Source organism: Streptomyces sp. NPDC033131 (genome assembly GCF_055578365.1).
Window position 1 is genome coordinate 81,214 of the sequence record NZ_JBVIPA010000001.1, and the last position, 114,139, is coordinate 195,352.

Annotated in this window: 96 protein-coding genes, 2 pseudogenes and 2 riboswitches (2 of these 100 running past the window's edge); of the genes and pseudogenes, 57 read left to right on the forward strand and 41 right to left on the reverse strand. The window is 70.6% G+C overall.

Features of this window, described 5'->3' with window-relative positions; translation table 11 throughout:
• Positions 1-575: the start of a PspC domain-containing protein gene (locus tag ACZ5XS_RS00345; RefSeq protein WP_468646907.1), read on the reverse strand. Its footprint begins 922 nt before the window's first position; the window shows 575 of its 1,497 coding nt (coding positions 1-575); its start codon is at positions 573-575; its stop codon lies off the left edge, out of view.
• Positions 576-718: 143 nt separating this feature from the next.
• On the opposite strand from ACZ5XS_RS00345, the gene ACZ5XS_RS00350 reads away from it, so the two are divergent.
• Positions 719-2,044, forward strand: a complete 1,326-nt coding sequence (locus ACZ5XS_RS00350; RefSeq protein ID WP_468646908.1) for an ATP-binding protein — start codon at positions 719-721, stop codon at positions 2,042-2,044.
• Positions 2,044-2,766 carry a LuxR C-terminal-related transcriptional regulator gene (locus tag ACZ5XS_RS00355; RefSeq protein WP_468646910.1) on the forward strand — a complete coding sequence of 241 codons (723 nt, stop codon included), beginning with the start codon at positions 2,044-2,046 and terminating at the stop codon, positions 2,764-2,766. The genes ACZ5XS_RS00350 and ACZ5XS_RS00355 overlap by 1 nt, the downstream gene beginning before the upstream one ends.
• On the opposite strand, the gene ACZ5XS_RS00360 is transcribed toward ACZ5XS_RS00355, so the two are convergent.
• Complete coding sequence (locus ACZ5XS_RS00360; protein WP_468646911.1) at positions 2,657-3,121, reverse strand: ATP-binding protein; 465 nt, start codon at positions 3,119-3,121, stop codon at positions 2,657-2,659. The genes ACZ5XS_RS00355 and ACZ5XS_RS00360 overlap by 110 nt on opposite strands.
• Positions 3,122-3,345: 224 nt before the next feature.
• Here ACZ5XS_RS00360 and ACZ5XS_RS00365 point away from each other — a divergent pair, with 224 nt between their 5' ends.
• On the forward strand, positions 3,346-3,540 hold the full coding sequence (locus ACZ5XS_RS00365; RefSeq protein WP_468646913.1) for a DUF397 domain-containing protein: 195 nt from the start codon (positions 3,346-3,348) through the stop codon (positions 3,538-3,540).
• A gap of 34 nt (positions 3,541-3,574) precedes the next feature.
• Here ACZ5XS_RS00365 and ACZ5XS_RS00370 read toward each other — a convergent pair whose 3' ends face one another.
• The 3 genes from ACZ5XS_RS00370 to ACZ5XS_RS00380 all read right to left on the reverse strand — a co-directional run bounded on the left by ACZ5XS_RS00370 (position 3,575) and on the right by ACZ5XS_RS00380 (position 9,303).
• Positions 3,575-6,454, reverse strand: a complete 2,880-nt coding sequence (locus ACZ5XS_RS00370; RefSeq protein WP_468646915.1) for an nSTAND1 domain-containing NTPase — start codon at positions 6,452-6,454, stop codon at positions 3,575-3,577.
• On the reverse strand, positions 6,451-8,166 hold the full coding sequence (locus ACZ5XS_RS00375; protein WP_468646916.1) for a DUF4062 domain-containing protein: 1,716 nt from the start codon (positions 8,164-8,166) through the stop codon (positions 6,451-6,453). Before ACZ5XS_RS00375 ends, ACZ5XS_RS00370 begins: the two co-directional genes overlap by 4 nt.
• A gap of 72 nt (positions 8,167-8,238) precedes the next feature.
• Positions 8,239-9,303 carry a C40 family peptidase gene (locus ACZ5XS_RS00380; protein ID WP_468646917.1) on the reverse strand — a complete coding sequence of 355 codons (1,065 nt, stop codon included), beginning with the start codon at positions 9,301-9,303 and terminating at the stop codon, positions 8,239-8,241.
• 495 nt (positions 9,304-9,798) lie between these two features.
• Between ACZ5XS_RS00380 and ACZ5XS_RS00385 the strand changes: the two genes are divergently transcribed.
• Both ACZ5XS_RS00385 and ACZ5XS_RS00390 read left to right on the forward strand, forming a co-directional pair.
• Positions 9,799-10,152 (forward strand): hypothetical protein, encoded by a 354-nt coding sequence (locus tag ACZ5XS_RS00385; protein WP_468646919.1) that lies wholly within the window; start codon positions 9,799-9,801, stop codon positions 10,150-10,152.
• 101 nt (positions 10,153-10,253) lie between these two features.
• Positions 10,254-10,868, forward strand: a complete 615-nt coding sequence (locus ACZ5XS_RS00390; RefSeq protein ID WP_468646920.1) for a hypothetical protein — start codon at positions 10,254-10,256, stop codon at positions 10,866-10,868.
• A 34-nt stretch (positions 10,869-10,902) separates the two neighbouring features.
• On the opposite strand, the gene ACZ5XS_RS00395 is transcribed toward ACZ5XS_RS00390, so the two are convergent.
• The gene (locus ACZ5XS_RS00395; RefSeq protein ID WP_468646922.1) at positions 10,903-12,081 is read right to left on the reverse strand and encodes a C40 family peptidase; all 1,179 of its coding nucleotides are present in this window, start codon (positions 12,079-12,081) and stop codon (positions 10,903-10,905) included.
• A gap of 8 nt (positions 12,082-12,089) precedes the next feature.
• A riboswitch (cyclic di-AMP (ydaO/yuaA leader) is annotated at positions 12,090-12,243 on the reverse strand.
• Positions 12,244-12,620: 377 nt separating this feature from the next.
• Between ACZ5XS_RS00395 and pcrA the strand changes: the two genes are divergently transcribed.
• Positions 12,621-15,107 carry a DNA helicase PcrA gene (pcrA, locus tag ACZ5XS_RS00400; RefSeq protein WP_468646923.1) on the forward strand — a complete coding sequence of 829 codons (2,487 nt, stop codon included), beginning with the start codon at positions 12,621-12,623 and terminating at the stop codon, positions 15,105-15,107.
• A gap of 67 nt (positions 15,108-15,174) precedes the next feature.
• Here pcrA and ACZ5XS_RS00405 read toward each other — a convergent pair whose 3' ends face one another.
• Complete coding sequence (locus tag ACZ5XS_RS00405; RefSeq protein ID WP_468647496.1) at positions 15,175-16,698, reverse strand: M23 family metallopeptidase; 1,524 nt, start codon at positions 16,696-16,698, stop codon at positions 15,175-15,177.
• Positions 16,699-17,036: 338 nt separating this feature from the next.
• A complete protein-coding gene (locus ACZ5XS_RS00410; protein ID WP_468646925.1) occupies positions 17,037-17,921 on the reverse strand; it encodes an esterase/lipase family protein in 885 nt (294 codons plus the stop codon).
• Between the two features lie 530 nt (positions 17,922-18,451).
• On the opposite strand from ACZ5XS_RS00410, the gene ACZ5XS_RS00415 reads away from it, so the two are divergent.
• A complete protein-coding gene (locus ACZ5XS_RS00415) occupies positions 18,452-18,868 on the forward strand; it encodes a cobalamin B12-binding domain-containing protein (protein ID WP_217235145.1) in 417 nt (138 codons plus the stop codon).
• Between the two features lie 125 nt (positions 18,869-18,993).
• Here ACZ5XS_RS00415 and ACZ5XS_RS00420 read toward each other — a convergent pair whose 3' ends face one another.
• The gene (locus ACZ5XS_RS00420) at positions 18,994-20,616 is read right to left on the reverse strand and encodes a DUF5691 domain-containing protein (RefSeq protein WP_468646927.1); all 1,623 of its coding nucleotides are present in this window, start codon (positions 20,614-20,616) and stop codon (positions 18,994-18,996) included.
• A 496-nt stretch (positions 20,617-21,112) separates the two neighbouring features.
• Positions 21,113-22,468: an SWIM zinc finger family protein gene (locus ACZ5XS_RS00425; RefSeq protein WP_468646929.1), complete on the reverse strand. Its 1,356-nt coding sequence runs from the start codon at positions 22,466-22,468 to the stop codon at positions 21,113-21,115.
• 145 nt (positions 22,469-22,613) lie between these two features.
• On the opposite strand from ACZ5XS_RS00425, the gene ACZ5XS_RS00430 reads away from it, so the two are divergent.
• From ACZ5XS_RS00430 to ACZ5XS_RS00445, 4 genes are all read left to right on the forward strand, one after another.
• Positions 22,614-23,744, forward strand: a complete 1,131-nt coding sequence (locus tag ACZ5XS_RS00430) for an ATP-binding protein (RefSeq protein ID WP_468646930.1) — start codon at positions 22,614-22,616, stop codon at positions 23,742-23,744.
• Between the two features lie 429 nt (positions 23,745-24,173).
• Complete coding sequence (locus ACZ5XS_RS00435) at positions 24,174-26,723, forward strand: DUF5682 family protein (protein WP_468646932.1); 2,550 nt, start codon at positions 24,174-24,176, stop codon at positions 26,721-26,723.
• Positions 26,723-27,133: a hypothetical protein gene (locus tag ACZ5XS_RS00440; RefSeq protein WP_468646934.1), complete on the forward strand. Its 411-nt coding sequence runs from the start codon at positions 26,723-26,725 to the stop codon at positions 27,131-27,133. Before ACZ5XS_RS00435 ends, ACZ5XS_RS00440 begins: the two co-directional genes overlap by 1 nt.
• Complete coding sequence (locus ACZ5XS_RS00445; protein ID WP_468646936.1) at positions 27,130-28,293, forward strand: VWA domain-containing protein; 1,164 nt, start codon at positions 27,130-27,132, stop codon at positions 28,291-28,293. The genes ACZ5XS_RS00440 and ACZ5XS_RS00445 overlap by 4 nt, the downstream gene beginning before the upstream one ends.
• Before the next feature lie 211 nt (positions 28,294-28,504).
• On the opposite strand, the gene ACZ5XS_RS00450 is transcribed toward ACZ5XS_RS00445, so the two are convergent.
• A complete protein-coding gene (locus ACZ5XS_RS00450; protein ID WP_468646937.1) occupies positions 28,505-28,636 on the reverse strand; it encodes a hypothetical protein in 132 nt (43 codons plus the stop codon).
• Positions 28,637-28,894: 258 nt separating this feature from the next.
• On the opposite strand from ACZ5XS_RS00450, the gene ACZ5XS_RS00455 reads away from it, so the two are divergent.
• The 4 genes from ACZ5XS_RS00455 to sucD all read left to right on the forward strand — a co-directional run bounded on the left by ACZ5XS_RS00455 (position 28,895) and on the right by sucD (position 34,260).
• Positions 28,895-29,476 carry a hypothetical protein gene (locus tag ACZ5XS_RS00455; RefSeq protein WP_468646939.1) on the forward strand — a complete coding sequence of 194 codons (582 nt, stop codon included), beginning with the start codon at positions 28,895-28,897 and terminating at the stop codon, positions 29,474-29,476.
• Positions 29,477-29,764: 288 nt separating this feature from the next.
• On the forward strand, positions 29,765-31,729 hold the full coding sequence (locus tag ACZ5XS_RS00460; RefSeq protein WP_468646941.1) for a hypothetical protein: 1,965 nt from the start codon (positions 29,765-29,767) through the stop codon (positions 31,727-31,729).
• 446 nt (positions 31,730-32,175) lie between these two features.
• A complete protein-coding gene (sucC, locus tag ACZ5XS_RS00465) occupies positions 32,176-33,354 on the forward strand; it encodes an ADP-forming succinate--CoA ligase subunit beta (protein ID WP_468646943.1) in 1,179 nt (392 codons plus the stop codon).
• Between the two features lie 21 nt (positions 33,355-33,375).
• Entirely contained in the window at positions 33,376-34,260 is an 885-nt protein-coding gene (gene sucD / locus ACZ5XS_RS00470; RefSeq protein ID WP_217235135.1) for a succinate--CoA ligase subunit alpha, read from the forward strand.
• Between the two features lie 89 nt (positions 34,261-34,349).
• Here the strand turns inward: sucD and ACZ5XS_RS00475 are convergent, their stop codons facing one another.
• Positions 34,350-35,504, reverse strand: a complete 1,155-nt coding sequence (locus ACZ5XS_RS00475) for a helix-turn-helix domain-containing protein (protein ID WP_468646945.1) — start codon at positions 35,502-35,504, stop codon at positions 34,350-34,352.
• 96 nt (positions 35,505-35,600) lie between these two features.
• On the opposite strand from ACZ5XS_RS00475, the gene ACZ5XS_RS00480 reads away from it, so the two are divergent.
• Entirely contained in the window at positions 35,601-37,370 is a 1,770-nt protein-coding gene (locus tag ACZ5XS_RS00480; protein WP_468646947.1) for a cell division protein PerM, read from the forward strand.
• Between the two features lie 16 nt (positions 37,371-37,386).
• Here the strand turns inward: ACZ5XS_RS00480 and ACZ5XS_RS00485 are convergent, their stop codons facing one another.
• Positions 37,387-38,211: a hypothetical protein gene (locus ACZ5XS_RS00485; protein ID WP_468646949.1), complete on the reverse strand. Its 825-nt coding sequence runs from the start codon at positions 38,209-38,211 to the stop codon at positions 37,387-37,389.
• 254 nt (positions 38,212-38,465) lie between these two features.
• Here ACZ5XS_RS00485 and purN point away from each other — a divergent pair, with 254 nt between their 5' ends.
• Positions 38,466-39,104: a phosphoribosylglycinamide formyltransferase gene (gene purN, locus ACZ5XS_RS00490; RefSeq protein WP_468646950.1), complete on the forward strand. Its 639-nt coding sequence runs from the start codon at positions 38,466-38,468 to the stop codon at positions 39,102-39,104.
• Positions 39,101-40,666: a bifunctional phosphoribosylaminoimidazolecarboxamide formyltransferase/IMP cyclohydrolase gene (gene purH, locus ACZ5XS_RS00495; RefSeq protein ID WP_468646951.1), complete on the forward strand. Its 1,566-nt coding sequence runs from the start codon at positions 39,101-39,103 to the stop codon at positions 40,664-40,666. The genes purN and purH overlap by 4 nt, the downstream gene beginning before the upstream one ends.
• 132 nt (positions 40,667-40,798) lie before the next feature.
• Here purH and ACZ5XS_RS00500 read toward each other — a convergent pair whose 3' ends face one another.
• A complete protein-coding gene (locus ACZ5XS_RS00500) occupies positions 40,799-41,422 on the reverse strand; it encodes an RDD family protein (RefSeq protein WP_468646953.1) in 624 nt (207 codons plus the stop codon).
• A 263-nt stretch (positions 41,423-41,685) separates the two neighbouring features.
• Here ACZ5XS_RS00500 and ACZ5XS_RS00505 point away from each other — a divergent pair, with 263 nt between their 5' ends.
• The 5 genes from ACZ5XS_RS00505 to ACZ5XS_RS00525 all read left to right on the forward strand — a co-directional run bounded on the left by ACZ5XS_RS00505 (position 41,686) and on the right by ACZ5XS_RS00525 (position 46,659).
• Positions 41,686-42,540, forward strand: a complete 855-nt coding sequence (locus tag ACZ5XS_RS00505; protein ID WP_468646954.1) for a bifunctional methylenetetrahydrofolate dehydrogenase/methenyltetrahydrofolate cyclohydrolase — start codon at positions 41,686-41,688, stop codon at positions 42,538-42,540.
• Positions 42,530-43,030 (forward strand): DUF3017 domain-containing protein, encoded by a 501-nt coding sequence (locus ACZ5XS_RS00510; RefSeq protein ID WP_468646956.1) that lies wholly within the window; start codon positions 42,530-42,532, stop codon positions 43,028-43,030. The genes ACZ5XS_RS00505 and ACZ5XS_RS00510 overlap by 11 nt, the downstream gene beginning before the upstream one ends.
• A gap of 235 nt (positions 43,031-43,265) precedes the next feature.
• On the forward strand, positions 43,266-43,748 hold the full coding sequence (locus ACZ5XS_RS00515) for a helix-turn-helix domain-containing protein (protein WP_468646958.1): 483 nt from the start codon (positions 43,266-43,268) through the stop codon (positions 43,746-43,748).
• Positions 43,749-44,090: 342 nt separating this feature from the next.
• Positions 44,091-45,359 (forward strand): XRE family transcriptional regulator, encoded by a 1,269-nt coding sequence (locus tag ACZ5XS_RS00520; protein WP_468646959.1) that lies wholly within the window; start codon positions 44,091-44,093, stop codon positions 45,357-45,359.
• Positions 45,360-45,669: 310 nt separating this feature from the next.
• Positions 45,670-46,659, forward strand: coding sequence for a malate dehydrogenase (locus ACZ5XS_RS00525; RefSeq protein ID WP_468646960.1), 990 nt, complete (start codon positions 45,670-45,672; stop codon positions 46,657-46,659).
• 90 nt (positions 46,660-46,749) lie between these two features.
• On the opposite strand, the gene ACZ5XS_RS00530 is transcribed toward ACZ5XS_RS00525, so the two are convergent.
• Entirely contained in the window at positions 46,750-47,649 is a 900-nt protein-coding gene (locus ACZ5XS_RS00530) for a bifunctional helix-turn-helix transcriptional regulator/GNAT family N-acetyltransferase (RefSeq protein ID WP_468646961.1), read from the reverse strand.
• 206 nt (positions 47,650-47,855) lie between these two features.
• Between ACZ5XS_RS00530 and ACZ5XS_RS00535 the strand changes: the two genes are divergently transcribed.
• From ACZ5XS_RS00535 to ACZ5XS_RS00570, 8 genes are all read left to right on the forward strand, one after another.
• Positions 47,856-49,652 (forward strand): COX15/CtaA family protein, encoded by a 1,797-nt coding sequence (locus ACZ5XS_RS00535; RefSeq protein WP_468646963.1) that lies wholly within the window; start codon positions 47,856-47,858, stop codon positions 49,650-49,652.
• The gene (locus ACZ5XS_RS00540; RefSeq protein ID WP_217235120.1) at positions 49,639-49,992 is read left to right on the forward strand and encodes a hypothetical protein; all 354 of its coding nucleotides are present in this window, start codon (positions 49,639-49,641) and stop codon (positions 49,990-49,992) included. The genes ACZ5XS_RS00535 and ACZ5XS_RS00540 overlap by 14 nt, the downstream gene beginning before the upstream one ends.
• A gap of 10 nt (positions 49,993-50,002) precedes the next feature.
• Positions 50,003-51,217: a hypothetical protein gene (locus ACZ5XS_RS00545; protein ID WP_468646964.1), complete on the forward strand. Its 1,215-nt coding sequence runs from the start codon at positions 50,003-50,005 to the stop codon at positions 51,215-51,217.
• A 240-nt stretch (positions 51,218-51,457) separates the two neighbouring features.
• Positions 51,458-52,978, forward strand: a complete 1,521-nt coding sequence (locus tag ACZ5XS_RS00550; RefSeq protein WP_468646966.1) for an aldehyde dehydrogenase family protein — start codon at positions 51,458-51,460, stop codon at positions 52,976-52,978.
• Between the two features lie 32 nt (positions 52,979-53,010).
• Positions 53,011-54,534 (forward strand): GMC family oxidoreductase, encoded by a 1,524-nt coding sequence (locus ACZ5XS_RS00555; protein ID WP_468646967.1) that lies wholly within the window; start codon positions 53,011-53,013, stop codon positions 54,532-54,534.
• Positions 54,534-55,634, forward strand: a complete 1,101-nt coding sequence (locus ACZ5XS_RS00560) for a quaternary amine ABC transporter ATP-binding protein (RefSeq protein ID WP_468646969.1) — start codon at positions 54,534-54,536, stop codon at positions 55,632-55,634. Before ACZ5XS_RS00555 ends, ACZ5XS_RS00560 begins: the two co-directional genes overlap by 1 nt.
• The gene (locus ACZ5XS_RS00565) at positions 55,634-57,610 is read left to right on the forward strand and encodes an ABC transporter permease (protein ID WP_468646971.1); all 1,977 of its coding nucleotides are present in this window, start codon (positions 55,634-55,636) and stop codon (positions 57,608-57,610) included. The genes ACZ5XS_RS00560 and ACZ5XS_RS00565 overlap by 1 nt, the downstream gene beginning before the upstream one ends.
• A gap of 1 nt (position 57,611) precedes the next feature.
• Positions 57,612-58,577 carry an ABC transporter substrate-binding protein gene (locus ACZ5XS_RS00570; RefSeq protein ID WP_468646972.1) on the forward strand — a complete coding sequence of 322 codons (966 nt, stop codon included), beginning with the start codon at positions 57,612-57,614 and terminating at the stop codon, positions 58,575-58,577.
• 88 nt (positions 58,578-58,665) lie between these two features.
• Here ACZ5XS_RS00570 and ACZ5XS_RS00575 read toward each other — a convergent pair whose 3' ends face one another.
• The 3 genes from ACZ5XS_RS00575 to ACZ5XS_RS00585 are packed head-to-tail and all read right to left on the reverse strand — an operon-like array spanning position 58,666 to position 60,247.
• Positions 58,666-59,400, reverse strand: coding sequence for an isocitrate lyase/PEP mutase family protein (locus ACZ5XS_RS00575; protein ID WP_468646973.1), 735 nt, complete (start codon positions 59,398-59,400; stop codon positions 58,666-58,668).
• Entirely contained in the window at positions 59,397-59,741 is a 345-nt protein-coding gene (locus ACZ5XS_RS00580) for a carboxymuconolactone decarboxylase family protein (RefSeq protein WP_468646974.1), read from the reverse strand. The genes ACZ5XS_RS00575 and ACZ5XS_RS00580 overlap by 4 nt, the downstream gene beginning before the upstream one ends.
• The gene (locus ACZ5XS_RS00585) at positions 59,738-60,247 is read right to left on the reverse strand and encodes a carboxymuconolactone decarboxylase family protein (protein ID WP_468646975.1); all 510 of its coding nucleotides are present in this window, start codon (positions 60,245-60,247) and stop codon (positions 59,738-59,740) included. Before ACZ5XS_RS00585 ends, ACZ5XS_RS00580 begins: the two co-directional genes overlap by 4 nt.
• Before the next feature lie 47 nt (positions 60,248-60,294).
• On the opposite strand from ACZ5XS_RS00585, the gene pdxR reads away from it, so the two are divergent.
• Entirely contained in the window at positions 60,295-61,680 is a 1,386-nt protein-coding gene (gene pdxR, locus ACZ5XS_RS00590; RefSeq protein WP_468646977.1) for a MocR-like pyridoxine biosynthesis transcription factor PdxR, read from the forward strand.
• 87 nt (positions 61,681-61,767) lie between these two features.
• Here pdxR and ACZ5XS_RS00595 read toward each other — a convergent pair whose 3' ends face one another.
• Positions 61,768-62,589 (reverse strand): DMT family protein, encoded by an 822-nt coding sequence (locus tag ACZ5XS_RS00595; protein WP_468647497.1) that lies wholly within the window; start codon positions 62,587-62,589, stop codon positions 61,768-61,770.
• Positions 62,590-62,723: 134 nt separating this feature from the next.
• Here ACZ5XS_RS00595 and ACZ5XS_RS00600 point away from each other — a divergent pair, with 134 nt between their 5' ends.
• On the forward strand, positions 62,724-63,095 hold the full coding sequence (locus tag ACZ5XS_RS00600) for a hypothetical protein (protein WP_468646979.1): 372 nt from the start codon (positions 62,724-62,726) through the stop codon (positions 63,093-63,095).
• Between the two features lie 26 nt (positions 63,096-63,121).
• Positions 63,122-64,306, forward strand: coding sequence for a glutathionylspermidine synthase family protein (locus ACZ5XS_RS00605; protein WP_468646981.1), 1,185 nt, complete (start codon positions 63,122-63,124; stop codon positions 64,304-64,306).
• Between the two features lie 49 nt (positions 64,307-64,355).
• On the opposite strand, the gene rocD is transcribed toward ACZ5XS_RS00605, so the two are convergent.
• Positions 64,356-65,561, reverse strand: coding sequence for an ornithine--oxo-acid transaminase (gene rocD / locus ACZ5XS_RS00610; protein ID WP_468646983.1), 1,206 nt, complete (start codon positions 65,559-65,561; stop codon positions 64,356-64,358).
• Positions 65,562-65,653: 92 nt separating this feature from the next.
• Positions 65,654-65,752: riboswitch (ZMP/ZTP riboswitch) on the forward strand.
• Positions 65,753-65,783: 31 nt separating this feature from the next.
• On the opposite strand from rocD, the gene ACZ5XS_RS00615 reads away from it, so the two are divergent.
• The gene (locus tag ACZ5XS_RS00615; protein WP_468646984.1) at positions 65,784-67,232 is read left to right on the forward strand and encodes a glycine hydroxymethyltransferase; all 1,449 of its coding nucleotides are present in this window, start codon (positions 65,784-65,786) and stop codon (positions 67,230-67,232) included.
• A gap of 241 nt (positions 67,233-67,473) precedes the next feature.
• Here ACZ5XS_RS00615 and ACZ5XS_RS00620 read toward each other — a convergent pair whose 3' ends face one another.
• Entirely contained in the window at positions 67,474-68,427 is a 954-nt protein-coding gene (locus ACZ5XS_RS00620) for a hypothetical protein (RefSeq protein ID WP_468646986.1), read from the reverse strand.
• Positions 68,414-68,992, reverse strand: coding sequence for an RNA polymerase sigma factor (locus ACZ5XS_RS00625; protein ID WP_468646987.1), 579 nt, complete (start codon positions 68,990-68,992; stop codon positions 68,414-68,416). The genes ACZ5XS_RS00620 and ACZ5XS_RS00625 overlap by 14 nt, the downstream gene beginning before the upstream one ends.
• Positions 68,993-69,133: 141 nt before the next feature.
• On the opposite strand from ACZ5XS_RS00625, the gene trpS reads away from it, so the two are divergent.
• Both trpS and ACZ5XS_RS00635 read left to right on the forward strand, forming a co-directional pair.
• A complete protein-coding gene (trpS, locus tag ACZ5XS_RS00630) occupies positions 69,134-70,147 on the forward strand; it encodes a tryptophan--tRNA ligase (protein WP_468646989.1) in 1,014 nt (337 codons plus the stop codon).
• A 139-nt stretch (positions 70,148-70,286) separates the two neighbouring features.
• Entirely contained in the window at positions 70,287-70,871 is a 585-nt protein-coding gene (locus ACZ5XS_RS00635; RefSeq protein ID WP_468646990.1) for a 2'-5' RNA ligase family protein, read from the forward strand.
• A 75-nt stretch (positions 70,872-70,946) separates the two neighbouring features.
• Here ACZ5XS_RS00635 and ACZ5XS_RS00640 read toward each other — a convergent pair whose 3' ends face one another.
• The gene (locus tag ACZ5XS_RS00640) at positions 70,947-71,702 is read right to left on the reverse strand and encodes a decaprenylphospho-beta-D-erythro-pentofuranosid-2-ulose 2-reductase (protein WP_217235097.1); all 756 of its coding nucleotides are present in this window, start codon (positions 71,700-71,702) and stop codon (positions 70,947-70,949) included.
• 64 nt (positions 71,703-71,766) lie between these two features.
• A complete protein-coding gene (locus ACZ5XS_RS00645; protein WP_468646992.1) occupies positions 71,767-73,122 on the reverse strand; it encodes an FAD-binding protein in 1,356 nt (451 codons plus the stop codon).
• A gap of 133 nt (positions 73,123-73,255) precedes the next feature.
• On the opposite strand from ACZ5XS_RS00645, the gene ACZ5XS_RS00650 reads away from it, so the two are divergent.
• The 4 genes from ACZ5XS_RS00650 (at position 73,256) to ACZ5XS_RS00665 (ending at position 76,140) form a co-directional block, all read left to right on the forward strand.
• Positions 73,256-73,765 carry a phosphatase PAP2 family protein gene (locus tag ACZ5XS_RS00650; protein ID WP_468646993.1) on the forward strand — a complete coding sequence of 170 codons (510 nt, stop codon included), beginning with the start codon at positions 73,256-73,258 and terminating at the stop codon, positions 73,763-73,765.
• On the forward strand, positions 73,758-74,738 hold the full coding sequence (locus ACZ5XS_RS00655; RefSeq protein ID WP_468646994.1) for a decaprenyl-phosphate phosphoribosyltransferase: 981 nt from the start codon (positions 73,758-73,760) through the stop codon (positions 74,736-74,738). Before ACZ5XS_RS00650 ends, ACZ5XS_RS00655 begins: the two co-directional genes overlap by 8 nt.
• Positions 74,739-74,839: 101 nt before the next feature.
• A complete protein-coding gene (locus ACZ5XS_RS00660) occupies positions 74,840-75,244 on the forward strand; it encodes a GtrA family protein (protein WP_468647498.1) in 405 nt (134 codons plus the stop codon).
• Positions 75,232-76,140, forward strand: coding sequence for a YihY/virulence factor BrkB family protein (locus ACZ5XS_RS00665; RefSeq protein ID WP_468646996.1), 909 nt, complete (start codon positions 75,232-75,234; stop codon positions 76,138-76,140). Before ACZ5XS_RS00660 ends, ACZ5XS_RS00665 begins: the two co-directional genes overlap by 13 nt.
• Here ACZ5XS_RS00665 and ACZ5XS_RS00670 read toward each other — a convergent pair.
• Positions 76,088-77,404: a D-alanyl-D-alanine carboxypeptidase family protein gene (locus ACZ5XS_RS00670; protein WP_468646998.1), complete on the reverse strand. Its 1,317-nt coding sequence runs from the start codon at positions 77,402-77,404 to the stop codon at positions 76,088-76,090. The two genes, ACZ5XS_RS00665 and ACZ5XS_RS00670, sit on opposite strands and share 53 nt — an antisense overlap.
• A 91-nt stretch (positions 77,405-77,495) precedes the next feature.
• Between ACZ5XS_RS00670 and ACZ5XS_RS00675 the strand changes: the two genes are divergently transcribed.
• The 4 genes and pseudogenes from ACZ5XS_RS00675 to ACZ5XS_RS00690 all read left to right on the forward strand — a co-directional run bounded on the left by ACZ5XS_RS00675 (position 77,496) and on the right by ACZ5XS_RS00690 (position 81,267).
• Positions 77,496-77,735 carry an SCO4848 family membrane protein gene (locus ACZ5XS_RS00675; RefSeq protein ID WP_217235092.1) on the forward strand — a complete coding sequence of 80 codons (240 nt, stop codon included), beginning with the start codon at positions 77,496-77,498 and terminating at the stop codon, positions 77,733-77,735.
• A 38-nt stretch (positions 77,736-77,773) separates the two neighbouring features.
• Positions 77,774-79,055, forward strand: a pseudogene (locus tag ACZ5XS_RS00680) (metallophosphoesterase).
• Positions 79,056-79,215: 160 nt separating this feature from the next.
• Entirely contained in the window at positions 79,216-80,769 is a 1,554-nt protein-coding gene (locus ACZ5XS_RS00685; RefSeq protein ID WP_468646999.1) for an ABC transporter substrate-binding protein, read from the forward strand.
• Positions 80,770-80,865: 96 nt separating this feature from the next.
• Positions 80,866-81,267, forward strand: a complete 402-nt coding sequence (locus tag ACZ5XS_RS00690; protein WP_468647001.1) for an ATP-binding protein — start codon at positions 80,866-80,868, stop codon at positions 81,265-81,267.
• Positions 81,268-81,282: 15 nt separating this feature from the next.
• On the opposite strand, the gene ACZ5XS_RS00695 is transcribed toward ACZ5XS_RS00690, so the two are convergent.
• The gene (locus tag ACZ5XS_RS00695; protein ID WP_468647003.1) at positions 81,283-82,737 is read right to left on the reverse strand and encodes a sensor histidine kinase; all 1,455 of its coding nucleotides are present in this window, start codon (positions 82,735-82,737) and stop codon (positions 81,283-81,285) included.
• A complete protein-coding gene (locus ACZ5XS_RS00700) occupies positions 82,734-83,423 on the reverse strand; it encodes a response regulator transcription factor (RefSeq protein ID WP_468647004.1) in 690 nt (229 codons plus the stop codon). The genes ACZ5XS_RS00695 and ACZ5XS_RS00700 overlap by 4 nt, the downstream gene beginning before the upstream one ends.
• Before the next feature lie 166 nt (positions 83,424-83,589).
• Between ACZ5XS_RS00700 and ACZ5XS_RS00705 the strand changes: the two genes are divergently transcribed.
• Positions 83,590-85,998: an MMPL family transporter gene (locus ACZ5XS_RS00705; RefSeq protein ID WP_468647499.1), complete on the forward strand. Its 2,409-nt coding sequence runs from the start codon at positions 83,590-83,592 to the stop codon at positions 85,996-85,998.
• Here the strand turns inward: ACZ5XS_RS00705 and ACZ5XS_RS00710 are convergent.
• The 5 genes from ACZ5XS_RS00710 to ACZ5XS_RS00730 form a co-directional block, all read right to left on the reverse strand.
• Entirely contained in the window at positions 85,991-86,587 is a 597-nt protein-coding gene (locus ACZ5XS_RS00710) for a Uma2 family endonuclease (protein ID WP_468647005.1), read from the reverse strand. The genes ACZ5XS_RS00705 and ACZ5XS_RS00710 overlap by 8 nt on opposite strands.
• A gap of 91 nt (positions 86,588-86,678) precedes the next feature.
• A complete protein-coding gene (locus ACZ5XS_RS00715) occupies positions 86,679-87,425 on the reverse strand; it encodes a TetR/AcrR family transcriptional regulator (RefSeq protein WP_468647007.1) in 747 nt (248 codons plus the stop codon).
• Between the two features lie 10 nt (positions 87,426-87,435).
• Entirely contained in the window at positions 87,436-87,984 is a 549-nt protein-coding gene (locus ACZ5XS_RS00720; RefSeq protein WP_468647009.1) for a thiol-disulfide oxidoreductase DCC family protein, read from the reverse strand.
• Entirely contained in the window at positions 87,981-88,376 is a 396-nt protein-coding gene (locus tag ACZ5XS_RS00725; RefSeq protein WP_468647010.1) for a hypothetical protein, read from the reverse strand. The genes ACZ5XS_RS00720 and ACZ5XS_RS00725 overlap by 4 nt, the downstream gene beginning before the upstream one ends.
• Positions 88,377-88,480: 104 nt before the next feature.
• Positions 88,481-88,891: a VOC family protein gene (locus tag ACZ5XS_RS00730; RefSeq protein WP_468647012.1), complete on the reverse strand. Its 411-nt coding sequence runs from the start codon at positions 88,889-88,891 to the stop codon at positions 88,481-88,483.
• Between the two features lie 141 nt (positions 88,892-89,032).
• Here ACZ5XS_RS00730 and ACZ5XS_RS00735 point away from each other — a divergent pair, with 141 nt between their 5' ends.
• From ACZ5XS_RS00735 to ACZ5XS_RS00745, 3 genes are read left to right on the forward strand one after another with little or no spacing between them, the layout of a single operon-like run.
• Entirely contained in the window at positions 89,033-89,461 is a 429-nt protein-coding gene (locus ACZ5XS_RS00735) for a hypothetical protein (protein WP_468647014.1), read from the forward strand.
• Positions 89,462-89,519: 58 nt separating this feature from the next.
• Positions 89,520-89,912 carry a hypothetical protein gene (locus ACZ5XS_RS00740; RefSeq protein WP_468647016.1) on the forward strand — a complete coding sequence of 131 codons (393 nt, stop codon included), beginning with the start codon at positions 89,520-89,522 and terminating at the stop codon, positions 89,910-89,912.
• Complete coding sequence (locus ACZ5XS_RS00745) at positions 89,912-92,398, forward strand: DUF4132 domain-containing protein (RefSeq protein WP_468647017.1); 2,487 nt, start codon at positions 89,912-89,914, stop codon at positions 92,396-92,398. The genes ACZ5XS_RS00740 and ACZ5XS_RS00745 overlap by 1 nt, the downstream gene beginning before the upstream one ends.
• Before the next feature lie 76 nt (positions 92,399-92,474).
• Here ACZ5XS_RS00745 and ACZ5XS_RS00750 read toward each other — a convergent pair whose 3' ends face one another.
• On the reverse strand, positions 92,475-95,948 hold the full coding sequence (locus tag ACZ5XS_RS00750; RefSeq protein ID WP_468647018.1) for a DNRLRE domain-containing protein: 3,474 nt from the start codon (positions 95,946-95,948) through the stop codon (positions 92,475-92,477).
• A gap of 412 nt (positions 95,949-96,360) precedes the next feature.
• Between ACZ5XS_RS00750 and ACZ5XS_RS00755 the strand changes: the two genes are divergently transcribed.
• The 4 genes and pseudogenes from ACZ5XS_RS00755 to ACZ5XS_RS00770 form a co-directional block, all read left to right on the forward strand.
• Entirely contained in the window at positions 96,361-103,515 is a 7,155-nt protein-coding gene (locus ACZ5XS_RS00755; protein ID WP_468647020.1) for a polymorphic toxin-type HINT domain-containing protein, read from the forward strand.
• Positions 103,516-103,520: 5 nt separating this feature from the next.
• A complete protein-coding gene (locus tag ACZ5XS_RS00760; RefSeq protein ID WP_468647021.1) occupies positions 103,521-103,871 on the forward strand; it encodes a DUF7674 family protein in 351 nt (116 codons plus the stop codon).
• A gap of 82 nt (positions 103,872-103,953) precedes the next feature.
• Entirely contained in the window at positions 103,954-104,298 is a 345-nt protein-coding gene (locus ACZ5XS_RS00765; protein ID WP_468647022.1) for a hypothetical protein, read from the forward strand.
• A 146-nt stretch (positions 104,299-104,444) separates the two neighbouring features.
• Positions 104,445-104,569, forward strand: a pseudogene (locus ACZ5XS_RS00770) (XRE family transcriptional regulator); the annotation flags it as partial.
• 180 nt (positions 104,570-104,749) lie between these two features.
• Here the strand turns inward: ACZ5XS_RS00770 and ACZ5XS_RS00775 are convergent.
• Complete coding sequence (locus ACZ5XS_RS00775) at positions 104,750-104,950, reverse strand: DUF397 domain-containing protein (protein ID WP_468647023.1); 201 nt, start codon at positions 104,948-104,950, stop codon at positions 104,750-104,752.
• Between the two features lie 10 nt (positions 104,951-104,960).
• Positions 104,961-105,812, reverse strand: coding sequence for a helix-turn-helix domain-containing protein (locus ACZ5XS_RS00780; RefSeq protein WP_468647025.1), 852 nt, complete (start codon positions 105,810-105,812; stop codon positions 104,961-104,963).
• Positions 105,813-106,049: 237 nt separating this feature from the next.
• Here ACZ5XS_RS00780 and ACZ5XS_RS00785 point away from each other — a divergent pair, with 237 nt between their 5' ends.
• Entirely contained in the window at positions 106,050-106,532 is a 483-nt protein-coding gene (locus ACZ5XS_RS00785) for an ATP-binding protein (protein WP_468647026.1), read from the forward strand.
• Positions 106,533-106,709: 177 nt separating this feature from the next.
• Here the strand turns inward: ACZ5XS_RS00785 and ACZ5XS_RS00790 are convergent, their stop codons facing one another.
• The 6 genes from ACZ5XS_RS00790 to ACZ5XS_RS00815 all read right to left on the reverse strand — a co-directional run bounded on the left by ACZ5XS_RS00790 (position 106,710) and on the right by ACZ5XS_RS00815 (position 111,531).
• Positions 106,710-107,210: a hypothetical protein gene (locus ACZ5XS_RS00790; RefSeq protein WP_468647028.1), complete on the reverse strand. Its 501-nt coding sequence runs from the start codon at positions 107,208-107,210 to the stop codon at positions 106,710-106,712.
• Between the two features lie 124 nt (positions 107,211-107,334).
• A complete protein-coding gene (locus ACZ5XS_RS00795) occupies positions 107,335-108,114 on the reverse strand; it encodes a succinate dehydrogenase iron-sulfur subunit (RefSeq protein WP_217235071.1) in 780 nt (259 codons plus the stop codon).
• A complete protein-coding gene (gene sdhA, locus ACZ5XS_RS00800) occupies positions 108,114-109,868 on the reverse strand; it encodes a succinate dehydrogenase flavoprotein subunit (protein WP_468647029.1) in 1,755 nt (584 codons plus the stop codon). The genes ACZ5XS_RS00795 and sdhA overlap by 1 nt, the downstream gene beginning before the upstream one ends.
• Positions 109,869-109,892: 24 nt before the next feature.
• Positions 109,893-110,375, reverse strand: coding sequence for a succinate dehydrogenase hydrophobic membrane anchor subunit (locus ACZ5XS_RS00805; RefSeq protein ID WP_468647030.1), 483 nt, complete (start codon positions 110,373-110,375; stop codon positions 109,893-109,895).
• A gap of 5 nt (positions 110,376-110,380) precedes the next feature.
• Complete coding sequence (gene sdhC, locus ACZ5XS_RS00810) at positions 110,381-110,761, reverse strand: succinate dehydrogenase, cytochrome b556 subunit (protein ID WP_217235068.1); 381 nt, start codon at positions 110,759-110,761, stop codon at positions 110,381-110,383.
• 191 nt (positions 110,762-110,952) lie between these two features.
• Positions 110,953-111,531, reverse strand: a complete 579-nt coding sequence (locus tag ACZ5XS_RS00815; RefSeq protein WP_468647032.1) for a 2-oxo-4-hydroxy-4-carboxy-5-ureidoimidazoline decarboxylase — start codon at positions 111,529-111,531, stop codon at positions 110,953-110,955.
• Positions 111,532-111,756: 225 nt separating this feature from the next.
• Between ACZ5XS_RS00815 and ACZ5XS_RS00820 the strand changes: the two genes are divergently transcribed.
• The 3 genes from ACZ5XS_RS00820 to ACZ5XS_RS00830 all read left to right on the forward strand — a co-directional run.
• A complete protein-coding gene (locus ACZ5XS_RS00820; protein WP_468647500.1) occupies positions 111,757-113,364 on the forward strand; it encodes a beta-N-acetylhexosaminidase in 1,608 nt (535 codons plus the stop codon).
• Between the two features lie 106 nt (positions 113,365-113,470).
• Positions 113,471-113,986 carry a hypothetical protein gene (locus ACZ5XS_RS00825; RefSeq protein WP_468647033.1) on the forward strand — a complete coding sequence of 172 codons (516 nt, stop codon included), beginning with the start codon at positions 113,471-113,473 and terminating at the stop codon, positions 113,984-113,986.
• Between the two features lie 76 nt (positions 113,987-114,062).
• Positions 114,063-114,139, forward strand: partial view of a hypothetical protein gene (locus tag ACZ5XS_RS00830; RefSeq protein WP_468647034.1) — the start only. Its footprint extends 532 nt past the window's final position; only the first 77 of its 609 coding nucleotides appear in the window; its start codon is at positions 114,063-114,065; its stop codon lies beyond the right edge, outside the window.

Sequence of the window (114,139 nt, forward strand, 5' to 3'; positions counted from 1 at the left end):
GACCAGTACCCGGCGCCCGCGAGGACCAGGGAGAGGACGACCGCGAAGGTCAGCACCCCGCCGTTGTTCAGCAGCGTCAGGAACACCCCGCAACCGACCAGGGCGAACAGCACGGCCGTCAGCGCCTGGCCGTCCACCCGGCCGGTCAGCAGCTTGCGCACCTCGTTCTCGTCCTCGTCGTCGTACGGGACGAAGAGCCATGCGAAGCCGTAGAAGAGGAGGCCTATGCCGCCCGTCGCGGACAGCACCGCGAGGGTGATCCGGAAGATCACCGGATCCATGTCGCACTGCCGCCCCAACCCCGCGCACACGCCGGCGAGCAGCTTGTGCGGCCGGTCGCGCCGGAACTTGTGGGGCAGCCCGGCCGCGGAAGCCTCTGTTTCCTCCTGCGTGCCCGCCCGCACATGCGCGCGCGGGCCCTGGCCGGGGCCGGCCGGGGCGTCCGCGTGCGGATCCGGCCCCGCGGCGGGTGCGGCATCCGCGGCGGGCACGGCATCCTGCGGCCCGGCGCCCGGCAGGGGGCGCGGGCCGGAGCCGGGTCCCGGACCCGTCGCGGCGTGCTCGTGATCGGTCATGGGTCCATGGTGACTGCCGCACCGCCGCCGCGGCAGTCGGTACGACCCTGGCCGGACCCTGATATCTGCCCTGAGCCGGCGCCCGGGAAGCGTTCGACGGGCCCGCCCGCCGAAGATCAGGGGAGTCTCGGGGCACAACCCTGATGCCCCGGCCCTCGCGCCGTGTGAACATCGATGGCATGCCGGAAGCCGCAGCAGCGCCACTCGTCGAACCGCGGCCTCCGCGCAAGCTCTACCGCAGCAGTGACGGACGCTGGCTCGGTGGCGTGGCGCGGGGGCTCGCCGGACATCTCGGCCTGCCGGTGATCTGGGTGCGGCTCGTCTTCGTCGGCCTGTTCATGGCCGACGGCCTCGGCGCCCTGTTGTATGCCGCGTTCTGGTTCTTCGTACCGCTCGGCGTCGGTGGCGTCGGCGGCCAGAGGCCCCCGTCCCTCGTCGCCACCGAGACCTCGGCGGACGGCCGCCGCAGACTCGTCACGCGCCGGCCGGACAAGGGCCAGATCGTCGCCCTGCTCCTCATGGTCGTCGTGGCCATGGTCTTCGTCGGCAACGTGAACCTCGGCAACGGCGCCAAGGCCTACCTCTGGCCGGTCGTCCTCGTCGGCGCGGGCGTCGCCCTCGTCTGGCGCCAGGCGGACAACGCCCGCCGGGCCCGCTGGGTCGAGGCCGGCCGCCGCAGGCGCACGCTCACCCTGCTGCGTGGCGTGGCCGGCGTCCTGCTGGTCACCGCGGGTGTCTCCGGCATCTTCGTCCTGCAGGGTTCCGCCGCCCATCTCGGCTCCGTTCTGCAGGCGGCCCTCGCGGTCCTCGTCGGCATAACGCTCCTGGCCGGCCCCTACCTGGTGCGCATGACCCAGGACCTCTCCGAGGAACGCCTGATGCGCATCCGCGCCCAGGAGCGTGCCGAGGTCGCCGCCCACGTCCACGACTCGGTGCTGCACACCCTGACCCTGATCCAGCGCAACGCGGAGAACGCGAGCGAGGTGCGCCGCCTCGCCCGCGCCCAGGAGCGCGACCTGCGCACCTGGCTGTACAAGCCCGAGGGCACCGGCAAGGACGAGGCCGACGAACCCACCACCCTCGCCGACGCGGTGCGGCACAACGCCGCCGAGGTCGAGGACAAGCACGGCGTCCCCATAGAGGTGGTCGTCGTCGGCGACTGCCCCCTCGACGAGAAAATCGGGCCCCAGATGCAGGCCGCACGCGAAGCGATGGTGAACGCCGCCAAGTACGGTGGCGAGGGCGGCGCAGTCCAGGTCTTCGCCGAAGTCGAGGGAAAGACGGTGTTCGTGTCCGTCCGGGACCGCGGCCCCGGCTTCGACCTCGACTCGATACCCGCCGACCGCATGGGCGTCAGAGAATCGATCATCGGCCGCATGGAGCGCCACGGCGGCACGGCGCGACTGCGCGCGGTGCCGGACGGCGGCACGGAGGTCGAGCTGGAGATGGAGAGGGCGGAGAAGACGTGATGAGCGACCCGACCGAGGGGAACGCGCAGCCCGTGGAGACGACGGCCGGAGGCACGGGCGGGCGCCACGTACGCGTGGTCCTCGTCGACGACCACCGCATGTTCCGTACGGGCGTCCAGGCCGAGATCGGCCAGACCGAGCAGACCGGTGTGGAGGTCGTCGGCGAGGCCGCGGACGTCGACCAGGCGGTCACCGTCATCACCGCGACCCGCCCCGAGGTCGTCCTCCTCGACGTCCACCTGCCGGGCGGCGGCGGCGTCGAAGTCCTGCGCCGCTGCGCCCCCTTGATGTCAGACGCCGAGCAGCCGGTGCGTTTCCTCGCCCTGTCCGTGTCGGACGCGGCGGAGGACGTGATCGGCGTGATCCGCGGCGGAGCGCGGGGCTATGTCACGAAGACGATCACAGGCGCCGACCTGATCAACTCCATCTTCCGGGTCCAGGAAGGCGACGCGGTCTTCTCCCCGAGGCTCGCCGGCTTCGTCCTGGACGCCTTCGCCTCCACGGACGCACCCCCGGTCGACGAGGACCTCGACCGCCTCACCCAGCGCGAGCGGGAGGTGCTGCGGCTGATCGCGCGCGGGTACGCGTACAAGGAGATCGCCAAGCAGCTCTTCATCTCCGTGAAGACGGTGGAGTCCCATGTGTCGGCGGTGCTGCGGAAGCTGCAGCTCTCCAACCGGCATGAGCTGACCCGGTGGGCGACGGCACGGAGGCTGGTGTAGGCGGCGGCCCCTGGACCGGGAGTTCGAACCAGACCGTCTTTCCGATCCCGTGGGGCCGGGGTTCCGCGCCCCAGGTGTCCGCGAGTGCGGTCACCAGCGCGAGGCCTCTGCCGGACTCGTCGTCCGGCGATGCTTCCCGGGGCGTCGGCAGCGCGTCGTGCGCGTCCGTCACCGAGACGTGCAGGCGGTCGGCCGCCAGGACGCAGCGAGCCCGGACCTCGCGGCCGGACACCTTCGCGTGGCGGTACGCGTTCGTCATCAGCTCGCTGAGGAGCAGTACGGCCGTTTCCGTCACCTCGTCCGGGAGCTTCCAGGAGGTCGCCTGTTCGCGGAGGAGGCCTCTGGCCCGGCCCACGGCTGCGGGCGTGGCGGGGGAGGCGCCACTCGACGTCCTCTCGGTCCGTGGGCTCTTCGGTGGGCATACGCGCTACGCCTATGTCGAAGGGCAGGAGACAGGGGTGCTGTATGCCGAACCGGACAAGCTCAACGCTTTGACGCAGCGCCATGGAATGATCCGCATGCAGGCGCTTTTAACGTCGAAGAGTCTGCTCGGTTCATCAGGAAGGTGGCTGAGGAGCTATGAGCGCCAAGCCGGCGTGGTTCAAGTCCAGCTACAGCGATGATCAGGGCGGCGCCTGCCTCGAAGTAGCCGTCTGCCCCCACACCATCCACGTCCGTGACGCGAAGCTCGGCGCTCGAAGCCCCCGCTTCGAAGTCCCATCTGACCCCTGGGCTGCCTTCGTCACGTACGCGTCCCGCTCCCGCGAGGTCTGAGCCCCGGGCTTCGGGACTCGGCCCCTTCGTGCGGTCATGAGCCAAGTGAACGACGCTCGCGCCTGCCCGAGAGGAAAGTGGTCCGAAGCGTGACGACAAGGGACACGATGCCCAGCCCTTGAGCCACCGTCCCGAGTGTTGGATCACTCTGAAGCAACGCGAAGACCATCAGGGCGGCTCCCGCCAGAAAAATGATCATCATGGAGTTGGTCAGGTGCCCTACGATGCGCGCGCTCTCGGCATCAGCTCGCGACGCGGCAAGATAGTCCCTTTCGAGTGGCCCGAGCGCCAGTGACATGTCCGCCACGGCGGGTGCGACGAATGACAGGCTTTTCTGCCCGAGGAGACCTTCCCGGTTACGGCCTGAACGATCCCACTGCCTGGCGGCTGTGGACAGTTGCTGGCGTAGCTCGAGCGCAGACCTTGCCTCCTTGATCCAGGACCGGAACCTTGGCCATGCGTCCATGAGCGCGTGGTGAGCGAGCTGGACACATGGTTCGTTCCGGGCGCCTTCGGTCGTGACGAGTAGCCGTCGGCGAAGCATCTGCTCACACACATCGACAGCTCCTATCACCGCGATGGTGGCTGTGGGCACGGCTCGCGTCAGGTGCTGGCCATCGGCATCGACTGACACGAGCCGCAGCAGAAGGTCACGAGCCCGGCTCTGGTCGTCCGACGAGAGGGATTCGAAGAGTTGCTCCGCGGTGAGGGCCATACCGCCTTGTACTCCACCGGATGCTTCGTAGGATCGGTGGGTGAGGTAGCCGTCCTCCTGTCGCTCCCACATCCTGAAGAGAGTGAACTGCAGGAGGGGCAACGCGCCTGGCTCGTTGCCCAGGTCCTGCATCAGTCGCTCGGTGAGGCCCGGCTCCAGCTGAAGTCCAGCGGCCCGGGCAGGCATCGCCGCAGCTTGCTGCATCTCCTGGGCGGTCAGGGGCGACGCGACGACTGGGCGTTGCACCAGGAAGGACGCGTGCTTCTGGGCCTGGACGACGAAGTCGGCACGCAGGACGGTGACCGGAAGAATCACCGGATCCTGAGATTCAGTCAGCTTCCGTAGTAGGGCAATGAGGCTGTGGCGCTGGGTACCGGCTGCAGGCATGAGCAGTTTCTCGAACTGGTCGAGCACGACGACAACCCGCTGGAAACGCTCGCCGAGTGCTTGGTTGAGCTCTTCGGCAGTGAGCCTCGCTCCATCCTCCCGACGGCTCACCAGAGAACGCAGCGTCCACAGCAACTCCGCGGCACCCCCTGGGTAATGAACTGACACGATCGGCCACAGGTGGCTTCCCGTCAGGGCGCCTGCGCGCAGCGCCGGAAGCACTCCGGCGTTCACAAGACTCGTCTTGCCGCTGCCGGAGCCGCCGACGATCGTACACATCCCGTACTCGTCCAGGGAGGAGAGGATTTGGCGGACCGGCTCGTCCCGCCCGAAGAACACTTCGGCGTGAGCCTCCGAGAAGGGGTTGAGCCCGGGGTACGGACTCCGCACCGCGAGACGCCTCTCGGCGCCGGATGGCATCAGAGGCCTCAGCCCCGCCTGGACGGTCTCCAGTAGCCGATCTGCGTCCACTCCGTCTCTGAAATCGAGGTACGCATACTCATGCAGCTCATCCGGAGGCCGACTGACACCAGGAAGGAGTACCGGTAGCAGCCTCGTGTCCCCCCTGGCAGCCAGCGCGGCGACCTCATGCCGCTGGTAGTTGCTCAGCTCGCCAGGTGCGCTGACGAGAATCAGGCTGACCTTCGCCCGGAGAGTCTCCCTCAGCGGCTGACCTCGCAGCGGCTCGGCAACGTGGAGGTTGCCCCGCAGGGTCAGCAGTTCACGGATACGGTCCGCCGTCCCGCTGTCGGTCACGCGGTACGACAGCAGTACATCCGGCGAAGCGAACCGGGTCGTCGGGTCGTAGCGAGTCTCAACCGGTTCTGTTCTGCTTCCGCGCAGGCTGCCGTCCGCAGACGCCGGGCGGAGTGCAGCCAGCGGATTCTCATCGGGTGCCAGCAGCGCGATCGCGTTGCGCAGGCTGGCGTATGCGGCCGCGAGACCGCGGCGTTCCTCGACGCGTCCCGGGTCGGTAATGACCTGTTCGTCGAAGGCGTACGCCGGTACGTACGGGACCTGGAGTTCCCAGAAGGTCAGCCCCGCCTGCTCGAGAGCGGCAGGGGTGTAGGGGGCGAAATCGTGATGGAACCGGTCGGCGAAGGTGGCGAGGAGATCGGGGCTGTGCTGGTCGACGCGGGCGGGGACGACCAGGGCGTGAACTGGACGGTCGCGGCGTACAGCGCGGACCTGGGGAGAGAGGAAGTGGCGGACCATCCACGCGGTGCCCTCGATGTTCTGGAGGTTGGGCGCGGACAGAGCGACGATCACGTCGGCCAGTTGGTAGGCGCAGACGCCTCCCAACTCGGTGACACCGGTGCGGCTGTCGACAAGGACGACGTCGTACCGTTCGGCGCAGGTCCGGCGGAACCATTCGAAGAACAGCTCGCCCGACCAGACGTAGTAGAAGTCCTGCCAGTCGAAGCGCCGCAAGTCGGTGCCGTAGCGACTGATTTGTTCGTCCGTCTGGCGCAGGCCCGCGGACAGCAGGTCGAGGCAGCCGCCGTCGGAACGCCGTGGGTACACCGTGGAGATGTAGCGGTCGAGGTCCCGGAATGCGTCGTCCTCACTGTTCGCCGATTCCGCGGACGCGACCGACATCGCGTACTTGAAGGCGAGCAGCAGGTCGAGCAGTCCCTCCTGACCGCGTACGCGTCCGTGGTTGATGGGGAAGAAGTGCTCCAGGCCGGGCGCCTCAAGGTCGAAATCGACCATCAGCACGCGCATTCCGCTCCGGGCCAGCTGATCGGCGATGTTGGCGAGCGCCATGGACCGGCCGACGCCGCCCTTGTAGGAGTAGAAGGTGACGATCACGTTGCTCCGCCCTCCGTGATGAGGCGGGCCATCGAAGCGCTGGGGCGCGTGCCCAGTTCGGCTTCCAGGAGCCTCGCTTTGTCAACGCTGGGCCGGGCGTTGCGGTAAGCGTCCAGGGTCTGGGGCAGGCTGGCGCGCAGCCACCGGTCAAGGTGGCGTCTACTGGCGACGTTCATCTCGCAGAGGGGGTCGAGTTCGTCGCTGAAGCGGCGGTCTGTGTGGCGGAGCCGGTCGGCGAGTTCACGCTGGATCAACTCGTGCGGGGTGCCGGCGGCCGGGTCACGAGGGGCCAGAGTGATCAGGGAGACCTGGGCACCTTGGTAGAGCGGGGACGCGAGGAAAGCGTGCTCCAACTGCGGATGAAGCAGGGAGAGTTCATCGGCCACTACCAAGCAGCCGTTACGGGCGATCTCCCTGAACACAAGCGAGTGGGCCGGGTCGTAGGAGAGCAAGTCGTCGAAGAAGTAGTGCTGAAGCCTGATCTTTCTGCCACGCAGAAGAAGGTCGGGTTCATTGACCCTGGCCACGGCGTTCTCCAGGACCTGTCCAATGGTTCGCCCCTCCTCGCCGAAGGGTGTCCAGTCCGCCCGGGACGCGCCGTACCGGGCACGGGTCGACTGCGGGGACAGACCGAATCCTCGGATGATGTCCTCCACCGGCGCGGACGTGGTGCCGATCAGGTCGTCGGTCTCCGTCTCGGTCATGGCCACCACAACGACGGGGAGGCCGATCTCGTGGTCGGGGCGAAGTAGCCCGACGGTTCTCGCGAGCGCCGCGTGCAGTTGATTCTGAAGCGGCTGAGCGGGTGACTCGGCTATGACCTCGGTGATGTCCCGGAGCGGGCCCTCTGGTGGGCGCTCCCCCTCGTCGTAGCCCGGGGCGGTGACGCCAAGCAGAGGGCCGAGGGTGCGGGCTCGGGCCAGGTCCATGATCCGGCGGGAGCGCTCCTGGTTCTCATCGACAATCGTCTGCAACGACGGAGAGAGCAGGAGGCCGAAGGCGCGTGCCGACGTAACCGCACGGTCCAGCTCCAGTATCCCTTCGGGAGTGGACACCAGCAGGTCCGTCGCGGAGGTGGTGATGCTCCACATGCCTTGCACGGCGGAGATCAGCTTGTCGGCAAGTGCCTGATCCTTGGGGGCGTGCAGCAGGTGCAGGTCATGGGTCAGTCGCCGGGGATGGGGCGGTTCCGCGACGGGCCGGGGCAGATCGGCGCCGCCCATGGGAAGTTGCAGGTGGGCTGCGACAGCCGACACCACTGCCGCAGCGAGCTGGTCGGGGTTGCCGAACCAGCCGACGCCGTGGTCTGTCATCAGTTCCGTACGCAGCCGCTTGATGTCGCCACCGGGGCTCTCACCTGGGCCGTTCAGGGCGTCGATGTGATCGGTGGGCCACTCGGCGCCGTCCTTGACCAGGAAGATCAGCCGCTCCCGCCCCGCCGCTCCGGCCTGGCGATACTCCAGTTCGGTGATCGACCGTCCGTCCGGGTTGAGTGGCCCCGGCTCCGGCACGAAACCGTAGCGGAAGGCGAAGAGCCCGATGTAGAGGTCGCAGCTCGCCACGTCGGCCAGGCACTTCTCCAGCGGTCGCTTGTCGAAAGCGGCGTAGTCCTCCATGGCGATGACGTCCAGCGGAAGCCGGCGCAGTGCGGCGAGCACCGCCGTCCTGCATGCCTCCAGGTCGGACACCGTGGACGACAGATAGACCCTCACCCTACGTACCTCGCTCCTCACGCGGTGCAGAACAAGGTACAGGCGCCCGGGAGGAGTTGCGGGGTGTACTCCTCACACCACCCGAGTCGCCCCCGCGAACGGCATCTCGCTGATCGGAGCGATCCGCACCGGCGCCGACGGGTTGGGGGCGTGGACCATCTGGCCGTTGCCGACGTACATGCCGACGTGACTGATGGCGGAGTAGAAGAACACCAGGTCGCCGGGGAGCAGTTCGGAGCGGGAGACGCGCGTGCCGGTGTCGATCTGGGCATAGGTGGTGCGGGGGAGGGAGAGGCCGGCGGAGCGGTACGCGGCTTGCATGAGGCCCGAGCAGTCGAAGGCGTCCGGGCCGGTCGCGCCCCAGACGTAGGGACTGCCGAGCTTGGAGTAGGCGTACGAGACGGCGGCCGCGGCGCGGGAGTTGGGGGCCTGAGCGGTGGCTGAGCCGGGGGCCGTCAGGCCGTCCCGGGCGGCTGTCGACGAGCGGGAGGCGCGGGCCGCGTCCCCCTCGCCGAGCCCTGCGCGCTGCTCCGTGGGCAGCTGGGCCAGCAGCCGCCGGGCCGCGCCCAGCTTGCCGTTGATCGTCTTCTTGTGGCGTTTCAGCTCCGCCTGGCGGGACTGCAGAGAGGCGAGCTCGATGTGGGCGGCGCCGCGCAGTTGCTCGATCTCCCGGAGCTGTTCGCGTACGCGGGCCACGGACGAGGCCTGGCGGTTTCCGGCCCGTTCGGCGAACTCGGCGCCGTCCAAGTACTGGTCGGGGTCGTCGGAGAGGGCGAGTTGCAGGGCGGGGTCGAGGCCGCCGTCGCGGTACTGGGCGGCGGCCATGGAACCCAGCGCGTCCCGGGCCGAGTTGAGGGTTTCCGTCCTGCGAGCCGCCTCGTCCCGCAGGTTCGACAGCCGCGACCCGGCGGCCTTCGCCTTCTCCTTCGCGCCGTTGTACTTCTCGGTGGCGATCTCCGCCTCCTGGTACAGCTTGTCCACCTTCGCCTGGACCTGGGCCGGCGTGAGCTGCGGTTCGGCGTGTCCGGTCCCGTCGAAGCCGGTCGCGGTCGCCGCGCCCGCGAGGGCGATCGTCGCCGCCGTCCGGGCCTTGGTGCCGCCGGCCGAGCGTTGCCGGGGCTTGCGGTGCGCTGCCACGTGGACTGCACGTCCTTTCGTACGACTCGTACGACCGCCCTTTCCGTACGAACGCCAAGCGGAGCGGACGTACGGCCACCCGGGGGCGGTCACGCGTCCGGCGACGACCCGCACAGGGGGAGCGGACCGCCGCCGGACCTTCTCGGCGGTGGCGGCCGACTGCCGCCCCTGGTCCGGGCGGCGGTGGGGAGCCGGTCACCTGGTGGAGGACGCTAAACCCGACAGTGACGGCGGGGTAACGCGATGTACGGAAGTTCCTCCAGCTGACCGCCGGGTGACCGTATGTGATCGTGATCCAGCAGGGGGGCCGTCCACTTCACGCAGAGCGATGACCGATGTGTCGAATCGGGACCTATGGGGGCAGCGGAGTGCTATGGGGCGCATATATGCAAGATCCGGTCGGCCCTCGGGCGGGGAGGAGAGGCGGGCGCGAGAGGCGTCCTCGGGACGGGGCGGTGTCGGGCGGCGCCTGGGCCCTGATTAGGCTCCGGCCTCATGGACGTACTCATCCATCTCTTCGTCGGCCTGCACATCGTCGGCATCGCCTCGCTGCTCGGTGGCTTCCTCACGCAGATGAAGGCGATGGGGCAGGGCACCGCCCGCTTCGTCCCCGCGATGCTGCACGGGGCGCTGACGATGCTGGTCACCGGCGTCATCCTGGTCGGGCTCAACCAGGCCGACGACCAGTCCGTCAACAACATCAAGATCGGCGTGAAGCTGGCCCTGCTGATCGTGATCCTGGGGCTCGTCTACGTCCAGCGGGACGAGGAGACGGTGGACAAGCGGCTGTTCGGGCTGGTCGGCGCGCTGACCACGGCGAACATCTTCATCGCGGTGCTGTGGACCTGAGGGCCCCGTCGCGGGCCCGGGCCGAGGTCACCGCCCCCACGGTGACGGGCTGAGTAGTTCCGCTCATGACAACCCGCGCTCCGAGCGGGGAGACTCTGCCCATGCCCTTCAGACGATCAGCCACCATGGCCGCAGCCGCCTCCCTCATGGCGATCGCCATGACCGCGTGCGGCAGCCAAAAGGGCGGGGCAGCCGATGAAGCCGGCTCCGCGCGGCCGGGCAGCCCGACGCCTTCCTACCCGCCCCCGCCGAAGTGCGCGCAGCCGACCGAGACACCCACCGCGCTGCCTTCCTCACCCGTTCCCAGCACGTCGAGCCCGGACAGCGGCCCGCCGGACGGACCCGCCGACGCGCCCCCCAACTACGCCGACAACCACGCCTACCGCATGCAGGCGTCCCTGAGCGCGGAGCAGCAGGCCAGTGGGGAGGCGTCGGCCGAGCTCATCCTCACGGAGCTGGCGAAGGTCCGGAAGGAAGGCGGCTCCGGGGAGTTCGGCCGCTTCAGTGACCAGCGCGTGGCGGCGGCACTGCTGCGTGTCGGCTGCGGCGAGGAGCATGGCGTCTCCGTCGGAAACGGTTACTACGCCGTCTACACGGGCGTCGTGTGCGTGTCCGGGCGGGTGACGAAGGACGAGCTGACCGGCCGGGTGCACGGCGTTTACGCCGAGCCCCAGCCGGGAGCGGGGCCCTGTGTCGAGAACCAGGGAGGTCACTGACCAGGGCCCGCGCCCGCGTCCGGGCGGCGTCCTGTCAGGCCGGCCGTACCACGCTGTGGATCGACGACTCACCGTCGTAGAAAATCGACTCCTCGCGGACGTACGTGCCCGGCTTCGGGGCGTGGATCATCATGCCGTTGCCGATGTAGAGGCCGACGTGGGTGATGTCGTCGTAGAAGAAGACCAGGTCACCGGGTTGCGCGGCGGACAGGGAGACCGTCGTGCCGGCGTTGACCTGGTCGTAGGTGACGCGCGGGATGTCGACGCCGGCGGCCTTCCAGGCGGCCTGGGTGAGGCCGGAGCAGTCGTAGGACTCCGGGCCGGTGGCGCCCCAGACGTACGGCTTGCCGATCTGGGCGCGGGCGAAGGCGAGCGCCTTCGCGGCCTTGGTGGCGTACGACGGGTCCGTGGCGGTGGACGTCGAGGGGGAGGTCGAGGGGGACGAGCTCGACGAGCTGTCGTTCGCCTCCTGCTGAGCCGCCGCCTCCTCCCGGGCCTTCTGCTCCGCCGCCTGCTGTCGCGCCAGCTCCGCAGCCTTGGCCGCGGCCTCCTGCTGCTTCCTCTGCTCGATCGCCGCGAGCCGTGCCTTCTCCTCGGCGGTCAGCTGGGAGAGCAGCGTCCGGGCTTCGGCGAGCTTCTTCTGGACGGTGGCCTTGGCGGTTTTCAGTTCGCCCTGCGACTCGGTGAGCGTGCGAAGGCTCTCGGTGGCCTCCTGGCGCTTCTTCATCGTCGCGGACTGCTCGGTGACGTAGTCGTCGACCGCGCCCTTCTGGCGATTGGTCAGCCGGCCCATCAACTGGGTCTGGTCGAAGTAGTCCTGCGGGGAGTCCGCGAGCAGGAAGGTCGCCGTGTCGGGCGTGGAGGCGCCGCTGCGGTACTGCGCGGCGGCAAAGGAACCGAGTTCCTCCCGCGCCTCGTTGAGGCTCTGCGTGCGCTTGGCGACGTCGTCGAGGAGAGTGTCGACGCGCGTGCGCTGCTTGGCGGTCTTCTCCTCGGCCGCGTTGTACTTGTCGGTCGCCGACTCGGCCTGCCGGTACAGGTCGTCGACCTTCTTCTCGACCTCTTCGAGGCTCGGTTTGTCGTCGGCCGACGGGACGGCGTTGGCCGTCTGGGACAGCAGGGCCACGGAGGTGAGGGCGGCCGTGGCAAGGGCGGGGGTCCGTATACCTGCTACGCGCGTGCCCGAAGGACGCGACTTGCGGTGCGACGCCAAGGGAGGCGACTCCTTCCACGTTCCGCCTACCGAGTTAGCTGTCGGGTTCGGGCGGGTGGTTAGGAAGGTTTGCCCTACGGCCCTTCCCCGGAGGGACGCGGGCCGATTCACCCCAAGGTCGGTGGGTCCCCGGCTCCGGGCGCGCGGCGGCGCGTCGGACTCGGCGGAGGCCGCGCGGCCCGGCGACGTTCGCCGGAGGGGGTCGTACGGCCTGCCCGGCACGGTAGCCAACTGGTGTGGCCCCTGTGAAGGTTGATGTTCGATATGCCCGATACATTTTCGTGACCTCGGGTCAGGTTGCCGCATACCGTGATCAATCCGGAGTGGTCTGCTCCGGTATACGCGTATTTCGGCAGGCGATCCATCGGTGGCCCATCGGCTCGACCGCCCTGATCGCGGACCGTAATGACACCCTTGCGGACGGTAAGTCGCCTGTCCCGCCCACTCTGCGAGCCTTTCTGCCACGGCGCCCGCCGAATCAGGCGATGTTCTCGGGGCGGCGGCGGGCTGTCAGTGGGGCGCCCTAGACTCGGAGAGCGATGAGCAGCCTCTTTGACGACAGCTTCCTGGCGAACCTCCAGGCCCCCCGGGCCCACGAGGAGGAACACCCGCCACCCCCCGAGGACGATCACGTACCGGAGCCGGTTCCGGACGATCTGTTCGGCGGGAAGTTCGACGTGCCGCCGGACCGGGACGCGTACTACCGTGACGGCGCCCCGCGCCCGGTGGTGGACGCGGCCGCCCTCCTGGACGGGCTGAACGAGAACCAGCGCGCCGCGGTCGTGCACCAGGGCACCCCGTTGCTCATCGTGGCCGGCGCCGGCTCCGGCAAGACCCGGGTGCTCACCCACCGCATCGCCCACCTCCTGGGCGAGCGGAACGTGCATCCGGGCCAGATCCTCGCGATCACCTTCACCAACAAGGCCGCGGGCGAGATGAAGGAGCGCGTCGAGCAGCTCGTCGGCCCGCGCGCGAACGCGATGTGGGTCATGACCTTCCACAGCGCGTGTGTGCGGATCCTGCGGCGGGAGTCCAAGAAGCTCGGCTTCACCTCCTCCTTCTCGATCTACGACGCGGCCGACAGCAAGCGTCTGATGGCGCTCGTCTGCCGTGACCTCGACCTCGACCCCAAGCGCTTCCCGCCGAAGTCCTTCAGCGCCAAGGTCTCGAACCTGAAGAACGAGCTGATCGACGAGGAGGACTTCGCCGCCCAGGCCACCGACGGCTTCGAGAAGACCCTCGCCCAGGCCTACGCCATGTACCAGTCACGGCTGCGCGAGGCGAACGCCCTCGACTTCGACGACCTGATCATGACGACGGTCAACCTGCTCCGCGCGTTCCCGGACGTGGCCGAGTACTATCGCCGCCGCTTCCGGCACGTCCTCGTCGACGAGTACCAGGACACCAACCACGCCCAGTACGCCCTGGTCCGGGAACTCGTCGGCACCTCCGAGCACCCGGTGGACGTACCGCCCAGCCAGGACGACCTCCAACCCGCCGAACTGTGCGTGGTGGGCGACGCCGACCAGTCGATCTACGCCTTCCGCGGGGCGACCATCCGCAACATCCTCCAGTTCGAGGAGGACTACCCGGACGCGACGACGATCCTCCTGGAGCAGAACTACCGCTCCACCCAGACGATCCTCACCGTCGCCAACGCCGTCATCGAGCGCAACGAGTCCCGCCGCCCCAAGAACCTGTGGACCAACGCGGGCGCGGGCGCGCGCATCACCGGCTACGTCGCCGACACCGAGCACGACGAGGCGCAGTTCGTCGCCGACGAGATAGACCGTCTCACCGACGCGGGCGACGCGAAGGCGGGAGACGTCGCCGTCTTCTACCGCACGAACGCCCAGTCCCGTGTCTTCGAAGAGATCTTCATCCGCGTCGGCCTGCCCTACAAGGTCGTCGGCGGCGTCCGCTTCTACGAGCGCAAGGAGGTCCGGGACGTCCTCGCCTACCTGCGGGTGCTGGCCAACCCGGAGGACTCGGTACCGCTGCGCCGGATCCTGAACGTGCCCAAGCGCGGCATCGGCGACCGCGCCGAGGCGATGATCGACGCCCTGTCCCAGCGCGAGAAGATCAGCTTCCCGCAGGCGCTCAAGCGGGTCGACGAGGCGTACGGCATGGCCGCGCGCTCCACGAACGCCGTGAAGCGGTTCAACACCCTCATGGAGGACCTCCGTACGATCGTCGAGTCCGGCGCGGCCCCGGCCACCGTCCTGGAGGCGGTGCTCGAACGCACCGGCTACCTCGCCGAACTGCAGGCCTCCACCGACCCGCAGGACGAGACCCGCATCGAGAACCTCCAGGAACTCGCCGCCGTGGCGCTGGAGTTCGAGCAGGAGTCCGAGCAGGGCGAGGCCCCGGGCGGACTCTCCGCGTTCCTGGAGCGGGTCGCGCTCGTCGCCGACTCCGACCAGATCCCCGACGAGGACGAGGACGGCTCAGGGGTCATCACCCTGATGACGCTGCACACCGCCAAGGGCCTCGAGTTCCCGGTCGTCTTCCTGACCGGCATGGAGGACGGCGTCTTCCCGCACATGCGCTCCCTCGGTCAGCCGAAGGAGCTGGAGGAGGAGCGGCGCCTGGCGTACGTCGGCATCACGCGCGCACGGGAACGGCTGTACCTGACCCGGTCGTCGATGCGCAGCGCGTGGGGGCAGCCGTCGTACAACCCGCCCTCGCGGTTCCTGGAGGAGATCCCGGCACAGCACGTCGACTGGAAGCGCACGGGTGCCATGGCGCCGATGTCCTCCGGTCCGGCGTCCGGGGTGGCGGCCTCGCTGTCGTCGTCCCGCTCCCGCTCGTCGGCCTCGGGCGCGTCCGGCTTCGCCACCCGACGGACCTCGGAGAAGCCGACCGTGTCGCTGGCGGTCGGGGACCGGGTGACACACGACCAGTTCGGGCTCGGCACGGTCGTGGGTGTGAAGGGCACGGGCGGCAACGCCGAGGCGACGATCGACTTCGGGGACACCAAGCCGAAGCGGCTGCTGCTGCGGTACGCACCGGTGGAGAAGCTGTAGGAGACGGGCCCAGGAGGCGGTGGGCGGTCGGTCCGAGGGGGTGGCCCGTGGCGGGCCCCCCGAGGGCCTACGTCGGGTCGATCCCGTGGCTGCGCAGCCACGGCAGCGGGTCGATGGCCGAGCCACCCGCCGGCCGTACCTCGAAGTGCAGGTGCGGGCCGGTCGAGTTGCCGGAGTTGCCGGAGTACGCGATCGGGTCGCCGGCCTTGACGGTCGTACCGGAGGCGACCCGGTAGCTGGAGAGGTGGCAGTACCACGTCTCCGTGCCGTCCTTCTCGGTCACGATCATCATGTTGCCGTACGCGCTGTTCCACTGCGTCCGCACGGTGCCGTCGGTGGCGGCCATCACGGTCGTGCCGTAGGAGACCGGGAAGTCGATCCCGGTGTGCACGGACATCCAGTTGATGCCGGACTGGCCGTAGTAGGCGCTGAGCCCGTGCTGTGCCACCGGCAGCGCGTACTTGGGCCGCAGCCGCTCCTTGCGTGCGGCCTCCGCGGCCGCCTTCTTCTTCTCGGCGAGCTGCTGGGCCTTGAGGTCGATACGTTCCTGCGTACGGCTGGCCCGGTCGGCGAAGTCGTCGGCGCCTGCGGACAGGCTCTGCAACTGGGTGTCCAGCTTGTTGTTCGCCGCTGAGGGCTTGACGGCGGTCGCGTCCGCCAGGGTCGTCGACGTGTCGCTGCTGTCGTCGGCCAGCGCGCTGACCGACGCGGCGGCGATCCCCGCGACGCTCATGACGCAGGCCGAGGGCACGGCCACCGTCAGCAGTGCCGAGCGCTTGGGGGGCGTACGGCGGCGGGAGCGGGACGCGCCGCGGGCGGCGGCCCGCGAGGACGGGGCGGGCGCCGTGGCCGGTGCGGCTGCCGGGGTGACTTCCTCCTGGTCGTCCAGGAGGTGCGTGTCGGCTGCGGCGGGCGTGGCGTCGGTGCCAGTGGCGGTGCCGGTCGACTCGCCGTCGTGCGAAACGTTTTCGTCGTACTTCTCGTTGTACGACTCGTTGTACGCGACCTGCTCGAAGGTGGCCGTCGCCTGCTGCTCGTACTCCTCGTGGGCCGCCGTGGAGGCGCCGCCGTCGGAGTTCCACTGCGTGGCGTCGTACGCGCCCGTGTCGAAGGCCTGCGTGCCCCATTCCCAGTGCTGGGTCTGGTCGGCCGGGCAGCTGGACTGGTCGGGCTGGAGCCAGGCACTCGCGTCCCACTGCCCGCTGGCGTCGGGGCTCGTGGCCTGCGGGGGGATCGCGGAGAGGTGCTGGTGTTCGCCGGTCCAGGCGGTGGTGTCGTACGCGCCGGTGTCATAGGCGGCGTGGTGCTGGGCCGCGTACACGTCGTAGTTGGGGGTCTGCTGGCTGCCCGTCGACCACGCCGACGTGTCGTACGAGCCGGTGCCGTCGCCGGGAAGACAGCCGAAGAGGGGGTCGGCCTCGAAGGAGGCGGTGGCCTGACCGGCGGTGTCGAATCCGGTGCCCGAACCCGTGTCAAAACCTGTGGCGTCGTAGTTGCCATGCGTGGTGAAGTCGCCGTACTGGGCTTCCTGGGTGCCGTGCGACGCGAAGTGCGCCGAGGCGGCTTCGGAAGCCGGGGCCGGGGTGGTCATGATCCCCGACGGGTGACGGTCGTTCACCAACTTCTCTTTCGCCTCGACAACAGGGGCTGGCAGAGCAGTGCGGTGACTGTACCCGGCGGTATGCGGGCACGACAATCTTCGTCAGGTTTCGTGATTGAAGGAAACGGGCATTCGGCCGTGTTTCGGGGGACTGCGGGCGCGAGTTTGGCCCTGAGTTCGAAGAGTGTTCGATTTCGATCGGCTTCGGTTGGGCCGTCCGCGACTTTGTCCGTGGCTTGTCGCGGCTTGTCCGTGGCTTGTCCGTGGCTTGTGTGCGGCTTGTGTGAGGGTCGTCTGTGGGTGTTTCCCGGACTGATTTCCGGCTGCTGTCACGCCACTGTCAGACCGCCTGCGTGCGGGTCGGCCTCGGCTGCCGTCCGTGCCGTGTCGAGCACCTGCCGTATCCCCGTCGCGACGGCGGGGTGCACGGGCAGGGCGAGGTGCCCGATGCCGCTCACCCGGACGTTCTGCACGGTCAGGTCGGGGTGGTCGATGCAGGCGCTCTCCAGTGGGTCCATCAGGTGGTCGAGGTCGCTCCAGAAGCTGACGAAGTGCGTACGGCAGCCGGGCGCGGGGCGGGCCAGCTCCTCGAGCAGCTCCGAGCCGGGGCGCATCTGGCGCACGATCGGATGCGCGTTCGCCAGCCGCGCCACCCGGGTGCCGGAGTGCGGTGTGCCGAGCGTCACCAGCGTCCGGACGCGGAGGTCGCCGCCGAGCCGCTGGACGTAGTAGCGCGCGATCAGCCCGCCGAGGCTGTGTCCGACGATGTCCACCTGGCGCTGGCCCGTGCGCTCGCAGATCTCCTCTATGTGCCGGCCGAGCAGCTCCGCCGCGGTACGGATGTCGCAGGTCAACGGCGAGTAGTTGAGCGACTCGATCTGCTGCCTGCCGTGCTGGGCGAGGCTGCGGCGCAGCAGGACGAAGACCGAGCGGTTGTCTATGAAGCCGTGCATCAGCACGACCGGGGGCTTGGCCTCCGTGGGCAACCGGGGAGTGCCGGCGTCGTCCGGTGAGGGCAGCTGGGGCAGAGGTGACCGGCGCTCCTGGACGATGCCGGAGGGATAGAGGAGCAGATGGCCCGCGAGGATCGCCATCTCCAGGGCGGTCGCCTTCAGGAGTGCCACGGACAGGCCCGCCAGATTCCACGGGAGTTTGCCCGGGAGAAGACGCTGGCAGAGCGGGAGAAACGGCAGTGCTGCCCCGGTGACCTTCATGGCCGACCTCCTGTCGGCACGCTGGAGGACGGCTCTGTCCCCCGTGTGCCCTTGAGGGGAGGCGCGGCGGAGGTCTCCGACGGAGCGCGAGTGGGGCGCGCGGGGTGAGGATGGTGCGCGGCGCGTGGTTCCGGGGTCGCCGATGCAGCGTGGGTCGTCGCGGGTGGGGCTGCGACGGATACGGCTGCTGCGGGTGGTGCCGGGGGTGCTGGTGTTGCTGATGTTGCGCCGATGACGTGACGGGGGTCCCTGCCGGTGTGGCGACGAGGCTCCCCGCTGTCGTGCCTTACCTGCCCTGCGTGCCTTTCGTGCCCTCGCCGAAGCGTCTCACCACCGCGCCGCGCGGCCTGCGGCGCGGCGGTGAGACGACCTCGTTGCGGCTCCCGAACGTGTCCCACCGTGTGATTTCCCCCTCGGTATCCACCGCGAAACTGCCCGTTGCGAGATGCTGGCGATAACGTTCGTTCACTTTCCCGGCCGGTGCGGTACTTGTCGGTACGGATGGATGTAGTCGCTTCATGGAGGCAGTGATGGGTGTGGCAGCCGGTCCGATCCGCGTGGTGGTGGCCAAGCCGGGGCTCGACGGCCACGATCGCGGGGCCAAGGTGATCGCGCGGGCGCTGCGTGACGCCGGCATGGAGGTGATCTACACCGGGCTCCACCAGACCCCGGAGCAGATCGTCGACACCGCGATCCAGGAGGACGCCGACGCGATCGGCCTCTCGATCCTCTCCGGTGCGCACAACACGCTCTTCGCGGCCGTGATCGGCCTGCTCAAGGAGCGCGAAGCGGAGGACATCCTGGTCTTCGGCGGCGGGATCATCCCCGAGGCGGACATCGCTCCCCTGAAGGAGAAGGGCGTCGCGGAGATCTTCACGCCCGGTGCCACGACTCAGTCGATCGTGGACTGGGTCCGCGCGAACGTGCAGCAGCCGGCCGGCGCGTAGGCGTTCGCACAGCCGCGGGCAGTCGTGCCCCCGGGGCGGCGCGGGCGGGCGTAGGCGGCATTCCGTGAACGCCGGACCGCGCGACCCACCGGCCGCCCCGGCCCATGCCCACGCCGGCACGCCCGTTACGCCGCCCCCAGCTCCTCGGCCATCGCCGCCCGCAACCGCAACGTGGTCATCAGGCGCTGGAAGGCCTCCGCCCAGTAACCCCCGGCCCCCGGCGACGCGTCCTCCGGTTCGTCCGGCACCGCCAGCAGGCCGTTGAGGCGACTCGCTTCGGAGGGGTCCAGGCAACGCTCGGCCAGCCCCATCACTCCGCTGAAGCTCCATGGATAACTCCCTGCGTCCCGTGCGATGTTGAGCGCGTCCACCACGGCCCGGCCCAGTGGCGCGGCCCACGGCACCGCGCACACCCCGAGCAACTGGAACGCCTCGGACAGGCCGTGAGCCGAGATGAATTCGGCCACCCACTCGGCCCGTTCGGCGGAACCGAGGGTGCCGAGCAGCTTGGCGCGCTCGGCCAGTGACACCGCGCCGGGGCCACCGGCCTCGGGTGCGGCGGGCGCCCCGAGCAGGGCCCGCGCCCACTCCGCGTCCCGCTGCCGCACCGCCGCCCGGCACCACGCCGCGTGCAGTTCGCCCTGCCAGTCGTCCGCGACCGGCAGCGCCACGATCTCCCGGGGCGTACGGCCGCCGAGACGACCCGGCCAGGTGGTGAGCGGTGTCGCCTCCACCAGCTGACCGAGCCACCAGGACCGTTCCCCACGTCCTGCCGGAGGCTTGGGTACGACGCCGTCACGCTCCATGCTCGCGTCGCACTCGTGCGGCGCCTCGACCGCGAGGGTGGGCGCGGCCCCCGTGTGGTCGACGGCCACGCACGCCCCGGCCCGGACCGCCATCCGTGCCGCGAGCGCCGAACCCGGCAGGGCCGACAACAACTCCGCAGCCGTGGACCGCACGTTGCGGCTCCGGTCCGACAGCGCCTGCTCCAGGAACGGCTCGTCCGCCGCGGTCAGGCCCATGCGCAGGGAGTCGAGGAACATCAGCCGGTCCTCGGCGCGCTCCGTCGACCAGGTCGTCGCGAGCAACTCGCGCGCGGCGGCGGGTTCGCGGGCACGTATCGCGGAGAGCAGGGCGACCCGCTCGGCGAACAGCCCCTCCTGCCACAGCTGTTGGATCTTTCCGGTGTCCTCGGAGGGTGGCAGTGCCGCGCCTCCGCCCGGTGTCGCGCGCAGGGCGAACCGCCAGTCCGGATTCAGCCGGGCGAGCCACAGAGCACGCGGCCCGGCGAAGGCCAGCGCCGCCGGCCGCAGGTCCGTACGCCCCCGCGCCGCGTCCAGGAGGGCGGGCAGCATCTCGGGGGGTGCGGCGAAACCGCGACTGTTCGCCGCCGCCAGCCACTGCGGCAGCAACTCCATCAGGTCCGGTGCCGTACCTCTGCGTCCACCGCTGCCCGTGCCGGGGCGGTCGGCCAGCAGCATCGCCAGTCGGCGGGCCGCCGCGGCGGGCAGCGGCGGGCGCGGGTCCCGGGCCACCGGTTCCGGCCGCCGGGCCGCCCGCCCGGGCCGCAGGCCGGCCCGCCGGCGTACGGTCTCCACGGCCGCCGCGTCCAGCAGCGCCACCGGCGCCTCCCGCCCCGGCGCCGAGCCAGGCGGGGTGCGCCGCTCCGTGCCGAGCAGCGCGGCCGTGACCAGTTCCTCCCAGGCGCCCGGCGCGGGCGCGTCCGCAGGAGCGGAGATCCTGTTCATTCGGTTCCTTTCCGTGCAGTGCCTGGGAGTGGTTGAAGCCTCACTCGATGCGAGTTTCCCGTGAGGCGGGTCACATGCGTGGATCGGGCGAGAAAGGGCGGATTGTCGGACTGTGGTGTGGGGCCTGGGTCGGTCGGGGGAGGTGGTGCGGGCGTTTGGCGAGGTCGTGCGCCGCTGGTGAGGTGGGGTGCAGTCCGCGTGAGTGCGTGACTGGTCACGCTGCGTGTCGGAGGTGCGGGTGCGCGGATGGTGGTGGTCGGTGTGGGGCGGCTGGACGCGCGGATGGTGACGGTCGGTGTGGGGCGGAGTGCATCGACGGTGACGGTCGGTGTGGGGCGGGCTGACGTGATGGTGACGGTCGGTGGCGGGTGGGCTGACGTGACGGTGACGGTCGGTGTGGGGCGGGTGAGCATGCTGATGGCGGGGGCGGGGGGCGTGCTGACGAGTGCTGGGATGGTGCCGCCGGGTGCCGGCCGGCGGGCGTCGTGCCGTCGGCTCAGCACAGGGGCACCGCCTCGCCCAGCCCCTCCGGCCACGCCGTCAGCGGGGTGAAGCCCCGGTGGCCGCATTCGCCGAAGACCTTCACGGGTGCCCCGCCCGAGAGGGCGACGAGGCGCCACAGGCCCGGACGGGAGCGGGCCGCGGGGGTGAGCGGCAACGCCTCGTCCCCATCGGCGTCCGCCAGCTGCCAGGAATCACCGTCCGGCGTCGGGACGACCCGGTCCAGCGTCACCGGGACGGAGTCCAGCCACGGGTCGTCCCGAAGGGCCTCGCCATAGCGGTCGGCCGCCTGAGCCGGTGTCACTCCCGGCGGCCGGGTCGCCGCGGGAGCGGGCGGGGCGAACTGCTCGCCGAGCGCCGCCCGCTGCTGCCCGGCGCCCGGATAGGCGGAGACCTCCGCATCCAGGGCCAGGCCGACCGGCAGCGCCAGTTCGGGCGCGCGACCGGCGGCGCCGTAAGAGAGAAGCAGTGCCGTGCGGGACGACTCGGCGCCGTACAGCCATATCCGGCGCGTTGTCAGGCGCGCGTCCGCCGTGTCGTACTGGGCGAGAACCAGCCACCGGTCCCGCACCGGTGGGCCGTCCGCCGAGGCTGACAGGCCGATGCGTGAACGGACCGTCGCCGCCAGGCCGTCGGGCAGACGCTCCCGGTGCAGCCAGCCCTGGTCGAGGAGGTGGAGGAGAGCGCATTCCTCCAGCAGCCGCACCGGCCAGCCGGGACCGGACGACGGAATCGCCCCCAACTCTCGCACCCGCGCGGCCAGTCCGGAGGCCTGGGCGTCGACCATGCGGGCAGCCGTCTCCTCCCAGAGCCCGTACCCCGCCTGCTCCGCGCCCGCGAGGCCGCCGCGCAACAGGTCCGCCAGCCGCTGCTCCAGCTCCGTGGCACCCGCGGTGATCCGCTCGGCCCTGCGCTCCGCCCTGCGTCGTGCGGCCTCCGGATCACCGGAGCCGGACGAGGAACCGGCCGCGCCCGCAGCCCGTTTCTCCGTCGCGCGCTGCCTTCTCCCCTCTATCCATTCCCCGGCCCAGTCCGGTGGCTGCGCGGACGGCACCACGCCGTCCCCGCCCGCCCAGAGCAGCAGCAGTCCGAGCGCGTGCTTGCACGGGAACTTGCGGCTCGGACAACTGCACTTGTACGCCGGGCCCGACGCGTCCGCGATGTCGACGACCGTCTGATACGGCTTGCTGCCACTGCCCTTGCACAGCCCCCACACCGTCCCCTCGTCACCACTCCCCGCCTCGGACCACGGCCCGGCCGCACCGAGTTTGCTTCCCGCTTTGCGCGATGCGGCGTCAGGCGCCAGTGCCAGCACCTGATCCGCACTCCAGCGCACCCCCTGCTGAGTCATGACATCGAAGGTAGATCCCACCACTGACAATCGATCCGGCGAACACCTCCGCGAGCACGTTTTCGCAGGTCAGATCGCATTGTCAGTGGTGTGGTGCACGGTTGGTACCAGATCCGAACCGGCCGAGCTGGAGGGGGCCTCAGCCATGTCTGTGTCCGTGGAACCGATGTCTGTCGAAGTACCCGACGGGGAGCCCACTGTCGCGTTGCGGCCGCACGCCGAGGACGCCTTCGCCGGCGAACTCGCCGCACTCGCCGCGCAGGACGACCGACCGCGCCCGGCCCGCTGGAAGCTGTCGCCGTGGGCCGTCGCCACCTACCTGCTCGGCGGCACGCTGCCCGACGGCACGGTGATCACCCCGAAGTACGTGGGCCCGCGCCGGCTCGTCGAGGTCGCCGTCACCACCCTCGCCACCGACCGCGCCCTGCTCCTGCTCGGCGTGCCGGGCACCGCCAAGACCTGGGTGTCCGAGCACCTGGCCGCCGCGGTCAGCGGCGACTCGACCCTGCTGGTGCAGGGCACGGCGGGCACCCCGGAGGAGGCGATCCGGTACGGCTGGAACTACGCGCAGTTGCTCGCGCACGGCCCGAGCCGCGACGCCCTGGTCCCCAGCCCGGTCATGCGGGCCATGGCGGAGGGGATGACGGCCCGGGTCGAGGAACTGACCCGGATCCCGGCCGACGTGCAGGACACGCTCATCACGATCCTGTCGGAGAAGACGCTGCCGATACCGGAACTGGGCCAGGAGGTGCAGGCGGTCCGCGGCTTCAACGTCATCGCGACCGCCAACGATCGCGACCGCGGGGTCAACGAGCTGTCCAGCGCCCTGCGCCGCCGCTTCAACACGGTCGTGCTGCCGCTGCCGGAGAGCGTCGAGGCCGAGGTCGACATCGTCTCGCGCCGCGTCGACCAGCTCGGCCGCTCCCTCGACCTGCCCGCCGCGCCCGACGGCATCGACGAGATCCGCCGCGTCGTGACCGTCTTCCGCGAGCTGCGCGACGGCGTCACCTCCGACGGCCGTACGAAGCTGAAGTCGCCCAGCGGCACGCTCTCGACGGCCGAGGCGATCTCCGTGGTCACCAACGGCCTCGCACTCGCTGCCCACTTCGGTGACGGCGTCCTGCGGGCCGGCGACGTCGCCGCGGGCATCCTCGGCGCCGTCGTCCGCGATCCGGCAGCCGACCGGGTCATCTGGCAGGAGTACCTGGAGGCGGTCGTCCGCGAGCGCGACGGCTGGAAGGACTTCTACCGGGCCTGCCGGGAGGTGAGCGCGTGAACGGCGCCGGGAGGGGGCGCCGAGGCGGAAGTCCGACGGTGGAGGGGCGTGCGGGGGTGATCCCCGCCGGGACGGTGGGTGCCCGTATGGAGGCGGTGCACCTCGGGAGTGTGCGTGGCCGTTTGGGGGCGGCTTGCGCCGTGCTGGCGGGTGGCCGTCGGGCGGTGGGGCTCGGAGCAGGCGGGGGCGGTCGTATGCGGCTCGGAGCAGGCGGGGGCGGCCGTATGGCGGTGGTGCTCGGTGCGGGCGGCCGAGGTCGTCCGGTGATGGCGCTCGGTCGGAGCGGGGGCGGCCGTACGGCGGTGGTGCTCGGCGGGGCCTGGAGCCGACGTGGGGGCGGCGGCTGCGGTGGGTCGGGGGCGGGGTGTCGTGGGGGCGTCGGGCTGCTTGACGACGATTCGCGGTGGACTCGGAGGCGAGGGGGACGGTGTGACAGGCACTGAGGGGTCCGGGACCAGGGAGTCCGGGAGCCGGGGGCCCGGGGCGAGGCTACTGCTGCTCGGGGTGCGGCATCACGGGCCCGGCTCCGCGCGGGCCGTGCGGGCGGCGCTGGCCGCGGCCCGGCCGAAGGTCGTGCTGATCGAGGGGCCGCCCGAGGCAGACGCCCTCATCCCGCTCGCCGCAGACGAGGACATGCGGCCGCCGGTCGCGCTCCTCGCCCACGCCGTGGACGAGCCCGGCCGCTCGGCGTTCTGGCCGCTGGCCGAGTTCTCACCGGAGTGGGTCGCGATCCGCTGGGCCTTGGAACACGACGTCCCGGCCCGTTTCATCGACCTCCCGGCCACGCACACCTTGGCGTGGGGGAGGGACGACGAGCCCGGGGCAGGGGCGCAGCACCCCACAGGTGACGGCGGACCCTCGGACGGGGCTTCCGGCGAGCCCGGAGCCGGGGCCGGGGAAGACAGCGAGGCTGCGGGCGGAGGAAGAGGCAGCGTGCCCGCGACCGAGGCGGGCGGTGAACCCGCGGGCGGGGGCGGTAGTCAGGCCGACAGCGACCGACGTGACGAGGTCGGTGTCGGTGGCGCTGCCGATGTCCGGGTCGATCCGCTCGGGGTGCTTGCCGAGGCTGCCGGTTACGACGATCCGGAGCGTTGGTGGGAGGACGTCGTCGAGCACCGGGGGGCGGGCGAAGGGGACGCCCTTGCACCCTTCGTCGCGCTCGAAGAGGCCATGGGGGCGCTGCGGGAGACGTACGGGAGCGGGGGGCACGACCGGGATCTCGTGCGCGAGGCGTACATGCGGCTCCAGGTGCGCTCGGCGCAGCGGGAGTTCGGGGACGGTGTTGCCGTGGTGTGCGGGGCCTGGCACGTGCCCGCGTTGCGGCACAAGAGCGCCGTCGCCGCCGACCGTGCGCTGCTCAAGGGACTGCCCAAGGTCAAGGCGGCGATGACGTGGGTGCCGTGGACGTATCGCCGGTTGTCGCGTCACAGCGGGTACGGCGCGGGCATCGACTCGCCGGGGTGGTACGGACATCTGTTCGGCGCGCCGGACCGGCCGGTCGAGCGGTGGCTGACCAAGGTGGCGGGCCTGCTGCGGGGCGAGGACCGGCTCGTGTCCTCGGCGCATGTCATCGAGGCGGTCCGGCTGGCGGAGACGCTCGCCGCGATGCGCGGGCGTCCGCTGCCGGGGCTCAGTGAGACGACCGACGCCGTGCGGGCGGTGATGTGCGAGGGCTCGGACGTGCCGCTGGCGCTGGTGCACGACCGGCTGGTCGTGGGAGACGTGCTGGGGGAGGTGCCGCAGGCGGCGCCCGCGGTGCCGTTGCAGCGGGACCTCGACCGGATCCAGCGCCGGCTGCGGCTCAAACCGGAGGCGCTGGAGCGGGAGTTGGAGCTCGACCTGCGCAAGGACACCGACGCCGGGCGCAGCAGGCTGCTGCACCGGCTGCGGCTGCTGGGCGTGGGATGGGGCGAGCCGGTGACCTCGCGCGGGAGTACGGGCACGTTCCGGGAGACGTGGCGGCTGCGCTGGGAGCCGGAGCTGTCCGTGCGGGTCGCGGAGGCCGGGGTGTGGGGCACGACCGTGCTCGGCGCCGCGACGGCCAAGGCCGAGGCGGACGCCGTCTCCGCACAGGCCCTCGCCGACGTCACCGCCCTCGCCGAGCGCTGCCTGCTGGCCGAACTGCCTCACGCGCTGCCGGTGGTGATGCGGATCCTCGCCGACCGTGCGGCGCTGGACACGGACGTCGGCCACCTCGCCCAGGCCCTGCCGGCCCTGGTCCGCTCCCTTCGCTACGGCGACGTACGCGGCACGGACACCGGCGCCCTGACGGAGGTCGCCGCGGGCCTCGCCGAACGGATCTTCGTCGGGCTGCCCCCTGCCTGTGCCGCACTCGACGCCGACGCGGCCGAGGAGATGCGGCGTCATGTCGACGCGGTGCACGGGGCGGTGGGATTGCTGGGCGAGGCCTCCGAGGCCACCCACGGCGATCTGCGTGAGCGCTGGTACGGCGTGCTGCGGGTGTTGTCCGGGCGGGACACCGTGCCCGGCGTCGTCCGTGGGCGGGCCGTGCGGCTGCTGCTGGACGAAGGGGAGTTGGCGCAGGGCGACGCGGCTCGGCTCATGGGGCTGGTGCTGTCGCCGGGCACTCCGCCGGGGGACGCGGCCGCATGGATCGAGGGCTTCGTCGGCGGGGGCTCCGGAGGCGGGATGCTGCTCGTGCACGACGAGCGGCTGCTCGGGCTGGTCGACGCGTGGCTGACGGGCGTGCCGGCGGAGGCGTTCACGGACGTGCTGCCTCTGCTGCGGCGGACCTTCTCGGCGTACGAGCCGGGGGTGCGTCGGACCCTGGGCGAGTTGGTCCGACGCGGGCCGGGGCAGCGGGGAAGCGGCGCACCGGCCGGGTCCGGGACACCCGGCTTCGGGGCCGACCTCGACAGCGAGCGTGCGGACGCGGTGCTGCCGGTGGTGCGACTGCTTCTCGGACTGGACGGCGAGGCGGCGAGCGCCGACGACAACGACCTTGTGGGGGTGGCGTGATGACGACCATGACGGCCATGACGGCCATGGCGAGCCAGAAGGTCATAACGGCTTCGGCCGACGCGGCGAGCACGAAGGCTGTGACGGCTTCGGCCGACGCGGCGAGCACGAAGGCTGTGACGGCTTCGGCTGACGCGGCGAGCACGACGGCTGTGACCGTTGCGGCGAACGTGACGGCCGACCGGCTGAGCGAGTCGATGAAGCCGGGCGAGGTCCTGGCCGTAGCCGTCATGTCGGTGGCGACGGTCCGGGCCGGGCACGAGTGCGGGGCGGCGGACGGACCGACGACGACCGTGCGGGTGGTTCCGCTCTGGGACCGGCTTCGTGTGGGTTCGTGTGGGGGTGCGCTGATGACGAACGGGCCGGTGGAAGAACGGGTGACCTGCGAGCGCGGAGGAGCGGCGGGATGACGGCGGAGCTGATCGACCCGGCGCAGGAGCGGCTGCGGCGCTGGCGGCTCGTCCTCGGGGGCGACGCGGCCGACGGCACCGGATGCGCGCTGTCCGGGCAGGACGCCGCGATGGACGGGGCGCTGGCCGCGCTCTACGGCAAGGCGGACAAGGGGCAGGCGGGGCGGGACCGTTCGGCGGGACTCGGGGCGTCGGCGCCGGCCGTGGCGCGCTGGCTCGGCGACATCCGGACCTATTTCCCCTCCTCCGTCGTACAGATCATGCAGCGCGACGCCATCGACCGGCTCGGGCTGTCCGCGCTGCTGCTGGAACCGGAGATGCTGGAGGCGGTGGAGGCCGACGTGCACCTCGTCGGCACGCTCCTCTCCCTCAACAAGGCCATGCCGGAGACCACGAAGGAGACGGCACGGGCGGTCGTGCGCAAGGTCGTCGAGGACCTGGAGAAGCGACTGGCCAGCCGCACCCGCGCCACCCTCACCGGCGCGCTCGACCGCAGTGCCCGGATCAACCGGCCCCGCCACCACGACATCGACTGGAACCGCACGATCGCGGCCAACCTCAAGCACTACCTGCCGGAGTACCGGACGATCGTGCCGGAGCGGCTCATCGGGTACGGGCGGGCGTCCCAGTCCGTGAAGAAGGAAGCCATCCTCTGCATCGACCAGTCGGGGTCGATGGCGGCGTCCGTCGTCTACGCGTCGGTGTTCGGGGCGGTGTTGGCGTCCATGCGGTCGATCAGCACGCGGCTCGTCGTCTTCGACACGGCGGTCGTCGACCTCACCGACCAGCTCGACGACCCGGTCGACGTCCTCTTCGGCACCCAGCTCGGCGGCGGCACCGACATCAACCGGGCGCTGGCCTACTGCCAGTCACAGATCACGCGGCCCGCGGAGACGGTGGTCGTACTGATCAGCGACCTCTACGAAGGCGGCATACGGAACGAGATGCTCAAGCGGGTCGCGGCGATGAAGGCGTCGGGAGTGCAGTTCGTGACGTTGCTGGCCCTGTCGGACGAGGGGGCGCCCGCGTACGACCGGGAGCACGCGGCCGCGCTCGCCGGGCTGGGCGCACCGGCCTTCGCCTGTACGCCGGACCTCTTTCCGGAGGTGATGGCGGCGGCGATCGAGAAGCGGCCGTTGCCGATACCGGAGAGTGCGTGAGGGGCCGGAGGCGTGGTGGCTCGTCGGCGATTTGTCGACCCATTGACCTGCATTGCCGGACGACTCGGGTCGGCAAACCGGACATGACTACGCATCGGTAACGGGGGGCTTGCGCAACCTCGGGAGTGCCGTGCGAGGATCAACGCGCCCGTCAGCGGTGCGCTGCGCTCCGCTTGTTCCGCACGGGAGGAACCTCCCCCTCTTGCCCTTGTCAGCCGTTCTTTCCGGTGCCGCCCTGCGCGTGATGCGTACGGCGGCCGGACGGCGTGCGCTGCAAGTGGCCGTGCTGGTGGGCGGGTTGCTCGCGCTCGGGTTCCTCTGCGGGGCGCAGACGCAGGCGCATGCGGCGGACGGGGTGCCGTCGGCGACGTCCACGGGTTCCGTGACGCCGACGACCTCCGCGATGCCGACGACCTCCGTCGGTTCGAGTCCTAGGGCCTCCGTCTCCGACACGACCTCCGCCGAGGATTCGCGAGGCGCGCGGGCGGTGACTAAAGGTGCGCCCGCTACCGACGATCACGTCGTCCGGCCGGCGGTCCGTCACGTCGCCCGGAGCGTGGAAGCTCGCGTCACGGAGCCGGTCGGTCGCCTCGTGGGCACCGTGGGCACCGTAGTTGCGGGGCTGGCCGAGGCGGAGGCGCAGCTGCCGTCGTTCCCCGCGTCCCCGTCGCTGCCTGCGCTGCCGAGCCCGCCGGACGACTCCGAACTGCCCGGTCTTCCCGGTCTTCCCGGACTGCCAGGCCTGCCCGGTTCGCCCGCGCAACCTGGGCAGGCTTTGCCGGCGCCTGTCACCGCCGCGCCGGGGTCGGGCACATCGGTCGTACCGCCGGCGGTGAGGGAGCAGGGGCCGGAGGGGCGTACTGCCGCGGCGACGGCAACGCCCCTGACGTACGGACCTCGGTTCGCAGCCGGTGGCGTCGTGACCGGCGAGGTGGCGCACAGGTCCGCGCATCCGGCCGAGCCCGCCGGGCAGGGCCCCGAGCGTCACACGCCCCCCGGTGACGCGGGCGGCGTGCTGAGCGGCAAGTCGGCGGTCGACAACGGCACGCCGCGGCACGGTGACGCGCATGCCGTCACCGGCGACAACCGGACACCGCTGCGACTCGTGGCCGGCGTCGCCGCGCGCGCCGCGGCGGACGGTACCCGGGACAGGCACCGGGACATCCCCGTATTCCCCGGCTAGGGCAGGCCTTCTCCCCGCTGTAGACCTGCCGCGCGGGGGCGGAACAGGTCTGCCCGACCGTCCGGACGCCTCTCCGGTCTCCGGATGGAGCCCCCGGAGCCTCACCGAATTCCGCGGTCCCTCAGGGACTTGTCCCCCATGGAGACTCCCGGACCGCGGCCGGAGACGGCGCCCAACTTGTCCCCAAGCCTGCCCAAGTCCCGAGGCCCTGAGAGCCCTGAGAGCCCTTCGAAGGAGCTCTCCCCAGGTGCTTCGGAACTCCCGAGGATCTAAGGATCTGACGTACGCATGAACAAGAACATCCGCCGTTCCATCGTCATAGCCGCCGGTGTCACCGGCGCGTGGGCGCTCGGCTCCGCCGTGGCGAGCGCCGACGAACTGCCCGCGTCCGCCCTCTCCGCGCCGGACGCCACCACAGACGCCACCGCCGACGCGACGACCGACGCGACGACAGGCCTCACTGACACCCTCGGCACGGTCACCGACACCGTCAGCGTCACCCGCACGGTCGACGGTGTCGTCCCCGGCGTGCAGGACACCGTCTCCGGTGCCACGGCCGCCGGCACGGCCACGAACACCGCGTCCACCGATGCCGTGGACCAGGCCCGCCGGTACGTCGACGCGAAAGTCACCGCTCCGAAGGTGTCCCAGGTGAGGGGCACTGCGGCCATCCAGGGCGCGCAGGCGGCCCGCGCGGCGCAGGCCGCCACGGCCACGGCCACGGCGACCATCACCGCCGAACCTCAGAGCGAGATCGACTACCTCTTCGGCCCCCTCACCGCCTTCGCTCCCGAGCTGGAGCAGGCGCTGGCCGCAGCCCGGACGAGGTCGCAGGGCGTCGAGGGCGTCGTACGGACGAAGGCGCGGCACACCGTCGCCGGGGCGGACCGCACGGCGGCGGGCGTGACCGACGCGGCGCGGACCACCGTCGTGGGCGTCGAGACCCGGGGCGCGGGTGCGGCCGGCACCGTCCAGGGCCGGACCACCGCCGTGACGGGCGCCGCCGAGGCCACCGTCTCCTCCGTCCCGAGCCACCTCACCGGCACGGTCAGGGGCATCCCCGGCACGGTCACCCCGGTCGTTGAGCAGACGGCGGCAGCGGTCGTCCCGCCCGTGGCGAGCGCTGCCGTCGGCGGGGTCCTGCCGGTCGCAGGGCAGGCGGTGGCAGGTGTCGTGCCGAGTGCGGAGCACGCTGTCGCGGGTGTCGTACCCGTCGCCGGTCACGCGGTCGACGGCGTGCATCCGGTCGTCACCGACACGGTGGACGGCGTGCCCCCCGTCGTCGGCGACACGGTGAACGGCGTGACTCCGGTCGTGGGTGGCGCCGCGGCCGGGGTCGAGCAGACCGCCGGGCACACGGTCGACGCCGCGACCGCACTGGCGTACGGGGTGGTGGCCGACGTCCAGCCCGTCGCAGGCGGCGCCGTTCGGGGCGTGCAGCCGGTCGCCGCGGGTGTGGTGCGGGGCGTGCGGCCGGTCGTCGGCGGGGTCGTCTCCGACGTGCCTCAGTACGCCGCAGCCACGGTCGGCGATGCCCAGTGGGTCGTGAACGGCGTCGCCACGGACGTGCCGCCCTACGCCACCGGCCTCGTCGGCCAGGTCGCCGACGGCACCACGGACGCCGTACTGCCGCCGGTCGCGCACACGGCCGTGCACGGCGTGCTGCCCGTCGCCGGGCAGGCCGTCACGGACGCGACCGCGGTGCCGTACGGCGTCACGCAGGACGTCCAGTCCTTCGCGTACGGCGTCGCCGGTGACGTACCGCCGCTCGCGCACGACGTGACCGGGCACGCGAGCGAGCTGGGCTACGGCGTCGTCGGCCAGGTGCCGCCGTTCGCGCAGGGGGTCACCGGTGCCGTGCAGCCGGTCGTCGACACCGTCGTGGAGACCGTGCGGCCCGTCGTGCAGGGCGTCGGCGGCAGCGCCACCACGCTGGGCCACGGCGTCACACAGGACGTCCAGCCCTTCGCGTACGGCGTCGCCGGCGAGGTCGCCCCGTTCGCGTACGGCGTCGCAGGCCAGGTCGCCCCGTTCGCGGAGGACCTGACCGGGACCGTCCGGGCCACCGCCGGCCCGCTCACGGGCCACGCCGTCACCGGCGCCGAGGGCGTCGCCCGGTCGGTCACCCCGGGTTACCTGCGGGACGTACAGAACACGGCCGCGCGGAACCTCCGGGACGGACAGGAGACGCACGCCGCACAGCACACGCATGCCGCACAGAACCTGCACCGCGGCAGCACGTACGGCGTCTGAGTCCGGTCGTACGACGGTCCGGCCGACTGCCGGCCACCTGACTCCATGAGGCCGCAGGACCCGGACGGCCGAAAGCCGTCGGTCCGTCCGGCCGGAACCTCATGGACGGGGAGGGATGGTCTCCATTGGGGTGGGGATCATCCGCCCTGCGCCCCTCAGGGGGCTGTTCAAGGGGCCTCACCGGGTCAACCCCAGCCCGGTGAGGCCCTCACACACGGCACCCCGTGCCGGTGAGCACGGCATCATGTGACAGGTATCACCGCTCAGGTGTGACCCGCGATTTAGAGGCCTCCGGCAAGCAGGGATAACCTGCGAGACGGACATGCCGCGCGCTCGGACACCGTGTGCGCCTCCCTTGTGACTGACAGACGGCGGACGTCACGTTGCCCTCGCGGCACGCCCACGCAGACAACGAACCGCGAGATCACTGATAGGGACGGAAGCGCGTGGACCTGTTCGAGTACCAGGCGAGGGACCTCTTCGCCAAGCACGATGTACCGGTGCTGGCCGGTGAAGTCATCGACACGCCTGAGGCGGCCCGCGCAGCCACTGAGCGTCTTGGTGGCAAGTCCGTCGTCAAGGCCCAGGTGAAGGTCGGCGGCCGTGGCAAGGCCGGTGGCGTGAAGCTCGCCGCCACCCCGGACGAGGCCGTCGCCCGTGCGACGGACATTCTCGGCATGGACATCAAGGGCCACACGGTCCACAAGGTGATGCTCGCCGAGACGGCCCCGGAGATCCTGGAGGAGTACTACGTCTCCTTCCTCCTGGACCGCACCAACCGCACCTTCCTCTCCATCGCCTCCGTCGAGGGCGGCATGGAGATCGAGGAGGTGGCGGCCAACCGCCCCGACGCCGTCGCCAAGACGCCGATCGACGCCAACGAGGGTGTGACCGAGGAGAAGGCCCGCGAGATCGTCGCGGCCGCCAAGTTCCCGGCCGAGGTCGCCGACAAGATCGTGAACGTCCTCGTCAAGCTGTGGGACACCTTCATCAAGGAGGACGCCCTCCTCGTCGAGGTCAACCCGCTGGCGAAGGTCGCCTCCGGTGACGTCATCGCCCTGGACGGCAAGGTCTCCCTCGACGAGAACGCCGAGTTCCGTCAGCCGGAGCACGAGGCTCTCGCCGACAAGGACGCGGCCAACCCGCTCGAGGCCGCCGCCAAGGAGAAGAACCTCAACTACGTCAAGCTCGACGGTGAGGTCGGCATCATCGGCAACGGCGCGGGTCTCGTCATGAGCACCCTCGACGTCGTCGCGTACGCCGGTGAGGCCCACGGCGGCGTCAAGCCCGCCAACTTCCTCGACATCGGCGGCGGCGCCTCCGCCGCGGTCATGGCGAACGGCCTGGAGATCATCCTCGGCGACCCGGACGTCAAGTCCGTCTTCGTCAACGTCTTCGGCGGCATCACCGCCTGCGACGAGGTCGCCAACGGCATCGTGCAGGCGCTGCAGCTGCTCAAGGACAAGGGCGAGGAAGTCACCAAGCCCCTCGTCGTGCGCCTCGACGGCAACAACGCCGAGCTGGGTCGCAAGATCCTCTCCGACGCCAACCACCCGCTGGTGCAGCGCGTGGACACCATGGACGGCGCGGCCGACAAGGCCGCCGAGCTCGCGGCTGCGAAGTAAGGAAGAGGGACAGACACAGCCATGGCTATCTTCCTCAACAAGGACTCAAAGGTCATCGTCCAGGGCATGACCGGTGCCACGGGCATGAAGCACACCAAGCTCATGCTCGCGGACGGCACCAACATCGTCGGTGGCGTGAACCCCCGCAAGGCGGGCACGTCCGTCGACATCGACGGCACGGAGATCCCGGTCTTCGGCACGGTCGCCGAGGCGATCGAGAAGACGGGCGCGAACGTGTCCGTCCTCTTCGTGCCGCCGGCCTTCTCCAAGGCCGCCGTCGTCGAGGCGATCGACGCCGAGATCCCCCTCGCGGTCGTCATCACCGAGGGCATCGCGGTCCACGACTCGGCCGCGTTCTACGCGTACGCCGTGTCGAAGGGCAACAAGACGCGGATCATCGGCCCGAACTGCCCCGGTCTCATCACCCCGGGCCAGTCCAACGCCGGCATCATCCCGGGCGACATCACGAAGCCGGGCCGTATCGGCCTGGTCTCGAAGTCCGGCACGCTGACCTACCAGATGATGTACGAGCTGCGTGACATCGGCTTCTCGTCCGCCGTCGGCATCGGTGGCGACCCGGTCATCGGTACGACGCACATCGACGCGCTCGCCGCGTTCGAGGCCGACCCCGACACCGACCTGATCGTCATGATCGGCGAGATCGGCGGCGACGCCGAGGAGCGTGCGGCGGACTTCATCGCGAAGAACGTGACCAAGCCGGTCGTCGGTTACGTCGCCGGCTTCACCGCGCCCGAGGGCAAGACCATGGGCCACGCCGGCGCCATCGTCTCCGGCTCCTCCGGTACGGCCGCCGCCAAGAAGGAGGCCCTCGAGGCCGCCGGCGTCAAGGTCGGCAAGACGCCGACCGAGACGGCGAAGCTGGCGCGCGCCATTCTCGGCCACTGAGCACCGCCTCACCGGCTGAACCAGGCACCACGCCGCACAGCGAGAAGGGCCCGCATCCTCGATGAGGATGCGGGCCCTTCTCGCTGTGCTCAGCGTCCTTGCGGCACCAGCCGCATCGGCCCGCTCACCGTCGCCTCCCGCAGCCGCTCCCGCAGCTCCTTGTCCGCCTCCGACAGGGAGCCCGGTGCCACCCGCGGGGGCACTCCCCGCACCGTCTCGCCCGGCGCCACCGGCGGCTCGTACCGCATGGGCGCCGTCCGCGCGGTCAGCGCGGTCGTCCCGATCAGCGCGACCGTGAAAGCGATGGCGGCCCGCGTCCAGAACCGGGCCCGGCGTTCGCTGCCCGTCCGTACCGTCGGCGGCTTGGCGGCCCGCAGCCGCTCGGTGGAGGCCAGTTCGGCCAGCCGCCGGTTCAGTTCCGCGGGGTCGGACAGCTCCGGGAGCCGCGCGGCGACCGCCTGGCGCGCGTACAGCAGCCGGTTCGCGGTCGCCGGCGTGCTCGCCTCCGCCTCCGCCGCCGTCTCCGGCAGGCCGAGGCCGACACCGTCGTACAGCAGAAGCGTGCGGCGGTACGGCGGCGGGAGCTGCAGGAGTACGTCCATCAGCGCACGGTCGGACGCGTCGGCGGGCGGCGCCTCGGGGTGCCGGTAGCGCGGACGGAAGCGGTGCCAGGGGGAGAGGGCGTACTCATACGCCGTGGCCCGTACCCAGCCGGCCGGGTCCCGGTCGACCGCCACCTCCGGCCAGCGCTGCCAGGCGAGTTGAAAGGCCCGCTCGACCGACTCGCGCGCGAGTTCCCGCCGCCCGGTGAGCAGATAGGCCTGCCGGACCAGGGCGGGGGCGCAGAAGGCGTACAGGGCGTCGAAGGCCTGAGCGGGGGTCAGGGGCGATGCGGAAACGTCCGGTTCGGGCACCGGCGCGGGGGGCGGCGCGGGGGGCGGCCCTCCTGGGGTCGGCGCGAGGCCCGGTTCTGGTGGTGGCTCGGGTCGTGGCTCGGGCTCCGGGAGGGCTTCCGTTCGTACGGGGGGCTCGGCGGCGCCGGTCGCCAGCTCTGCCAGCAGGCGCGCGTACGCCTCCCGCCTCCGGCGGCCCTGCGGTGCCGCACGGCCGGTCTCCCACGCCCGCAGCGTCTCGAGCCTGACGCCCATCCGGGCCGCCGCCTGAGCCTGCGTCAGCGACCCTGCCTCGCGCAGGCGTCGGCGCTCTTTCGGCGGGGGGAGCTTGGTTGCAGGACTCTGCGTCACCGGGCACCCCTTCGTACGAAAAAGTACATAAACGTATATTGGGCGACACTTCGGATGTTCGCCTGTTGCGACGAGAAAGCGCGTGTCGTTGGGAGCATGACGGTCGTGATCCAGATGCCCGCACGCCGACCGCCGTTCTCGTCCCTGCTCACCCGGTGGCGCGACCGGTCACCCGGACTGGCCGCCGGATTTCTGGGGGGTGCGATCGCGGCCGGGCTGGGGCTCGGGTCGTTCACCGTCCTCGTCATGGGGCTGTGGATCAGCTCGCCCTACCCCGACAGCGGGCCCGGCGGCGCGCTGCACGTCGCCGTGGCGCTGTGGCTGCTGGCCCACGGCGTCGAACTGCTCCGCACCGACACGCTCACCGGCGTCCCCGCACCCGTCGGCCTGATCCCGCTCCTCCTCCTCGCGCTGCCGCTCTGGCTGGTGCACCGGGCGGCCCGGGACGCGACCGACGGGGGCGAGGAGGACGACGAACCGACGGCCACCCCGGCGTGGATCGCCGTCCCGCTACGGACGTCTGCCCCGGGACGGACGCCCGTCTCGGGACGGACGGCCTGCGCGGGCGTCGTCCTCGGCTACCTCGCCGTCGGCGCCGCCGCCGCGTTCCAGATGACGGGCGGCGGCCTGCGTCCGTCGTGGGCGTGGACGGGCGTGTGGGTGCCACTGGTCGTGACGGTGGCGGCGGGCACGGGGGTGTGGACGGCGTACGGCCGTCCGCGCGCGGAGCTGGCCAACGCGCTGATCCTGCTGCCCGCGGGCCTACGACGGCTCGTCGTCGGCGCGGACGCCCGGGTCCGCCTCGGCACGGCCGCGCGCGCCGCGGGTGCGGGCACGGCGGTGCTCGTCGGGGGCGGGGCGCTGCTGCTGGCCGCGTCGCTGGCGTGGCACGCCGGGGCCGCCCGGGAGTCGCTGCTCCAGCTCACGCAGGGATGGTCGGGCCGGTTCGCGGTCCTGCTGCTCTGCCTCGCCCTGGTCCCTAACGCGGTGGTGTGGGCGGGGTCGTACGCCCTCGGCCCCGGCTTCGCCCTCGGCGTCGGCCACGCCGTGACCCCGCTCGCGTCCGCCCCGGCGCCCCTGCTTCCGCCGTTCCCCCTGCTGGCGGCGGTACCGGACCCGGGCCCGGGAACGCCGTTGAACTGGGCGGCCGTGGCGGTACCGGTGGCGGCGGGGCTCACGGTGGGGTGGTTCGTGGGGCGGGTCGCCGCTGGAAGCGCGGGCGACGCGGACGCGGCCGTCGGGCCGGTGGCGCGGGCCTGGTCGCGGGGCCGGACCGCGGGGACCGCCGGGCTGGCGGCCGCACTGTGCGCGGCCCTGCTCGCCGTCCTCACGGCACTCGCGGGCGGACCGCTCGGCGTCGGTGCGCTGGCCCGCTTCGGACCGGTGTGGTGGCAGACGGGACCGGCGGCCCTGGCCTGGACCTCGGCGCTGGGGGTTCCCACCGCGCTGACGCTGCGGGCGTGGCGGTGCCGGGAGCGTCCGGCGGGGATCATGGATGGAGGCGGGGAGCGCCGGGAGCGCGGCGCGACGATCGGGAAACCGCGCGTGGAGGAATCGGAGGCCGCGGGCGTACCGGGATCGGGGACCGCGGGCGTACCGAAGGCACCGAAGGCCTCCGACGCACCGAACGCCTCGAACGCCTCCAACGCAGCGAAGTTCTCGGACGCGGCGAAGGCCTCGAAAGCACCGAAGCCCTGGGAGGCGCCGATGGACGACGACAGCACCTTCGAGCCGTACGACTTCCTGCCCACAGAGGCCGCGCACCCGCTGTGGCACGACGACGACGTGGCGCGGGAGGCACGCTGGGCGGCGCTCAAGGAGGCGTCCGCCGAGCCGGAACCACCGGTCTCGCCCGACGCACTCTGACGCTGAGAAGCCGCTGTCAGCTGTTCGCCCCCAGCACCCCCCGCAGCTCCTTCGGCAGCAGGTCGGCGCAGGACTGCGCCGCCTCGTTCGTGAGGGCGTCGTTCGTGCAGGTGTAGTAGTCGTTGTAGACCAGCTTCACGGTGAAGCCGGCGGCGACCAGGGCGATGGCCAGGGACGCCGTGACCAGGCCGCTCACCGCGGCGGTCCGCTGCGGGCGGCCGCTCTGCGCGTGCGCCGGGATGTTCGGGTCGGGGGCGGCGGGGGGCTTGGCGCGCAGGGCGCTGATGCCCCAGTACAGGGCCAGCGCACCGAGCATCAGTGCCACGTAGGGCCAGCTGAACAGGGCGAAGAAGAAGGCCCACATGCCGCTCAGGAGGGCATACCGAGCGCGCCGCTGGGAGGGGTCTTTCGGGTCCCAGCGCAGGCCCGGACCCTGTCCGCCGCCGTTCGGTTTCTCGGGACCGGCACCCGGGCGATTGCCGAAGCCGTCGGGGGAGCGGCCGGGCTGCTGGTTGCTCCACTGGCTGCCCCAGGGGGCTCTGCCACCGTCACCGCTCGGTGCGTCGGACCCCTGGCCGCCTTCGCCGGTCTCACCGTCCGTCGGGTGACGGCGCGGCTGCCAGGGCCGGTCCGGCGTGCCCTCCGGCGGCGGTGCGAACGGGTTGTCGTCCGAGGCCGGAGCCGAATCGGGGGCCGAATCCGGCTTCGATCCCGGAGTCGAATCGGGGGCGTGAGCGTCGGGCGGTGAGGTGGGGCGCTCCCGCAGAAGCACGCCGCTGCGCTCCCCTCCCAGCGATGACTGCGGGGGGAGCGTAAGGAGTCGCAGACTGCGGTCCGGCATCAAGTGAGCGTCTTCCCCTAGGTGATACGGCTGTCTGTCCTGAGCTGTCACGTGGAGAACGCACCGCATTACCACCGCGTTCCCGAGCCCGCTCCTGCCAGACGCTACCTTCCGGCCACGCCCCCGTCCCGTGGGGGCCGCCCGCTGTGCCGGTATCGTTGCTGACGGTCGGCCGCTTCGTAGACTTCCCCGTATTCCGGGGCGCGAAGCATTCGTACGACCATACAAACGCACCCCCGAGAAAGGGCCTCACCGTGGCCGCCAAGCCCGTGGCCAAGCGCCTCGTCGTGCTGGTCTCCGGTTCCGGTACCAACCTGCAGGCGCTGCTCGACGCCATCGCGACCGCCGGCCCCGAGGCCTACGGCGCCGAGATCGTCGCCGTCGGTGCGGACCGCGCGGGCATCGAGGGGCTGGCCCGCGCCGAGCGCGCCGGGATCCCCACCTTCGTGTGCCGGGTGAAGGACCACGCCACCCGTGACGAGTGGGACACGGCCCTTGCCGAGGCCGTGGCCGCCTACGAGCCCGACCTCGTCGTGTCCGCCGGTTTCATGAAGATCGTGGGCAAGGAGTTCCTGGCCCGCTTCGGCGGGCGGTTCGTGAACACCCACCCCGCGCTTCTCCCCAGCTTTCCCGGCGCCCACGGCGTCCGTGACGCGCTCGCGTACGGCGCCAAGGTCACCGGCTGCACCGTCCACTTCGTCGACGACGGCGTCGACACCGGACCGATCATCGCTCAGGGCGTGGTCGAGGTCCGGGAAGAGGACCACGAGGACGAAGGTGTCGCTCTGCACGAGCGCATCAAGGAAGTCGAGCGAAAGCTGCTCGTCGATGTCGTGGGGCGGCTCGCCCGCAACGGCTATCGCATCGAGGGACGAAAGGTAGTTATCCAGTGACCGCCGAGAGCAACAAGCGGGCCATCCGACGGGCGCTCGTCAGCGTCTACGACAAGACGGGCCTCGAAGACCTCGCACGCGGCCTGCACGAGGCGGGCGTGGAGCTCGTCTCCACCGGGTCGACCGCCTCCCGCATCGCCGCCGCCGGCGTCCCGGTCACCAAGGTCGAGGAGCTCACGGGCTTCCCCGAGTGCCTGGACGGCCGCGTCAAGACGCTGCACCCGAAGGTCCACGCGGGCATCCTCGCGGACCTCCGCCTGGAGGACCACCGGCGCCAGCTCGCCGAGCTGGGCGTGGAGCCGTTCGACCTGGTCGTGGTCAACCTCTACCCGTTCCGCGAGACGGTCGCCTCCGGCGCCTCCCCCGACGAGTGCGTGGAGCAGATCGACATCGGCGGTCCGTCGATGGTGCGCGCGGCGGCGAAGAACCACCCGTCGGTGGCGGTCGTGACCAGCCCGGCGCGGTACGCGGACGTCCTCACGGCCGTCAAGGACGGCGGGTTCGACCTCGTCACCCGCAAGCGCCTGGCGGCGGAGGCCTTCCAGCACACGGCGTCGTACGACGTGGCGGTGGCGTCCTGGTTCGCCTCCTCCTACGCCCCCGTCGACGACTCCCAGTTCCCCGACTTCCTGGGCGCGACCTGGGAGCGCAAGAACACCCTCCGCTACGGCGAGAACCCGCACCAGCCGGCCGCCCTCTACGTCGACGGCACCGGCGGCGGCCTGGCCGAGGCCGAGCAGCTGCACGGCAAGGAGATGTCGTACAACAACTACACGGACACGGACGCCGCCCGCCGTGCCGCGTACGACCACGACGAGCCCTGCGTCGCGATCATCAAGCACGCCAACCCCTGCGGTATCGCCATCGGAGCGGACGTCGCCGAGGCGCACCGCAAGGCGCACGCCTGCGACCCGCTGTCGGCGTTCGGCGGGGTGATCGCCGTCAACCGTCCGGTGTCGAAGGAGATGGCCGAGCAGGTCGCCGAGATCTTCACCGAGGTCATCGTGGCGCCCGACTACGAGGACGGTGCGCTCGAGGCCCTCGCCAAGAAGAAGAACATCCGCGTCCTGAAGGCCTCCGGTGCCCCCTCCACCCCGGCCGAGCTCAAGCCGGTGGACGGCGGCGTCCTCCTCCAGGTGACGGACCGCCTCCAGGCCGACGGCGACGACCCCGCCAACTGGACCCTGGCGACGGGCGAGGCGCTGAGCGCGGAGGAGCTGTCCGACCTCGCCTTCGCGTGGAAGGCCTGCCGTGCCGTGAAGTCCAACGCCATCCTCCTCGCCAAGGACGGCGCCTCGGTCGGCGTCGGCATGGGCCAGGTCAACCGCGTCGACTCCGCGAAGCTCGCGGTCGAGCGCGCGGGCGCGGAGCGAGCCACCGGCTCCTACGCCGCCTCGGACGCCTTCTTCCCCTTCCCCGACGGCCTGGAGATCCTCACCGAGGCCGGCGTCAAGGCCGTTGTCCAGCCCGGTGGTTCGGTGCGCGACGAGCTCGTGGTCGAGGCGGCGAAGAAGGCCGGCGTGACGATGTACTTCACGGGGACGCGGCACTTCTTCCACTGACCGCTGACCCCCGCCGCCCGTACACGGTTCGTTCCGCGTACGGGCGGTTCGGGCGTGAGCTCAGGGATGTCAGTCCCGCGAAGGATGGCGGGAGGCGTCGTGGCGACCCGCCGTGAGATGTGTGAACGGTGCTCAGTTCGAGCGGATCACGATGGACGAGCAGACCTTGTCGGCGAACGTCTGACGCTTGGCGTCCCATGCCGGCCACAGCCAGCCGAGGTAGCACGCCAGGCTGTCCAGGAAGTGCGCGATACGGCGGACGAACGCCATGCCGACGCCGAGCGGCTGGCCGTCGCTCTCCCGCACGAGGCGGATGCCGAGCGTCTTCTTGCCGAGCGTCTGGCCGGTGCGGCCCTCCTGGATCAGCATCCAGATCGCGATGCCGATGACGCCGAGGCCGCCGATGATCGACAGGAACCCGGTCTGGGCGCTGACGTCGATGATCACGAAGACGTACGGGATCATCAGGACGAGGCCGTCCACGAGGGTGCCCAGGAAGCGCTGGCCCCAGTTCGCGTACGACGGCGGCATGCCGTAACCCGGCTGCTGCGGGTAGCCGTAACCGGCCGGGGCCTGCGGCGCCTGCGGGTAGCCGTATCCCTGCTGCGGCGGGACGCCCTGCGGGGCCTGCTGCGGGTAGCCGTAGGGCTGCTGCTGGCCCTGCTGGGGGTAGCCGTAGCCCGGCTGCTGGGGCTGCTGCGGCTGCTGGGGGTCCTGCGGCTGACCGTACGGGTTGTTGGGCGAGCCGAAACTCATGGGGTTTCCTCCGTTGCGCAAGCTGGGGACAATGCGGACTGCGCGGAGGAACGTCATGTTTCTGAGCGGTTTGCCCCCCGAACAACAACCGCGAACTGCGCCACACATGGTTCTAGGGCGGCGAGTTGTTGTCCAGCCGCATTCGGTATGTGTTGTGCAAGTGCAACATCGCCGATCATGGTGGGATACGGGCGGCCGGGCGGCCTGCTGTCCGGTGGCACCCGGATTGGAACCAGGACCGGGTCATCCGCGAGGATGGGGGTATGACCGCCCAGATTCTCGATGGCAAGGCCACCGCAGCCGCGATCAAGTCCGATCTGACCGTCCGCGTGGCGGCCCTGAAGGAGAAGGGGGTCACGCCCGGCCTCGGAACGATCCTCGTCGGGGAAGACCCCGGCAGCCAGAAGTACGTCGCCGGCAAGCACCGCGACTGCGCTCAGGTCGGCATCGCCTCCATCCAGCGTGAACTGCCCGCCACGGCGACCCAGGAGGAGATCGAGGCCGCCGTCCGCGAACTGAACGAGGACCCGGCCTGCACCGGCTACATCGTCCAGCTGCCGCTCCCCAAGGGCATCGACGAGAACCGGATCCTGGAGCTGATGGACCCGGACAAGGACGCCGACGGCCTGCACCCGATGAATCTCGGCCGCCTCGTCCTCAACGAGCCCGCCCCGCTGCCCTGTACCCCGAACGGCGTCCTGACCCTGCTGCGCCGCCACGGCGTCGAGATCAAGGGTGCCGAGGTCGTGGTGGTCGGCCGTGGCGTGACCATCGGCCGGCCGATGCCGCTGCTGCTCACGCGCCGCAGCGAGAACGCCACGGTGACCCAGTGCCACACCGGTACGCGCGACCTGTCGGCGCACCTGAAGCGCGCCGACATCATCGTCGCCGCGGCCGGTTCCGCCCACCTGATCCGCGCCGAGGACGTCAAGCCGGGCGCGGCCGTCCTGGACGTCGGCGTCTCGCGCAGCGCCGAGGGCAAGATCGTCGGGGACGTCCACCCGGACGTCGCCGAGGTGGCCGCCTGGATCTCACCCAACCCCGGCGGCGTCGGCCCGATGACCCGCGCGCAGCTGCTCGTCAACGTGGTCGAGGCGGCGGAGCGCAGTGTCGGCTGAGAGCAAGCCCGGCAGGCCGGGCACGGCCGAGGCCGCCGAGGGCACCGACGAGATCGAGGTGCGGGACCCCGTCAGCGCCCCCGACGCCGACGGGAAGCCGCGCCGGACGACCCGCCGCTTCCCCCTGTTCACACGGGACACCGCGCGTCCCGAGGGCGGCGGCCGGGCCGCACCGAGCGACGCCCCGGCGCCGGCCCGGCAGTGGCCGGTCCTCGCCGTGCTGGCGATGGCGGGGCTCGGACTGCTGCTGACCGCCTTCGACCTGTTCCGCGTCGGCATCCTCCTGCTCGGCGTCGCCCTGCTGGCCGGCGGGGCGCTGCGCTGGCTGCTGCCGGACGTCGGCATGCTCGCGGTGCGATCCCGCTTCACCGACATCGTCACGTACGGCGTGCTCGGCCTCGTGATCGTCCTGCTGGCGATGATGGTGCAGCCGAAGCCCTGGCTGGTGATCCCGTTCCTGAAGGACACGCTGCACTTCACGGTCAGTTGACCGGTGGCGTACGGCGGTGGCCCGCCCCCTCCCCCGAGCAAGGACGGGCCACCGCCGCACACCACACTCCTGCACGGTGAACGGCCTGTTCAATGGCTGTCCGTGCGCTGTGGCACGGAAGTGACCGTTCCGCCACGGTGTCCGGGCCTTGCGACAGTCGGGCCGGACCCGGGAACCGATCAGCCCTGTGACGTCGTCACCTGCTCACGATCGGGGTCCCGAGGGGAGGTGGCCGATGGGTACCTGGCAGCCGTTGCCGGACGATCTGCCGCCGGAGGTGCGGCACTTCGTGGAGCGGTTGCGGCTCCTGAAGGACCGCACGGGACTCAGTCTGGTCGCCCTCGGCGCCCGCACCGCCTACAGCAAGTCCTCCTGGCACCGCTATCTCAACGCCACCCAGCCGCCGCCCCGGCAGGCCGTCGACGCGCTGTGCCGGATCGCGGGGCTCGACGGCACGGACGCCGAACGTTTCGGAGTGCGCTGGGAGCTGGCGGTCCAGGCGTGGCCCCGCCCGGTGACGGTGCCCGCGCAACCCGGCGGGAGCGGCCCGGACGGCAGCGAGGGCGAGGAGTACGAGGACGACCCCACGCTGCCGTGGTGGGACGCGCCCCCGGCGGAAGACAGTCGCGGACGGTCCGGGCGACTGCTGCTGTCCGCCGTGCTGCTGCTCCTTCTCACGGTGTTGGTCGGCGTCGTCGGCACCGTGGCGTTCGGGTGAATCGAAGACCTGCGTGACAGGCGGTATTTCCGGTGTGTGACACTCATGTCGATGTATTGACAAGTTCGGGGATTTGGCACGAAGTCGTTCTACATCGGCGCTAGCGTGTCCTTTTCCGAACGTCGGCGTACTGGACCTCGGCCCGGTGGGCGTGCAACGGTGCATGCCCGCGGCCACGATGCACCCGTGCGCCCCCACCCCGGGAACTGAGATCCTGACTGAGCGCATCCCTGTGGGTAGCCACAACGGGGACTCGGCACAGGCACCACGCACGGGGAAAAGCGGAGAACAACCAGCACAACCGGGGGGAAGAGGGGGGTAGCAATGCCTCGTTGGAGGGCCTTGCCCGACGAGCTCGATCCGCAGGTCAGAGAGTTCGCAAGCCAATTGCGGCGGCTCGTGGACCGCAGCGGCCTGAGCATCGCCGCGGTGGCCGACCGCACGGGTTACAGCAAGACGTCCTGGGAGCGTTATCTCAACGGCCGGCTGCTCGCGCCGAAGGGCGCGATCGTCGCCCTGGCCGAGGTCACCGGCACCAATCCCATGCATCTGACGACGATGTGGGAGCTCGCCGAGCGCGCCTGGAGCCGCTCGGAGATGCGCCACGACATGACCATGGAGGCCATCCGGATCTCTCAGGCACGCGCCGCGCTGGGCGAGCTCGGCGCGCCCGCGGCGGGTGCCCAGGGCAGCAAGACGGCCCGCAGGAGCAGCAGCGCCACGGCCACGCCCGGCATCGCCGGACCGGCCGGTGTCGTCCCGTCGGTGCCGACGCAGCCGACGGCACCGGACGCCCGGGACTCGGCGGGCGGCGTACGGGACGTCCTTCCTCCGGGCGGGTCCCCGGGCGGTTCGTCCGGCGGGTCCTCAAGCTCGTCCGGTTCCTCCTCGGGCGCCAACTCGTGGGGCCTGGCGGGGTACCAGCGGCCGGCGCCGACCGGGGGGCGGAGTTCGGGTGCGGGTGCGGGTGCGGGCGCCGGATCCCGGGCTTCGGGTTCGGCTTCGGGTTCGGCATCGGGCGACGGTCCGGTGCGGACTCCCGCGCCGGCGAGCCCGTACGGCGACCCGCCGCAGGGTCCTCGTCCGGGCCGTGGCCGCTCCTCCCGCGGTGCGCGCGGCAAACGGCGGCTGACGATGTTCCTCGCGGGCGTCGTCGGGGTGGTCGTGGTGATGGGGGCCGCGTACGTCCTCACGGACGGCGGGGACGGCGGCAAGAAGGAAGACGTCGCCGCTTCGCCGACACCGCCGGTCAGCACCGATCCCGACCTGCCGGCCGGGGTGAAGTGCAGCGGCGACTCCTGCACCGGCAAGGACGCGGAGAGCATGGGCTGCAGCGGTGACCTCGTCACCACGGCCAAGACCGCGACCGTCGGCACCACCGTCGTCGAGGTCCGCTACAGCGAGACCTGTGGCGCGGCCTGGGGACGCATCACGCAGGCCGCTCAGGGCGACGAGGTGCGGGTGACCGCGGGGAAGGCCGAGGAGCAGACCGGCACCATCACGGCGGCCGGGGACACCATCACCTACACGCCGATGGTGGCCGTGAAGGACGCGGGAGAGGCGGAGGCCTGCGCGACGCTGGCCTCGGGTCGGGAGGGGTGCACGAAGTAGCGGGAAAACAATCCGGGTCAGACGCGCATGCCCGCCCCAATCGCGGGCACGCGAACGTTACCCCCACGGGAGTCCGGCAACCGGTACCCCCCGAACGGCGGCCGCCTTCGTCCCCCCTCTCCCGGACGGGCGGCCGCCGCTTTGTGCGCACGGGTTGCCGGGAGGGCTCTGTGGGGTGGGCCACACAACCCCGGACGTCCGACATCCCGGATGCGCGGTAGCCTGACCGCTGATCTCTCTTGACGCCAAGAGATCGATCAAACGTCCGGGGCAGGGACGCCCCACCGCCAGCTGTCATACGGAGAACGCCATGACCCGCACTCCCGTGAACGTCACCGTCACCGGCGCGGCCGGCCAGATCGGTTACGCCCTGCTCTTCCGCATCGCCTCCGGCCAGCTGCTCGGCGCGGACGTGCCGGTCAGGCTGCGCCTCCTGGAGATCACCCCCGCGCTGAAGGCCGCCGAGGGCACCGCGATGGAACTCGACGACTGCGCCTTCCCGCTGCTCCAGGGCATCGACATCACGGACGACCCGAACGTCGCCTTCGACGGCACCAACGTCGCCCTCCTCGTGGGCGCCCGCCCCCGCACCAAGGGCATGGAGCGCGGTGACCTCCTGGAGGCCAACGGCGGCATCTTCAAGCCGCAGGGCAAGGCCATCAACGACAACGCGGCGGACGACATCAAGGTCCTCGTCGTCGGCAACCCGGCCAACACCAACGCGCTCATCGCGCAGGCCGCCGCCCCCGACGTACCGGCCGAGCGCTTCACCGCGATGACCCGCCTGGACCACAACCGCGCGCTGACCCAGCTCGCGAAGAAGACGGGCTCGACGGTCGCCGACATCAAGCGCCTGACCATCTGGGGCAACCACTCCGCCACCCAGTACCCCGACATCTTCCACGCCACGGTCGGCGGCAAGAACGCCGCCGAGGTCGTCAGCGACGAGAAGTGGCTGGCCGAGGACTTCATCCCGACCGTCGCCAAGCGCGGCGCCGCGATCATCGAGGCCCGTGGCGCGTCCTCCGCGGCCTCCGCCGCCAACGCCGCCATCGACCACGTCTACACCTGGGTCAACGGCACCGCCGAGGGCGACTGGACCTCCATGGGCATCCCGTCGGACGGCTCCTACGGCGTCCCGGAGGGCCTGATCTCCTCCTTCCCGGTCACCACCAAGGACGGCACGTACGAGATCGTCCAGGGCCTGGACATCAACGCGTTCTCCCGCACCCGCATCGACGCCTCCGTGCAGGAACTGGCGGAGGAGCGCGACGCGGTGCGCGGCCTCGGCCTGCTCTGAGCCGAACGGCTCGTCCGAGCCGCCTCGTCAGGACCCCGCACGGGCCCCGTTCCGGTACCGACCGGAACGGGGCCCGCGCCGTCTTCCGGGTCACCGCCGGCCGAGGCGCTTCTCGAACCAGTGGGCCGCGTACGCGTTGTCGTCGTAGCGGGGGATCTCCCGGTACCCGCAGGCCCGGTACATCGCCTGTGCCTCGGTGAGCGACGCGTGCGTGTCCAGTCGTACGGCGCCGAAGCCCCGCGCGGCCGCCTCGCCCTCCAGCGCCGTGAGCAGCCGTCGGGCGAGCCCCAGGCGGCGGGCGTCCGGGTGCACCCACACGTGCCGGATCTCGCCCACCCCCGGCTCCAGCCGGCGCAGCGCCCCGCAGCCCACCGGGCGGTTCTCCTCGTACGCGACGAAGAAGGCACCGGCGTCGCCGGACACCTCCTCGGGCCGTACGAGAGCGGACCGGTCGAAGCCCTCCGGGAAGCGGGCGCCGATGTCGGCGGCGTACGCGTCCAGGCAGGTACGGGCATCGGAGGAGGCGCCGGGGACGAGGGCGACGGTGATGGCGGCCAGCCGCAGCAGGCGCTGCGCGGTGGCCAGCGCACCGGTCAGCTCGGCCCGCTGGCCGGGGGCGAGGCCTTCGAGCAGACCGGCGGCGAGGGCGCCCGCCCTGCGGTTCTGCTCCCTGACCTCGGCGCGGCCCGCGGGGGTCAGTTCCACCCTGCGCAGCCGGTTGTCGTCGGGGTGCGCGCTCGTGCGGACCAGGCCCTGCGCCTCCAGGGCCTTCGCCATCCGGCTCAGATACCCGGCGTCCAGACCGAGCCGCGTCCTGAGCTCCCGCAGGGACGCCCCGGACGCGCTCTCGTGGATCTCGAACAGCAGCCGGGCCTCACCGAGCGGACGGTCCTGGCCGAGGTAGTGGTCGTCCAGGACGCCGATGCGGCGCGTGAAGTAGCGGTTGAAGCGGCGCAGGGCCGTCACGTCGTCCATCGACACTGGCTTCATACTTCTTTGACTGTAGTCAAAGAATCCGCGGGGGTCCACGGTTCGCGGGCCGATGTCAGTGGCGGCCCGTAGCCTGCGGGCATGACGAGTGAGGGGTGGAGCACCGGGCGTGACATTCCGGTTCCGCCGGCCCCACCCGTCCCTCTATGCTGATGGTTTGTCAACAACATCATGAGCAAGGGTTTTCCACGCATCGGGGGAATGGCGTGAGCACCGCGTACGTGCCGCAGCAACCACAGCAACCACAGCAGACACCCGCCGGCACACCGCCGGCCGAACCGCCGCCCACCGCGCCGCACGCCAGCGAGGCGACCCGGCTGCTGTGCGCGGGTACCTATCTCGACTCCGGGTACCGCGACCAGGTCATCGAGGAACTGCATCTCAAAGAGCAGCGGATCGTGGCCCCTTCGCTCGGCTTCGACGCCGCCCGCGTCCTCGCGCACGCCCTGCGGGCCCGGCGCCAGGAGCTGATGTGGGCCGGGGCGATCCTGGGGCTGTGGGTGGTCGGGACCGTGCTGACCGGGGGTGTGCTGGGCCTCTTCCTGTGGCCCAGCCTGTACCTCGCGGTCGCCGGCTGGATCCGGGGACGCGGGCAGCAGCCACCGCTGTACCGCAGGGTGCCCGCCTTCCTGCTCCGCTGGTGGGGCCGCGTCATGTTCGCGCTTCTGCTGGTCCTCGTGACGGTCGGGGCGTTCGGCGGCACGGACGACAGTGATACGTACGGCTCGTCCTACGACTCGTACGACTCCACCGGCCTGTACGGCGACAGCTTCTCCGACTCGCCGGGCTTCTCCGACGCGGTGGTGCCCGACTTCGACAACCTCGACAGCTTCATCGAGCCCTGGCGGGCCTGGGCCACGCTCGTGATGTTCGTCCTGATCGCGCTGTGCATCGCCGCCCAGCGCGGCCAGTTCGCCCGGGTGATGGCCGCCGAGCTGTCCCCGCAGCGCTTCCCCGACGCCGCGGGCGACCCCGCCGAGCGGGCCGAGGGGCAGCGCTTCCAGCGGCTGAAGGAGCGCATCCGGCTGGAACAGCACGCGCCGCTGATCATGTACCACGCGGCGCGGCCGTTCTGCGGCGCCGGCGCGGCCTACGACACCTGGGTCCTCGCCGTCGAACTGCGCCCCGACGAGATGAAGAAGCAGCAGCCGCTCGGCAACCGCACGGTCCTGGAGAAGATCCGGACCCTGCTCGAACAGCTGCGCCTGCCCGCCGAGTACGCGGGAAACCTGGGACGCGACCGGCTGCGCCGGCTGGAGATCGACGAGTGCGTGTTCCTGCCCGCGGAAGGGCTGCGGCGGCGCGAGGAAGCGCCCTACACCCCGCAGGCGTTCGAGGAGCACCGGGCGCGAGCGGTCGAGGAGGGTGCCGAGAAGCGCCGGCACTTCCTGCGCATCCGCGTCGGCGGCTGGGAGGAGGAAGTGGTCGTCACGGTGTTAGTGCGCATCCACACCCAGGGCCGCATGCTGATGCTGGAGGTCGCACCGCACGTCCTCACGCCGGTGCGCGAGGAATTCAAGAACGCCGACCGCGCCGCCCACCGCTTCCGCAACAACAGCGCGCTCGGCAAAGGGGCCTGGGCGATGGTCCGGGTGCCGGGCTCCGCGATCGGCTCCCTGGCCACGCTGGGCAGGGGACTGGCGTACGTCTGGCGGCTGCTCACCGGCGGGCACGCGGGCGAGCTGCCCGACGGGCCGGCCGTGTCCGTGCGCGAGGCGGGTTCGGTGGACACCGGGTCCCTGTTCCAGGAGATGGACGTCGCCCGGTACCTCAAGAGCGTGCAGGACCGCGTCGCGAACGGCGTGCGGGCCGCGCTCGCCGACTCCGGTTACCAGACCGGCGAGTTCGTCCAGAAGATCGTCAACATCAGCAAGGGCGGCGTGAACATCGACCGGATCTCGGACAGCACCTTCGCGGTCGGCAGCCACGCGTCCGCGTCCTCCTCGACCACGACCGGCGGCGCCGCGCCGCAGAAGGGAACCCCCACCGATGGCAACGGATGAGCCGAAGGTCAACATCGGCGACGTCTCGCACAGCACCTTCGCCATCGGCAGCCACGCGCACGCCGAGAGCCACCACGGGACGGCCGTACAGCGCGACCAGGCCGCCGAGGAACTCCTGAAGGCGGTGCGCGAGCTGCGCGCCGACCTGACCCGGGTGCGGGCCAGCGAGGAGACGGCCACCCTGGACGAGGCGCTGGCCGAGACCGAGGACGAGATCACCCGCACCGGACAGGCGGGCCCGTCCCGCCTCGACCGGCTGCGGCAGCTGCTCACCGACTCGCAGGCCCTGGTCGGCCTGATCGCGTCCGCCGGGGCCGTCGCCGGTCTTCTGGGGCTGTGAGAGGGGCGGGATGAGCGGCAGCGGGGGAACGCGGTACTGGAACGAGGAGACCCAGCGCTGGGAGGAGGGCGACGGCACCGGGCCCGATCTCCCGTCGCCGGCAACACCGCCACCACCGGCCCGGCCGGGGTTCGCGCCGGCGTGGCCCACGGCGGCCTCGACGGGGGCGGCGGCAGCGGAGACCGGGGACCGTCCGGCGGCGGGGGCGGCCGAGGCGGCGGGGGGCCCGGCGGTGTCCGCGGGGCCGGTGCCCGCCGCGGACGGGTCCGCTTCCCCCGCCGGCTCTCCTGCCTCGCCGTCCCGGCCCGCCGACCGGCCCGAGCCGGCAGCCCGGCAGGCCGCGGACCATGACCACGCGGCGTGGCCCCCGACGCAGACCGCGGGCGGCGGTATGCCTTCGGCGGCGCAGGACGCCGGAGGCAGCGGCGAGTGGCCTCCGGCCCAGTGGCCCAGTGGATCGTGGCCGCCCGCAGGGCAGACCGCCCCGTCCGCTCCCGCCCGCGGCATGAGCCGGCGGCTCGTGTGGTCCGTGCTGATCGGGGCGGCTGCCGTCGGTGTCGCCGTGAGCCTGGTGCTGACGACGGTCGTCGGCGGGGACGACGAGCCGACGGCCGCCACCGGCGGGTCGCAGTCCCCGACGGGCGAGGTCTCGCAGCAGAACGACCCGAGCCCGACACCCACCGAGGAGTCCGCCTCGCCCACGGTCTCCGCGCCCGAACTCCCCGCCGGATACGAGGAGTACGTGGACGCCGAGGGGTTCCGGATCGCTATCCCCCAGGGGTGGGCGCGTACCACACTGGACTCCCAGTTCGGGATCGCCGTCGTCAACTACCGCAGTGCCGACGGCCAACGCCGGCTGCAGGTCTACCAGGTGTCGGAGGAGTCGCCGGACGCGTCGTTCAGGCTGTACCTGTCGGAGGAGACCGCCAAGCCGGCCGGGTTCGAGAAGCTGTCCCTGGAGACCCTCGACGACGACAGCGGGTTCACGGGCTCACGGCTGGAGTACCTCGCCGACACCATCAAGGGCGAGCCGGACGTCGGCACCTGGCACGTCTACGACGAGCGGTTCGTGGCGCCGGACGGCAACATCTACGCCATCGCCGCCTACGGCCCCGACGCCGACGGCCGGGCCGACGAACTGGAACTGCTCACCACGGCCGTGGACTGGTTCTGCCCGCCGCTGGGACAGTGCGCACCGGCGTCCGGCTCGTTCGACATCGACTGACCCGCCGCACATCGGAGCGACCCGCACATCTCCATGGCAGCGGCCGCGTGCCGTGCCTCACCCGCGCGTCGTCCCTCAGTGCGCGGTTCGTCCTGTTCGCCCGCATGTTCAGTGACACAGCCCACTTTCGGCCATGGATTGCGCATGCAATCGCAACGGAAGGGCATGCGCTCACGGTCCCGGTGAGTGACACGCCTGTGACACAGGGGCACTGAACAGGAACGGAAGGCAAACCCGATCATGGCGGACACACCAGAACTCCAGGCGCGGAAGACCATCCACGTGGACGGGGAGTGGCTAGAAGCCGTCTCCGGCGCCACGCGCGAGATCATCGACCCCGCGGACGCCCTGCCGTTCGCCCTGATCGCGGAGGGTGACGAGAAGGACACCGACCTGGCGGTCGCGGCCGCCCGGCAGGCATTCGACCACGGCGACTGGCCGCGCACCCCCGCCGCCGAACGCGCCGCGCTGCTGCGCCGCGTCGCCGATCTCCTCGTACGCGACCGCGAAGAACTCGGCCTGCTGGAGAGCCGGGACGCGGGCAAGACCGTCGAGGAGGGCCGCGTCGACATCGACTGCGTCGCCGACGCCTTCCGCTACTTCGCCGACCTCGTCGCCGCCGAGGCCCCGGGCCGGGTCGTCGACGCGGGCTCGCCCGACATCCACAGCGTGGTCGTGCACGAGCCCCTCGGCGTGTGCGCGCTGATCACGCCCTGGAACTACCCGCTTCTCCAGGCCAGTTGGAAGATCGCCCCGGCGCTCGCGGCCGGCAACACCTTCGTGGTCAAGCCGAGCGAGATCACCCCGCTGACGACCGTCGCCCTGATCGACCTGTTGGCGGAGGCCGGCCTGCCCGCCGGGGTCGCGGGCATCGTCACCGGCCCCGGCCACTCGGTCGGCGCCCGGCTCGCCGAGCACCCCGACGTCGACCTCGTCTCCTTCACCGGCGGCCTGGTCAGCGGCACCAAGGTGGCCCAGGCCGCCGCCCCGAGCGTCAAGAAGGTCGCCCTCGAACTCGGCGGCAAGAACCCCAACGTCGTCTTCGCCGACGCCTGCGCCACCGAGGAGGCCTTCGACACCGCCGTCGACCAGGCCCTCAACGCGGCCTTCATCCACAGCGGCCAGGTCTGCTCGGCGGGCGCCCGCCTCATCGTCGAGGAGAGCGTCCGGGACCGTTTCGTCGCCGAACTCGCCCGCAGGGCGGACCGTATCCGCCTCGGCCGCGGCACCGCCGACGGCGTCGAGTGCGGCCCGCTCGTCTCCGAGCAGCAGCGCGCCAAGGTCGAGTCGTACGTCGACTCCGCGCTCGCCGAGGGCGCGGTGCTGCGCTCCGGCGGCAAGCGGCCCGCACCGTCACCGGAAAGGCCGGAGAACGGCTACTTCTACGAGCCGACCGTCCTCGACCACTGCCACCGCGACATGAAGGTCGTCCGGGAGGAGGTCTTCGGCCCCGTCCTCACCGTCGAGACCTTCCGCACCGAGGACGAGGCCGTCGCCCTCGCCAACGACACCGAGTACGGCCTCGCCGGCGGCGTCTGGACCACCGACGCCGGCCGGGCCCGCAGGGTCGCGGGCCGACTGCGGCACGGCACGGTCTGGATCAACGACTTCCATCCCTACCTCCCCCAGGCGGAGTGGGGCGGCTACGGCAAGAGCGGAACGGGCCGCGAACTGGGCCCCGCCGGACTCGCCGAGTACCGCGAGACCAAGCACGTCTACCAGAACCTCGCGCCCAAGCCCGTCCGCTGGTTCGCCGGCTGACCCCCTCCCTCGCAAGCCCCTGGAGTCCCCCCATGCACCAACACGAGTACGACTATGTCGTGATAGGCGGCGGCACCGCAGGATCCGTCATCGCCTCCCGCCTCACCGAGAACCCCGACGTCACGGTCGCCGTCATCGAGGGCGGCCCCAGCGACGTCGACAGAGACGACGTCCTGACCCTGCGCCGCTGGATGGGTCTGCTCGGCGGCGAACTCGACTACGACTACCCCACCACCGAGCAGCTGCGCGGCAACTCCCACATCCGGCACAGCCGCGCCCGCGTCCTCGGCGGGTGTTCCTCGCACAACACCCTGATCGCCTTCAAGCCGCTGCCGTCCGACTGGGACGAGTGGGAGGCGGCCGGCGCCAAGGGCTGGGGCGCGGTGCCGATGGAGGCCTACTTCGCGCGGCTGAAGAACAACATCGTCCCGGTCGACGAGAAGGACCGGAACGCCATCGCCCGCGACTTCGTCGACGCGGCCGAGAAGGCGCTCGACGTCCCCCGCGTCGAGGGCTTCAACAAGAAGCCGTTCAACGACGGCGTCGGCTTCTTCGACCTCGCCTACCACCCCGAGAACAACAAGCGCTCGTCGGCGTCGGTGGCGTACCTGCACCCCGTGATGGACGAACGGCCCAACCTCCACATCATGCTGGAGACCTGGGCGTACAAGCTGCGGCTCGACGGCACCCGCGCCGAAGGCGTGCACGTCCGCACCAAGGACGGCGAGGACATCCTCGTACGGGCCCGCAACGAGGTCCTGCTGTGCGCGGGCGCCGTCGACTCGCCCCGCCTGCTGCTGCACTCCGGCATCGGCCCGAAGGCCGACCTGGAGGCGCTCGGCATCCCCGTCGTGCACGACCTGCCGGGCGTCGGCGAGAACCTGCTCGACCACCCCGAGTCGGTGATCGTCTGGGAGACCGAGGGCCCCATTCCGGAGAACTCCGCGATGGACTCCGACGCGGGCCTGTTCGTGCGCCGCGACCCCGAACACGCGGGCCCCGACCTGATGTTCCACTTCTACCAGATCCCCTTCACGGACAACCCGGAGCGCCTCGGCTACGAACGCCCGCCCCACGGCGTCTCGATGACCCCGAACATCCCCAAGCCGAAGAGCCGCGGCCGCCTGTTCCTGACCAGCGCCGACCCGGCGGTCAAGCCGGCCCTCGACTTCCGGTACTTCACCGACGAGGACGACTACGACGGCCGCACCCTCGTCGACGGCATCAAGATCGCCCGTGAGATCGCCACGACCGAACCGCTCGCCGGCTGGCTCAAGCGCGAGGTGGCCCCGGGCCCGCAGGTCACGGGCGACGAGGAGCTGAGCGAGTACGCCCGCAAGGTCGCGCACACCGTGTACCACCCGGCGGGGACCTGCCGGATGGGAGCCGCCGACGACCACTCGGCCGTCGTCGACCCCGAGTTGAAGATCCGCGGACTGGACGGCATCCGTATCGCCGACGCGTCCGTTTTCCCGACCATGCCGGCCGTGAACCCGATGATCGGGGTGTTGATGGTCGGGGAACGGGCCGTCGACCTCCTTGGAGGTGGTGCGTGATGACGACGACCATGGACACGCAGACGACAACGCCGACGAGCACGGACCCCGTGTTCTCCGTCGAGGGCCTGTGGAAGGTCTTCGGCCCCAAGGCGGACCAGATCCCCGCCGACCCCGAACTGGCCGGCCTCTCGCCCGCCGAACTGCGCGAGCGCACCGGCTGCACCGCCGCCGTCAGGGACGTCTCCTTCGACGTCCGCAAGGGCGAGGTCTTCGTCGTCATGGGCCTGTCCGGCTCCGGCAAGTCCACGCTGGTGCGCTGCCTGACCCGGCTCATCGAGCCGACCTCCGGCGCCGTCGCGATCGACGGCGAGGACGTGCTCGCCATGGACAAGGGCCGCCTTCGCGAACTACGCAGGAACCGCGCCTCCATGGTCTTCCAGCACTTCGGCCTGCTTCCGCACCGCACCGTCCTCGACAACGTCGCGTACGGCCTGGAGATCCAGGGCGTCGCGAAGGCCGAGCGACGCGCGAAGGCACTCGATGTCGTCGCGAAGGTCGGCCTCGACGAACTCGAACAGCGCAAGCCCGGTCAGCTCTCCGGCGGCCAGCAGCAGCGCGTCGGCCTGGCCCGCGCGCTCGCCGTCGACCCCGAGGTCCTGCTCTTCGACGAGCCGTTCAGCGCGCTCGACCCGCTGATCCGCCGGGACATGCAGGAGGAGGTCATCCGCCTGCACCGCGACGAGGGCCGCACCATGGTCTTCATCACCCACGACCTCAACGAGGCGCTGCGCCTCGGCGACCGCATCGCGCTGATGCGCGACGGCGAGATCGTGCAGCTCGGCACGCCCGAGGAGATCGTCGGCTCGCCCGCCGACGACTACGTGCGCGACTTCGTCCGCGACGTGCCGCGCGCCGACGTCATGAAGGTCCGCACCGCCATGCGCCCCGCCGACGCCGACGAGGAGACCAGGGGAGCGGCCATCGCGCCCGACGCCACCGTCTCCGAGGCCATCGAGGCGGTGACCCGCTCCGGCTTCCCGGTGCGCGTCGTGGAGGAGGGCCGCTGCCTCGGCGTCGTCGACCACGAGCAACTGCTCGGCGTCGTCGCCGGGATACCCGGCCCCCGGAAGCCGGACACCGGCGAGGTGGTCGCCTGATGGCCACCGTCACCGCCTCGAGTCCCGTACGAGATACCGGAATCGGGGCCCTGCTCAAGCACCGTGCCGTCGCCAAGATCCTGCTGCTCGCCGTCGCCGCGGCCGTGCTCGTGCCGATCGCCGACGCCAGGTGGGCCTCCGGAGCCTGGCCCGGAGCCCTCACCGTCGACCTGACCTCGCCGCTCGGCAAGGCCAGCGACTGGATCATCGACAACCGGGACAGCCACTGGCTGTTCACGTACTTCCTGGGGCACGTCTCCAACGCCATCGTGGTGTCGGTACGCGCCGTCTACCTGGTGCTCCTCGCGGGCGGCTGGGCCGGTGTCGTGGCCGGCGCCGCGCTGGTCGCCTGGCGGGTCGCGGGCGTACGCCTCGCCGTCCTCACGGCCGCCTCGTTCGGCGTGTGCGGGCTGCTCGGCATGTGGGTGCCGACGATGCAGACGCTGGCCCTGATGGTCGTGTCCGTCATCGCCGCCGTCGTGCTCGGCATGCTCATGGGGCTCGCCGCCGGACTCAACGACCGGATCTTCCGCATCCTGCGACCGGTCCTCGACACCATGCAGGTCCTCCCGGCCTTCTCCTACCTGCTGCCGGTCGCCCTGGTCTTCGGCATCGGCGTGCCCGCCGCGGTCCTCGCGACCGTCGTGTACGCGGCTCCGCCGATGGCCCGGCTCACCGCCCTCGGCCTGCGCGGCGCCGACGGCGGCGTGCTGGAGGCCGTCACCTCGCTCGGCGCCACCGCTCGTCAGCGCCTCTTCTCGGCCCGCCTCCCGCTGGCCCGCAAGGAACTCCTGCTCGGCCTCAACCAGACGATCATGATGGCGCTCTCCATGGCCGTCATCGCCTCGATGATCGGTGGCGCCGGTCTCGGTGACCGCGTCTACCAGGCCCTCGGGACCGTGGACGTCGGCGCCGCCCTCGCGGCCGGCATCCCGATCGTGCTGCTCGCCGTGGTCCTCGACCGCGTGACGGGCGCCGCCGGTGAGCGCCTGGGCGCGCACGCCGAGGACACCTCGCCGCTGCGCGGCCCGCGCGGCTGGGCCGTGGCCGCCGCCGTGACCGTCGTCGTCGCGCTCGCCGTGCGGTTCGCCGACCGTCTGGAATGGCCGGCGAGCTGGACGGTGGACATCGTCGAGCCGGTCAACACCGCCAAGGACTGGATGGTCGACCACCTCTACACCGGCGTGCCCGTCGTCGGCGGCACCGCCGACTGGGCCGCGCACTTCACCACCTGGGTCCTCGACCCGGTCCGCGACGGACTGCAGGACCTGCCCTGGTGGTCGGTGCTGCTGGTGGTCGCGGCCCTCGCCTGGCTGATCGGCACCTGGCAGACCGCCCTGACCGCCGTCCTCGCCATGGCCGGCATCGGCGTCCTGGGCGTGTGGGACAAGTCCCTCGACACGCTCGCGCAGGTCCTCGCGGCCGTCGCCGTCACGCTCGTCCTCGGCTTCGCGATCGGCATCGCGACCGCCCGCAGCGGGCGCCTCGAGCGGCTGCTCCGCCCCGTACTCGACGTCTTCCAGACGATGCCGCAGTTCGTGTACCTGATCCCGGTCGTCGCCCTCTTCGGCATCGGCCGGGCCCCCGCGGTCGCCGCGGCCGTCATCTACGCGCTGCCCGCCGTCATCCGCATCACCACGCAGGGCCTGCGCCAGGTCGACAGCGCCGCGATGGAGGCCTCGCGCTCGCTCGGCGCCACCAGCTGGCAGCAACTGCGCCAGGTCCAGCTCCCGCTGGCCCGCCCCGCGCTCCTGCTCGCCCTGAACCAGGCGGTCGTCCTGGTCCTCGCCGTCGTCGTCATCGGCGCTCTGGTCGGCGGTGGCGCGCTCGGCTACGACGTCGTGTTCGGCATCGCGCAGGGCGACCTGGCGACCGGCATGGTGGGCGGCGTCGCCATCGTCTGCCTCGGCCTGATGCTGGACCGGGTGACGCAGCCCACGGCACGCCGGGAACTCGGCGCGAAGAAGGGAGCGTGACATGCGCGTACGTACGCGTGCGGTGAGCGCCATGACCGCGGTCGGCGCCCTGCTGGCCCTGTCCGGGTGCGGCGCCGCCGACATGACCAAGCAGGCGTCCCCGTACGCCAACGCCGGGGGTGCCAAGAGCGTGACGCTCTCCGTCCAGAGCTGGGTGGGCGCCCAGGCCGACGTGGCGGTCGCCGAGTACCTGCTCAGGCACGAGCTGGGCTACCGCGTCGACCTGGTCCAGATCGACGAGGTCCCGGCCTGGGACGCCCTCAGCCAGGGCCGCGTCGACGCGATCATGGAGGACTGGGGCCACCCGGAACAGGAGCAGCGGTACGTCAAGGAGAAGAAGACGATCGCGCCCGGCGGCGACGTCGGCGTGACCGGCCACATCGGCTGGTACGTCCCCACCTACTTCGCGAAGAAGCACCCGGACGTCACCGACTGGAAGAACCTCAACAAGTACGCGGACCAGTTCCGTACCGCGGAGAGCGGCGGCCAGGGGCAGCTGATGGACGGCTCCCCGTCGTACGTCACGAACGACAAGGCCCTCGTGAAGAACCTCGGCCTGGACTTCAAGGTCGTCTTCGCGGGCTCCGAGGCGGCGCAGATCACCCAGATCGAGCAGTTCGCCAAGCAGCAGAAGCCGTTCCTGACGTACTGGTACAAGCCGCAGTGGCTGTTCGAGAAGGTGCCGATGACGGAGGTGAAGCTGCCCGAGTACAAGGAGGGCTGCGACGCCGACCTGGCGAAGATCAAGTGCGCGTACCCGCACACGCCGCTGCAGAAGTACCTCAACGCCGACTTCGCCAAGCGGGGCGGCAAGGCGGCGGCCTTCCTGAAGAACTTCGAGTGGAGCGAGGCCGACCAGAACGAGGTCTCCCTCGACATCGCCGACAAGAAGATGTCCCCGCAGGACGCGGCGAAGAAGTGGGTCGGCAGCCATGAGTCGACCTGGCGGGCGTGGCTGCCCAAGTAGGCGGCGCGGCCCGGCCCGGACAGGGGCTGCCCGACATTCCGGGCGGCCCCTGTCCGCTATCGCGGAGGCGATGAGGAAGTGGCTGTCCTCATGCCCGCCGCCTCAGGTCCGCGGCGATCTCGCGCAGTGCCCGGGCGGCCCGGCGTTGCAGCCCCGGGCCGAACGTGACGCGGGTCGCCCCGAGTTCACCCAGTTCGGTGGGCGAAGGGCTTTCGCCGTCGCCCTCCAGCCCGGCGAACACGTTCATCGGTCCCTGGATGCCGGAGCGCAGCAGCGGCAGTACGGTCGTCGGGGCGCCGATCGGATAGACGCAGTCGGCACCCGCGGCGACGTACAACGCGGCCCGCCGGATGGCCTGTTCGGGATCGGTGACGCCCCTGATGAACGTGTCGACGCGGGCGTTGACGAAGAGCGAGTCGCCGGCGGCGTACCGCACCTCGGCGAGCCAGTCGGCGTGCTCCTGCGGGTCCTTGAGGGCGCCCGCGGACGAGTCCTCGAGGTTGCAGCCCACGGCGCCCGTCTCCAGCAGCCGCTCCACCAGCTCCTTCGGCGCGAGCCCGTACCCGCCCTCGACGTCGGCGGACACCGGTACGTCCACGGCCCGTACGATCCGCGCGACGGCCGCGAACATCTCGTCCGCGGGGGTCGCCCCGTCCTCGTACCCGAGCGAGGCGGCGACCCCCGCGCTGGGCGTCGCGAGCGCCGGGAAGCCGGCCTCGGCGAAGACCCGGGCGGCGGCGGCGTCCCAGGGGCCGGGGAGGACCAGCGGGTTGTCCGGTGTCCGCCCGTGGTGGAGCCTGCGGAAGATCCCGACCTTGCTCATGGTGTGCAACCCCCCGGTGGGACACGGCGGCCGACCATGACCCGGTTCCCGTTGTCGATGGCGGTGACCAGCGCGACGAGGTGGGCCGGCCGGGCCTCGTCGAAGTGCACGGCGGCCCGCTCGTACACCGCGTCGGGCACGAAACCGCCGGTCAGGACGGTCACCGCGTCGGTCAGTGCCGGCGCGGCCCGCTCCCGCCCGCAGTGGTCGAGCTGCGAGGCCCGGATCACGACGAGTTCGGCGAGGCCGGGGTCGCCGAGCCCCTTCTTCGCGGCGGCGCCGAGCGCGGACACGGCCTGCCCGACGGCCCGGTCGCGGAGCCCCGTACGCGGCGTCGTCACTTGTGGTGCCCCGGCTCGTAGTGCCCGGGGGCCATACGGAAGGTCACCCCGAACCGGTTCCACGCGTTGATCACCGCGATCGCCGAGATCAACTGAGCCAGCTCGGCCTCCTCGAAGTGCTTGGCGGCGTTCTCGTACACCGCGTCGGGCACGAAACCGTCGGTCAGGACGGTCACCGCCTCGGTCAGCTCCAGCGCCGCGAGTTCCTTCTCGGTGTAGAAGTGCCGCGACTCCTCCCAGGCGCTCAGCTGGACGATCCGCTCGACGCTCTCGCCCGCCGCGAGCGCGTCCTTGGTGTGCATGTCGACGCAGAATGCGCAGTGGTTGATCTGCGAGGCACGGATCTTCACCAGTTCGTACAGCTTGAGGTCGAGGCCCTGCTTGGCCGCCGTGTCGAGGCGGATCATCGCCTTGTAGACCTCGGGGGCGAGCTGGGCCCACTGCATCCTGGCCGGCGGTTCGGGTGCGTACTCCACGGTCGTGGGGGTGTGGTCGTTCGTCGTCATGCCTTCGACCCTAGGAGGCAGGCAGCCCAGGAGTATGGTCCATTTCCATGCGGAAACCTTGGGCCACCCTGGGCGTCGACCTGCACGTGGAGCCGACCGGTCCGGGCCTGCGCCGGGGCCTGACCGACGCCCTGCGTGAAGCCGTACGGTCCGGCCGGCTGGCCCCCGGCACCCGCCTGCCCTCCTCCCGCACCCTCGCCGCCGACCTGGGCATCGCCCGCAACACGGTCGCCGACGCCTACGCCGACCTGGTCGCCGAAGGCTGGCTGACCGCCCGCCAGGGCTCGGGCACCAGAGTGGCGGAGCGCGCGATCACCCCTCAGACCGGCGCGGCCCCTCCCCGCAGAGAGCGCCACCGCCCGACGTACGACCTCCGTCCCGGCACCCCCGACCTCGCCGCCTTCCCCCGCGCGGAGTGGCTGAAGGCCGCCCGCCGGGCCATCACCGCCGCCCCGAACGACGCCCTCGGCTACGGCGACCCCCGCGGCCGCGTCGAACTGCGCACCGCCCTCGCCGGTTACCTCGCCCGCTCCCGAGGTGTTCGCACGGACCCCGACCGGATCCTCGTGGTCGCCGGCTTCGTCCACGGCCTGAAGGTGCTGAGCGCGGTCCTGCGGGCACGCGGCGTACGGACGGCCGCGGTCGAGTCGTACGGCCTGAAGGTCCACGAGGACCAGCTGAGGGCAGCGGGTCTGCACACCTCACCCCTCCCGTTCGACGAACGGGGCACCGACCCCTCGCACCTGACCGACGAAGGGGCGGTACTGCTCACCCCCGCCCACCAGTTCCCCATGGGCGTGCCCCTGCACCGCGACCGGCGCGCGGTCGTCCTGGACTGGGCGCGGCGCACCGGCGGACTGGTCCTGGAGGACGACTACGACGGCGAGTTCCGCTACGACCGCCAGCCGGTGGGCGCGCTCCAGGGCCTGGACCCGGACCACGTCGTCTACCTGGGCACGGCGAGCAAGTCCTTGGCGCCGGGGCTGCGCCTGGCCTGGATGGTGCTGCCGCCCGCTCTCGCGGAGGCGGCGGCCGCCGCCAAGGGCGCCACCGACACCTGCGGCGTCCTCGACCAGCTCACCCTGGCGGAGTTCCTCACGTCCGGCGCCTACGACCGCCACGTACGCGCCGCCCGCCTCCGCTACCGCCGCCGCCGGGACGCCCTGGTCGACGCCGTCGCGACCGAGGCCCCCGACGTCCACGTCACCGGCATCGCCGCAGGTCTCCACGCCGTCCTGACCCTCCCCCCGGGCACCGAACAATCCGTCCTCCAGGCCGCCGCCTGGCAGGGCCTGGCCGTATACGGCCTCGCCTTCTTCCGCCACGAATCGGCGACGGCCGCGCAGGTCGACGCCCTGGTGGTGGGCTACGGCACCCCTCCGGACCACGCGTGGGCGGGGGCGCTGGGGGCGTTGTGCGGGGTGCTGCCGTGAGCGTCAGGGCGAGTAAGGGCGGCGGGGGCGAATCCTCGTAGGTCGTATGGGCCCATGGCCCCACCCGCCCGCAACCACCACCCACCCTCACACCCCCTCACCCGACACCTCCCCGAACCGCGCCAACACCAACGCCCCCACCACGGCCACGACGAACCCCAGCACAGCCACCCACCCCAGCCCCTCCCGCGTACGGTCCCCCAGCCACACCACCCCCACCACCGCCGGGCCGATCGTCTCCCCGATCACCATCGCCGCCGTGGCCGTGGTCACCGAACCCCGCTGCAACGCCGACGTCAGCGACAGGAACGCCGCCCCACCGCCCAACACCAGGGCGTACGCCGCCGGATCGGCGAACAGTTCCGCCGGTGCGAGCGAGTCGACCAACCGCACAGCCACCTCCACCACCCCGAACCCGAGCCCGGCACCCAGCCCGAGCACCGCCGAACGCCCCCGCTCCGGCAACCGCCCACCACTCAGCGCGAGCAACAGCACCACCACGGCCATCCCGAGCATCGCGTACTCCAACGCCACCGACCCGCCCCGGTCTCCCTCCGTCCCGGACGCCACTCCCAACATCGCGAGCCCCGCACACACCACCCCCACCGCACTCCACTCACCCCTGCTCAACGGAACCCGCAACACCCGCGCCGCGACCACCGCCGTCACCGCCAGACTCGAGGCCAGCGCCGCACCGACCGCGTAGACGGGGATCGACCTCAGCGCGGCGACCTGCAACGCAAACCCCGCCCCGTCCAACGCCAGCCCGGTCAGATACCGCCACTGCCGGACCGCCCGCAGAAACAGTGCCGCCTCCCCGCCCCCGCCGGTGTGGGCCGCCCGTGCCGCCACCGCCTGCAAGACCGTCGCCGTGCCGAAACAGACCGCAGCACCAAGGGCGCACACCATTCCAAAGAGCACAAAGCGACAGTAGGGGGAGGTCATGACGGGTGGGTCGCCCGCTCGCGTGCTCTTACCGATCTCTAGGCTGTCCGCCGGACGCACTCACCGGGCCACCCGCCCGGCCAACGGGGGGACACGAAATGGCAGACGCACGTCGGCAACTCCGCTCCGGCACGGTCGCACTCGGCGGCGTAAGCCTGCTCGCCGCGGCCCTGACGGCCTGCTCATCCGATCCGGACAAGCGCTGCGTGGACCGCGACAGCTACCGCGCCTCCAAGGGCTACGAGGTCGTCGCCGACAAGAACTGCAAGTCCGCCACCCCCGTCAACGGCGCCTACTACTACGGCGGCAAGAAGAAGAGCGGCTGGGTCAAGGGCGGATCCTTCACCAAGTCCGGCAAGAAGTCGGGCAGTACGAGCACCAGCGGAAGCGGCAGCGGCGGCGGCGTCGACCGGGGCGGCTTCGGCAGCGGCGACGGCGGAGGCAGCGGCAAGGGCAGCTCCGGCGGCTGACCGACCCACCTCTCAGGAAGCTCCGCATGCACCGCCACACCATCGACCCCCGCCCCGGCTGGCAGCAGACCGTCGAGGAGCAGGGGCTCATCTACCCGCTCACCCGCCACCCCGACGACTCCCTGCGCCCCTACTGGGACGAGAGCGCCTACTACTCCTTCACGCTCCCCGAGGTCGAGGCCCTGGAGGAGGCCGTCGAGGAACTCCACCGCATGTGCCTGACGGCGGCCGAGCACATCGTGGCCACCAACCGCTTCGCCGACCTCGGCATCACCGACCCCCGCGTGGCCGAGGCGGTCGCCGAAGCCTGGCGCCGCCGCACCGAACTCCCCTCCATATACGGCCGTTTCGACCTCCACTACGACGGCACGGCCCCGGCGAAACTCCTGGAGTACAACGCCGACACACCCACCTCCCTCGTCGAGGCCGCCTCACCCCAGTGGTTCTGGATGGCGGAGCGCTTCCCCGGCGCCGACCAGTGGAACTCCCTCCACGAACGCCTCGTCGCCGCCTGGAAGAAGCAGGCCGCCCTCCTCCCGCCCGGCGGCCCCCTGTACTTCGCGCACTCCTCGGCCGACGAACTCGGCGAGGACCTCATGACGGTCGCCTATCTGAAGGAGACCGCGGAACAGGCGGGCCTCGACACCGACTGGATCTCCATGGAGGAGATCGGCTGGGACCCGCTGTCCGGCCGCTTCGTCGACAACCAGCTTCGTTTCATCCGCAGCTGCTTCAAGCTCTACCCGTGGGAGTGGCTCACCACCGACCGCTTCGCCGACCACGTCCTCGGCACTCTCGACAACGGCGGCGGCACCGGCAGCACCCTGTGGATCGAACCGGCCTGGAAGATGCTCCTCAGCAACAAGGCCTTGCTGGCGATCCTCTGGGAACTGTTTCCGGGCCACCCGAACCTCCTCCCCGCCCACCTCGACGGCCCCCGCGCACTGGCGACGACGACCGGCTACGTCGCCAAGCCCCTCCTGGGCCGAGAGGGCGCCGGCGTGACCGTCCACGAGCCCGGCGCCGACCCCGTCATACGCCAAGAGGCCTGCTGCTACCAGGAGTTGGCCCCCCTGCCCGACTTCGACGGCAACCACGTCGTCCTCGGCGCCTGGGTCGTGGAGAACGAGTCCGCCGGCCTCGGCATCCGCGAGTCCTCGGGCTTGGTCACCGACGAATACGCCCGCTTCCTGCCGCACGTGATCCTCTGAGCAGCCGTTCCCGACAGCAGTTCGTCACCTCCTGCGGCCCCGCGAATCCCTACAGCCCCAGTACGGCACGCAACTGGGCCAGCCCCCAGTCCAGGTCCTCCTTCCCGATGACGAGGGGCGGCGCGATCCGGATCGTCGCCCCGTGCGTGTCCTTCACCAGCACACCCCGCTCCATCAGCCTCTCCGAGACCTCCCGTCCCGTGCCGTACGACGGCTCGATGTCGACGCCCGCCCACAGTCCCCGCCCGCGCACCTCCGTCACCCGCCCCGTCCCGGCCAGCGCCGCCAACTCCCGGTGCAGATGCCCGCCAAGCTCCGCGGACCGCGCCTGGAACTCGCCCGTCCGCAGCATCGCGATCACCTCCAGCGCCACCGCACAGGCCAGCGGACTCCCACCGAACGTCGACCCGTGCTCCCCGGGCCGGAACACCCCCAGCACCGCCGAGCTCGACACCACCGCCGACACCGGAACGACCCCGCCCCCGAGCGCCTTCCCCAGCACATACACGTCCGGCACCACCCCCTCGTGCTCGCACGCGAACGTCCGCCCGGTCCGCCCCAGCCCCGACTGGATCTCGTCCGCCACGAACAACACGTTCCGCTCCCGCGTCAGCTCCCGCACCCCCGGCAGATAACCGGCCGGCGGCACCAGTACCCCCGCCTCGCCCTGGATCGGCTCCAGCAGCACGGCCACCGTGTTCTCGGTCACCGCCGAGCGCATCGCCGTCAGATCCCCGTACGGCACGATCTCGAAGCCCGGCGTGTACGGCCCGAAGTCCGCCCGCGCCTCGGAGTCCGTGGAGAAGCTGACGACCGTCGTCGTACGCCCGTGGAAGTTGTTGCCGGCGACCACGATCTTCGCCATCCCGGCCGGCACCCCCTTGACCCGGTACCCCCACTTCCGGGCGGTCTTCACCGCCGTCTCCACCGCCTCCGTGCCGGTGTTCATCGGCAGCACCCTCTCCATGCCGCACAGCTCGGCGAGCTCCTCGCAGAACGCCGCGAACCGGTCGTGGTGAAACGCCCGCGACGTCAGCGTCACCCGCTCCAACTGCGCCTTGGCCGCCTCGACGAGCCGCCGGTTGCAGTGCCCGAAGTTGAGCGCCGAGTAACCGGCCAGCAGGTCCAGATAGCGGCGCCCCTCCACGTCCGTCATCCAGGCCCCGTCCGCGGTGGCGACCACCACGGGCAGCGGATCGTAGGTGTGCGCACTGTGGGCGTCGGCCGCGGCGACGAGCCGTTCCGTAGCGTTCACGGGATCTCCCTGAGGTGGCGGTGGCCTCCTTCCTATCGTCGCTCGCATGGTGGACGCGGGACCTGACCGATGCGGCGTGCCCGGTAGGCTGACGGGCGGGCCGTGACTGGCGCGCTGGGATGGGATGAACCATCGGGGAGCGGCCCCTGGACCTTGTCCAGCACCGAGTGCCGTGCGCCTGGGCCGTACCGTGATCGCTGCACACGACGTCCGGAGGTCCCCATGCCAGCCGAACCCCTCTCTCACGAGTCCACCGCCTTCCGTGCCGCCCTCGACGTGATCCGCGCCGTCGAGCCGCGCGTGGCCGACGCGATCGGCCAGGAGGTCGCCGACCAGCGCGAGATGCTCAAGCTGATCGCCTCCGAGAACTACGCCTCCCCGGCCACCCTGCTGGCCATGGGCAACTGGTTCAGCGACAAGTACGCCGAGGGCACCGTCGGCCGCCGCTTCTACGCCGGCTGTCGCAACGTCGACACCGTCGAGTCCCTCGCCGCCGAGCACGCGCGCGAGCTCTTCGGCGCCCGCCACGCCTACGTCCAGCCGCACTCCGGCATTGACGCCAACCTCGTCGCCTTCTGGTCCGTCCTCGCCCAGCGCGTCGAGGTCCCCGCCCTGGCGAAGGCCGGTGTGCGCCAGGTCAACGACCTCTCCGACGCCGACTGGGCCGAACTGCGCCAGGCCTTCGGCAACCAGCGCATGCTCGGCATGTCCCTGGACGCCGGCGGCCACCTCACCCACGGATTCCGTCCCAACATCTCCGGCAAGATGTTCGACCAGAGCTCCTACGGCACCGACCCCGCCACCGGCCTCCTGGACTACGAGGCCCTGCGCGCCACCGCCCGCGAGTTCAAGCCGCTCATCATCGTCGCCGGCTACTCCGCCTACCCCCGTCTCGTGAACTTCCGGATCATGCGCGAGATCGCCGACGAGGTCGGCGCCACGCTCATGGTGGACATGGCCCACTTCGCCGGCCTCGTCGCCGGCAAGGTCCTCACCGGCGACTTCGACCCGGTCCCGCACGCCCAGATCGTCACCACCACCACCCACAAGTCGCTCCGCGGGCCGCGCGGCGGCATGGTCCTGTGCGACGACTCCCTCAAGGACCAGGTCGACCGTGGCTGCCCGATGGTCCTCGGCGGCCCGCTCCCGCACGTCATGGCCGCCAAGGCCGTCGCCCTCGCCGAAGCGCGTCAGCCCTCCTTCCAGGACTACGCCCAGCGGATCGTCGACAACTCCCGCGCGCTCGCCGAGGGCCTGATGCGCCGCGGCGCCACCCTCGTCACCGGCGGCACGGACAACCACCTCAACCTGATCGACGTCGCCTCCTCCTACGGCCTCACCGGACGCCAGGCCGAGGCCGCCCTGCTCGACTCGGGCATCGTCACCAACCGCAACGCCATCCCCGCCGACCCCAACGGCGCCTGGTACACCTCCGGCATCCGCATCGGCACCCCCGCCCTCACCACGCGTGGGCTCGGCACCGCCGAGATGGACGAGGTCGCGGCCCTCATCGACCGCGTCCTCACCTCCACCGAGCCCGGCACCACCAGCAAGGGCGCCCCGTCGAAGGCCCAGCACATCCTCGACCCGAAGATCTCGGACGAGATCTCCCACCGAGCCACCGACCTCGTGGCGGGCTTCCCGCTGTACCCGGAGATCGACCTCGGCTGACACCCGTTCCGGCCCGGCCCGACGCGCCGGGCCGGGCCGCCTACGCTGACCAGGGAGCCCGGACCTCGGGGCCTGGTCAGCGTAGGCGGCCTTCGCTCCGGACCCGGCCGAGTGCTCGATGGTCCCGATCCCGCGCATTCGAACCCCCTGCCAAGCCGGCCCATCCCCGTGCGGCCGTCCACGAGCCGCGTGTCACTTCTGGTACACCGCCCGGCCCGTCGGGGTTCCCACCTCGCCCGCACTATTTCGGAGACGCCTCCGGCGCCCAGTCGAGGGACTTCGCGATCTCCACCGCCCGCCCCTGCGACGCCACGCCCTCCAGCCGCAGCGTCACGTGCGAGCCGCCGATGCTGCCGGTTCCGGAGCCGCCGGAGCTGTGCATCCACAGCAGCGTCGGCCCGGCGGTCCGCTTCTCTCGGGTGTGGCGGGAGCCGTCCGCATCCACCAGCCAGAAGCTCAGCAGGTGCGGTCGCGGGAACCACAGGGCCGTGTCCGTCGGCGTGCCGGCGTCGGCGGGGTCCTTGCTCAGCACGATCCACGTGGGCTGCTCGGGCACGCTCTTGGCGAAGCCGACGTCCAGGCCGGCCGGGTACTGGTCGAGGCGGACCGTGCGTCCCTGCTCGCGCCAGCACAGGCTCACCAGGAACCGCCCCTGCGGCTCGTCGCTGACCGACACGGTGTCCGGCGCGCCCAGCGCCGGCGGAACCAGCGGCTCGAACCCGGCCTCGCGCTCGGCCTGCGCGAGCGACACGGGCTCCCCGCAGCCGGGCACCTCGGCGCCGGCCGACGGCACCGCCGACGGGGCGTACCGCACCTCTACCCCGCCGAAGTCGAACCAGTCGAGGACCGCGGCACGCACCGGGGGCGTGAGCGCGAGGACCGTCAGCAGGCCGCACAGCGTCGCGGTCAGTGACCGCCACCGCGTTCGCGTCCAGAAGCGGGCCGCCCGCAGCCGATCACCGGCCTTCGGCGGCTCGGCCACCGGAACGGGTACCTGCTCGGCGAGTATCCGCTCCAGCACCGACTCGACCATCGACTCGGCCGCGGCACCACCGGGCGGGTCCAGGGAACGCCCCAGCGCCCGCAGCTCCTCCGGCAGCCGGGCGGCCTCGCCGCGCCGACGCCCCCCGCCCTCGTCGCCGGCACCGCCCTCACCGCCGTAGGCATTCCGCTTCCGCTCCTCACCCACGCTCATCACCCCCTTCCCCTGCTTCCCGGGCTTCCCGGGGCTGGAAATCCGGCAGCAGTCGGCTCATCTTCCGCAGTGCGCGGTTGAGCCGGGATTTCACCGTCCCCCGGGGCCAGCCCAGGGCCTGGGCCGTCTCGGATTCGTCCATCTCCAGCAGATAGCGGTAGGTGACGACCAGGCGATGCTCCTCGGTCAGCTTCTCCAGGGCGGCCAGCAGCGCGGCGCGGCGCTCCGTCTCCAGTGTGGCCACCGAGGGATCCGCCGATTCCGGTATCAGCGGGTCCGCCTCCACGAAGGCCGCCTCACGGCCGGCGAGCGTCCGCTGCCGGGCCGCCGTCCGCACTGTGTTCCTCGTCTCATTGGCCACGATCGACAACAGCCACGGCTTGAACGACGCGCCGTCCCTGAACCGGCCCAGCGCGCAGTACGCCTTGACGAAGGCCTGCTGCACCACGTCCTCCGCGTCCGCACCCGCCCCGAGCGCGGCGGCCGCCCTGAGCGCGAGGCCCGTATGGGCCCGCACCAGGTCCGCGTACGCCTCCGGGTCTCCGGCGCGTACGCGTGCGATCACCGCGGCCTCATCGACGATGCGGCCCCCCTCCCGCGTCCTCACATTCTTGGTACACCGCTCGGGCCGGATCGGTTCCCCCCGAGTCCCCTCTGTTTCCGACCAGTTCCGGATCGGCCCCCGACACCTGAGAGAATGGTGAGCATGGCCTCTGACCGACCTCGCGTGCTCTCCGGAATCCAGCCCACCGCAGGCTCGTTCCACCTCGGCAACTACCTCGGCGCCGTCCGCCAGTGGGTGGCCCTGCAGGAGTCCCACGACGCGTTCTACATGGTCGTCGACCTGCACGCGATCACGCTCCCGCAGGATCCCGCGGACCTGCGTGCCAACACCCGGCTCGCCGCCGCCCAGCTCCTCGCGGCCGGTCTCGACCCCGAGCGCTGCACGCTCTTCGTCCAGAGCCACGTCCCCGAGCACGCCCAGCTCGCCTGGGTCATGAACTGCCTCACCGGCTTCGGCGAGGCGTCCCGCATGACCCAGTTCAAGGACAAGTCGGCCAAGCAGGGCGCCGACCGCGCCAGCGTCGGCCTGTTCACGTACCCGGTCCTCCAGGTCGCGGACATCCTGCTGTACCAGGCGCACGAGGTCCCGGTCGGCGAGGACCAGCGCCAGCACATCGAGCTCACCCGTGACCTCGCCGAGCGGTTCAACGGCCGCTTCGGCGCGACCTTCACCGTCCCGAAGCCGTACATCCTCAAGGAGACGGCGAAGATCTACGACCTTCAGGACCCGTCGATCAAGATGAGCAAGTCGGCGTCCACGCCGAAGGGGCTCATCAACCTCCTCGACGAACCCAAGGCCACCGCCAAGAAGGTCAAGAGCGCGGTCACCGACACCGACACCGTCATCCGCTTCGACCCGGGGAACAAGCCGGGCGTCAGCAACCTGCTCACCATCCACTCGACCCTCACGGGCGAGGGGATCGCGGAGCTGGAACAGAAGTACGAGGGCAAGGGCTACGGCGCGCTCAAGACGGACCTCGCGGAGATCATGGTCGAGTTCGTGACGCCGTTCCGCGAGCGCACCCAGCAGTACCTGGACGACCCGGAGACGCTGGACTCGATTCTGGCCAAGGGCGCGGAGAAGGCGCGTGCCGTGGCCGCGGAGACCCTCGCGCAGGCCTATGACCGGGTGGGATTCCTGCCCGCCAAGCACTGAGGCGTACGACCGCACAAACGCACGACAGGGCAGAGCGCTGCACATCACTACGGTTGCGCCTGCCCACAACACGGCCGTGGCCGTACAGTCGATAGCCGGACGGCTGGGAACGCACCCGAACAGGACGACAGGAGACGACGTGGGGACCGTAACGATCGGCGTGTCGATCGCGGTCCCGGAGCCTCACGGCAGCCTGATCCAACAGCTGCGCGCGGGCTTCGGCGACGTGGCAGCTCACGGCATTCCCACGCATGTCACCCTGCTGCCGCCGACGGAGATCGACGAGGACGCGCTGCCGGCCGTCGATGCGCACCTGGCCGAGGTCGCCGCGGTCGGCCGGCCCTTCCCCATGCGCCTGTCGGGCACGGGTACGTTCCGACCGCTGTCACCTGTCGTCTACGTCCAGGTGGCCGACGGCGCCGAGGCGTGCACCTGGCTACAGAAGCAGGTCCGGGACGCCTCCGGCCCCGTGGCTCGCGAACTGCAGTTCCCGTACCACCCGCACGTCACGGTCGCGCACGGCATCGACGACGACGCCATGGACCGCGCGTTCGAGGAGCTGGCCGACTACCGGGCCGAATGGCCCTGCACCGGTTTCGCCCTCTACGAACAGGGCGCCGACGGCGTGTGGCGCAAGCTGCGGGATTACGTCTTCGGAGGCACGGTGGTGCCGCCGCAGACGGCGCGCGTCGAGCGCGGTTCGCTGCCGACAAGCCAGCTGTGACCACGGTGACCAACCAGCGGTGACCACCGTGGCGAACGGCCTGTAACTACAGTTACAGGCCCGCTGTCAGCACCGTTACAGCGGCAGTCGCCGGAACACCGCCCGCGGTACGTGCCGCAGTGCCGACATCACCACCCGCAGCGCTCCCGGTACCCACACGGTCTCCGTTCGGCGGCGCAGCCCCAGCTCGATCGCCGTGGCGACCGTCTCCGGTGTCGTCGTGAGGGGCGCCTCCGGCAGGCCCGTGGTCATCTTCGTGCGGACGAATCCGGGGCGTACGACCATCACGTGCACGCCGGTGCCGTGCAGGGCGTCGCCCAGGCCCTGGGCGAAGGCGTCGAGGCCGGCCTTGCTGGAGCCGTAGATGAAGTTGGAGCGGCGGGCGCGCTCGCCGGCCACGGAGGACAGCACCACGAGGGAGCCGTGGCCCTGGGTCTGCAGCCCGCGCGCGGCGACCAGCCCCGCCGACACCGCTCCCGTGTAGTTGGTCTGCGCGACGCGCACCGCGCTCGACGGTTCGCGTTCGTCGTGTGCCTGGTCGCCGAGGATTCCGAAGGCGAGCAGCACCATGTCGACGTCGCCCTCGGCGAAGACCTTGCCGAGCGTCGTTTCGTGGGAGTCGGGATCGAGCGCGTCGAAGGGGACGGTGTGCACTTCGGCCCCGAGGCCGCGCAGGTGCTCCGCGGCCTCCTCCAGGTCGGGCGTGGGGCGTCCCGCCAGCCACACCGTGCGGGTCCGGCGGGCGATCAGGCGGCGTGCGGTGGCGAGCGCGATCTCCGACGTGCCGCCGAGGACGAGCAGGGACTGGGGGATGCCGAAGGCGTCCTTCACGACAGCTCCTAGAGAGGGCCCCAGCCGTGCGGCTGAAGGGGGTGAGGCGGCCTGGGGGTGTTGTTCAGATGCCGAGGCGACGGGACAGGTCCGACGTGAAGACCCCGCGCGGGTCCAGCTCCGCTCGCAGGGCGCGGAAGTCGGGCAGGCGTGGGTACATCGCGGTGAGCAGTTCGGGGCGCAGGCGGGAGTCCTTGGCGAGGTAGACGCGCCCGTCGGCCGCGGCGACCTCCTCGTCCAGTTCGTCCAGGAAGGCGCCGAGGCCGGGCAGGTGGGCCGGGATGTCCAGGGCCAGGGTCCAGCCGGGCACCGGGAAGGAGAGCCAGCCCGGATCGGCCTCCCCGAAGCGCTTGAGGACGGCGAGGAAGGACGGGCACCGGCGTTGCGAGACGCGGCGCACGATCCTGCGCACGGCGTCCTCCTGGCCGTGGCCGACGACGAACTGGTACTGCACGAAACCGCCGCGGCCGTAGATCCGGTTCCAGTGGGGGACGCCGTCCAGGGGGTGGAAGAAAGCGGAGATCTTCTGGAGTTCGCCGGTACGCGCGCGTGGGGCTCTGCGGAACCAGAGCTCGTTGAAGAGGCCTACGGTCGTCCGGCTGAGCAGGCCCTCCGGGAGGAAGGCGGGGGCGGCCGGAAGCCGGGAGGTCCGGAAGGCCAGCGGATCCCTGCGCGCGCGCGTACGTTCCGGCAGTGCCTCCAGGGGGGCGTGGTCGCCGCGGGTCAGTACCGCTCGGCCCGTCGCCGCGCCGCGCGCCAGGAGGTCGATCCACGCGACGGAGTAGCGGTGGTGGTGGTCGGTGGCCGTCAGACGGGCCATCAGGTCGTCCAGGTCCCGCGCGCGCTCGGTGTCGACCGACATGAGTGAGGTCTCGACCGGCTGGAGGCGGACCGTCGCAGTGAGGATCATGCCGGTCAGGCCCATGCCGCCGGTCGTCGCGTCGAACAGCGGCGTGTCACGGCCGACCGTGCGGACCTCGCCGTCGGCGGTGAGGAGTTCGAGCGACAGGACGTGCCGGGAGAAGGAGCCCGACACGTGGTGGTTCTTGCCGTGGATGTCCGCGCCGATCGCGCCGCCGACGGTGACGTAGCGCGTGCCGGGTGTGACCGGCACGAACCAGCCGAGCGGCAGCAGCACGTGCATCAGCCGGTGCAGGGAGACGCCCGCGTCGCACAGCACGATCCCCTCACTGGCGTCGATGACGTGGATGCGGTCGAGACCCGTCATGTCGAACACGGACCCACCGGCGTTCTGCGCGGCGTCCCCGTAGGCCCGCCCCAGGCCCCTCGGGATGCCCCCGCGGGCCCCGCAGTCCCGGACGGCGGCCGCGGCCTCCTCGTACGTCCGTGGGCGGATCAGACGCGCGGAGGTGGGAGCGGTGCGGCCCCAGCCGGTGACGGAAACGGTGTCGGCAGACATGTCGGTGACCGTATCGCCCCTTGGTGGGCGATTAGTTTTGAAACATTCACCCCATCCCCGAAATGGGTGATTAATGGGATGTCGCCCTATATTGCCGGAGATCCGGCGGTGCTGACGTGAACAGTGAGTCCACATGGACGATCTCGACGACATGGACCACCGAATCCTTTCGGCGCTGAGGGCGTACGGCCGCGACCCGCACATCGCGAACACCGCGCGCGCCCTGTCCTGGGCGGGCGAGCACGGCGCGCTGTGGCTCGCGGCAGGCCTCGCGGGAGCCGCCGTGGACGGCCCGCGACGCGGCGCCTGGTTGCGCGGCACCGCGCTCACGGCAGGCGCGCACCTCGTCAGCATGGGCGTGAAAAGGGTGGTGCGCCGTCCGCGTCCCGCGCATGTCGAGCCCCTGGTACGCACCGCGGGCCGGCACTCCTTCCCGAGTTCGCACGCGACCTCCGCCGCGGCCGCCGCGGTCGCCTTCGGTGCGCTGGGGGCGTACACCGTCCCGCCGCTGGCCGCCGCGATGTGCCTGTCGCGCCTGGTCGTCGGTGTGCACTACCCCTCCGACGTGGCGGCGGGGGCGGTCCTGGGGGCGCTCACGGCGCGTATCGGGGCGCGTTGGATCCGGGGGAGCGTGCATGACTGAGACCGCGCCGATGACAGGCAGCGCACGCACCCGCGAGACGTTGGTACTGGAACAGCGCACGCCCCTGCGGAAGCCCGCACCACCCCGCAAGGGCTCCCTGCTGGGAGGGCTCGTCAGGACCGCGCGCCCCAGGCAATGGGCCAAGAACGTCCTGGTCGTGGCCGCCCCGGCCGCCGCCGGCCAGCTCTTCTCCCGGCACGCCCTCACCCAACTCGCGCTGGTCTTCGCCCTCTTCACCGCCTGCGCCGCCGCCGTCTACCTGATCAACGACGCCCGCGACGCCGAAGCCGACCGCGCCCACCCCACCAAGCGCCGCCGCCCGGTCGCCGCCGGACAGGTCCCCGTAGCCGTCGCCTACGCCGTCGGAGGCGCCCTCGGCGTCCTCGCGCCGGTCGTCGCGGCCTGTCTGGTCTCGCCCGCCGTCGCGGCGCTCCTGACCGCGTACCTGGGCATGCAGCTGGCGTACTGCGTCAGCCTCAAGCACGTCCTGGTCATCGACCTCGTCGTCGTCACGACCGGCTTCCTGATGCGGGCGATGGTCGGCGGGCTCGCGCTCGGCATCCCGCTGTCGCGGTGGTTCCTGATCACGACCGGGTTCGGCGCGCTGTTCATGGTGTCGGCCAAGCGCTACTCCGAAGCCGTCCAGATGGCCGGGAAAGCCGGCGCCACGCGCGCGTTGCTGACCGAGTACACCACCGGGTACCTGCGCTTCGTGTGGCAGCTCGCGGCCGGTGTCGCCGTCCTCGGCTACTGCCTGTGGGCCCTGGAGGAGGGCGGGGTCCCGCACACCAGCGTCCTGCCCTGGCGGCAACTGTCCATGGTCGCGTTCGTTCTCGCGATCCTCAGGTACGCCGTCTTCGCCGACCGCGGCACGGCCGGCGAACCCGAGGACGTCGTCCTGCGCGACCGCGCACTCGCCCTCATCGGGCTGATGTGGGTCGCGATGTACGCCCTGGCGGTGGCCAACTGGTGAGCACGCGCGCATGGGGAGGCGGAGGTCGCCGGCCGCACGCGCGCGCGTGGGGCAGCCGAAGTGGCCGGCCGGGCACCCGCGCGAGGGCGAGCCGCCGGGAGATCCTCGGCTTCGCCACCGTCGGCCTCCTCGCCTACGCCGCCGACCTCGCCCTCTTCACCTGCCTGCGCGGCCCGGCCGGGCTCGACCCGCTCACCGCCAAGGCGCTCGCCTTCGTCGCGGGCTGCTCGGTGGCCTACCTGGGCCATGCGCTCGGCACCTACCGGGACACCCAGCCGAAGGGGCTGCGCCCGTACGCCGTCTTCTTCGCCGTGAACCTCGCCGGCGCCCTCGTGCAGCTCCTGTGTCTCGCCGTCAGCCACTACGGCCTCGGCCTCACCTCACAGCGCGCCGACACCGTCTCCGGCGCGGGAATCGGAATGGCCCTCGCCACCATCCTGCGTTTTTGGGGGACCAGGACATTGGTCTTCCGCAACCAGGGCACAGTCGGATCATGGACTGGCTGAAAAAACTCCCCGGAGTCGGGCCGCTGGTCGCCCGCCTGACGCTCACGCACGCGTGGCGGTCGTACGACCGGCTGGACCGGGTGAAGTGGACTCGGCTGGCCGCCGCGATGACCTTCACCAGCTTCGTGGCGCTCTTCCCGCTGCTCACCGTGGCCGCCTCGATCGCCGCGGCCACGCTCGGCGAGGAGCGCCAGGGCACGCTGGAGGACAAGATCGCCGAGCAGGTGCCCGGCATCTCCGACCAGCTCGACATCGACGGTCTGGTGCAGAACGCCGGCACCGTCGGCCTCATCGCCGGAGCCGTCCTGCTGTTCACCGGCATCGGCTGGGCGGGCTCGACGCGCGAGTGCCTGCGGGCGGTGTGGGAGCTGCCCGACGAGGAGGAGAACCCGGTCCTGCGCAAGGCCAAGGACCTGGGCATCCTGGTCGGCCTCGGCGGAGCCGTCCTGGTCACGCTCGCCACGTCCACCGTGGCCTCCGCCATGGTCGGCTGGATCACCGACCAGTTGGGCATCGACAGCGAGGGCTGGGGCAGCGTCCTGCTGCTGATCGCCGCGTTCCTCGTCGCCGTACTGGCCGACTTCCTGCTGCTCCTCTACGTCCTGACCCTGCTTCCGGGAGTCGAGCCCCCACGCCGCCGCCTGATCGTGGCCGCGCTGACCGGCGCGGTCGGCTTCGAGCTGCTGAAGCTGCTGCTCAGCGGCTATATGCAGGGTGTGGCCACGAAGAGCATGTACGGCGCGTTCGGCGTCCCCGTCGCCCTGCTGCTGTGGATCAACTTCACGTCGAAGCTGGTGCTGTTCTGCGCCGCGTGGACGGCGACGCAGAGCAAGGAGGACGAACCTACGGACGGGGCCGACGACGTACCAGATCCGGCAGCGGCCAGCGGCGGTTGACCAGGAACCCGGCGCCCGCGAGCAGCACCAGCAGACCGCCGGTGATCGCGAGCGCGATGCCCATGCCCTCGGAGCCGCCCTCGGTGGTGGCGGACGCCACCGGCTTCGACGAGGCGCCGGCCTCCGCGCCACCGGCGTTCGCGCCGCCCGCCTCCCCGGAGGGGTTCGCTCCCGGCTGGGCGCTCGCCGGCGCGGCGCTCCTCGGCGGCACCAGCTCACCCACCGGCTCCACCTTGCCGGCCGCCTTGAAGCCCCAGTCGAGGAGCTTGGCGGTCTCCTTGTAGACCTCGTTGTGCTCGTCCTTCCCGGGGTTCATGACGGTGACGAGCAGCACCTTGCCGCCCTGCTCGGCGACGCCGGTGAAGGTGGCGCCGGCGTTGGTGGTGTTGCCGTTCTTGACGCCCGCGATGCCCGGGTAGACGGAGACGTCGGAGTCGCCGGTCAGCAGCCGGTTGGTGTTCTGGATCTCGAAGGACTCGCGGCTGGTCCTGCCCTTCTTGTTCTTCGTCGTCTTGCCCGGGAACTTCGCGCTGACCGTCGAGCTGTACTCGCGGAAGTCCTTCTTCTGCAGCCCGGAGCGGGCGATCAGGGTCAGGTCGTAGGCGGAGGAGACCTGGCCGGGCTCGTCGTAGCCGTCGGGGCTGATCACGTGCGTGTCGAGGGCCTGGAGCTCCTCGGCGTGCCCGTTCATCTCCGCGACGGTGTCCTTGATGCCGCCGTTCATCTGCGACAGCACGCGCACGGCGTCGTTGCCGGAGCGCAGGAAGACGCCGAGCCACAGGTCGTGGACCGTGTACGTCTCGCCTTCCTTTATCCCGACCAGGCTGGAGCCGGAACCGATGCCGGTCAGGTCGGAGGGGAGGACCTTGTGCTTCTCGGTCTTCGCGAACTTCGGCAGCACCGTGTCGGCGAACAGCATCTTCAGGGTGCTCGCCGGGGGCAGCCGCCAGTGCGCGTTGTGGGCGGCCAGTACGTCACCGGACTCGGCGTCGGCGACGATCCACGAACGCGCGCTCAGGTCCTTGGGCAGCACCGGGACGCCGCTTGCGAGATTGACCTGCGCCCCGGGCCGGCCGAGGCGTTCGCCGCCGACGGTCGACATGTTCGCCGGGGGAGTGGCCGACGGACTCGTGGACGGGCTCGTGGACGGGCTCGGCGACGGACTCGGGGCCGCCAGCGAGACGGGCGCGGTCAGCGCGAACGACGACAGGACGACGGAGGTGACCAGCAGGGATCGCCTGACGGTCTTCTTCGGTGCGGGCACGGTCAGGAACGTACATGGCACAGCGCGTGAAGTCCCGTCTGCCTCCCCACCCCGGCCAAGGAACCGGACACCCGGCGGCGATACTGGACGCATGAAGCTCAGCCGCCCCCTCTCCTGGTTCCTGCTCGCCTTCGGGGTGTGGAGCTGGGTCATCTGGGTCACTTTCGTCAAAAACCTGATCAAGGACAGCAGTGGGCTCGCGTTCGACGACGGTCACCCGACGGCGTACTTCTGGGTGCACCTGGTGCTCGCCGTCGTCTCCTTCGTATTGGGGACGGTCGTCGGGGGCATCGGGTTGCGTTCCGTGCGCGCATTGCGCCGCACGTCATAACCGACAGGCCTGACAGCCCACAACGGGGACACGAGACCGTGGTCATACTCTTCGTACTGCTAGCCCTGGCCGTCCTGGTGACGACCAACTGGTACCTCTACAGACGCCTGTTCCGCGACACGACCCGGGCTCCCGGCCCGGTGCGCCGCGCCGGTGCGGTGCTGATCGCGGGCGGCTGGCTGTTCACCGTCACGGCCATCGTGGCCGAGCGCGCCGGTGCGCCGTTCTGGCTCCAGCGGGTCCTGGCCTGGCCGGGCTTCCTGTGGATGGCCCTGTCGATCTACCTGCTGCTGGCCGTGGTCGCGGGTGAGGCCGTACGACCGCTGCTGCGGCGGTTCCTGGAGCGGCGGGCGGGCGCCGAGACGGCCGTACGCCGGCCGGAGCCGGTCCCGGCCGGCGGGGCGCCCCTGCCGCCCGGACCGGAGCACGACTCCGAGCCGGAGCCGGCCCAGGAGGTGGAGCCGGCCCCCGAGCCTGCGGCCACCCCGGCGGCCCTGCCCTCCCGCCGTCTGTTCGTCTCCCGGGTCGTCGGGGGCGGCCGCCGCCGCCGCGGCCCTCGGGACCGTCGGCTACGGCACGTACGGCGTCCTGAACGGCCCTACCGTCAAGCGGGTCACCGTCCCGCTGGCCAAGCTGCCGCGCGCGGCGCACGGTTACCGGATCGCCGTGGTCAGCGACATTCACCTGAGCCCGGTGCTGGGCCGCGGCTTCGCCCAGAAGGTCGTCGACACGATCAACGGCACCCAGCCCGACCTGATCGCGATCGTGGGCGACCTGGTCGACGGCAGCGTCAAGGACCTGGGGCCGGCGGCGGCGCCGCTGGCCCAACTGCGGGCGCGCCACGGAAGCTTCTTCGTCACCGGCAACCACGAGTACTTCTCCGGCGCCGAACAGTGGGTCGAGGAGGTACGGCGGCTCGGCCTGCGCCCGCTGGAGAACGCCCGCACCGAACTGGCCCACTTCGACCTCGCCGGCGTCAACGACGTGGCGGGCGAGAGCGAGGGCCAGGGCCCCGACTTCGCCAAGGCGCTCGGCGACCGCGACCCGGCACGCGCGTGCGTGCTGCTCGCCCACCAGCCGGTGCAGATCCACGACGCCGTCGAGCACGGCGTCGACCTCCAGCTCTCCGGCCACACCCACGGCGGCCAGCTCTGGCCGGGCAACTTCATCGCCTCGGCCGCGAACCCGACCCTCGCCGGCCTGGAGAGCTACGGCGACACGCAGTTGTACGTCAGCCGGGGCGCGGGCGCGTGGGGCCCGCCGACCCGGGTCGGAGCCGAGTCGGACATCACCGTGATCGAACTGGCGTCGAAGCTGTGAGGACACTGTGAAACGTGGCCGAAACCGCTGGCGGTAATGTCTTTTCCAACTCCCCAGATCTCTCTTCCCCCAGGTGAAACACCTGTGGTTAATTGATCCGCGCCGCTAGGGCAGTGGCTTGTGAGCTGCGGTCCACCAGGGGCCTGGGGAGGGCAGACCGATGCGATCGGTTCGCGTGCGGATCATCGCGACGCTGCTGGTGCTGGCGGCCGCCGGAGTGGGCGGCTGGCAGTTGCTGCCGTCGCAGGACGACGAGAACACCATCACGGTCGGCACCACGGACGCCGTCACGTCGCTCGACCCGGCCGGCGCCTACGACGCCGGCTCCTGGGCGCTTTTCAGCAACGTCTTCCAGTCACTGCTGACCTTCGAGCCGGGCGGCGCCACCCCCGTCCCGGACGCGGCCGAAAGCTGTGCCTTCGTCGGCAGCGGTCTGCGCACCTACCGCTGCGAACTGCGCAAGGACCTCACCTTCCCGAGCGGCCGGACGATGACCGCCGAGGACGTGAAGTACTCCTTCGACCGGGTCAAGAAGATCAACTCCGAGGTCGGCCCCGCGTCCCTGCTGAGCACCCTCCGCTCGGTCGGCGCGCACGGCCTCACCGTCACCTTCCGGCTGTCCTCGGCCGACGCCACCTTCCCGTTCAAGGTGGCCACCGGAGCCGGCGCGATCGTCGACCGCACCGAGTACCCGGCGGACGGCCTGCGCACCGACGCGGGCGCCGACGGCACCGGACCGTACGACCTGACGGCGTACACGAAGGACAAGAAGGCCGTCCTCAAGCCCAACGGGCGCTACGAGGGCGCCCTCAAGGACGCCGGACGCCCCGTCGAACTGCGCTACTACGCCGACGCCGCCAAGCTCGACGCCGCCTGGAAGGCGAAGCAGGTCGACGTGGCCACCCGGCAGCTGCCGCCCGGGGTCCTCGCCGGACTGAACACCAGCGACCCGAACCAGCGCGTGTCCGTGGCCGACAGCTCCGAGACCCGCAACCTGTACCTCGACACCCGCTCCGGATCCCCGCTGCACGACCCCCGGGTCCGGCAGGCCATGGCCTGGCTGATCGACCGCGACCGGCTGGCCGCCACGGTGTACGACGGGACCGTCGACCCGCTCTACTCGCTGATCCCGACCGGCATCACCGGCCACACGACGTCGTTCTTCGACCTCTACCCCAAGCTGGACAAGGACAAGGCCAGAAAGCTCCTCACCGAGGCCGGAGTGAGCCTGCCGGTCCGCTTCACCTACGGCTACGCCAAGGGCCGCGGCGCCGCCGCCCAGGAAGCCGCGGAACTCAAGCGGGAACTGGAGGCGGACGGCCTGTTCAAGGTGACCCTCAAGGGCTACGAGTGGACCGGCTTCCAGAAGCAGTGGGCGTCCGGGAAGCTGGACGCGTACGCCGTCGGCTGGGTGGCCGACTACCCCGACCCGGACACCTTCGGCTCCCCGCTCGTCGGCACCGACGGCACCATGAACACCGGCTACAGCAGCAAGGCCGTGGACCGGCTGATCCGCACCAGCCAGCAGTACGCCGACCGCACCGAGGCCACCGAGGACTTCCGCGAGCTGCAGCAGGCCGTCGCCCGCGACGTTCCGGTCATCCCGCTGTGGCAGGCCAAGGAGTACGTCGTCAGCAACGAGAACGTCGGCGGTGGCCAGTACCTCTCGGACGGCACCGGAGTCTTCCGCCTCTGGCGCCTCACCTGGATCTGACGCGATCTCGCGGTGGCGACCTTCGCCCGAATGATGCCGGGCGGCCATCCGGGACCGCACCATGTGAGGGAGGTGTGTGCTGGGTGAGGAGCGAACGTGGTGAGACGCAACTCCTTCCGGCTGCCCCGGCATCCGGCTTCTGTCGGTCTCGCCCGGCGCCGGGTCCGGGACCATCTGGCCGACTGGGGCCACGCCCCGGACGGCCGGGCGCTGGCCGACGCGATGCTGCTCGTGTCCGAGCTGGCCACCAACGTCGTACGCCACGGGCCGCTCCTCGAGCGGGAGTTCGAGGTGGCGGTGACCGCCCTCGCCGACGGCTCCTGTCTCATCGAGGTCTCCGACGAGGGCCGGGTGGAGCCCCGGCTGCGCGTGGTGGACGAGGCCGAGGAGGCGGGCCGAGGCCTGCACCTGGTGGAGAACGTCGCCGCGACCTGGGGGGTGTGGGGCAGGGGCCGGCACGGCAAGACCGTGTGGGCCCTCGTCCTCACCCACACCTGAAGCGGAACGGGTGGATCACGACCGTACGGCCGCCCCCGCCGGCAGCGTGACCGTCACCGCCAGTCCCTCGCCCGGCGCCGTCCGCACCGTCACCTCACCGTCGTGGGCCCGCACCACCCCCTGCACGATCGCCATGCCGAGCCCGCTGCCCGAGCCCCCGGCGGCCCGGAAGAAGCGGTCGAAGACACGCGCCGCGTCCTGTGGCCCGAGCCCCGGCCCCTGGTCCGCGACACACAGCCGTACGACCCCGTCCGCCCGCTCCACACCGAGCCGCACCGGCACGTCGGCCGGCGTGTGCGTGCGCACGTTGGCCACCAGGTTTCCGAGCACCTGGCGCAGCCCCGACTCGTCGGCGTGCACCAGCAGGGAGCCGTCGGCGTCGACCGTGAGGGGCCGCCCCGGCTGCTGCACCCGCAGATCCTCGGCGGCGTCCCGGACCAGGCGGCTGATGTCGACGTTCCGGAAGCGGAGCTCGGGCTGCTGGTCGAGGCGGGCGAGGGTCAGCAGCTCGTCGACGAGCCGGCCCATGCGGTCGACCTCGCCGTTCATCCGGTCCCAGGCGCGTTTGCGCTGGCTCGGGTCGGTGAGCATGCCCTTGTCGTACAGCTGGAGGTAGCCGCGTATCGCGGACAGCGGGGTGCGCAGCTCGTGCGAGGCGTCGCCGACGAAGCGGCGCAGCTGGGCCGCGCTGCGCTCGCGCGTGCGGTACGCCGACTCCACCTGGTGGAGCATGGAGTTGAGGGCGACGCGGAGCTGTTCGACCTCCAGAGTGGCCTCGCTGCTGGAGGGGACCCGCCGGGTCAGGTCGCCCTCGGCGATCGCCGACGAGGTCTCCACCATGTCCTCCAGTGGACGCATCCGGCGCCGGACGCTGAACATCGTCAGACAGGCCAGCAGCGCGAGCAGCAGGGTGCCGATGGCGAGGTCGAGTTTGACGGCCTTGGCGACGCCGTGGTGGACGGCGTCGGTGGAGGTGGCGAGCAGGATGAAGGTGCCGTCGGCGAGCCGGGTGGCCGTCACGCGGTAGGCGGACCCCTGCACGGTGACGTCGTGCGGCTCGGGATCCCCGGTCAGGGTGCGCGGGTCGCCGACCTCGTCCGCCAGACCGCGCTGGGCGTCGGTCGGCGCGAAGCCGAGGATGCCGACGGCCTCGCCGCGGCTGTCGACCGCGGCGAAGACCGAGTCCGGCGTGGGCTGCTCGTCGCTCTGCTCCGGGTCGAGCCGGTCGCGCACGAAGCCCAGCCCGCTGAGCGAGTCGATCGCCCGCAGAGTCAGCTGCGAACTGCCCAGCGAGTCACGGGTCTTGGTCAGGTCCGTGTCGACCTGGTCGAGCAGGTAGTACCGCATGCCCATCACGCTCACGGCGGTCGCCGCGACGATGCCGAGGGCGAGCAGCGCCACGTTCGCCAGCGTCAGCTTGGCGCGCAGGGAGTGGACGCCGCGCTTGCGCCGCAGGATCCGGCTCCTCATGCCAGCCCGTATCCCACACCCCGCCGGGTGGTGATCACCGGCGGCCCCAGGGCTTCGAGTTTGCGCCGCAGATAGCTGATGTAGGTCTCGACGACGGTCGACTCGGGCGGGGTGTGCTCGTACTGCCAGACATGGCGCAGGAGTTGCTCCTTGGGAACGATCCGGCCGCCGTTGCGCACCAGGAAGCGCAGCAGGGCGTACTCGGTGGGGGTGAGCTCGACGGAGCGGCCCGCGCGGTGCACCGAGTACGTCGTCTCGTCCAGTTCCAGGTCGCCGTAGCGCAGCGGCGGGCGCTGCGGCAGGACGTCGGCGGGGCGGGTGCGGCGCAGCACCGCGGTGATCCGCGCGACGACCTCGTCGATGTTGAACGGCTTGGTGATGTAGTCGTCGCCGAAGCCGAGCGCGCCGACCACCTCGGCGGGCGAGTCGCGCGCGGTGAGGAAGACGAGCGCCAGGTCGGGCCGCCGGTCGCGCAGTTGGCGTCCCAGGGCACGCCCGTCCCCGTCCGGCAGCATGACGTCGAGCAGCGCGGCGTCGGGCCTCGTGCGCTCCGCGAGCGCGAGCGCCTCGCGGACGGTGCCCGCCGTCATCACCTCGAACCGGTGGTAGCGCAGCGCGATGGCGAGGACGTCCGCGATGCTCTCCTCGTCCTCCACGACCAGCACGGTGCCTGGAGCCGTCGTCATGCTCCCCAGTATCGGCGCGGGCACTGACAGCGGGGCCGGTTCCCGCTTTGGAGTTCCTTGAGAGTCAAGGGATTCGCATGTCCACGCGCGCGTGCCACCGCCAATTCTGTTGCCCAGGACCTGGGGGGACCGACCGGACTATGAGGGGGTTTTTGGCGTGGCGACATTGGCACGCTGGTGCTACCGGCACCGGCTGGTGGTCCTGTTGCTGTGGGTGGGGGCGCTGTTCGGCCTGGGCGCGGCGAGTTCGAGCGCGGGCACGAACTACGCGGAGGTCTTCTCCCTGCCCAACACGGATTCCAAGCGCGCGTACGACCTGATGGCCAAGGCCTTCCCGGAGCGCGCGGGCGACACCGACACGGTGGTGTGGAGGGTCGACGAGGGCTCCGTGCGGGACGACTCCGTACGGTCCCGAATAGAACCCGCGCTGAAGGAGATCGGCGCGATGAAGGGGGTCGGCGAGGTCACCGACCCGTACGGAGCGCAGGGCGAAGCCCAGATCAGCAAGGACGGGCGGATCGCGTACGCCCAGGTCACCTTCGCCGAGCAGGCGAACGCCGTACCCAAGGACCTGGTCCAGGACGTCGTCGACACCGCGCAGAAGGCCGACGGCGACGGTCTGCAGGTCGAGCTCGGCGGCCAGGCCATCACGCGCGTGCAGGAGCCGCCGACCGGCACCGCCGAGATCGTCGGCATCCTCGCCGCGGCCGTCGTGCTGTTCCTGGCCTTCGGCTCGGTGTTCGCGATGCTGCTGCCGATCCTGATCGCCCTGTTCGGCGTCGGTACCGGCCTGTTCTCCACGCAGCTGATCAGCCACGTCACCAACGTGCCCGAACTGGCCTCCCTGCTCTCCACGCTGATCGGTCTGGGCGTCGGCATCGACTACGCCCTGTTCATCGTCACCCGGCACCGCAAGGGCATCCTGAGCGGCCAGGACCCGGAGGAGGCGGCGGTCACCGCCCTCAACACCTCCGGCCGGGCCGTGCTGTTCGCGGGCGGCACGGTGTGCATCGCGCTCGCCGGGATGCTGGTGACGAACCTGCGCTTCCTGGACGGCGTGGTCATCGGCACCTCGCTGACCGTCGTCCTGAGCGTCCTCGCGGCCGTCACCCTGCTGCCCGCGCTGCTCGGCGTGCTGGGCCACCGGGTGCTCAGCCGCCGGCAGCGGCGCCGGCTGGCCGCACAGGGCCCCGCGGCGGAGCGTGCGAGCGGCCTCGCGGCCCGCTGGTCGGCCACCGTCGAGCGCCGCCCGCGCTCGGTGGCCGCGCTGGCCGTCGTCGTGATGGCCGTCCTCGCCCTGCCGCTGCTGTCCCTGCGTCTGGGCACGGTCGACCAGGGCAACGACGACGCGTCGACGACGACCAGGCAGGCGTACGACCTGCTCGCCGAGGGCTTCGGCCCCGGCTTCAACGGCCCGCTCCAGGTGGTCGTGAACGGCGACCCGGGGGAGAGCCTGGTCGCGACGATCAGGGAGACGGAGGGCGTCGCCCAGGCGTTCTCGGCGCCTCCCGCGAACGGCGTGACGGTCATCCAGGTCGTCCCCACGACCTCACCGCAGGCCGTGGAGACCGACCGCCTCATCGACACCCTGCGCGACCGGGTGATCCCGGAGGCCGACGTCCAGGCCCACGTCGGCGGCGTGACAGCGGTCTCGAAGGACTTCGCGTCGGTGACGGCGGACCGACTGCCGTACTTCATCGCGACGATCATCGGCCTCGGCTTCGTCCTGCTGCTGATCGCCTTCCGCTCCGTCGTGGTCCCCCTGACGGCCGCGCTGATGAACCTGATCGCGGCGGCGGCCTCCTTCGGCGTCCTGGTCGCGATCTTCCAGTGGGGCTGGGGCCTGAACCTGCTCGGCCTCGGCCAGGAGGGCCCGATCGCGGCCTTCCTTCCGATCATCATGCTGTCCCTGCTCTTCGGCCTCTCCATGGACTACCAGGTGTTCCTGGTCAGCCGGATGCACGAGGAGTGGGTGCACACCAAGGACAACGCACGAGCGGTGCGGGTGGGCCTCGCGGAGACCAGTCGCGTCATCAACTCCGCGGCCCTGATCATGGTGTGCGTCTTCATGGCGTTCGTGCTCAGCGGCGACTACGGGGCGGCGATGGCCGGCGTGGGGCTGGCCGCCGCGGTCGCTCTCGACGCGTTCATCCTGCGTACGGCCCTGGTGCCGGCCGCGATGCACCTGCTCGGCGACTCCAACTGGTGGCTGCCGGTGTGGCTGGAGAAGCGGCTGCCGCATCTGGCGGTGGAGCCGAAGGAGGAAGCGGCCGCTCCGGAAGCATCTGCCGCCGAGGGTCCCGCCTCGGCCGTCCACGGCTTCGTCCGTACGGCGGACGGCGAGCCGGTCCCGGAGGCGGCGGTGACGCTGCTGTCGGTGGGCGGACGTCAACTGGACCGGGTGGTGTCCCTCGCGGACGGCTCGTACATCGTGTCGGTGCCGGGTCCGGGGACGTATCTGCTGGCGACGACGGCTCCGCCGTACGGGTCGCGGGCGCGGCAGGTGGAGGTCGGGGACGGGCCGCTGGTGTGTGACGTGGAGCTGGCCGAGGGTGAGGTGGACGCGGTCAACTAGCCTTCGGCTGACCGGCTTTCAGGATGCGCTCGACGTCGAGCACGACCTTGCCACCCACAGACTCGGGGAGTGTGACGAGCTCCCCGGGAATGTGGATCCCGTGTGTGGCGTAACCGGCACCCGCCGGCTCGGTCAACACATGGAGGCGCTGGTGCTTGCGGTCGACGATGACGTAGACGGGGATTCCGGCCTTGGCGTAGTAGGCGACCTTGGTCTGCAGATCTGTCTTCCAGTTACTGGAAGTGACCTCCATGACCAGACGAAAGCATGTCGGGTCGTAGCAGCTGTTTTCTACCAGGTGATCACGGTAGTCGTCGTCGACCACCGAAAGGCCGGGGATCGCGTAGTCCTCCGGGCCGCTGGGCAGCCAGAGACCGATGCCCGGGAGCGCGCGCACGAGGCCCAGATTCATGAAGGGGGCTGCGAACAGCATCAGCGCCTCGGAGTGAGGGCCGTCCGGTGCTGGGCTCACGAGAATCTGGTCTCCGATGATCTCGACGCGGAGGCCCGGAACGCTTTCCATGATGTGGTTCGCTTCGGCGATCAGCGACCGCTCCTCGTGGGGCCGCTCGACAGCTGCTGCGGACATCAGGTGCCTCCCATGGGCTGGTGCCGAGGGAATCATCGTAGGCCGGGCGGGTCCCACGTGTCCCGTTCGAGCCCGTTCACCCGATCGTGGATCACTCCGCCCGCCCCCTCGCCCCCGCCCCGGGGTCCGGCATCATCTTCGTCATTCCCGGCAGGAAGTCCGTGAACAGCTCGTGCACCTCTCGCACCAGCGGCCGCAGCACCCGGAACCGGGCCAGTGACACGCCCCGCGCGGTGAGCCGCGCCCCCCGCTCGGCGAGCCGGTAACTCCGCTCGCGGCCCTCCGTGCGGTCGAAGATCCAATACAGCACGAGCCCCATCTGGGAGAGCCACATCAACTCGGGGAGAACGTCTCGCAGTTCCTCCGGCACCTTGGTCTTCGCCCCGGCGAGCACCTGGCGGTGGATGCTGATGGCCTCCACGCGCGCGTGCTCCGACTCGGGGGAGAAGGGGCTGAGCGGGCTGTCCGGGTCGGCGGCGTTCTTGAAGAACTGCACGGCGAACTCGTGGTACGGCGTCGCGATGTCCAGCCACACCCTCAGGACGCCCGCGAGCCGCGCCTCCAGGTCGGTCTCCCGCGCCAGGACCTCGCGGACCGCCACCTGGTGCTCGGCGGCGATCCGGTCGTAGAAGCCCTGGATCAGATGCTCCTTGCCCGCGAAGTAGTAGTACGCGTTGCCCACGGAGACCCCGGCCTCCTTGGCGATGGCCCGCATGGTCGTCTTGTCGTAGCCGCGCTCCTGGAACAGCCGCATCGCCGTCTCCAGGATGAGCGCGCGGGTCTGCTCGGACTTGCTCGGGTTACCGCCCTCATCGGGGCCGTCGTTGTTCGCAGGCACGGAACGGAGCCTAACGAGTGGCGCAGGTACCGCTGTCGCAGGCCGGTGGGCCGTACGTCCATCCCTGGGCGGGGTCATACGTCCACCCGTCCGCGCGGCGGTACACCGTCCCGTCCCACCGACCCGCACCGCCCGGGCCCCACGGCCCTTCGTGGCCTCGTCGTCCGCTCCACTGCGCCCCGCGCCACTTGGCCGCGGCGAGCACCGCGCCCCTGGCGAGCCGGGCGCCGGACGCCGTGCTCAGGCGGTGCGCGAGCGGCCGGTACGCGCGCAGGGCCCAGAGGGTGACGATCCAGGCGGCGGTGTCGCGATAGACCTGCCCCGCGTCACCCACGACGGTGATCTCGTCGAGGGTGGCCCGGTGGTCGAGGCCGGGAAACCGCCGCCGGGCCTCGTCCGACCCGGCGGGCACCAGCTCCAGCGGCACCAGCTGCGGCTGCCGCGCGAGCCAGTCGCGCAGGAAGGCGCACAGGGAGCACTCGGCGTCGTACAGGACGGTGAGCCGGCGGACCGGGACGCGCTCGGCGCCCCGGCTTCCGGTGGACGTCACGGTGTTCATGCCCGGACCCAGTCCTGCGGTGCGACCGGCGGCACCTGTTCCTGCTCCATGACGCTCCGCCGCCGGATGCGGCTGAGCACGTACACGTTCCCCAGGTGCATGACGCCGAGCACCAGCAGCACCACGCCGAGCTTGGTCGACAGGGCCTCGAAGATGCCGCGCGTGTCCTCGATGGTGCCGTCACCGCTGAGGTAGAGCGCCACGAAGCCCAGGTTGACGAGGTAGAAGCCGACCACCAGGAGGTGGTTGACCGCGTCGGCGAGGCTCTCGTTGCCGCGCAGCACGTCGGACAGGAAGACGCGGCCGTTGCGGCTGAGCGTGCGGGCCACCCAGATGGTCAGCCCGATGCTGACCAGCAGGTAGATGACGTAGGCGATGACGGTGCGGTCCATGCCCCACCCCTTCTTGAACGCGTTCAAAACGCTGACAGGGCAGACTGTAGGCGCATTTTTGAACGCGTTCAACAGACTTGGTGGCGGGGGGCGTGGGATCTGCGTCACGCCCTCCGTGCGAGCTCGGGCCGCTTGCTGTAGTCCGTGAACCCGATGACGTTCCCCCACGGATCGGCGACCTCGACGGTCCAGCCGGTGGCGGTCGAGAAGGGCGCGTCGAGCGGGGTGATGCCCCCGGCGGCCAGTTCCTTCGCGGCGCGACGCGCGTCCGGTACCTCCAGCCACGCGCGCGTGCAGGGCCAGGGAGGTGGTCGGTGCCCGAACCCCTCCTCCACTCGGAGCAGGATCCCGGGCGTCTCGCCCCCGACCCTGAGCGATGCGATCCCGCCCTCGTCGAACCGGAACCCCACCGTGAACCCGGCGCGCTCGTAGAACCCGACGGCTTCGGCGAGGTTCCCGACAGGCAGAAGCAGGTTGTCGAAACCGAGCAGTTCGTACGACTCGTCATCTGACATGCCATCAGATTAGGTGCGGTGGTGCCCCTCGCCGGGCGGGCTGCCCGCGGGGTCACTCATTGGGCCGAGGCGCCGCCCCTTCGACCGCTACGCTGAAACCTCGGCAGGACTGCGGCGCAGGGGGCGTGGATGGTTCCGGGGGTGAAGGTCTTCTTCGCGGAGGTGCGCGAGACCTGTGCCGAGGTCGCGGCGCGGCTCGGTCTCGAGGGACCGGGCGAAGGAGAGCCCGGCCTGCCGATCGCCGTCGCGACCTACACCGGCTCCGACGTGCGGTACGAGGTCGTCCTGGGCCTGTGGGACGGCTACGTCGAGATCCACGCGTGCCGCGAGACGGAAGCCACCCTCTGCAAGGTGAGCATCGAGAAGCTGGCCCTCGCCGCGGGCGCCGTCGACCGGCCCGGCGGTGTCTCGTTCAGCGCCCGCAGCCTCAGGCGGATGAAGAAGTCCCTGGCCGGCCAGCTGCGCTACGTCGAGCTCGTGCATCCCCTCGTGAGCGGCGACGCCGAGGCCGCGGTGGAGCTGATGCGCAGGGCGGACGCGCGGGAGTGGAGCAGGCCGGCCGTGAGATGAGGCCGGCTCGGTGCCGGGGCGGGGCCCGCTGTCAGTGCTGCCTCGTACTGTCGGCTCCATGGGAATCGTGACGTTCGTCGACGAGACGACAAGCGGGAGCCGCAGCGACGGCTGGGGACTCGAGATCGCCGAGGAGCGGCTCGCCGTGCGGGAGTTGATCCGACGTCGGGTGTTCCAGGAGGTCGCCGAGTACAACGCGCGTACACCGGGGGTGTTCCAGGGGCTGGTGCAGCCCGAGGACACCGAGCGGGTGCTGAACGGGTACGCGCTGCGGACGCCGCGGCGGATAGACCCCGAGACACAGACGGAACTCGCCCTCCAGGCCTTCGCCGGCAACGGCTTCCTGGTGCTGGTCGGGGACCGTCAGGTCACGGACCCGGACGAGGAGACCGAGCTGGAGCTCGGCACCGAGGTCACGTTCCTGAAGCTGGTACCGCTGGTGGGTGGCTGATGATCACCTCTCCCGCGGACTACGCCCGGCTGGTCCGCGAGGTTCTCGCGCTGATCGCCGCCGAGGACGTGAAACCCCTCGTCCCCGAACTGCTCGCGCTCGCCGACATGGTCGACGACCACTGGGGCTGGGAGGGCCGCAAGGCCGTCGACGCGTTGCGGGCGGCGGACCACGGGTTCCGGGCGCGGCTGGTGCACGCCCTGGCCGGCCGGTACCACGAGTTGCAGGACGGCTCGGTGGCCCGTCGCCGCATCGTGCACCTGCTCAACGTCCTCCGGAGCGAGGAAGTGATCGAAGGGCAGTCGCAGGACACCCGGGCCGCACTGATCAGCCTGGCGGCCGAGCAGGAGGTGCAGTACAAACCGCAGCAACTGATCCGGCTCGCCGAACTCGAACTCGCCGAGGGCCGCGAGCTGCCCGGCGACTTCGTCGCCCTGATCCGCCGCTCGCAGGTGATGCTGTGGAACGGGGCAAGTGTGCTGGGTCCGCTCGCCGCGCGCCTCACCAGCCCCGTGGTGAACCCCGGTGAGGCCTGGTCCGACCGGGCGCTCACGGACCTCGCCGACCTCGGCGAGGACTGGCTCCGACTGGTCGCCCACGCCACCACCGCCACTGCCGCCCGCCCGTCGGCGAAGTGGGAGCGGGCGGGGCGGGCGCTGATCGACGGCATCGGCCCCGATGACGTGCGCGCGCGCCTGCTGCCCTGGCTGGGCCTGGTGGGCAGGCCCCGCACCCGCCCACTGCTGGCCTCGCACCACGGCGCGAACCCCAACGACACGTTCGACCCCTACAACGCCAACGTCCTGCGCGGCCTGACCTGGCTGCTCTCCTTCCTGCCCGCGGACGCCGGGACCGCCCGCACCCTCGGCGCCCTCGTCGAAACGGCCCTGCGCAAGGTCCCCGGCGTCGGCCCGGTGAACCCCAAGGTCGCCAACGCCGGAGTCCTCGCGCTCGCCCGGCTGGACGGCGAGGCCGCCCTCGCCGAACTCGCCCGCCTCGCCACCCGCGTCACCTACAAGGGCACGCTCAAGCCGCTGAACACCGCCCTGGACGCGCGCGCCGAGGCGATGGGCCTCAGCCGCGAGGAGATAGAGGAACTGGCCGTACCGGCCTACGGGTTGACGGGCGTCGGCCGTGCGGAGCACCGGTTGGGTGATGCCACCGCCGTGCTCGAGGTCCGCGGCTCCAAGGCCCTGCTGACATGGCGCAACGCGGCCGGCAAGCCGACCAGGACGGTGCCCGCGTCCGTCCGGCGAGACCACGCCGACGAACTCAAGGAGCTCAAGGCGGCCGTCAAGGACATCGACAAGATGCTCTCGGCCCAGACCGAACGACTGGACCGCCAGTTTCTGGCCCGCCGGGTCTGGCCGTACGCCACCTGGCGCGAGCGCTACCTCGACCACCCCCTGGTCGGCGCCCTGGCCCGCCGCCTGCTCTGGACGGTCGACGGCCGGACGGCCGGATACGCCGAGGGCGAGCTGCGCACCCTCACCGACGACCCCGTCCGTGAGGGACACGAGGTCCGGCTCTGGCACCCCGTCGGCCACGAAAGCGCCGGGATCGTCGCCTGGCGCGACTGGCTGGAGCGGCACGGGATCACCCAGCCGTTCAAGCAGGCCCACCGCGAGGTCTACCTGCTCACGGACGCCGAGCGCACGACAGGCACGTACTCGAACCGCTTCGCGGCCCACTTCCTGCGCCAGCACCAGTTCCACTCCCTGGCCGCGATCCGGGGCTGGCGCAACAAGCTCCGCCTGTGCGTCGACGACGAGGCGCCGCCGGCCACCCGCGACCTCCCGCAGTGGGGCCTGCGCGCCGAGTACTGGATCGAGGGCGACGGCCAGGACTACGGCGTCGACACCACCGAATCCGGCAGCTACCTCCGCCTGCGCACCGACCAGGTCCGCTTCTACCCGATCGACGCACCGCAGAACTCCGCGCACTGCTACCAGGGTGAGTACCGCATGTGGCTCCGCGACGGCGCGGCCCCGGTGGACCCGCTCCCCCTCGAAGCCGTCCCGCCCCTGGTCCTCTCCGAAGTCCTGCGCGACGTGGACCTGTTCGTCGGCGTCGCCAGCGTCGGCAACGACCCGACCTGGCAGGACGGCGGCCCCGACGGCCGCTTCCGCGAGTACTGGACGTCGTACGGCTTCGGCGAACTCAACCAGAGTGCCGAGACCCGCCGCCTCCTCCTGGACCGCCTGATACCGCGCCTCGCGATCGCCGACCGCTGCACCCTGGAGGGCCGCTTCCTGCACGTGAAGGGCGAACGCCACACGTACAAGATCCACCTCGGCTCGGGCAACATCCTGATGACTCCGGACGACCGGTACCTGTGCATCGTCCCGAAGTCCAACGGGGGCGCGCCGCAGCCCGGCTACCTGCCGTACGAGGGGGACCGGATGCTGGCGGTGATCCTCAGCAAGGCGATGATGCTGGCCGACGACACGACGATCACGGATCCGACGATCCTCAGCCAGCTGTGAGCCGCGCGCACAGCGGTCGAGGGCCGTCGGACCGGTCGTCCGACGGCCCTCGACCGACAGCGGCAAGCCCTTCGGCTCACCCGATGGAGGTCCGGGTCGCCCAGTAACTCGCCTTGGAGATGATCTCCGTGCCTGACCCCGACAAGGCGGTCTTGCTGCCCGGGTGGAAACGTACCGAGCCGTCGGAACGCACGGCCCATATGTCGGGGACGGAGTCGCCGTTGGCGTCCGGCATGCCCATGAGCAGCGGGATGGCGTCACTGCCCCAGCCGGAAGCGCCGTACTCGGTGTCCGCGCCGCCCGCGGAGTTCGCGGCGGACGCGAAGGAGTTCAGGTCGGTCCCGCCACTGCCGGCGGCGATGCCCTTGCGCAGCAACAGCCGCCCGGACGCGTCTGTGCGGTAGACCAGGTCGGCGACACCGTCACCGCTGACGTCCATGACGGTCACCAGATCCCGATCGGTCCAGGCCGAGGCGGACAGGCGGATCGCCTGATCGACGGTGGCCCCGTGGTAGCCGGTCAGCGCCCACAACTCGTCGCCGACGGTGGCGAGGAAGTCGGTGCGGCCGTCGCCGGTGATGTCACCCGCGGCGACGATCTGGGTGAGAGCCGAGGGACCGGGCGCACCCGTCGGCAGCAGGATCTCCTGGCGGCGGTCGATGTTGACGGCACCGTAGCCGTCACCCGGATACACCCAGAGTCTGCCCCCGACCCGGGCGACGAGGTCCTGGAGCCCGTCACCACCGTAGATGTCGCCGTTGTGGGTGATCAGCGCGTCCTTGAAGTGGCCACCTGGCGCAGCGACAAAGGGAGGAAGATCATCCCCGTTGGGGTCCTTGTCGGGGTTGGCGCGGTAGGCGCCCGACATCGCGTACTGGAGGTCGCCGGTGCCCTTCTCCAGGTCGTTGATGGTGGCCTGTGAGGGGTACAGGACTAGGTTGCCGGCCTCGGTGACCACCATCATGTCGGGCAGCTCGTCACCCGTGAAGTCGCCGGCCTTGTCGGCCTGGTCGCGCGGTGTGACGTAGAAGAAGTACTTGGTGGGCTCGGAGACGTTGTCCGAGCTGTCGACGGCACGGACGTAGAGCACGTTGGGCCCGGCGGCCGGGGGCTTGGCGTTGCCGATGGTGGCAGTGACGGTGGTGGCCGCGCCGTTGGTGCGGCCGAGGCTGCCCGTGTAGGTGGGCGAGTTGTAGCCGTACTCGTACCGCACGACGTCGGTGTTCACGGCGCGCACGGTGAAGGAACCGGCGGTGCCGAACTTCTTCGTGGACCAGTTGGCGTCCTCGGCACCGTTGCCGAAGCCGTTCTCGCTGCCGTCCGCATTGGGGAAGTCGGTGGAGGTGACCCTGGGCGGGCGGGGGGCGGTGGTGTCGAGGACGAACCGGCAGGGTGCCGATTTCGGGTACCAGCCGGACGTTGTTCCGGCGTCGTCGACGGCACGCACGCGCCAGGAGTATGTGGCACCGCTCTTGAGTGTGCTGGTGGAGAACTTGCTGGTGGTCCGCAGTGCTGTGTCGCCGTCACCACCGGCGGTCACTTTGCCGATCGACTTCAACAGGTCGCCGGTGGCGGACCAGTGGTCCTTCTCCCAGAGATCGAAGTCGAAGTAGTCGAGGTTCTTGTCCTTGTCGTTGGCCTTGGCGGTGAAGGTCAGATCACCGGAACCCATGCGGACGTACGGCTTGGTGGTGGTGCACTTGCCGTCGGGGCCGAGGTCGAGGGAGTTGGAGACGATCGACGGCTTGCGGTTGTAGACAAGGTCGAGCACGGGCGGGAAGTCGCCGTTGGCCTGGAACTTCTTCCACGCGTACTGGGCGTTCTCGTCCCGGGCGCGCAGACCGAAGGTGATCATGTCCTCGCCCTTGTCGGCGGCTTTCTGGGCGCCCTTCTTCACGTCGAAGGTCTCGTAGGCGTCGCGGCAGCCGGACTTGTAACCGTGGGCGAAGCTCTTGGTGGCCAGCTTGTTGCCGTCGTGCAGCTTGGGCGCGTTCTTCCAGTTGGTGTGGCCGTTGATCTGGCTGGTGAGGTGGACGCTCATCGAGCGGGCCTGGCAGGACCAGGAGTAGGTCTCCAGCATCTGCAGCTTGGCGCTGGTGATCTTGGTGCCCTTGAGGTCCTTGTCGAACTGGACGTTGAAGAACGACCGCGAAGTGCCCCAGGTGTCGGACTCGAAGCCGACGCGGGCCTCGTGCGTGCCGCCCGCGTTGAAGCCCTTGCCGTTGTAGAACGTGGCGTTGGGGTGCCGGTTGTAGGCAGTGGTCCAGTCCTGGACGTGCTTCTTGACCGAGGGGTCGATGAAGACCGGGTAGGTGGTGGCCGGGTCGTTGAGGAAGTCCTGGTCGGGGGTGAGCAGCCACTTCCCCGTGGCCAGGTCGGTCTCCACGAGTTCACCGCGGGAGTCGGGGGAAGGGCCGTCGAGGGAGGGCAGGCTCAGCGTCGCGGCCGAACCGGTCTGCGTCGGTGCCGGGGTCGTCTCGGCCGGTGCCGACGGCAATGGGGACTCCGACGCGGTCGGTGCCGGACCGTCGGTCGCCGACGGCAGCACTTCGATGTCGGTGTCGCTCTGCTCGTCCGACTCGACTTCCTCGTCCGTCGGGCTCGGGCTGCCGCCGGGGTCGGGGTCGGGGTCGGCCGAGTCCGAGGCGTTGGGTGTCTCGGACGCGGTCGGCTGGGCCGAGGCGCCCACGGAGCCGTCGGTGACGGCCGGCTGCCCGCTGTTGTCCCACATCAGTGGAGTGGGGGACATCGCGACCTCTTCGTCGTCGGCGTTCTCGGCGCTGACGATCCCCGAGACGGGGTCGAGACGGAAGGTGAGGCGGGTGGAGTGCAGGCCGTACACCAGCTGCTGGACATGAGGATCGGCAGCGGCCTGCCGGTTCTTCAGGACGACGAGCTGTCCGAAGCCGTCGTCGTCGGCGGTGAGCACGAGGTCACCGCCCGGGAAGATCTCCGGGTACAGAGCGCGGTTGCCGTCGATGAACGGGGTCGGCACGGCGCCGGGCCAGGTGAGCTGTATCGCGTACTCGGCGGAGTCGCCCACATAGAGAGTGACCAGGGGGGTCTCGGTCGCGTCCGCCGCGGCACCCCGCACCAGGGACGCGCGCCGCACCGTCGAGCGGGTGGCACGCTGTCCGTCGCGCTCACCGGAACCCGCGGAGAAGACCATCCGGGTGTTGGTGGCCGTCGGCTCCCAGCCTGCCTTCGTGCGGCGCAGACTCGGGTCGATCTGCTTCCACTCACCGCCCACCTTGGCGCGGACGGGAGACGCGTAGAGCCGCTTCGCCATCAGGCCGTCGGGGCGCGCCCAAGTGGTGGAGCGGGCGGTGCGCGCGGCCGTCACCTCGACGCTCTTTCCGGTCCGAGCGGCCTTGGTGAGGGCGGAGGCCTCCGTGACGGTCTCCGTGCGCCGGTCGGGGCCGCCGCTGTCGTGGGCGGTGTCGCTTCCCAGCCGGAGCCCTGCGTAGACGATGCCGGTGGCGGCGACCGCGGCGGCCAGCACCGCCGCCCCGGTCCGACGTCCGGGCGTACGGCGCCAGTTGCGCGTCATCGGACGGGTTCCCCTTCCCCCTTGTTCGCCTCGGCACCGGCGCATGACAGAGCGCGGCCGAGCCAGCCGATGATGACCTATGGGGCAACTGTCGTCACCCTGTGGCGATGCTGCGGGCGGTTCTCCACGTGCGATCGGCGGGGCGCCCCGAGTGGGCGAGTCGTGTGCGCAAATGCAGCAAATGGCAACATTAATCGGGGAATTGAGGGCGGTATTGATTGATCACCAAGCCCTGATGCGCTTATAGGCCTATTCGTAGGGTAGCGAGATGTTACGTACAGTGATGATCGTCACATCATCTCGGCATCTCTGGCGCTTCTTCACCGTGTGATCACAGAATCTTTGCTCTCTGATAAGTCGTCACGCGTGGTCCCTCACCGGTCCCGCTCCACATGGTCCGGGGGACCTCGTCGTGTTCGATCGACTTTCGCGTGCCCGCAGGCGCCGCATCGCGCGCACAGCCGTGCCGGTCACGGCTGCCGCGCTGCTCGTGGGCCTGCTGCCCGTGCAGGCCCTGGCACTTCCTCCGGATCCGGCCAAGGAGGAGATCGGACGCGAGGCGCTGACCCTGGAAGAACTCGACCAGGAAGCGCCCGTTCCGAGCAAGGAGTCGGGTAAGCACCTGGAGACACTGCGGGCCGAGGTCCCCAAGGACCTGCTCGCCGCACCCACCAGCACGACGGCAACACCGGTCGGTACAGGGTCGGTCGTCTTCGGCTCGACCGCGACGATGGCCTCGGCTCGAACCGCCGCGACCGCGCAGCAGACGGCGCTGAGTCCCGCCGGCACCCTGCCCGTCAGCCTCGGACAGGCCCCCGACAAACCGGCGCCGACGGGAACCTGGCAGGTCACCATCCCGGAACGGACCACCCCGACGGGCCAGGGCGTGGACGGTGCCGTCGTGGTCGTCGAGGCTCCCAGCACCGCGTCGGTGCCGGTCTCCGTCAAGCTGGACTACTCCAAGTTCACAAGCCTCTACGGCGCCGACTGGGCCTCCCGCCTGCGCTTCGTGCAGTTCCCCGACTGCTACCTGACCACCCCGGACGACGAGGCCTGTCAGACGTACGAGGAACTGGAGACGACGAACGACACGGCGTCCAGGTCCCTCACCGCCACGGTCGACCCGGCGGCAGGCGACACGGTGACGCCCGCGTCGGCGACGTCCTCGGCACCTCGGAACTCCGGCGTGATCCAGGCGGGCTTCAGTGAGTCCGCCTCGGTGACGCCGGTCGCGACCGCGGGCGCCGGTACAGCGGTCGTCGGCGCCGTCGACTCCGGCAACGGTGGCGGCGGCACCTTCAAGGCCACGCCCCTCGCCTCGAACGGCAAGTGGGAGGCGGGAGGATCGTCGGGCGCGTTCACCTGGTCCTATCCGCTGACCGTGCCGAACACGCCCGCGGGTCCGGCACCCAAGATCTCCTTCAACTACAACTCGCAGAACGTGGACGGCCGTACGGCGGTCTCCTCGCCCCAGGCCTCCTGGATCGGTGAGGGCTGGTCCTACGATGCCGGCTACATCGAGCGCCGCTACCGCTCCTGCCAGGACGACCGCAGGACGCTCAAGGCCGGAGCCCCCAACAACACCGCCACGAAGGACAAGACGTCCGACCTGTGCTGGGTGTCGTACAACGCGGTGATGTCGCTGGGCGGCAAGACCACCGAACTCGTTCGGGCCGCCGCTTCCGGCAGCGATCCGGAGAAGGACACCGAGGTCTACCGTTCCCAGCAGGACGACGGTACCCGCGTCGAACACCGCGTCGGCGGCACCAACGACGACAACAACGGCGAGTACTGGGTCGTCACCACCACGGACGGCACCCAGTACTACTACGGCCAGAACAGCGTGGGCGGCGGCCACGCCACCACCGACTCCGTCTCCACCGCGCCGGTCTTCGGCAACCACCCGGGCGAGCCCTGCCACGCCACCGCCCTCGCCGACTCCCGCTGCGGCGCGGGCAAGCAGCAGGCCTGGCGCTGGGGCCTGGACAAGGTCGTCGACGTCCACGGCAACACGATGATCGTCAACTGGTCACAGGAGACGAACTACTACGCGGTCCGCAAGAAGTTCAAGTCGCCGGAGCAGTACGACCGTTACGCCTACCCGGCCTCCATCGAGTACGGCATGCGCCCGGCCGGCCTGACCAAGCCGTCGGCGACCGTGGAGTTCGGGACCAAGCAGCGCTGCCTCAAGTCGGATACGGCGTGCACCGCGGCCAACTTCGCCAAGACCGACGACCCCGGCGCCTACCGCCCTTGGTGGGACACCCCCGGCAACCTCAACTGCAAGTCCACGTCCAAGCTTTGCCCGCCGTTCCCCTCCTTCTGGACGCAGCTGCGCCTGGACACGGTGACGACCAAGGCGGCCCGCGCCGGGCAGACCGGTCTCGGCCCGGTCGACAAGTACACGCTGCGCCAGTCCTTGCCGGAGGACTGGTACGACAGCGCCCCCGGCCTGTGGCTCAACTCGATCACCCGTACCGGCTACGCCCCGGGTGACACCACCGGCACGCTCCAGTCCAAGGACGGCATCAGTTTCGCGCCGTACACCGTCGGCTCCGGATCCCCCCAACTCTTGCGTGATCGGGGTCTCCTGGACCGCCAGTTGCCCAACCTTGTCCTGACCGGCAAGAGCGACCAGCGTCCCGGCTTCACCCGACCCCGCATCGGCGCCGTCTCCACCGAGTACGGCGGCGACATCGAGGTCGAGTACACCGGCGGCTGCGCCGCCGAGCCGTCGGAGGACAAGGGTAAGAGCAACGGCACCTGCTACCCGGTGCGCTGGTCGCCGGACGGCGACGAGAAGACCCCGGCGAAGTCGTGGTTCAACAAGTACGTCGTCGCTTCCGTCTTGGAAATCGACAAGGTCACGTCGCACGGCAGGCCGGTCGTCAGCCAGTACACGTACTCGGATCCGGCCTGGGCCAAGAGCGACGACGAGTTCAGCCGCCCCGCCCTGCGCACGTACAGCGACTGGCGCGGTTACCGTCAGGTCAAGGTCACCAAGGGCAGCAGGTCCACGTCCGAGGTGGGTGTCCCGCAGACCCAGTCGCAGTCCTCGACGCGGTATTTCCAGGGCGTCGGCGGTGAGGTCAAGGACTCCACCGGCACCTACACGCTGCTCTCGGAGGACGCCCCGCAGTACGCCGGGATGACCGCCGAGTCCATCACCTACGTCGACTCCGACGGCGCGATCCTCAAGCGCACGCTGAACTACCCGTGGTCGAAGCAAACCGCGTCCCGCGCCCGGGAGAACGAGGACGCGACGACCGCGGACCCGCTCCTGGCCCACCGCCTCGGCGTCAAGCGGACGGACGAGATCCAGCACGTCGGCACGAGCTGGCGCGCCGTCCGCACCCTCACCACGCCCGACGACACCTACGGCCTTCCGATCCAGGTGGAGACGGCGGTCGTCAAGCCGAGCGGCGCCTCCGAGGTGCTCTCCGACCAGACCTGCACCAAGACGTCGTACCTGCACAACACCACGGCATGGCTGATCGGCCTGCCCAAGGAGCAGCGCACCACGGGCACTTCCTGCGCGGGCTACGACACGGCCGATCCGGCGACCAGGCTCAAGTCGTCGGCGCAGCACACCTACGACAGCCTGGCCTACGGCGCGACCCCGACCAAGGGCCAGGTCACCTCGATGGCCGACATCAACGGGGCGGGCACGGCACACTCCGTCGTCACCGGGACGACGTACGACGAACTCGGCCGCGTACGCACCATCACCAAGCCCGGTGCGGGTGTCACCGAGACGGAGTACACGCCCCCGGACGGCGGTCCGGTCACGGCGACCAAGACGATCAACGCCCAGGAGCGGGCCGTCCTGACCACCTATGACCCGGGGCGCGGCCTGCCGCTCACGGTCACCGACGCCAACAACCGGGTGGCACGCACCGAGTACGACGCCCTCGGCCGCCTGGTGAAGGGCTGGTCCCCGTCGCGATCGTCGGGCGGCAAGTCGCCGAACGTGATCATCGACTACCAGCCGGCGATCGCCTCCGCCAGCGAGAACCGCCCGGCCGCGACAGTCGTCGACACGCTCAAGGACGACGGCTCCTACGCCCGTGACATCACCCTCTACGACGGTCTGACGCGCGAGGTCCAGAAGCAGACCGAGGCCCACGGCCCCGGCCGGATCATCGTGGACACCGACTACAACGACCACGGCCTGGTCTTCAAGAAGACCGGCGGCTACCTCGCCAAGGGCGACCCGAGCACGGAACTCTTCGCGCCCAGGTCCACGTCGCTGATCCCCGTCTCGACCCAGTACCGCTACGACGGCCTGGGGCGCGAGCACCGGGCGTCGGTGTACCACAGCGGGGCGTACAAGTACGAGACGTTCCACTGGTACGACGCAGTCAGCACGAAGGTGAACCCACCGGGTTCGACGGCCCCGATGACGAGGACGTACTTCGACGCTCTCGGCCGGGTCACCTCCCTCAGACACTTCACCCAGGACGCCTCCAGCACGACGGCGGGGCGCACCACCACCTACGAGTACGACGCCCGCGGCAACCAGAGCAAGGTCACCGACCCGGCCGGCAACGTCTGGTCCTACACCTACGACGTCCGCGGTCGGCTGACGTCCTCCACGGACCCCGACACCGGCACCACGGACACCTGGTACGACACGGCCGACCGCCCCAACCGGGTCAAGAACGCCCGAGCGCAGGAACTCTTCACCGAGTACGACGTCCTCGGCCGCGTCAGGTACGTCCGACAGGGCTCCGCCACCGCGACTCCGGTCAAGGAGTACAAGTACGACGGTGCCGCCGGCGGCATCGGACAGCCCTCGGAGTCCATCCGCCACACGGACACCGGCGACTACGTCAACCGCGTCACCGGCTACAACGCCGACTCCCAGGTCACCGGCAGCGAGACGGTCATCCCGGCCAACGCGATGACGACGGGCCTCTCCGGCACGTACTCCTACGCGTACACCTACACGCCCACGGGCAAGCCGCAGTCGGTCACCCTGCCGGCGAAGGGCGGCCTGGCCCAGGAGAAGGTCGTCACCCGCTACAACAGTGACGGCTTGGCGGAGTCGACGTCCGGCCAGAGCTGGTACACGGCCGACGCCACGTACTCGCCCTACGGCGAGGTCCTGCGCACGGTCTCCGGCTCCCAGCCCTACCGGGTCTGGACGACCAACTTCGTCGACCCCCACACGGGCAGCCTCCAGCGCACCGTCGCGGACCGCGAGACAGCGGGCCCGCACCGCATCACCGACAGCTTCTACTCCTACGACGCGACGGGCACGATCACCTCCAACGCCCGCCAGCTCGGCGACGAAACGGGCGCCTGGGACACCCAGTGCTTCACGTACGACGTCATGGGCGAACTGGCGCACGCCTGGACGTCGAAGGTCACCCCGACCGGCACCGGCACCGGCTGCAAATCGGCGAACGGCACGACGTGGGGCCCCCGCACCACGTACGCGACCTCCTCGGGCCCGGTCACGGACGCCCCGGACGCGGCGGCGGACGCCCTGAGCCCCGACGCGTCCCTCACCTCCACGCTCGCCGCGGCGGCCCCGGACGCGAGCACGGTGGCGACCGGCGCGACGGCCTACCGCCAGTCGTACACGTTCGACTGGATCGGCAACCGCGCGTCGATGACCGAGCACGACCCTGCGGACGCGACGAAGAACGTCACCTACAAGTACGGCTACGGCAAGACGGTCACCGGCGACACCATCGCCCAGCCGCACACGATGACGTGGACCACCTCCACCCCGGACGGCAAGGGCAGCGCGTACACGTACGACGCGACGGGCAACACCACGGCCCGCGACCTCTACGACACCACGCAGAACCTGGTCTGGTCACCCGAGAACAAGCTCGACTCGATCACCGACGACGGCACGAAGACGACGTACGTCTACGACGCCGACGGCAACCGCCTCCTGGAGCACTCGGCGACGGGCTCGACCCTGTACCTGGGCGAGACCGAACTGACGTCGGACACGACGGGCGCGGTCACCCGAGCTTCACGCTCCTACGCCCAGGCCGGCGCCCCGTCGGTCGTCCGCACGACGAGCAACGGTGCGACGACGGGCCACAAGCTCAACGTGATGATCGCCGACCACCTGGGCACGGCGAACACGACGGTCGAACTCTCCGGCACCCAGCCGGTGACCCGCCGAGCGTTCAAGCCGTACGGCGAACTGCGCGGACCGAAGCCGGCGAACTGGCCCAACAAGCGCAGCTACTTGGGCGTGGGAATCGACGACGCGGCGACCGGCCTGACGCACATCGGAGCACGCGAGTACGACCAGAGCACAGGCCGCTTCCTCTCGGCGGACCCGATCATCGACATCGCGGACCCGCTGCAGATGAATGGGTATTCCTACTCCCGTAACAGCCCCATTTCCACATCCGACCCCGATGGCCTGAAGCCCGTCGGCGTGTGCGAGAACGGGAGCTGCGATCCGAGCACCAAGGAGTGGTTCACCCAGAATGATCAAGGGCATTGGGTGCACCACATGGTGGAGACCGATGTTGTGAGCCGCGATGACGGATCCACCCTGTTCACGTACACATACAGTTCGGGCGGAACCAAGAACAAGGCTCACGTCACGGTCGGCAACTATGGCGTCTACTACGGCGTCGCTCCCGTAGGGGAGAACCTTAGAAAGAAGCAAGCGAAAGACCTGTTCGACTTCTTCGTGTTCGACACCGAAGAAGCCGGCGAGTGCGCGGATGACGTGTCCGTGGGCAAATGCGGGGGTCTCGCTGCCGATATTCCCTTCCTCAAGGTTTTCAAGCTGTTGAAGCTTGGGAGGCACGCGGACGAGGCGGCCGACGGCGCGAAGGTGCTCCCCGGATGCAAGTGCTTCCTGGCCGGCACGGACGTGCTCATGGCCGATGGATCAACCAAGGATATTGAGGACGTCCGGCTCGGAGACGAGGTCCTGGCGACCGATCCGAAGAGTGGCGAAACGGTGCCCAGAAAGGTCACCCGCCTCATCCGGACCGAGGGCGACAAGTACTTCAACGAGCTCTCCATCGCCGCAGAGGAAGGCATCGAGAAGCTCACGGCGACGCACGAGCACCCCTTCTGGTCTCCGTCCCAGCAGGACTGGGTCCCGGCCAGGCAACTCGAGCCGGGGATGACCCTGCGCACCTCTGGGGGTGAGACGGTCATCGTTACCGGCAACCGGCCCTTCACCCAGCAGGCACGTACGTACAACCTTACGGTTGATGATTTGCACACGTACTATGTACTGGCGGGTGAGACTCCGGTCCTGGTTCACAACAGCAACGGCTGTATCCTGCCAACGCCAAGCGTCTCCGATTCAAAGCTTCAGAATTTGGTCAACGATCTCTATAAGGGGACGACTAATACGGCTCGAACTGGAGACGGTACGACGATGTCGGCGATTCGCGATGAGCTCAGCTCCGGTCAACTCGTGCACGGCCGTAACCATGTAGCCAAGGGGAATCAGTACGCTAAGGCGCTGAATAAGTGGATATCAAGGAATCATAGAGACGGCGACCCGCACGACTTGATCGTGGCGAGAAGCCTACTTGCCGACCTTAAGTCGGCCCTCGCGGGGAATTGATGGAGATGAACGAAGAGCAGTTCTTTCATGGTCTCCTGCAGGACTTTCCGCAGCTTGAGAGCTTGCATGCCGAGCATGTGGAGTTCTACGAAGAGTTCCTCTCCCACGTTTTCCTCGCAGACGTCGTCCGATGGGCGGTAAGTTTGTTCGGCGAGGTTGGTCAGGGCTTGGCTGACGAGGCCATTGGGCTTCGATTGATTAACTTCGTCGAGGGCGCGTACGTGCATGGGGATTGCGCAGTCAGAGAATTGATCAGGGTTTCGTTTGTTGAAAATCTGCCTTACTCTGGTCAAGAGGGTTTTCGTATCAATGGACACCTGGCGGGGAATCTCCGCAGGATATTTATGGAGCGTTAATTCCTGCGAGTACTGCGTCGCGAGATGTGGTTGCGTAGAGCGATTTCATCGCAGCCAATTCAGACTCAGCAGGATGAGACCCATGGAATCGGATGCTTGCCAGGCTCTGGCCAGCCTGATTCGCTGGGAATCGTCGCTGGATGGCCTGATCGGCACCGTCAACCGATGCGATCGACACGAGGGGCCGTCTGTGCGCCTGGATGGTGATGCCGTAAGAGGAGGTTCTACAGCGGTGTATCTCCGGAGAACTAGATGTTTTCAGCCGCGATGGGCTGGGGCGATTCACATGCTGGACCGTGTCGAGATCGACGAAGTGGACGTTGAGGTGCTGACTCAATTCCTCTTCGAGGTGTCGAGTCCTGAACTGTTCGAGCCGATCACCGTTGACGTATGTCAGCGATGGATCAGCCGAATGGAACATGCATAGCACCTTGCTCACGCAAAAACCTGGATGTCCGGACGGAGCAGATTCCGGGCCTCCAGGGCGATTGACGGCAACGATGACGGCGACGTCAGCGGACAAATAACGAGGTGGTCGGGTCGTCAGGGTCCTCGTTGCCTGGGCGGCTTGGCGCTGGAGGCGGCTGCACCGTTCGCATCCCGATCGGGGCGCCGAAAGCGACGACGTCCAAGCCCGCGGCTAGGAGGAACGCCTTGGCCACGGCATCGAATCCCGCTGTCGCCTCGGGCTCATGCACTAGAGGCCGCTCGCCGCCATGCCCGAGTTCAAACTTCGCACTGATGGCGCCAGTGCAGCTCTGGCGTGTTCGCAGGCTGCCACAGTCGCCGCATCGTAGTCGCGAGTATCCCGTTCAGCACCTGGTGCGCGCCCTAAGTCAGTGTTTACGGGACAGCCCTCAAAGTGTTTGACGTAAGAACTATGTTGTTGCTGTCGTCGCAACATCCTCGGGTCTCAAGGCTGCTATTAGGGCTCGAAGTTGGCTCGCTCCGGTCGTGAGGATCCTTCCCGGTTCATCGCTTTCCTGGAGAAGGATCGTTCCGGTGGGAGTGGTGGCGAGATAGACGCAGGAGGAGGCTTCCTCGCTGTATGTGGACTTCTGCCAGTTGATTTCGGTCATGGCTCGGCCTTCAGGTGTCTTGGGCGATGCGGTGGATGAGGTCGCCTGAGAGTTCTGGGTTCAGGGTGGCCTGCTCCATGCGGTCAAGGATGAGTCGGTACTTGGCCAACTGTGCAACGGAGTCGATGAGTTCGCTGCCGTGAGCCGCGTCGAGCTGCGCCGTGTCGAGGGCGGGGACGGGGCCGTATGCGTAGTCCAACCCATGGCCGACGGTGGGGAAAGCGGTGCCGTCGAAGGGGATCACTCGGAGGTTGATATGCGGTTGTTCGCCCATCTTGGTGAGGTGCTCCAACTGGGCGCGGGCCACTTCACGGCCGCCGAACCGCATCCGTAGCGCGGCTTCGTGGATGACCGCCGTGTACTGCAGCGGCTGGTCGCGGTGAAGGACGGCCTGGCGCTTGATGCGGTGGGAGATGCGGTACTCGATCTCGTGTGGGCGCAGGGCCGGGACCACTTGGCGGAAGAGGGTCCGGGCGTGTTCCGGGGTCTGGAGCAATCCGGGGATGTTGATGACCTGGGCGACGCGTAGGGACACCGCGTGGTGCTCCATTTCCGCGACGTCCAGAAAGCGGGGTGGGAGGGTCTCCCGGTACTCCTCCCACCAGCCGCGTTCTCGATGCCCGGTCATCGCGACGAGCGCATCGATGAGGGTGTCGTCGGTGCAGTCGTAGTTGTGGGCGAGTGTCCGGACGCGCTGTTCGCTGAGGCCGAAGCGGCCCGTCTCGATGTTGCTGATGCGCGCCTGGTTGGCGCCGATCATCTCGCCGGCCTCGCGGGCGGTGAGCCCCGCGCTCTCGCGCAGCTTGCGCAACTCGGCTCCCAGGCGGATCTGGCGCGCCGTAGGGGTCTGCCTTGGCGGCATGTCCTTCCGCTCCCTTGTCTTGCGGCGTATGCGGTCACTCACACGAGTGGAACGTCGCATGCATCCGCAGATTCTGTAGAAACTATTCTACGGATGCCCCTACGGTGAGACCTGAGCCGCTCAACCGACCTGGCCGATAAGTCGGAAGTGCACCACGCCACTCCTCAAGTGCGCGGCATCGCCACCGCCCTGCTGAGTCGTCGAGCAAATCAAGTCCCCCCACCGCAGGAGCCGTTCATGGTCACCGTATCCCCGTCGGAATGCGAGACGTCCCCAACTTGGGCATACGCCCTCCAACTGCCCCACGACGCCCGCGCGGCGCGCATCGCCCGTGTCACCCTGCGAGCTGTGCTTGCCGGTCACGGCATGGTCCAACTCCAGGACACCGCAGAACTGTTGGCCTCGGAGTTGGTCACCAATGCCTACCGGTATTCGGACGGTCCGGCGGCCCTGCGCCTGCGCGGGCTTGGCGGCGACCGGCTGCGGGTGAGCGTCTGGGACACCAACCCGCACATTCCGCCCCCGTTCGACCAGCGGTCCAGGCCCCTGTGCCCGGTCCCGGCGGAGGCCGTCGGCGGGCGTGGACTGTTCCTCGTCTGCCATTACGCGGAGAACTGGGGTGGCTATCCGCTGGGCAACGATCTCTTCGGGCGGGGTGGCAAGCTGCTGTGGTGCGAGGTCGGGCCACCGGCCGTCGACAACGCGAGGGCGGTCGCGTGATCGGACTTCCGGCCCGGTCGCCATACCGGCCCGGCACACTGCTGTCGTGGCGAGTGGGAATAGGTGAGCAGGAAGGCTCCCTCCCGCTGCCAACGGTGATCCTCAGCAAGGCGATCGCGCTGCCGACGACACAGGATCACCGATGCGATGATCCTGAGCCCTCGGCGAGGGGTCGGCTCACATGTTGCTCAGCGACCGGGCGTAGTTGATCTGCCCCATGACCGCGGGGAAGGTGTGGGGACCGAGGGCCGGGAGCATCGTCGAGTGGTGCCGGCCCGCGCTCGTCACGGTGACCTGGATGTAGCCGACGGTCTTCTTCTCCTTCATCAGGAGGAACAAGAGGCCGAGGAGGCAGAACACGAAGAAGAGGATGGCCAGCACGATGGCGTGCGGCGGCATCCGCTCCTCCGTGTGCGACATGTCGGTGGCGTTCCACACCGCGCCGCGCAACGGCAGCGGGCCGGCCGGCGTGACGATCTGGTTGTCCATCACCATGATGTCCCCGATGGCCAGCAACGGCGCACCGCCCATGGGGACCGGAGCCGCCGGTTGCTGAGGGAAGCCGTACGCCGACGCCGGGTTGGGGTATCCGTAGCCGGGCACCGCGGGAGGCTGGGCGGGCGGTTGCCCGGGGCCCCACTGGCTGGCTTCGCTCTGGTACGGATTCGGCTCGGTCATTCTGTGGTCCCCCGTTTTCAGCTGTATCTGATCGGCTCTGTGGCAGAGGGGCCGTTCCTCCCGCCACCGGGAGGAACGGCCCCTCGTACTTTCTCAGACGTCTCGCTGTGTCAGCGAAATCTCCTCAGAAGCGGCGCGTGATAAGCGCCCGCTTCACCTCCTGGATCGCCTTCGTGACCTCGATGCCGCGCGGGCAGGCGTCCGTGCAGTTGAAGGTGGTCCGGCAGCGCCAGACACCGTCGCGGTCGTTCAGGATCTCCAGTCGCTGCTCCGCCGCGTCGTCGCGCGAGTCGAAGATGAAGCGGTGGGCGTTGACGATGGCGGCCGGGCCGAAGTACTGGCCGTCGTTCCAGAAGACCGGGCACGAGGACGTGCAGGCCGCGCAGAGGATGCACTTCGTCGTGTCGTCGAAGCGCTCGCGGTCCTCGGCCGTCTGGAAACGCTCGCGCGTCGGCTCGTTCGTCTCCTTCGTGATGAGGAAGGGCATCACGTCGCGGTACGCCTGGAAGAACGGGTCCATGTCCACGACCAGGTCCTTCAGGACCGTGAGGCCCTTTATGGCCTCCACCGTGATCGGCTTCTCGGGGTTGAGGTCCTTGATCAGCGTCTTGCAGGCGAGGCGGTTCTTGCCGTTGATCCGCATGGCGTCCGAGCCGCAGATGCCGTGCGCGCAGGAACGGCGGAAGGTCAGCGTGCCGTCCAGTTCCCACTTGATCTTGTGCAGGGCGTCGAGGACGCGTTCCTTCGGGTCGATCTCCACCTGGAAGTCTTCCCAGGTCGCCTCGGCCGAGACCTCGGAGTTGAAGCGCCGGATGCGGAAGGTCGCCGTGATGTACGGGGAGTCGGCGAAGCCGGGCTCGGGTGTGCCGGCCGCGTCCGCCTTGTCCAGGGTCGGGGTTGCCATCAGTACTTACGCTCCATCGGCTGGTAGCGGGTCTGGACGACCGGCTTGTAGTCGAGACGGATGGACTCGGTGCCGTCGTCGCCCACCTCGCGGTACGCCATGGTGTGGCGCATGAAGTTGACGTCGTCGCGGTTCGGGTAGTCCTCGCGGTAGTGACCGCCGCGGGACTCCTTGCGCGCCAGGGCGGACACGGCCATGACCTCGGCCAGGTCCAGGAGGTTGCCGAGCTCGACGGCCTCCAGCAGGTCCGTGTTGAACCGCTTGCCCTTGTCCTGGATCGAGACGTTCAGGTAGCGCTCGCGGAGTTCCGCGATCTTCTCCACCGCCGTCTTGATCGTCTGCTCGGTGCGGAACACCATGACGTTCGCGTCCATGGTCTCCTGGAGCTCGCGGCGCAGGACCGACACCCGCTCGGTGCCGGTGGCGTCGCGCAGGCGCTCCACCTGCGAGATCACCAGCTCCGCCGGGTTCTCGGGCAGCTCGACGTAGTCCGCCTTCTGCGAGTACTCGGCGGCCGCGATGCCCGCCCGCTTGCCGAAGACGTTGATGTCCAGCAGCGAGTTGGTGCCGAGGCGGTTCGCGCCGTGGACGGACACGCAGGCGACCTCGCCGGCCGCGTACAGGCCCGGGACGACCGTCGTGTTGTCCGCGAGGACCTCACCCTCGACGTTCGTCGGGATGCCGCCCATCGCGTAGTGCGCGGTGGGCTGGATCGGGATCGGGTCCGTGTACGGCTCGATGCCCAGGTAGGTGCGCGCGAACTCGGTGATGTCCGGGAGCTTGGCGTCGAGCTGCTCCGGCGGGAGGTGGGTGAGGTCGAGGTAGACGTGGTCGCCCTCGGGGCCGCAGCCGCGGCCTTCCCGGATCTCCGTGTAGATCGAGCGGGACACGACGTCTCGCGACGCCAGGTCCTTCATCACCGGCGCGTACTTCTCCATGAAGCGCTCGCCGTCCTTGTTGCGGAGGATGCCGCCCTCACCGCGGGCGCCCTCCGTCAGCAGGATGCCCATGCGCCAGATGCCGGTCGGGTGGAACTGGAAGAACTCCATGTCCTCCAGGGGGAGGCCGCGACGGTAGACCGCCGCCTGGCCGTCACCCGTCAGCGTGTGCGCGTTCGACGTCACCTTGAAGAACTTGCCGCAGCCGCCGGACGCGTAGATCACGGCCTTCGCCTGGAAGACGTGGATCTCGCCGGTCGCCAGTTCGTAGGCGACGACGCCGGCCGAGCGCTTGACGCCGTCGACCTCGGTGATCAGCTGGTCCAGGACGTAGAACTCGTTGAAGAACTCCACGCCCTCCTTGACGCAGTTCTGGTACAGCGTCTGGAGGATCATGTGACCGGTGCGGTCGGCCGCGTAGCAGGAGCGGCGGACCGGGGCCTCGCCGTGGTTGCGCGAGTGACCGCCGAAGCGGCGCTGGTCGATGGTGCCGTCCGGGGTGCGGTTGAACGGCAGGCCCATCTTCTCCAGGTCGAGGACGGAGTCGATGGCCTCCTTCGCCAGGATCTCGGCGGCGTCCTGGTCGACCAGGTAGTCACCGCCCTTGACCGTGTCGAAGGTGTGCCACTCCCAGTTGTCCTCCTCCACGTTGGCCAGCGCGGCGGCCATGCCGCCCTGCGCGGCGCCCGTGTGGGAGCGGGTGGGGTAGAGCTTGGTCAGCACGGCGGTGCGGCTGCGCTTCGTCGACTCGATGGCGGCGCGCATACCGGCGCCGCCGGCGCCGACGATGACGGTGTCGTACTTGTGGATCTTCATGGGTGGATTACCTCAGCCCCGTGCCTAGCGGATGTTCGGGTCGAAGGTGAAGATCACCAGCGTGCCCAGCAGGATGGTGAACACCGTGGCGGTGTAGAGCAGGCCCTTCAGCCACAGGCGGGTGCCCGCGCGCTCCGCGTAGTCGTTGATGACCGTGCGCAGACCGTTGGCGCCGTGCAGCATCGCGAGCCACAGCATCAGCAGGTCCCAGACCTGCCAGAACGGGGACGCCCAGCGACCCGCCACGAAGGCGAAGCCGATCTTGGAGACGCCGCCGTCGAGCACCAGCTGGATCAGCAGGTGGCCGATGACCAGGACGACCAGGACGATGCCCGACAGGCGCATGAACAGCCACGCGACCATCTCGAAGTTGCCCCGCGTGGTCTTCGGGGTCTTCCTGGTGCGCTGGCGCGGGGCCTCGATGAGGGGGGCCGGGTTGTCGACGCTGTAGAGGGACTCGCCCTCGACGGGGCCGATACCGGACGCGGGCTTCTCGGTGGTGGACATGCGCGTCAGCTCCCGAACAGTTCGCGGTAGGCGTGGCCGAGGACGGGGTAGATCGCCCCGATCATCAGCACCAGCCACAGGCCCACGACACTCCAGAGCATCTGCTTCTGGTAGCGCGGGCCCTTCGACCAGAAGTCGACGGCGATGACGCGCAGGCCGTTGAGGGCGTGGAAGAGGATGGCGGCGACGAGGCCGTACTCCAGCAGCGCCACGACCGGCGTCTTGTAGGTGGCTACGACCTTGTCGTAGTCCTCGGGGGAGACACGCACGAGCGCGGTGTCCAGCACGTGAACGAACAGGAAGAAGAAGATGAGGACGCCGGTGACTCGGTGAGCCACCCATGACCACATACCTTCCCGGCCGCGGTACAGCGTTCCAGCCGGCACGGAAGAGCCCTCCGAAAGCGGGGATTGGGGCCGCGCCGGCTTCTGTGTCGGACGGGCCCGGCCGGGTACGGTCCACCGGCCCCCAGCATCGTAGCGAGATGCTGGCGCTGGGCTTACGCGGGGCCTCGCGGTGTGATCAAAGTGGCACGCGTATGGGTGAGGGTCGGCGGGTTCTGGGGTGGGGTGTCCTGTTATGTGCCGAGGGCGGGAGTGTTGGGGCTGGTCGCGCAGTTCCCCGCGCCCCTGAGGAGCCTCGCCAGGCGCCCCCTCGCGAGGCGTCGTAGCTCTTCTGCCGCCACTCCCCGCTCTTCCTCCGGATCGTTTGTCAATCGTGACCGGATGCCCGCCAGTACGTGGTCGGAGGCCTCCTCGGGGGGCAGGCCGTCCAGGCAGATGACGAACTGGTGTCCGAATCGGGCCTCGTACGCCGCGTGCGCCGCGCCAAGCGCCATATGTGCGGCCCCGTACGCGTCCTCCGGCAGTACCGGCAGTGTCTCGCCCGCCAGTGCCTCCGCCAGATCCCCCGGGGTCAGGTCGTACGCCGCCTCGTCCGACGCGGCCAGAAGGGATTCCACGTTCGGGTAGGGCCGATGGGCGACGACGCGGGTGGCCCAGCGGAGGCTGCGGAGGCAGGTGAGGAGCGTGGGCCGGAGCTCCTCGGCGGGAGCGGTGTTGAAGTGCTCCAGCGGGGCAGACGAGCCGGGCGTGTCCCGGGTCTGCTGGGGCAGCGAGGGTATGGCCACTCGGCCAGGAAGGTGTGGGGGCGTCACGTGGGTTTCGGTGGGAAGGTGAGGTGAGAGATGTGGCGCCAGGCTATCGAGAGCGGACAACACGTGTCCGACGGATGCCCGAATTTCATCCGAACGGGAGAGTTTAGGAACCTCTCGTGACGCGCCCCTGTTGTCGCAGGGCCTAGCGTGGTGGGTGTGAGTCAGCACAGGCGAAGTCAGCACAGGCGCCGGACAGCGGCGAAGAGCGCGCTGAAGCAGACGTGGGTGCTGATCGTCGCGGTGGTGGTCGTGACGGTCGCGGCCGGGGTGAGCCTCGGGCTGCTGGCCGCCGGCGGCGACGGCAGCGAGCCCGCGGGGTCCGCGCAGGGGCAGCCGTCCCAGGGCGCTGCCGCGGGCGAGGCGCAGCCCCCCGCACAGACCCCCAGCCCGACGCCGACCCGCTCCTACCCGCTGTCGCAGGCACCCAGGACCATCCCCGCCGTCCGCACCCACACCCCCGCCCGCGGTCCCGGCTGGAAGCCGGTCAAGGGCGAGCGGGTCGTGGTCAGCGACGGTGACCTGGCCGACGAGGGGCGGCTGCTCGCCGGTGAGCTGGGGCTGACGTACGCGGGCGAGAAGGACGACGTGCGCGCCGGGGACGTACGGCTGGCGCTCAACGACGACGAAGGCGCGGATCCGGAGTCGTACGCCATGACCGTGCGCGGTGGGCGGGTGACCATCAGCGGGTCCGCGGACGCCGGGGTGTTCTACGGCACGCGCACGCTCAAGCAGGAGGTCCACGCCGGCGGTACGGCGCCGGAGGGCGTGGTGCGGGACGAGCCGGCCAAGCCGGTGCGCGGGTTCATGCTGGACATCGCGCGCAAGCACTTCACGGCCGACTGGATCGAGGACCGGGTCCGGGAGCTCGGCGACCTGAAGTTCAACCAGCTCGGGCTGCACTTCTCCGACGACCAGGGGTTCCGGATCGAGTCCGACTCCCACCCCGAGATCGTGTCCGCGGACCACCTGACCAAGGCGCAGGTCAAGCGGATCGTCGCCCTCGCGGCCAGTCGGCACATCACCGTGGTGCCCGAGATCGACTCGCCGGGGCATCTGGGCGCCGTGATCGCCGCGCACCCGGACCTGCAGCTGCGCAATGTGCGGGGTGCGGCGACGCGCGGGGCGGTCGACATCTCCGATCCGGACGCCGCCGAGATCGTCGACGACCTGCTGAACGAGTACGCCGGACTCTTCCCGGGCGGCCAGTGGCACCTCGGCGGTGACGAGTACCAGGCGCTGGTGGTGTCCGACCCGGAGGCGTCCTACCCGCAGCTGGCCACCGCAGCCCGGGAGGCCTACGGCTCCGGCGCGACCGTCGAGGACCTCACCACCGGCTGGCTCAACGACCGCGCCGACACGGTCCGCGCCCACGACAAGATCCCCCGCGCCTGGAACGACGGCTTCTTCGCCGGTACGACCGTCCAGGCCGACAAGGACATCCAGGTCGCCTACTGGACGGGCAAGGAGATCGGGGCGCGGCTGCCGATCGCGTATCTGCGCGAGGGCCGCAAGATCATCAACTACAACGACGAGTTCCTTTACTACGTCCTCGGGCAGCCGCTGACCTTCGTCTACCCGACCGGGCAGCGGATCTACGAGCAGTGGACGCCGCTCGTCGTGCGTGGCACCCAGCCGGTGCCCGCGAAGTACGACGCCCAGATCCTCGGCGGGTCCTTCGCGGTCTGGTGCGACCTGGCGAACTCACAGACCGAGGGGCAGGTCGCGGCCGGGATCCGGATGCCGCTCAGGGCGACGGTCCAGAAGCTGTGGGACCCGGGGAAGCCGGAGCTGTCGTGGTCGCAGTTCAAGGGGCTCGCCGACCGGCTGGGCTGAGTTCGGCCCCCGACCCGGGGCGGATTGTGCCGTCCGGCTGCGAACGACCGTACGAATGTGGTGTATTCGGGCGGAGCCGTAGGAGAGCAGCCGGGGGGAACCGGAAATGGGTTACTGGGGGTACTTCGTCGTCGGCCGCGGACAGCGGCCGCTCGCGGAGCTGGAGGCGCTGGCCGACGTCAAGGGCATGGCGCAGCGGGCGTCGGCGCCTGGTGGGTGGCAGGTGTGGGAGTACGCGAGCGGCGACGGTGACGTCGGGAGCATGAACGGCCTCGCCGTGGAGACGGGCGCGCCCGCGCTCTTCGGATACGTCATGGACAGTGCGACCGTGGTCGTGGAGGCGGCGGGGCCGGAGAGCGGGGCGTGGACGACGTGTCTGGCCCGGGGGGCGATGACCACCTATCTCGGGGCCGACCGGGAGGGACTGACCCTGGAGGACTACTTCCTGGAGCCCGGGGACGCCGCCGAGCGGGCCGTCGCGTGGGCGGCGGAGGCGGGGCACGAGATCGCCGCAGAGCCGGTGATCGACGTGCTGACCGCGGACCCCGACCCCGAAGCGGACGTGTTGGCCGAAAACCTGTTCTTCCGGCTGCTCGACCGGCTCGGTGTGGTGCCCCTGTGACACTCCCGGGTCGTCGCGCGCAGTAAGGGGAAGTGCGGGCTCCGTAAGGGAGGACCGCCTGGCGAGGGAGCGTGGAATGAGCCTGGTGGAACTGATCGCTCAGGCCGACGAGCGCGGACTGGCCGCCAGTGGGTTGGCTTGTTTGGATCGGTG

What these genes read in the sequence shown, in the direction of transcription:
- ACZ5XS_RS00405 (WP_468647496.1), bottom strand. Translation starts at nt 16,698, where the DNA reads ATGACCACCCCGGCCCCGGCTTCCGAAGCCGCCTCGGCGCACTTCGCG.
- ACZ5XS_RS00720 (WP_468647009.1), bottom strand. Translation starts at nt 87,984, where the DNA reads ATGAACACCGTGACGTCCACCGGAAGCCGGGGCGCCGAGCGCGTCCCG.
- ACZ5XS_RS00650 (WP_468646993.1), top strand. Translation starts at nt 73,256, where the DNA reads ATGGACGATCTCGACGACATGGACCACCGAATCCTTTCGGCGCTGAGG.
- ACZ5XS_RS00550 (WP_468646966.1), top strand. Translation starts at nt 51,458, where the DNA reads ATGGCGGACACACCAGAACTCCAGGCGCGGAAGACCATCCACGTGGAC.
- ACZ5XS_RS00415 (WP_217235145.1), top strand. Translation starts at nt 18,452, where the DNA reads ATGGGTGTGGCAGCCGGTCCGATCCGCGTGGTGGTGGCCAAGCCGGGG.
- ACZ5XS_RS00540 (WP_217235120.1), top strand. Translation starts at nt 49,639, where the DNA reads ATGGCAACGGATGAGCCGAAGGTCAACATCGGCGACGTCTCGCACAGC.
- ACZ5XS_RS00440 (WP_468646934.1), top strand. Translation starts at nt 26,723, where the DNA reads ATGACGACCATGACGGCCATGACGGCCATGGCGAGCCAGAAGGTCATA.
- ACZ5XS_RS00505 (WP_468646954.1), top strand. Translation starts at nt 41,686, where the DNA reads ATGACCGCCCAGATTCTCGATGGCAAGGCCACCGCAGCCGCGATCAAG.
- ACZ5XS_RS00785 (WP_468647026.1), top strand. Translation starts at nt 106,050, where the DNA reads ATGGTCACCGTATCCCCGTCGGAATGCGAGACGTCCCCAACTTGGGCA.
- ACZ5XS_RS00790 (WP_468647028.1), bottom strand. Translation starts at nt 107,210, where the DNA reads ATGACCGAGCCGAATCCGTACCAGAGCGAAGCCAGCCAGTGGGGCCCC.
- sucD (WP_217235135.1), top strand. Translation starts at nt 33,376, where the DNA reads ATGGCTATCTTCCTCAACAAGGACTCAAAGGTCATCGTCCAGGGCATG.
- ACZ5XS_RS00570 (WP_468646972.1), top strand. Translation starts at nt 57,612, where the DNA reads ATGCGCGTACGTACGCGTGCGGTGAGCGCCATGACCGCGGTCGGCGCC.
- ACZ5XS_RS00595 (WP_468647497.1), bottom strand. Translation starts at nt 62,589, where the DNA reads ATGGTGTGCGCCCTTGGTGCTGCGGTCTGTTTCGGCACGGCGACGGTC.
- ACZ5XS_RS00545 (WP_468646964.1), top strand. Translation starts at nt 50,003, where the DNA reads ATGAGCGGCAGCGGGGGAACGCGGTACTGGAACGAGGAGACCCAGCGC.
- ACZ5XS_RS00685 (WP_468646999.1), top strand. Translation starts at nt 79,216, where the DNA reads ATGCGATCGGTTCGCGTGCGGATCATCGCGACGCTGCTGGTGCTGGCG.
- ACZ5XS_RS00780 (WP_468647025.1), bottom strand. Translation starts at nt 105,812, where the DNA reads ATGCCGCCAAGGCAGACCCCTACGGCGCGCCAGATCCGCCTGGGAGCC.
- ACZ5XS_RS00355 (WP_468646910.1), top strand. Translation starts at nt 2,044, where the DNA reads ATGAGCGACCCGACCGAGGGGAACGCGCAGCCCGTGGAGACGACGGCC.
- ACZ5XS_RS00675 (WP_217235092.1), top strand. Translation starts at nt 77,496, where the DNA reads ATGAAGCTCAGCCGCCCCCTCTCCTGGTTCCTGCTCGCCTTCGGGGTG.
- ACZ5XS_RS00600 (WP_468646979.1), top strand. Translation starts at nt 62,724, where the DNA reads ATGGCAGACGCACGTCGGCAACTCCGCTCCGGCACGGTCGCACTCGGC.
- ACZ5XS_RS00620 (WP_468646986.1), bottom strand. Translation starts at nt 68,427, where the DNA reads ATGAGCGTGGGTGAGGAGCGGAAGCGGAATGCCTACGGCGGTGAGGGC.
- trpS (WP_468646989.1), top strand. Translation starts at nt 69,134, where the DNA reads ATGGCCTCTGACCGACCTCGCGTGCTCTCCGGAATCCAGCCCACCGCA.
- ACZ5XS_RS00825 (WP_468647033.1), top strand. Translation starts at nt 113,471, where the DNA reads ATGGGTTACTGGGGGTACTTCGTCGTCGGCCGCGGACAGCGGCCGCTC.
- ACZ5XS_RS00750 (WP_468647018.1), bottom strand. Translation starts at nt 95,948, where the DNA reads ATGACGCGCAACTGGCGCCGTACGCCCGGACGTCGGACCGGGGCGGCG.
- ACZ5XS_RS00710 (WP_468647005.1), bottom strand. Translation starts at nt 86,587, where the DNA reads ATGTCCGCAGCAGCTGTCGAGCGGCCCCACGAGGAGCGGTCGCTGATC.
- ACZ5XS_RS00795 (WP_217235071.1), bottom strand. Translation starts at nt 108,114, where the DNA reads ATGGCAACCCCGACCCTGGACAAGGCGGACGCGGCCGGCACACCCGAG.
- ACZ5XS_RS00460 (WP_468646941.1), top strand. Translation starts at nt 29,765, where the DNA reads ATGAACAAGAACATCCGCCGTTCCATCGTCATAGCCGCCGGTGTCACC.
- sdhA (WP_468647029.1), bottom strand. Translation starts at nt 109,868, where the DNA reads ATGAAGATCCACAAGTACGACACCGTCATCGTCGGCGCCGGCGGCGCC.
- ACZ5XS_RS00655 (WP_468646994.1), top strand. Translation starts at nt 73,758, where the DNA reads ATGACTGAGACCGCGCCGATGACAGGCAGCGCACGCACCCGCGAGACG.
- ACZ5XS_RS00745 (WP_468647017.1), top strand. Translation starts at nt 89,912, where the DNA reads ATGATCACCTCTCCCGCGGACTACGCCCGGCTGGTCCGCGAGGTTCTC.
- ACZ5XS_RS00480 (WP_468646947.1), top strand. Translation starts at nt 35,601, where the DNA reads ATGACGGTCGTGATCCAGATGCCCGCACGCCGACCGCCGTTCTCGTCC.
- ACZ5XS_RS00420 (WP_468646927.1), bottom strand. Translation starts at nt 20,616, where the DNA reads ATGAACAGGATCTCCGCTCCTGCGGACGCGCCCGCGCCGGGCGCCTGG.
- ACZ5XS_RS00530 (WP_468646961.1), bottom strand. Translation starts at nt 47,649, where the DNA reads ATGAAGCCAGTGTCGATGGACGACGTGACGGCCCTGCGCCGCTTCAAC.
- ACZ5XS_RS00485 (WP_468646949.1), bottom strand. Translation starts at nt 38,211, where the DNA reads ATGCCGGACCGCAGTCTGCGACTCCTTACGCTCCCCCCGCAGTCATCG.
- ACZ5XS_RS00565 (WP_468646971.1), top strand. Translation starts at nt 55,634, where the DNA reads ATGGCCACCGTCACCGCCTCGAGTCCCGTACGAGATACCGGAATCGGG.
- ACZ5XS_RS00515 (WP_468646958.1), top strand. Translation starts at nt 43,266, where the DNA reads ATGGGTACCTGGCAGCCGTTGCCGGACGATCTGCCGCCGGAGGTGCGG.
- ACZ5XS_RS00445 (WP_468646936.1), top strand. Translation starts at nt 27,130, where the DNA reads ATGACGGCGGAGCTGATCGACCCGGCGCAGGAGCGGCTGCGGCGCTGG.
- ACZ5XS_RS00525 (WP_468646960.1), top strand. Translation starts at nt 45,670, where the DNA reads ATGACCCGCACTCCCGTGAACGTCACCGTCACCGGCGCGGCCGGCCAG.
- ACZ5XS_RS00695 (WP_468647003.1), bottom strand. Translation starts at nt 82,737, where the DNA reads ATGAGGAGCCGGATCCTGCGGCGCAAGCGCGGCGTCCACTCCCTGCGC.
- ACZ5XS_RS00730 (WP_468647012.1), bottom strand. Translation starts at nt 88,891, where the DNA reads ATGTCAGATGACGAGTCGTACGAACTGCTCGGTTTCGACAACCTGCTT.
- ACZ5XS_RS00500 (WP_468646953.1), bottom strand. Translation starts at nt 41,422, where the DNA reads ATGAGTTTCGGCTCGCCCAACAACCCGTACGGTCAGCCGCAGGACCCC.
- ACZ5XS_RS00615 (WP_468646984.1), top strand. Translation starts at nt 65,784, where the DNA reads ATGCCAGCCGAACCCCTCTCTCACGAGTCCACCGCCTTCCGTGCCGCC.
- ACZ5XS_RS00605 (WP_468646981.1), top strand. Translation starts at nt 63,122, where the DNA reads ATGCACCGCCACACCATCGACCCCCGCCCCGGCTGGCAGCAGACCGTC.
- ACZ5XS_RS00585 (WP_468646975.1), bottom strand. Translation starts at nt 60,247, where the DNA reads ATGACGACGAACGACCACACCCCCACGACCGTGGAGTACGCACCCGAA.
- ACZ5XS_RS00645 (WP_468646992.1), bottom strand. Translation starts at nt 73,122, where the DNA reads ATGTCTGCCGACACCGTTTCCGTCACCGGCTGGGGCCGCACCGCTCCC.
- ACZ5XS_RS00805 (WP_468647030.1), bottom strand. Translation starts at nt 110,375, where the DNA reads ATGTCCACCACCGAGAAGCCCGCGTCCGGTATCGGCCCCGTCGAGGGC.
- ACZ5XS_RS00430 (WP_468646930.1), top strand. Translation starts at nt 22,614, where the DNA reads ATGTCTGTGTCCGTGGAACCGATGTCTGTCGAAGTACCCGACGGGGAG.
- ACZ5XS_RS00560 (WP_468646969.1), top strand. Translation starts at nt 54,534, where the DNA reads ATGACGACGACCATGGACACGCAGACGACAACGCCGACGAGCACGGAC.
- ACZ5XS_RS00450 (WP_468646937.1), bottom strand. Translation starts at nt 28,636, where the DNA reads ATGCGCCTGCGTCTGCGCCCCGCAGAGGAACCCGAGCGCGAGCAACCC.
- ACZ5XS_RS00385 (WP_468646919.1), top strand. Translation starts at nt 9,799, where the DNA reads ATGGACGTACTCATCCATCTCTTCGTCGGCCTGCACATCGTCGGCATC.
- pcrA (WP_468646923.1), top strand. Translation starts at nt 12,621, where the DNA reads ATGAGCAGCCTCTTTGACGACAGCTTCCTGGCGAACCTCCAGGCCCCC.
- ACZ5XS_RS00575 (WP_468646973.1), bottom strand. Translation starts at nt 59,400, where the DNA reads ATGAGCAAGGTCGGGATCTTCCGCAGGCTCCACCACGGGCGGACACCG.
- ACZ5XS_RS00665 (WP_468646996.1), top strand. Translation starts at nt 75,232, where the DNA reads ATGGACTGGCTGAAAAAACTCCCCGGAGTCGGGCCGCTGGTCGCCCGC.
- ACZ5XS_RS00350 (WP_468646908.1), top strand. Translation starts at nt 719, where the DNA reads ATGCCCCGGCCCTCGCGCCGTGTGAACATCGATGGCATGCCGGAAGCC.
- ACZ5XS_RS00700 (WP_468647004.1), bottom strand. Translation starts at nt 83,423, where the DNA reads ATGACGACGGCTCCAGGCACCGTGCTGGTCGTGGAGGACGAGGAGAGC.
- pdxR (WP_468646977.1), top strand. Translation starts at nt 60,295, where the DNA reads ATGCGGAAACCTTGGGCCACCCTGGGCGTCGACCTGCACGTGGAGCCG.
- ACZ5XS_RS00390 (WP_468646920.1), top strand. Translation starts at nt 10,254, where the DNA reads ATGCCCTTCAGACGATCAGCCACCATGGCCGCAGCCGCCTCCCTCATG.
- ACZ5XS_RS00555 (WP_468646967.1), top strand. Translation starts at nt 53,011, where the DNA reads ATGCACCAACACGAGTACGACTATGTCGTGATAGGCGGCGGCACCGCA.
- ACZ5XS_RS00365 (WP_468646913.1), top strand. Translation starts at nt 3,346, where the DNA reads ATGAGCGCCAAGCCGGCGTGGTTCAAGTCCAGCTACAGCGATGATCAG.
- ACZ5XS_RS00425 (WP_468646929.1), bottom strand. Translation starts at nt 22,468, where the DNA reads ATGACTCAGCAGGGGGTGCGCTGGAGTGCGGATCAGGTGCTGGCACTG.
- ACZ5XS_RS00740 (WP_468647016.1), top strand. Translation starts at nt 89,520, where the DNA reads ATGGGAATCGTGACGTTCGTCGACGAGACGACAAGCGGGAGCCGCAGC.
- ACZ5XS_RS00410 (WP_468646925.1), bottom strand. Translation starts at nt 17,921, where the DNA reads ATGAAGGTCACCGGGGCAGCACTGCCGTTTCTCCCGCTCTGCCAGCGT.
- ACZ5XS_RS00775 (WP_468647023.1), bottom strand. Translation starts at nt 104,950, where the DNA reads ATGACCGAAATCAACTGGCAGAAGTCCACATACAGCGAGGAAGCCTCC.
- ACZ5XS_RS00725 (WP_468647010.1), bottom strand. Translation starts at nt 88,376, where the DNA reads ATGGACCGCACCGTCATCGCCTACGTCATCTACCTGCTGGTCAGCATC.
- ACZ5XS_RS00760 (WP_468647021.1), top strand. Translation starts at nt 103,521, where the DNA reads ATGAACGAAGAGCAGTTCTTTCATGGTCTCCTGCAGGACTTTCCGCAG.
- ACZ5XS_RS00765 (WP_468647022.1), top strand. Translation starts at nt 103,954, where the DNA reads ATGGAATCGGATGCTTGCCAGGCTCTGGCCAGCCTGATTCGCTGGGAA.